This window comes from Cellulomonas sp. NEAU-ZC6 (genome assembly GCF_056844425.1).
On the sequence record NZ_JBXFYH010000004.1, the window covers coordinates 57,672 to 171,833 of the forward strand.

The 114,162-nt window shown below is 74.9% G+C and carries 105 protein-coding genes, 2 tRNA genes and 1 riboswitch (2 of these 108 running past the window's edge); of the genes, 34 read left to right on the forward strand and 73 right to left on the reverse strand.

What is annotated here, in order from left to right; translation table 11 throughout:
* Both AC1050_RS16300 and AC1050_RS16305 read right to left on the reverse strand, forming a co-directional pair.
* On the reverse strand, window positions 1-343 hold the 5' end (the start) of the coding sequence (locus AC1050_RS16300; RefSeq protein WP_482388463.1) for a class E sortase. 479 nt of this gene lie to the left of the window's left edge; only the first 343 of its 822 coding nucleotides appear in the window; its start codon is at window positions 341-343; its stop codon lies beyond the left edge, outside the window.
* 7 nt (window positions 344-350) lie between these two features.
* A complete protein-coding gene (locus tag AC1050_RS16305) occupies window positions 351-1,292 on the reverse strand; it encodes a DUF881 domain-containing protein (protein ID WP_482388464.1) in 942 nt (313 codons plus the stop codon).
* Window positions 1,293-1,408: 116 nt separating this feature from the next.
* On the opposite strand from AC1050_RS16305, the gene AC1050_RS16310 reads away from it, so the two are divergent.
* Window positions 1,409-1,657, forward strand: coding sequence for a cell division protein CrgA (locus tag AC1050_RS16310; protein ID WP_482388465.1), 249 nt, complete (start codon window positions 1,409-1,411; stop codon window positions 1,655-1,657).
* Window positions 1,658-1,858: 201 nt separating this feature from the next.
* Here the strand turns inward: AC1050_RS16310 and AC1050_RS16315 are convergent, their stop codons facing one another.
* Together AC1050_RS16315 and AC1050_RS16320 are read right to left on the reverse strand one after the other, a co-directional pair.
* Window positions 1,859-2,554: a rhomboid family intramembrane serine protease gene (locus tag AC1050_RS16315; protein ID WP_482388466.1), complete on the reverse strand. Its 696-nt coding sequence runs from the start codon at window positions 2,552-2,554 to the stop codon at window positions 1,859-1,861.
* Between the two features lie 163 nt (window positions 2,555-2,717).
* On the reverse strand, window positions 2,718-3,257 hold the full coding sequence (locus AC1050_RS16320) for a peptidylprolyl isomerase (RefSeq protein ID WP_482388467.1): 540 nt from the start codon (window positions 3,255-3,257) through the stop codon (window positions 2,718-2,720).
* Between the two features lie 159 nt (window positions 3,258-3,416).
* On the opposite strand from AC1050_RS16320, the gene AC1050_RS16325 reads away from it, so the two are divergent.
* Complete coding sequence (locus AC1050_RS16325) at window positions 3,417-4,334, forward strand: hypothetical protein (protein WP_482388468.1); 918 nt, start codon at window positions 3,417-3,419, stop codon at window positions 4,332-4,334.
* A gap of 83 nt (window positions 4,335-4,417) precedes the next feature.
* On the opposite strand, the gene AC1050_RS16330 is transcribed toward AC1050_RS16325, so the two are convergent.
* The 11 genes from AC1050_RS16330 to dnaA all read right to left on the reverse strand — a co-directional run bounded on the left by AC1050_RS16330 (window position 4,418) and on the right by dnaA (window position 16,875).
* Window positions 4,418-4,490: transfer RNA gene (locus tag AC1050_RS16330), tRNA-Ala, on the reverse strand.
* An 85-nt stretch (window positions 4,491-4,575) separates the two neighbouring features.
* Complete coding sequence (locus AC1050_RS16335) at window positions 4,576-4,695, reverse strand: DLW-39 family protein (RefSeq protein ID WP_454050513.1); 120 nt, start codon at window positions 4,693-4,695, stop codon at window positions 4,576-4,578.
* Between the two features lie 21 nt (window positions 4,696-4,716).
* Window positions 4,717-4,790, reverse strand: a tRNA-Ile gene (locus AC1050_RS16340).
* A 64-nt stretch (window positions 4,791-4,854) separates the two neighbouring features.
* Window positions 4,855-5,679 (reverse strand): DUF3566 domain-containing protein, encoded by an 825-nt coding sequence (locus AC1050_RS16345; RefSeq protein WP_482388469.1) that lies wholly within the window; start codon window positions 5,677-5,679, stop codon window positions 4,855-4,857.
* Window positions 5,676-8,291, reverse strand: coding sequence for a DNA gyrase subunit A (gene gyrA / locus AC1050_RS16350; protein ID WP_482388470.1), 2,616 nt, complete (start codon window positions 8,289-8,291; stop codon window positions 5,676-5,678). Before gyrA ends, AC1050_RS16345 begins: the two co-directional genes overlap by 4 nt.
* A 69-nt stretch (window positions 8,292-8,360) precedes the next feature.
* Complete coding sequence (gyrB, locus tag AC1050_RS16355; RefSeq protein ID WP_482388471.1) at window positions 8,361-10,376, reverse strand: DNA topoisomerase (ATP-hydrolyzing) subunit B; 2,016 nt, start codon at window positions 10,374-10,376, stop codon at window positions 8,361-8,363.
* A 270-nt stretch (window positions 10,377-10,646) separates the two neighbouring features.
* Window positions 10,647-11,237, reverse strand: a complete 591-nt coding sequence (locus AC1050_RS16360; RefSeq protein ID WP_482388472.1) for a DciA family protein — start codon at window positions 11,235-11,237, stop codon at window positions 10,647-10,649.
* Window positions 11,227-12,459, reverse strand: coding sequence for a DNA replication/repair protein RecF (recF, locus tag AC1050_RS16365; protein WP_482388473.1), 1,233 nt, complete (start codon window positions 12,457-12,459; stop codon window positions 11,227-11,229). Before recF ends, AC1050_RS16360 begins: the two co-directional genes overlap by 11 nt.
* Window positions 12,460-12,468: 9 nt before the next feature.
* The gene (gene gnd / locus AC1050_RS16370) at window positions 12,469-13,473 is read right to left on the reverse strand and encodes a phosphogluconate dehydrogenase (NAD(+)-dependent, decarboxylating) (RefSeq protein WP_482388474.1); all 1,005 of its coding nucleotides are present in this window, start codon (window positions 13,471-13,473) and stop codon (window positions 12,469-12,471) included.
* Between the two features lie 79 nt (window positions 13,474-13,552).
* On the reverse strand, window positions 13,553-14,683 hold the full coding sequence (gene dnaN, locus AC1050_RS16375; protein WP_482388475.1) for a DNA polymerase III subunit beta: 1,131 nt from the start codon (window positions 14,681-14,683) through the stop codon (window positions 13,553-13,555).
* A gap of 758 nt (window positions 14,684-15,441) precedes the next feature.
* Complete coding sequence (dnaA, locus tag AC1050_RS16380) at window positions 15,442-16,875, reverse strand: chromosomal replication initiator protein DnaA (protein ID WP_482388702.1); 1,434 nt, start codon at window positions 16,873-16,875, stop codon at window positions 15,442-15,444.
* A 502-nt stretch (window positions 16,876-17,377) separates the two neighbouring features.
* Here dnaA and rpmH point away from each other — a divergent pair.
* The 8 genes from rpmH to AC1050_RS16420 all read left to right on the forward strand — a co-directional run bounded on the left by rpmH (window position 17,378) and on the right by AC1050_RS16420 (window position 25,338).
* Window positions 17,378-17,515: a 50S ribosomal protein L34 gene (gene rpmH, locus AC1050_RS16385; RefSeq protein ID WP_013885212.1), complete on the forward strand. Its 138-nt coding sequence runs from the start codon at window positions 17,378-17,380 to the stop codon at window positions 17,513-17,515.
* A 14-nt stretch (window positions 17,516-17,529) separates the two neighbouring features.
* A complete protein-coding gene (gene rnpA / locus AC1050_RS16390; RefSeq protein WP_482388476.1) occupies window positions 17,530-17,922 on the forward strand; it encodes a ribonuclease P protein component in 393 nt (130 codons plus the stop codon).
* Window positions 17,919-18,248, forward strand: coding sequence for a membrane protein insertion efficiency factor YidD (gene yidD / locus AC1050_RS16395; RefSeq protein WP_482388477.1), 330 nt, complete (start codon window positions 17,919-17,921; stop codon window positions 18,246-18,248). The genes rnpA and yidD overlap by 4 nt, the downstream gene beginning before the upstream one ends.
* Before the next feature lie 19 nt (window positions 18,249-18,267).
* Window positions 18,268-19,509 (forward strand): membrane protein insertase YidC, encoded by a 1,242-nt coding sequence (yidC, locus tag AC1050_RS16400; RefSeq protein WP_482388478.1) that lies wholly within the window; start codon window positions 18,268-18,270, stop codon window positions 19,507-19,509.
* Window positions 19,510-19,558: 49 nt separating this feature from the next.
* Window positions 19,559-20,071 (forward strand): Jag family protein, encoded by a 513-nt coding sequence (locus AC1050_RS16405; protein ID WP_482388479.1) that lies wholly within the window; start codon window positions 19,559-19,561, stop codon window positions 20,069-20,071.
* Window positions 20,072-22,649: 2,578 nt separating this feature from the next.
* On the forward strand, window positions 22,650-23,258 hold the full coding sequence (gene rsmG, locus AC1050_RS16410; RefSeq protein ID WP_482388703.1) for a 16S rRNA (guanine(527)-N(7))-methyltransferase RsmG: 609 nt from the start codon (window positions 22,650-22,652) through the stop codon (window positions 23,256-23,258).
* A complete protein-coding gene (locus AC1050_RS16415) occupies window positions 23,255-24,244 on the forward strand; it encodes a ParA family protein (protein ID WP_482388480.1) in 990 nt (329 codons plus the stop codon). The genes rsmG and AC1050_RS16415 overlap by 4 nt, the downstream gene beginning before the upstream one ends.
* Window positions 24,241-25,338, forward strand: coding sequence for a ParB/RepB/Spo0J family partition protein (locus tag AC1050_RS16420; RefSeq protein WP_482388481.1), 1,098 nt, complete (start codon window positions 24,241-24,243; stop codon window positions 25,336-25,338). Before AC1050_RS16415 ends, AC1050_RS16420 begins: the two co-directional genes overlap by 4 nt.
* A gap of 57 nt (window positions 25,339-25,395) precedes the next feature.
* Here AC1050_RS16420 and AC1050_RS16425 read toward each other — a convergent pair whose 3' ends face one another.
* The 8 genes from AC1050_RS16425 to AC1050_RS16460 all read right to left on the reverse strand — a co-directional run bounded on the left by AC1050_RS16425 (window position 25,396) and on the right by AC1050_RS16460 (window position 36,669).
* Complete coding sequence (locus AC1050_RS16425; RefSeq protein ID WP_482388482.1) at window positions 25,396-26,358, reverse strand: D-alanine--D-alanine ligase family protein; 963 nt, start codon at window positions 26,356-26,358, stop codon at window positions 25,396-25,398.
* Between the two features lie 57 nt (window positions 26,359-26,415).
* Window positions 26,416-27,753, reverse strand: a complete 1,338-nt coding sequence (locus tag AC1050_RS16430; RefSeq protein ID WP_482388483.1) for an aminotransferase-like domain-containing protein — start codon at window positions 27,751-27,753, stop codon at window positions 26,416-26,418.
* An 83-nt stretch (window positions 27,754-27,836) separates the two neighbouring features.
* Entirely contained in the window at window positions 27,837-28,160 is a 324-nt protein-coding gene (gene trxA, locus AC1050_RS16435; protein ID WP_482388484.1) for a thioredoxin, read from the reverse strand.
* 35 nt (window positions 28,161-28,195) lie between these two features.
* Window positions 28,196-29,257 carry a thioredoxin-disulfide reductase gene (gene trxB, locus AC1050_RS16440; protein ID WP_482388485.1) on the reverse strand — a complete coding sequence of 354 codons (1,062 nt, stop codon included), beginning with the start codon at window positions 29,255-29,257 and terminating at the stop codon, window positions 28,196-28,198.
* Window positions 29,258-29,344: 87 nt separating this feature from the next.
* Window positions 29,345-31,921: a protein kinase family protein gene (locus AC1050_RS16445; protein ID WP_482388486.1), complete on the reverse strand. Its 2,577-nt coding sequence runs from the start codon at window positions 31,919-31,921 to the stop codon at window positions 29,345-29,347.
* Between the two features lie 124 nt (window positions 31,922-32,045).
* Window positions 32,046-33,764, reverse strand: coding sequence for a murein biosynthesis integral membrane protein MurJ (gene murJ / locus AC1050_RS16450; RefSeq protein ID WP_482388487.1), 1,719 nt, complete (start codon window positions 33,762-33,764; stop codon window positions 32,046-32,048).
* Window positions 33,761-36,088 (reverse strand): DUF6049 family protein, encoded by a 2,328-nt coding sequence (locus AC1050_RS16455; RefSeq protein WP_482388488.1) that lies wholly within the window; start codon window positions 36,086-36,088, stop codon window positions 33,761-33,763. Before AC1050_RS16455 ends, murJ begins: the two co-directional genes overlap by 4 nt.
* Window positions 36,089-36,123: 35 nt before the next feature.
* Complete coding sequence (locus tag AC1050_RS16460; protein ID WP_482388489.1) at window positions 36,124-36,669, reverse strand: NUDIX hydrolase; 546 nt, start codon at window positions 36,667-36,669, stop codon at window positions 36,124-36,126.
* A 156-nt stretch (window positions 36,670-36,825) separates the two neighbouring features.
* Between AC1050_RS16460 and AC1050_RS16465 the strand changes: the two genes are divergently transcribed.
* Window positions 36,826-38,313, forward strand: a complete 1,488-nt coding sequence (locus AC1050_RS16465) for a CCA tRNA nucleotidyltransferase (protein WP_482388704.1) — start codon at window positions 36,826-36,828, stop codon at window positions 38,311-38,313.
* 16 nt (window positions 38,314-38,329) lie between these two features.
* On the opposite strand, the gene AC1050_RS16470 is transcribed toward AC1050_RS16465, so the two are convergent.
* Window positions 38,330-39,631, reverse strand: a complete 1,302-nt coding sequence (locus AC1050_RS16470) for an MFS transporter (RefSeq protein ID WP_482388490.1) — start codon at window positions 39,629-39,631, stop codon at window positions 38,330-38,332.
* A 65-nt stretch (window positions 39,632-39,696) separates the two neighbouring features.
* Between AC1050_RS16470 and AC1050_RS16475 the strand changes: the two genes are divergently transcribed.
* Window positions 39,697-40,176, forward strand: a complete 480-nt coding sequence (locus tag AC1050_RS16475) for a hypothetical protein (RefSeq protein ID WP_482388491.1) — start codon at window positions 39,697-39,699, stop codon at window positions 40,174-40,176.
* Window positions 40,177-40,340: 164 nt separating this feature from the next.
* On the opposite strand, the gene AC1050_RS16480 is transcribed toward AC1050_RS16475, so the two are convergent.
* Both AC1050_RS16480 and AC1050_RS16485 read right to left on the reverse strand, forming a co-directional pair.
* A complete protein-coding gene (locus AC1050_RS16480) occupies window positions 40,341-41,435 on the reverse strand; it encodes an inositol-3-phosphate synthase (RefSeq protein WP_482388492.1) in 1,095 nt (364 codons plus the stop codon).
* Complete coding sequence (locus AC1050_RS16485; protein WP_482388493.1) at window positions 41,432-42,088, reverse strand: PadR family transcriptional regulator; 657 nt, start codon at window positions 42,086-42,088, stop codon at window positions 41,432-41,434. Before AC1050_RS16485 ends, AC1050_RS16480 begins: the two co-directional genes overlap by 4 nt.
* Before the next feature lie 273 nt (window positions 42,089-42,361).
* On the opposite strand from AC1050_RS16485, the gene AC1050_RS16490 reads away from it, so the two are divergent.
* The 5 genes from AC1050_RS16490 (at window position 42,362) to rplI (ending at window position 46,629) form a co-directional block, all read left to right on the forward strand.
* Window positions 42,362-44,689: a transglycosylase domain-containing protein gene (locus AC1050_RS16490; RefSeq protein WP_482388494.1), complete on the forward strand. Its 2,328-nt coding sequence runs from the start codon at window positions 42,362-42,364 to the stop codon at window positions 44,687-44,689.
* A 209-nt stretch (window positions 44,690-44,898) separates the two neighbouring features.
* Window positions 44,899-45,192 carry a 30S ribosomal protein S6 gene (rpsF, locus tag AC1050_RS16495; RefSeq protein WP_454050541.1) on the forward strand — a complete coding sequence of 98 codons (294 nt, stop codon included), beginning with the start codon at window positions 44,899-44,901 and terminating at the stop codon, window positions 45,190-45,192.
* A gap of 61 nt (window positions 45,193-45,253) precedes the next feature.
* Complete coding sequence (locus AC1050_RS16500) at window positions 45,254-45,796, forward strand: single-stranded DNA-binding protein (protein WP_482388495.1); 543 nt, start codon at window positions 45,254-45,256, stop codon at window positions 45,794-45,796.
* A 132-nt stretch (window positions 45,797-45,928) separates the two neighbouring features.
* Complete coding sequence (rpsR, locus tag AC1050_RS16505; protein WP_013772910.1) at window positions 45,929-46,165, forward strand: 30S ribosomal protein S18; 237 nt, start codon at window positions 45,929-45,931, stop codon at window positions 46,163-46,165.
* Between the two features lie 14 nt (window positions 46,166-46,179).
* Window positions 46,180-46,629 carry a 50S ribosomal protein L9 gene (rplI, locus tag AC1050_RS16510; protein ID WP_482388496.1) on the forward strand — a complete coding sequence of 150 codons (450 nt, stop codon included), beginning with the start codon at window positions 46,180-46,182 and terminating at the stop codon, window positions 46,627-46,629.
* A 185-nt stretch (window positions 46,630-46,814) separates the two neighbouring features.
* Here the strand turns inward: rplI and AC1050_RS16515 are convergent, their stop codons facing one another.
* Window positions 46,815-48,173, reverse strand: coding sequence for an MATE family efflux transporter (locus tag AC1050_RS16515; RefSeq protein ID WP_482388497.1), 1,359 nt, complete (start codon window positions 48,171-48,173; stop codon window positions 46,815-46,817).
* A gap of 303 nt (window positions 48,174-48,476) precedes the next feature.
* On the opposite strand from AC1050_RS16515, the gene dnaB reads away from it, so the two are divergent.
* Window positions 48,477-49,847, forward strand: a complete 1,371-nt coding sequence (dnaB, locus tag AC1050_RS16520) for a replicative DNA helicase (protein ID WP_482388498.1) — start codon at window positions 48,477-48,479, stop codon at window positions 49,845-49,847.
* 253 nt (window positions 49,848-50,100) lie between these two features.
* Here the strand turns inward: dnaB and AC1050_RS16525 are convergent, their stop codons facing one another.
* From AC1050_RS16525 to AC1050_RS16535, 3 genes are all read right to left on the reverse strand, one after another.
* Window positions 50,101-51,099 carry an LLM class flavin-dependent oxidoreductase gene (locus tag AC1050_RS16525; protein ID WP_482388499.1) on the reverse strand — a complete coding sequence of 333 codons (999 nt, stop codon included), beginning with the start codon at window positions 51,097-51,099 and terminating at the stop codon, window positions 50,101-50,103.
* 141 nt (window positions 51,100-51,240) lie between these two features.
* Window positions 51,241-51,903: a Type 1 glutamine amidotransferase-like domain-containing protein gene (locus AC1050_RS16530; RefSeq protein ID WP_482388500.1), complete on the reverse strand. Its 663-nt coding sequence runs from the start codon at window positions 51,901-51,903 to the stop codon at window positions 51,241-51,243.
* 76 nt (window positions 51,904-51,979) lie between these two features.
* Window positions 51,980-53,080: a DNA glycosylase AlkZ-like family protein gene (locus AC1050_RS16535; RefSeq protein WP_482388501.1), complete on the reverse strand. Its 1,101-nt coding sequence runs from the start codon at window positions 53,078-53,080 to the stop codon at window positions 51,980-51,982.
* A 161-nt stretch (window positions 53,081-53,241) separates the two neighbouring features.
* On the opposite strand from AC1050_RS16535, the gene AC1050_RS16540 reads away from it, so the two are divergent.
* Window positions 53,242-53,502, forward strand: coding sequence for a DUF1272 domain-containing protein (locus AC1050_RS16540; RefSeq protein ID WP_482388502.1), 261 nt, complete (start codon window positions 53,242-53,244; stop codon window positions 53,500-53,502).
* A 22-nt stretch (window positions 53,503-53,524) separates the two neighbouring features.
* On the opposite strand, the gene AC1050_RS16545 is transcribed toward AC1050_RS16540, so the two are convergent.
* Window positions 53,525-54,301, reverse strand: a complete 777-nt coding sequence (locus AC1050_RS16545) for an ABC transporter permease (RefSeq protein ID WP_482388503.1) — start codon at window positions 54,299-54,301, stop codon at window positions 53,525-53,527.
* Window positions 54,298-55,236, reverse strand: coding sequence for an ATP-binding cassette domain-containing protein (locus AC1050_RS16550; RefSeq protein WP_482388504.1), 939 nt, complete (start codon window positions 55,234-55,236; stop codon window positions 54,298-54,300). Before AC1050_RS16550 ends, AC1050_RS16545 begins: the two co-directional genes overlap by 4 nt.
* 86 nt (window positions 55,237-55,322) lie before the next feature.
* Here AC1050_RS16550 and AC1050_RS16555 point away from each other — a divergent pair, with 86 nt between their 5' ends.
* On the forward strand, window positions 55,323-56,126 hold the full coding sequence (locus AC1050_RS16555) for a TetR/AcrR family transcriptional regulator (protein WP_482388505.1): 804 nt from the start codon (window positions 55,323-55,325) through the stop codon (window positions 56,124-56,126).
* Window positions 56,127-56,139: 13 nt separating this feature from the next.
* On the opposite strand, the gene AC1050_RS16560 is transcribed toward AC1050_RS16555, so the two are convergent.
* Window positions 56,140-56,577, reverse strand: coding sequence for a hypothetical protein (locus tag AC1050_RS16560; RefSeq protein WP_482388506.1), 438 nt, complete (start codon window positions 56,575-56,577; stop codon window positions 56,140-56,142).
* 37 nt (window positions 56,578-56,614) lie between these two features.
* Window positions 56,615-57,979, reverse strand: coding sequence for a glycoside hydrolase family 30 protein (locus AC1050_RS16565; protein WP_482388507.1), 1,365 nt, complete (start codon window positions 57,977-57,979; stop codon window positions 56,615-56,617).
* 150 nt (window positions 57,980-58,129) lie between these two features.
* On the opposite strand from AC1050_RS16565, the gene AC1050_RS16570 reads away from it, so the two are divergent.
* A complete protein-coding gene (locus tag AC1050_RS16570; RefSeq protein WP_482388508.1) occupies window positions 58,130-58,480 on the forward strand; it encodes a UBP-type zinc finger domain-containing protein in 351 nt (116 codons plus the stop codon).
* Window positions 58,481-58,519: 39 nt separating this feature from the next.
* On the opposite strand, the gene AC1050_RS16575 is transcribed toward AC1050_RS16570, so the two are convergent.
* Window positions 58,520-59,440, reverse strand: a complete 921-nt coding sequence (locus AC1050_RS16575) for a DMT family transporter (protein ID WP_482388509.1) — start codon at window positions 59,438-59,440, stop codon at window positions 58,520-58,522.
* A 39-nt stretch (window positions 59,441-59,479) separates the two neighbouring features.
* Here AC1050_RS16575 and AC1050_RS16580 point away from each other — a divergent pair, with 39 nt between their 5' ends.
* On the forward strand, window positions 59,480-59,986 hold the full coding sequence (locus AC1050_RS16580) for a MarR family winged helix-turn-helix transcriptional regulator (RefSeq protein WP_482388510.1): 507 nt from the start codon (window positions 59,480-59,482) through the stop codon (window positions 59,984-59,986).
* A gap of 4 nt (window positions 59,987-59,990) precedes the next feature.
* Here AC1050_RS16580 and AC1050_RS16585 read toward each other — a convergent pair whose 3' ends face one another.
* From AC1050_RS16585 to AC1050_RS16595, 3 genes are read right to left on the reverse strand one after another with little or no spacing between them, the layout of a single operon-like run.
* Window positions 59,991-60,680 carry a glycosyltransferase gene (locus AC1050_RS16585; RefSeq protein WP_482388511.1) on the reverse strand — a complete coding sequence of 230 codons (690 nt, stop codon included), beginning with the start codon at window positions 60,678-60,680 and terminating at the stop codon, window positions 59,991-59,993.
* Entirely contained in the window at window positions 60,677-62,035 is a 1,359-nt protein-coding gene (locus AC1050_RS16590) for a bifunctional PIG-L family deacetylase/class I SAM-dependent methyltransferase (protein WP_482388512.1), read from the reverse strand. Before AC1050_RS16590 ends, AC1050_RS16585 begins: the two co-directional genes overlap by 4 nt.
* Window positions 62,029-63,102, reverse strand: coding sequence for an acyl-CoA dehydrogenase (locus tag AC1050_RS16595; protein WP_482388513.1), 1,074 nt, complete (start codon window positions 63,100-63,102; stop codon window positions 62,029-62,031). Before AC1050_RS16595 ends, AC1050_RS16590 begins: the two co-directional genes overlap by 7 nt.
* Window positions 63,103-63,292: 190 nt before the next feature.
* Between AC1050_RS16595 and AC1050_RS16600 the strand changes: the two genes are divergently transcribed.
* A complete protein-coding gene (locus AC1050_RS16600; protein WP_482388514.1) occupies window positions 63,293-64,777 on the forward strand; it encodes an amidase in 1,485 nt (494 codons plus the stop codon).
* 10 nt (window positions 64,778-64,787) lie between these two features.
* On the opposite strand, the gene AC1050_RS16605 is transcribed toward AC1050_RS16600, so the two are convergent.
* The 6 genes from AC1050_RS16605 to AC1050_RS16630 all read right to left on the reverse strand — a co-directional run bounded on the left by AC1050_RS16605 (window position 64,788) and on the right by AC1050_RS16630 (window position 68,283).
* Entirely contained in the window at window positions 64,788-64,985 is a 198-nt protein-coding gene (locus AC1050_RS16605) for a hypothetical protein (protein WP_482388515.1), read from the reverse strand.
* A gap of 37 nt (window positions 64,986-65,022) precedes the next feature.
* Window positions 65,023-65,517, reverse strand: coding sequence for an NUDIX hydrolase (locus AC1050_RS16610; protein ID WP_482388516.1), 495 nt, complete (start codon window positions 65,515-65,517; stop codon window positions 65,023-65,025).
* On the reverse strand, window positions 65,511-66,227 hold the full coding sequence (locus AC1050_RS16615; RefSeq protein WP_482388517.1) for a hypothetical protein: 717 nt from the start codon (window positions 66,225-66,227) through the stop codon (window positions 65,511-65,513). Before AC1050_RS16615 ends, AC1050_RS16610 begins: the two co-directional genes overlap by 7 nt.
* Window positions 66,228-66,270: 43 nt before the next feature.
* The gene (locus AC1050_RS16620) at window positions 66,271-67,113 is read right to left on the reverse strand and encodes a PhzF family phenazine biosynthesis protein (protein ID WP_482388518.1); all 843 of its coding nucleotides are present in this window, start codon (window positions 67,111-67,113) and stop codon (window positions 66,271-66,273) included.
* A 15-nt stretch (window positions 67,114-67,128) separates the two neighbouring features.
* Entirely contained in the window at window positions 67,129-67,389 is a 261-nt protein-coding gene (locus AC1050_RS16625) for a hypothetical protein (protein ID WP_482388519.1), read from the reverse strand.
* A 72-nt stretch (window positions 67,390-67,461) separates the two neighbouring features.
* Window positions 67,462-68,283: an alpha/beta fold hydrolase gene (locus AC1050_RS16630; RefSeq protein WP_482388520.1), complete on the reverse strand. Its 822-nt coding sequence runs from the start codon at window positions 68,281-68,283 to the stop codon at window positions 67,462-67,464.
* Window positions 68,284-68,445: 162 nt separating this feature from the next.
* Between AC1050_RS16630 and AC1050_RS16635 the strand changes: the two genes are divergently transcribed.
* Window positions 68,446-70,716: an ATP-binding protein gene (locus AC1050_RS16635; protein WP_482388521.1), complete on the forward strand. Its 2,271-nt coding sequence runs from the start codon at window positions 68,446-68,448 to the stop codon at window positions 70,714-70,716.
* Window positions 70,717-70,726: 10 nt separating this feature from the next.
* Window positions 70,727-71,716 carry a Gfo/Idh/MocA family protein gene (locus AC1050_RS16640; RefSeq protein WP_482388522.1) on the forward strand — a complete coding sequence of 330 codons (990 nt, stop codon included), beginning with the start codon at window positions 70,727-70,729 and terminating at the stop codon, window positions 71,714-71,716.
* Window positions 71,717-71,748: 32 nt separating this feature from the next.
* Here the strand turns inward: AC1050_RS16640 and AC1050_RS16645 are convergent, their stop codons facing one another.
* The 8 genes from AC1050_RS16645 to AC1050_RS16680 form a co-directional block, all read right to left on the reverse strand.
* Complete coding sequence (locus tag AC1050_RS16645) at window positions 71,749-72,357, reverse strand: mycothiol transferase (RefSeq protein WP_482388523.1); 609 nt, start codon at window positions 72,355-72,357, stop codon at window positions 71,749-71,751.
* Window positions 72,358-72,404: 47 nt separating this feature from the next.
* Window positions 72,405-73,658, reverse strand: coding sequence for an APC family permease (locus tag AC1050_RS16650; RefSeq protein WP_482388524.1), 1,254 nt, complete (start codon window positions 73,656-73,658; stop codon window positions 72,405-72,407).
* A gap of 76 nt (window positions 73,659-73,734) precedes the next feature.
* Window positions 73,735-74,016, reverse strand: coding sequence for a ribbon-helix-helix domain-containing protein (locus AC1050_RS16655; RefSeq protein ID WP_482388525.1), 282 nt, complete (start codon window positions 74,014-74,016; stop codon window positions 73,735-73,737).
* Window positions 74,013-74,255: a toxin gene (locus tag AC1050_RS16660; RefSeq protein ID WP_482388526.1), complete on the reverse strand. Its 243-nt coding sequence runs from the start codon at window positions 74,253-74,255 to the stop codon at window positions 74,013-74,015. The genes AC1050_RS16655 and AC1050_RS16660 overlap by 4 nt, the downstream gene beginning before the upstream one ends.
* A gap of 281 nt (window positions 74,256-74,536) precedes the next feature.
* Window positions 74,537-75,832: an MFS transporter gene (locus AC1050_RS16665; RefSeq protein WP_482388527.1), complete on the reverse strand. Its 1,296-nt coding sequence runs from the start codon at window positions 75,830-75,832 to the stop codon at window positions 74,537-74,539.
* Between the two features lie 194 nt (window positions 75,833-76,026).
* Window positions 76,027-77,061, reverse strand: coding sequence for a phage tail protein (locus AC1050_RS16670; protein WP_482388528.1), 1,035 nt, complete (start codon window positions 77,059-77,061; stop codon window positions 76,027-76,029).
* 10 nt (window positions 77,062-77,071) lie between these two features.
* Window positions 77,072-77,584 (reverse strand): phage tail protein, encoded by a 513-nt coding sequence (locus tag AC1050_RS16675; protein WP_482388529.1) that lies wholly within the window; start codon window positions 77,582-77,584, stop codon window positions 77,072-77,074.
* Window positions 77,585-77,638: 54 nt separating this feature from the next.
* The gene (locus tag AC1050_RS16680) at window positions 77,639-78,001 is read right to left on the reverse strand and encodes a DUF6916 family protein (protein WP_482388530.1); all 363 of its coding nucleotides are present in this window, start codon (window positions 77,999-78,001) and stop codon (window positions 77,639-77,641) included.
* Between the two features lie 104 nt (window positions 78,002-78,105).
* On the opposite strand from AC1050_RS16680, the gene AC1050_RS16685 reads away from it, so the two are divergent.
* Window positions 78,106-81,786 carry a hypothetical protein gene (locus AC1050_RS16685; protein ID WP_482388531.1) on the forward strand — a complete coding sequence of 1,227 codons (3,681 nt, stop codon included), beginning with the start codon at window positions 78,106-78,108 and terminating at the stop codon, window positions 81,784-81,786.
* Between the two features lie 84 nt (window positions 81,787-81,870).
* On the opposite strand, the gene AC1050_RS16690 is transcribed toward AC1050_RS16685, so the two are convergent.
* A complete protein-coding gene (locus AC1050_RS16690) occupies window positions 81,871-83,253 on the reverse strand; it encodes a UTP--glucose-1-phosphate uridylyltransferase (RefSeq protein WP_482388532.1) in 1,383 nt (460 codons plus the stop codon).
* A gap of 135 nt (window positions 83,254-83,388) precedes the next feature.
* A complete protein-coding gene (locus tag AC1050_RS16695) occupies window positions 83,389-84,000 on the reverse strand; it encodes a TetR family transcriptional regulator (protein ID WP_482388533.1) in 612 nt (203 codons plus the stop codon).
* A 183-nt stretch (window positions 84,001-84,183) separates the two neighbouring features.
* Between AC1050_RS16695 and AC1050_RS16700 the strand changes: the two genes are divergently transcribed.
* Genes AC1050_RS16700 through AC1050_RS16715 form a run of 4 tightly spaced genes read left to right on the forward strand, consistent with a single transcriptional unit; the run spans window position 84,184 to window position 89,256 of the window.
* Window positions 84,184-85,773: an ABC transporter substrate-binding protein gene (locus tag AC1050_RS16700; protein ID WP_482388705.1), complete on the forward strand. Its 1,590-nt coding sequence runs from the start codon at window positions 84,184-84,186 to the stop codon at window positions 85,771-85,773.
* Window positions 85,773-86,801 carry an ABC transporter permease gene (locus AC1050_RS16705; protein WP_482388534.1) on the forward strand — a complete coding sequence of 343 codons (1,029 nt, stop codon included), beginning with the start codon at window positions 85,773-85,775 and terminating at the stop codon, window positions 86,799-86,801. The genes AC1050_RS16700 and AC1050_RS16705 overlap by 1 nt, the downstream gene beginning before the upstream one ends.
* The gene (locus tag AC1050_RS16710) at window positions 86,798-87,649 is read left to right on the forward strand and encodes an ABC transporter permease (RefSeq protein WP_482388535.1); all 852 of its coding nucleotides are present in this window, start codon (window positions 86,798-86,800) and stop codon (window positions 87,647-87,649) included. The genes AC1050_RS16705 and AC1050_RS16710 overlap by 4 nt, the downstream gene beginning before the upstream one ends.
* On the forward strand, window positions 87,646-89,256 hold the full coding sequence (locus AC1050_RS16715) for an ATP-binding cassette domain-containing protein (RefSeq protein WP_482388536.1): 1,611 nt from the start codon (window positions 87,646-87,648) through the stop codon (window positions 89,254-89,256). Before AC1050_RS16710 ends, AC1050_RS16715 begins: the two co-directional genes overlap by 4 nt.
* 17 nt (window positions 89,257-89,273) lie before the next feature.
* Here AC1050_RS16715 and AC1050_RS16720 read toward each other — a convergent pair whose 3' ends face one another.
* The gene (locus AC1050_RS16720; protein ID WP_482388537.1) at window positions 89,274-90,197 is read right to left on the reverse strand and encodes an NADP-dependent oxidoreductase; all 924 of its coding nucleotides are present in this window, start codon (window positions 90,195-90,197) and stop codon (window positions 89,274-89,276) included.
* A gap of 190 nt (window positions 90,198-90,387) precedes the next feature.
* On the opposite strand from AC1050_RS16720, the gene AC1050_RS16725 reads away from it, so the two are divergent.
* Complete coding sequence (locus tag AC1050_RS16725) at window positions 90,388-90,840, forward strand: SHOCT domain-containing protein (RefSeq protein ID WP_482388538.1); 453 nt, start codon at window positions 90,388-90,390, stop codon at window positions 90,838-90,840.
* A gap of 7 nt (window positions 90,841-90,847) precedes the next feature.
* Here the strand turns inward: AC1050_RS16725 and AC1050_RS16730 are convergent, their stop codons facing one another.
* The 3 genes from AC1050_RS16730 to AC1050_RS16740 form a co-directional block, all read right to left on the reverse strand.
* Window positions 90,848-91,447, reverse strand: a complete 600-nt coding sequence (locus tag AC1050_RS16730; RefSeq protein ID WP_482388539.1) for a potassium channel family protein — start codon at window positions 91,445-91,447, stop codon at window positions 90,848-90,850.
* Between the two features lie 62 nt (window positions 91,448-91,509).
* On the reverse strand, window positions 91,510-91,923 hold the full coding sequence (locus tag AC1050_RS16735) for an ATP-binding protein (protein WP_482388540.1): 414 nt from the start codon (window positions 91,921-91,923) through the stop codon (window positions 91,510-91,512).
* 88 nt (window positions 91,924-92,011) lie between these two features.
* On the reverse strand, window positions 92,012-93,316 hold the full coding sequence (locus AC1050_RS16740; protein WP_482388541.1) for a hemolysin family protein: 1,305 nt from the start codon (window positions 93,314-93,316) through the stop codon (window positions 92,012-92,014).
* Window positions 93,317-93,669: 353 nt separating this feature from the next.
* Between AC1050_RS16740 and AC1050_RS16745 the strand changes: the two genes are divergently transcribed.
* Window positions 93,670-95,544, forward strand: a complete 1,875-nt coding sequence (locus AC1050_RS16745) for a penicillin-binding transpeptidase domain-containing protein (RefSeq protein WP_482388542.1) — start codon at window positions 93,670-93,672, stop codon at window positions 95,542-95,544.
* A 140-nt stretch (window positions 95,545-95,684) separates the two neighbouring features.
* Window positions 95,685-95,760: riboswitch (cyclic di-GMP riboswitch) on the forward strand.
* Window positions 95,761-95,773: 13 nt separating this feature from the next.
* Window positions 95,774-95,944 (forward strand): hypothetical protein, encoded by a 171-nt coding sequence (locus tag AC1050_RS16750; RefSeq protein ID WP_482388543.1) that lies wholly within the window; start codon window positions 95,774-95,776, stop codon window positions 95,942-95,944.
* 50 nt (window positions 95,945-95,994) lie between these two features.
* Here the strand turns inward: AC1050_RS16750 and AC1050_RS16755 are convergent, their stop codons facing one another.
* A complete protein-coding gene (locus AC1050_RS16755; RefSeq protein ID WP_482388544.1) occupies window positions 95,995-98,520 on the reverse strand; it encodes a flippase-like domain-containing protein in 2,526 nt (841 codons plus the stop codon).
* 190 nt (window positions 98,521-98,710) lie between these two features.
* Between AC1050_RS16755 and AC1050_RS16760 the strand changes: the two genes are divergently transcribed.
* Entirely contained in the window at window positions 98,711-99,316 is a 606-nt protein-coding gene (locus AC1050_RS16760) for an HdeD family acid-resistance protein (protein ID WP_482388545.1), read from the forward strand.
* A gap of 4 nt (window positions 99,317-99,320) precedes the next feature.
* Here AC1050_RS16760 and AC1050_RS16765 read toward each other — a convergent pair whose 3' ends face one another.
* The 14 genes from AC1050_RS16765 to AC1050_RS16830 all read right to left on the reverse strand — a co-directional run.
* Window positions 99,321-100,190 (reverse strand): CPBP family intramembrane glutamic endopeptidase, encoded by an 870-nt coding sequence (locus AC1050_RS16765; RefSeq protein ID WP_482388546.1) that lies wholly within the window; start codon window positions 100,188-100,190, stop codon window positions 99,321-99,323.
* An 85-nt stretch (window positions 100,191-100,275) separates the two neighbouring features.
* Complete coding sequence (locus tag AC1050_RS16770; protein ID WP_482388547.1) at window positions 100,276-101,028, reverse strand: copper homeostasis protein CutC; 753 nt, start codon at window positions 101,026-101,028, stop codon at window positions 100,276-100,278.
* A gap of 42 nt (window positions 101,029-101,070) precedes the next feature.
* Window positions 101,071-103,551 carry a heavy metal translocating P-type ATPase gene (locus AC1050_RS16775; protein ID WP_482388548.1) on the reverse strand — a complete coding sequence of 827 codons (2,481 nt, stop codon included), beginning with the start codon at window positions 103,549-103,551 and terminating at the stop codon, window positions 101,071-101,073.
* Entirely contained in the window at window positions 103,548-103,781 is a 234-nt protein-coding gene (locus AC1050_RS16780; protein ID WP_482388549.1) for a heavy-metal-associated domain-containing protein, read from the reverse strand. The genes AC1050_RS16775 and AC1050_RS16780 overlap by 4 nt, the downstream gene beginning before the upstream one ends.
* 22 nt (window positions 103,782-103,803) lie before the next feature.
* Window positions 103,804-104,085, reverse strand: a complete 282-nt coding sequence (locus tag AC1050_RS16785) for a metal-sensitive transcriptional regulator (RefSeq protein WP_482388706.1) — start codon at window positions 104,083-104,085, stop codon at window positions 103,804-103,806.
* A gap of 134 nt (window positions 104,086-104,219) precedes the next feature.
* Window positions 104,220-104,390: a hypothetical protein gene (locus tag AC1050_RS16790; RefSeq protein WP_482388550.1), complete on the reverse strand. Its 171-nt coding sequence runs from the start codon at window positions 104,388-104,390 to the stop codon at window positions 104,220-104,222.
* The gene (locus AC1050_RS16795; RefSeq protein WP_482388551.1) at window positions 104,362-104,772 is read right to left on the reverse strand and encodes a hypothetical protein; all 411 of its coding nucleotides are present in this window, start codon (window positions 104,770-104,772) and stop codon (window positions 104,362-104,364) included. Before AC1050_RS16795 ends, AC1050_RS16790 begins: the two co-directional genes overlap by 29 nt.
* A gap of 187 nt (window positions 104,773-104,959) precedes the next feature.
* Window positions 104,960-106,675: a dipeptide ABC transporter ATP-binding protein gene (locus tag AC1050_RS16800; protein WP_482388552.1), complete on the reverse strand. Its 1,716-nt coding sequence runs from the start codon at window positions 106,673-106,675 to the stop codon at window positions 104,960-104,962.
* Window positions 106,672-107,736 (reverse strand): ABC transporter permease, encoded by a 1,065-nt coding sequence (locus tag AC1050_RS16805; protein WP_482388553.1) that lies wholly within the window; start codon window positions 107,734-107,736, stop codon window positions 106,672-106,674. The genes AC1050_RS16800 and AC1050_RS16805 overlap by 4 nt, the downstream gene beginning before the upstream one ends.
* A gap of 1 nt (window position 107,737) precedes the next feature.
* Window positions 107,738-108,862, reverse strand: a complete 1,125-nt coding sequence (locus AC1050_RS16810) for an ABC transporter permease (protein WP_482388554.1) — start codon at window positions 108,860-108,862, stop codon at window positions 107,738-107,740.
* A gap of 96 nt (window positions 108,863-108,958) precedes the next feature.
* Window positions 108,959-110,626 carry an ABC transporter substrate-binding protein gene (locus tag AC1050_RS16815; protein ID WP_482388555.1) on the reverse strand — a complete coding sequence of 556 codons (1,668 nt, stop codon included), beginning with the start codon at window positions 110,624-110,626 and terminating at the stop codon, window positions 108,959-108,961.
* 376 nt (window positions 110,627-111,002) lie between these two features.
* Window positions 111,003-112,316 (reverse strand): glutamate-1-semialdehyde 2,1-aminomutase, encoded by a 1,314-nt coding sequence (gene hemL, locus AC1050_RS16820; protein ID WP_482388556.1) that lies wholly within the window; start codon window positions 112,314-112,316, stop codon window positions 111,003-111,005.
* On the reverse strand, window positions 112,313-113,398 hold the full coding sequence (hemB, locus tag AC1050_RS16825) for a porphobilinogen synthase (protein WP_482388557.1): 1,086 nt from the start codon (window positions 113,396-113,398) through the stop codon (window positions 112,313-112,315). Before hemB ends, hemL begins: the two co-directional genes overlap by 4 nt.
* Window positions 113,395-114,162 carry the 3' portion of a uroporphyrinogen-III synthase gene (locus AC1050_RS16830; protein WP_482388558.1) on the reverse strand. The gene runs 171 nt beyond the window's last position, so only the last 768 of its 939 coding nucleotides appear in the window; the start codon falls outside the window, past its right edge — the gene reads right to left on this strand; the stop codon is at window positions 113,395-113,397. The genes hemB and AC1050_RS16830 overlap by 4 nt, the downstream gene beginning before the upstream one ends.

A 114,162-nucleotide genomic window follows, 5' to 3' on the forward strand; every position in this document is an offset into this window, starting at 1 on the left:
GCGGCTCCTCCACCACGGGCGGCTCGTCGTAGCGCGGGGTCACGATGGTCGGCCCGTCGTCGAGCGCGGCGAGCGGCTCGTCCCAGCCCTGCTCCTCCACGATGGCGGCCTGCGCGGTGTTGGCCTCGACGTCGGTCCACCACAGCTGCCACGCCAGGAACGCGAGCAGCAGCACGCCGGCGGTGATCAGCAGCTCGCCGACGACGCCGACGAACCCGAGCACGACGCCGCCGCCGCGGGACGGGCGCCGGTCGCGGTCCCGGGCACCACGCCGGGTCGCCGGTGCGGCCGACCGGTCGTCCGGCCCGTCCACGGCGGGCCAGGAGACCTCCGTGCCGCTCACAGGCCGCTCATCCCTCGGTGTCCTCCCGGCGCGTCAGGCCGCTCGTCGCGGTGCTCTCGTCGGCGACGAGACCCGGCAGCACCTCGGTGCCGGTCGGCACGCTGGCGTACCGCATGTCGACGGACCCATCGTAGGCGGGCACCTGCACCCCCTGGTCCGGCCGGGTGACCGACCAGCCGAGGCCGACGGCGTCCACCCAGGAGCGGTACGCGCGCACGGCGGGGTCGGCGGTGAGCGCGGCGAGCAGCTCGTCGGGGTCGCCGACGGCGGTGACGACGTACGGCGGGGAGTAGCGGCGGCCCTGGAGCGACAGCACGTTGCCGATGCACTGGAACGCGCTGGTGGAGATCACCCGCTGGTCCATCAGCGCCATGGCCTCCGCTCCCCCGGTCCACAGCGCGTTGATCACCGCCTGCAGGTCCTGCTGGTGCACGACGAGGTCGTCCGGGCCCGTGCCGGCGGGCCGCGGGCCGTCGGCGGGCGCGTCGTCCAGGCTGACGGTGATCCCGGTCCCGCTGACGGCGATCTTCCCGGACGCGACGTCGAACGCCTCCCCCGCGGACTGCCACTCCAGCCCGACGGTGTCCGTCTGCTCCTGGGTCAGGTCGTCGACGCGGGACCGCAGGTCGGCCACCTGGTCCGCGAGCCGCTCCCGGCGGGCGTCCTCGTTGGCCTGCAGGCCGGCCAGGTCCTGCGGCTGCCGCGCGTCCGACCCGTTGGCGAGCCGCGCGTTGGCGGTGAACAGCGCCCCGGAGAGCGCCATGACCAGCGCGACGGACAGGGTCCCGCGCAGGGCGCGGCCGCGGCGGTGCCGGATGAGGCGGTGCTGCGCGTGCTGCCGGGCGGCGTGCAGGCGCGCGGACGGCTCGTCCGCACCTCGCGCGGCGTCCGGTGCCGGGTCTCCCGCGGCGTGCGCGCCGTGGGCGCGCCGGGTCTGCTCGTCGGGCACGCTCACCCCCTCGTCTCGCCACTACGCTAGGCCACGTCACGCGGAATCGTGCGCGCGTCCACACCCGGGCGCCGCCCGGACGCAACGTCGCCACGCATCGAGGTCAGGAGCATCCCGTGCCCAAGTCGAGGACGCGGCAGAAGTCGCACTACACCGCGCCCCAGGAGCGCTCCAGCGGACCGACGGTGAACCCGCCGTGGTTCCTGCCGGTCATGATCGGCCTGCTCGTCGCCGGCCTGCTGTGGATCGTCGTGACCTACCTGACGAACTTCGACCTGCCGATCCCCGGCATCGGGTCGTGGAACCTCGCCGTCGGCTTCGCGTTCGCCCTGGTCGGGCTCGGGATGGCCACGCGCTGGCGCTGACCACGCTGTCGTGCGGTCGGGGCCCGGCGTCGAGGACGACGAGCGGGCCCCGGCCCGCACGAGGCCCGGCATCACCAGCGTCATCCCCAGGCCCGACACGGTTGTCCCCAGGCCGCGACGGCTGTTTCCCCAGCGGTGCACAACCCTGTGGATAACTACACCGGTGTAATTCCACAGCTGTGAGCACGCTGGGGACGGGCCTCACACCCCTGCGTAGGCCACCAGGACGGCACCGACGAGCACCGCACCGGTCGCGACGCAGGCGCCGACGGCCACGGGCAGCCGGCGCTCCCGCGGCGCGTACGCGAAGGCGGCGCCGAGCGCGGCACCGACCAGGAGGCCGCCGAGGTGCGCCTGCCAGGCGACACCGGGCAGCACGAAGCCCAGCACCGCGTTGATCGCGAGGACGGCGACGATCCCCCGCGCACTGCTCCCGACCCGGCGCAGCACCACGAGCACGGCACCGAACAGACCGAACACCGCGCCGGACGCGCCCACCAGGCCCGTCAACCACGACACGGTGTACGGCTCGGCCAGCAGCAGGAACATCACGGACCCGCCGACGGCGCTGAGCAGGTACAGCGCGAGGTAGCGCCACCGCCCCAGCGAGGTCTCGAGGAACGGGCCGACCGACCACAGCGCGATCATGTTGAACGCAATGTGCAGCAGGCTGCCCGTGGAGTGCAGGAAGGCCGAGGTGAGGAACCGCCACGGCTCGGACTCACCGAGGTAGGGCGCGAACGCCAGGGCCTGCGTCCACCCCGGGCTGACCATCTGCAGCACGTAGCTGATCGCGCACAGGGCGATCAGCGTCAGCGTGACGACGGGGCGGCCGCCGGTGACCCGGCCACCGAACGCGGTCCGCGCCACGGGCTGCTGCGCGGCGGCGTCCCGCACGCAGTCGACGCACTGGATGCCGACCGCAGCCGGGCGCTGGCACTCCGGGCACGTGGGCCTGCCGCACCGCTGGCACCGCACGTAGGCGATGCGGTCGGGGTGCCGCGGGCAGACGGGAGGCGGAGTCGGGGCAGGGCCCGGCTGCGGTTGGGTCATCGAGGCGTCAGGACTCGAACGACACCGACTCGATGACGACGTCGTCGACGGGACGGTCGCCCGCGCGGGTCGGCGTCGTGGCGATCGCGTCGACGACGCCGCGGCTCTCGTCGTCGGCCACCTTGCCGAAGATCGTGTGCTTGCCGTTGAGGTGCGGCGTCTCGGTCACCGTGATGAAGAACTGCGAGCCGTTCGTGCCGCCCACCTGGCCGGTGATCGGGTCGCGCCGCAGGCCGGCGTTCGCCATCGCGAGCAGGTACGGCTCGGAGAACCGCAGCTCGGGGTGGATCTCGTCGTCGAACGTGTAGCCGGGGCCACCCGTGCCGCGGCCCAGCGGGTCGCCGCCCTGGATCATGAAGCCGTCGATGACGCGGTGGAACACGACGCCGTCGTACAGCGGCGTGCTGCGCTTCTCGCCCGTGGCCGGGTCGGTCCACTCCTTCTCGCCGGTCGCGAGGCCGCGGAAGTTCTCGACGGTCGCCGGGGCGTGGTTCGGGTAGAGCTCCAGGCGGATGTCGCCTCGGTTCGTGTGCAGGGTCGCCTTCATGCGGCCATCCTGTCACGGACGTCCGACGGTCACCCGGCCGTGCGAGCCGTGTTCACGCGGGACGAACACACGGTTCTCACCTGGCGCCACCTGCGCAGAAGGCCCGACGGTGGCAGAGTGGGTGGTCAAACGGACCAGCCTGAGCGGGAGAGTGTGGACATGGCCTTCCTGACCCGACGGAGCAAGATCGAGACCGTCTCCGACCACCTGACGTCCGAGCGCCTCAAGGCGCAGGCCGCCGAGGCGGGTGCCGTGCTGGCAGTCGCCGGCTCCAAGGCGGCCACGACCGCCAAGCTGCAGGCGGCCGAGGCGGCGCTGGCGGCCAAGATCGCCGCCGAGCACGCCAAGGACTGGGGCCAGCCGCGCGTCGAGGCGGCCGTGGAGTGGCTCGTCCCGCGGATCGACCACGCGTACAAGGAGGGCGTCAAGGCCGCGGCCCCCCGCGTCGAGCGGGCGGCCGGCGCGGCCGGCCCCGTCATCGACACGGCGCACGACAAGCTGGTCGACGACCTGCTGCCCAAGCTGGTGCAGGCCGTGAACGACGCGGCCGAGCGCGCGGGCGCCGTGGTCGAGAAGGCCGCCGACGTCGAGGCCGGCAAGAAGAAGGGCAAGGCCGCCGCCGTCGCCGCGGCCGCCGCGGCCGCGGCCGGCAAGGCCGAGAAGAAGAAGCACAAGGGCGCCAAGCGGTTCTTCCTGGTCGCGACGCTGCTCGGCGCGGGCGCCGCGGTGTTCGCCTGGAGCCGCTCGCGCACGACGACGGACCCGTGGGCCGAGCCGTGGGAGCCCGAGGCGCCCACCTCCGACCAGCTGCGCTCCCGTGCCGGTGACGCCGCCGAGGCCGTGGGTCAGGCGGCCGGCGAGGCCGTCGCGCGCAGCCGGGAGGCTACGCAGAAGGCCGCGGAGCGGGTCGCCGAGGTCCGCGAGGACGTCGAGGAGCGCGTCGCCGACGCGACCGAGAAGGTCACCGAGGCCACCAAGAAGGCGACCCAGCGCCGCTCGGCCCCGAAGAAGCCCGACACCGAGGGCACCACGCCCACGACGCCCGAGACGGGCGAGGGCACGACCCCGACGGTCTGACCGCCGCCGTACGACGAGAGCCCGGCACCGTGAGGTGCCGGGCTCTCGTGCGTCCGGGCGAGGACGCGTCGTCGCGTCGTCCGTGGAGCCAAGGGGACTCGAACCCCTAACCCCCTGCTTGCAAAGCAGGTGCGCTACCAATTGCGCCATGGCCCCGTCGCGTCCCGCCCGTGGGCCGGTCGCGGCGCCGCTGCTGCGGCGACAGGAGGTGTGCTGCGTGGATCCGCAGCGGGGGAGCGACCTACTCGACGGAGTCCGTGACCTCGGCCCACAGGTCGCGGTCGTCACGCTCGGCGGCGTACCGCGTCCAGAGGACGTAGCCGGCGGCGGCTGCCGCCACGAGGAGCAGGAGCTTCTTCATGGATCCCCCAGGTCTCGGGAGTGGGCCTAAGAGGACTTGAACCTCTGACCTCTTCCTTATCAGGGAAGCGCTCTAACCGTCTGAGCTATAGGCCCGTTCGCACGCGCTGGCGTGCCGGACGAGACTACCCCAGCAGGGGCCGCCCGCCCAAACCGAGGGTCACTCGTCCGTCATCGTCACGTGCACGCCGCCCACCAGGGCGGCCGTGATGTTGTACAGGAACGCGCCGATGGTGGCGAGCGCCGTGATGAGGAAGATGTCCACGACACCCACGAGCGTGGCGACGGACAGCACCCGGTCGAACTCGACGTACTGCATCAGGTCGATGGTCGAGTCGGCCAGGACCTCGGTCACGAGGTCGTTGATCGTCGCGAACACCTGCAGGGAGTCGAGCGTCAGCCAGACCACCGCGGTGGCGACGACGATCATGATGCCGATCGCGACCGACATGAGGAACGACAGCTTCATGACCGACCACGGGTCGACCCGCGACACGGCCAGGCGCACCCGGCGCGGCCCGGTGCCGGACGTCAGCGAGGACGCCGCCGGACGCGGCGACGTGGTGCTCGACGCCCCGGCCGTGCTCGTGGAGCTCGTGCCGCCCGCCTTGCCCGCGGCGGTCGAGGTGCCCGAGGAGGCGGGCGCGCCGGCGCGCGGCGTGCTCGCCGGCGCCGGGCGGGTCGCCTCCTGCGTGGCGGTGGCCGTGCCGGACCCGGCGGTGGCCGCCGCGGCCGACGACGCGGCGCCCGACGCCGGGCTCCCCGAGCCGGTGCCGGACCCGCCGCGCGCGGGCGTCCTGCCCTTGCCGGAGGTGCCCTTGGCCGCCGGGGCGGCCGGGGTGGCCTTGGTCGCGGGGGAGCCGGGGCTCTTCGCGGGGGTGCCGCGGCCCGCGGTGTCGGTGGCGGTGCGGCCGCCGGCGGGCTTGTCGGAGTCGCCGCCCGTGGGCTTGCGGGGCGGGATCGACGGAGGCGTGTCGCTGCTCACGCGTCCTCCTCGGAGGTCTCGTCAGCCACCGGGACGTCCGGGGCCGTGGTGACGCTGGTGTCCTCGAGAACCGCGGACGTCACGTCCTCAGCCTCGGCCGAATCACCCACGGTACCTGCCTCGTCGCCGAGGTGGCGCTCGATGTTGCGCGCGACCGCGATGATCCGGTCACCGTTGTCGGGCTTGGCGAAGATCACGCCCTGCGTGGTGCGGCCGGTGGCGTTCACCTCGGCCGTGGCGGAGCGCACGATCTTGCCGCGCTCCATGATGACCAGGACCTCGTCCTCCGGGTCCGTGACCAGGGCGCCGACCAGGTCGCCGTTCGCCTCCGGCAGGTTGGCCACCTTGATGCCGAGGCCGCCGCGGCCCTGCACGCGGTAGTTCTCGACCGTGAGCGCGGTGCGCTTGGCGATGCCGCCCTGCGTGACCGTGAACAGGAACGCCTCCTCGCGGACGACGTCCATGGCGAGCAGCTCGTCGTCGGCGCGGAACTTCATGCCGGTCACGCCCGAGGTGGCGCGCCCCATGGGCCGCAGCGCCTCGTCCGTCGCGGTGAACCGCAGCGACTGGCCCTTGCGGGACACGAGGATCAGGTCGTTGACCGAGTCCACGATCCGCGCGGAGACCAGCTCGTCCGGGAGGCCGTTCTCGTCCTCGCGCAGGTTGATCGCGATGACGCCGCCGGACCGGTTGGAGTCGTACTCGGTGAGCCGGGTCTTCTTGACCAGGCCGCGGGCGGTCGCCAGCACCAGGTACTCGGCCTGCTCGTAGTCGCGCAGGTCCAGCACCTGGGCGATCTTCTCGCCGGGCTGGAACGCCAGGAGGTTCGCGACGTGCTGGCCCTTGGCGTCCCGGCCGCCCTCGGGCAGCTCGTACGCCTTCGCGCGGTACACGCGGCCGAGGTTCGTGAAGAACAGCAGCCAGTGGTGCGTCGTGGTGACGAAGAAGTGGTCGACGATGTCGTCCTCGCGCAGCTGGGCGCCGCGCACGCCCTTGCCGCCGCGGCGCTGGGCCCGGTAGTTGTCCGACCGGGTGCGCTTGGCGTAGCCGCCGCGGGTGATGGTCACGACCATCTCCTCCTCGGCGATGAGGTCCTCGACGGAGACCTCGCCGTCGAAGGGCAGGATCGTCGTGCGGCGCTCGTCGCCGTACTTGTCGACGATCTCGTCCATCTCCTCGCGGACGATGCCGCGCTGGCGCTCCGGGGACTCGAGGATCGCCCGGTAGCCCTGGATCTCCTGCTCGAGGCGCGCGTAGTCGTCGAGGATCTTCTGCCGCTCGAGGGCGGCCAGCCGGCGCAGCTGCAGCGTCAGGATCGCGTTGGCCTGGATCTCGTCGATGTCGAGCATCGCCATCAGGCCGGTGCGCGCCTCGTCGGCGTCGGGCGAGCGGCGGATCAGCGCGATGACCTCGTCCAGCGCGTCGAGCGCCTTGAGGTAGCCGCGGTAGATGTGGATCTGCTCCTCGGCCTTGCGCAGCCGGAAGCCGGTGCGCCGGACGATGACCTCGAGCTGGTGGGTCGTCCAGTGCCGGATGAACGCGTCCAGGCTGAGCGTGCGCGGCACGCCGTCGACCAGGGCGAGCATGTTGGCGCCGAACGTGTCCTGCAGCTGGGTGTGCTTGTACAGGTTGTTCAGCACGACCTTCGCGACGGCGTCGCGCTTGAGCACGATCACCAGGCGCTGGCCGGTGCGCCCCGAGGTCTCGTCCCGGATGTCCGCGATGCCCTGCACCCGGTTCTCGCGGACCAGGTCCGCGATCTTCTTGGCGAGGGTGTCGGGGTTGACCTGGTACGGCAGCTCGGTGACGACCAGGCAGATCCGGCCCTGGATCTCCTCGACCTCGACGACCGCGCGCATCGTGATGGAGCCGCGGCCGGTGCGGTAGGCGTCCTCGATGCCCCGGTGGCCGAGGATCGTCGCGCCGGTCGGGAAGTCCGGGCCCTTGACGCGGGTCAGCAGGGCCGCGAGGAGCTCCTCCTTGGAGGCCTCCGGGTTGTCCAGGTGCCAGCGGACGCCCTCGGCGACCTCGCGCAGGTTGTGCGGCGGGATGTTGGTCGCCATGCCGACGGCGATGCCGGCGGAGCCGTTGACCAGCAGGTTCGGGAACCGGGACGGCAGGATCGACGGCTCCTGGGTGCGGCCGTCGTAGTTGTCCTGGAAGTCGACGGTGTCCTCGTCGATGTCGCGGACCATCTCCATGGCCAGGGGCGCCATCTTGCACTCGGTGTACCGCGGGGCGGCGGCCGGGTCGTCGCCGGGGGAGCCGAAGTTCCCCTGGCCGGCGACCAGCGGGTACCGCAGCGACCAGTCCTGCACCAGACGGACCAGGGCGTCGTAGATCGCCGTGTCGCCGTGCGGGTGGTACTTGCCCATGACGTCGCCGACGACGCGGCTGCACTTGGAGAACTGCCGGTCGGGCCGGTAGCCGCCGTCGTACATCGCGTACAGGACCCGGCGGTGCACCGGCTTGAGGCCGTCGCGGACGTCCGGGAGCGCACGGCCCACGATGACGGCCATCGCGTAGTCCAGGTAGGACCGCTGCATCTCGAGCTGCAGGTCCACCTGGTCGATGCGGCCGTGCTCGATGTTGTCGCCGGTCAGCTCTGTCACAGGTCAGGTCCTTCGGTGGGTCGGCGCGAGCAGCGCGCCTGGGTCATGAGGGAGCGGGGCACGCCGCGGTCAGATGTCCAGGAAGCGCACGTCGCGCGCGTTCCGCTGGATGAACGAGCGCCGGGACTCGACGTCCTCGCCCATCAGCACGGAGAAGATCTCGTCCGCCGCGGCTGCCTCGTCGAGCGTGACCTGCAGCAGCGTGCGGTGCTCCGGGGACATGGTCGTCTCCCACAGCTCCGAGTAGTCCATCTCGCCCAGACCCTTGTAGCGCTGGATCGCGTTGTCCTTGGGGATCCGCTTGCCCTTGGCCTGGCCGTCGGCCAGCACGGCGTCCCGCTCGCGGTCGGAGTACACGTAGTCGTGCGGGGAGTTGGACCACTTGATCCGGAACAGCGGCGGCTGCGCCATGTAGACGTGGCCCCGGAGGATCAGCTCCGGCATGTACCGGTAGAGCAGCGTCAGCAGCAGCGTCCGGATGTGCTGGCCGTCGACGTCGGCGTCGGCCATGAGCACGATCTTGTGGTAGCGCAGCTTGGAGACGTCGAAGTCCTCGCCGATGCCCGTGCCGAACGCCGTGATGAGCGCCTGCACCTCGGCGTTGCCCAGCGCGCGGTCGAGGCGGGCGCGCTCGACGTTGAGGATCTTCCCGCGCAGCGGGAGGATCGCCTGGGTCTGCGGGTTGCGGCCGCGGACGGCGGAGCCGCCGGCCGAGTCGCCCTCGACGATGAAGATCTCGCACTCGGCGGGGTTGTTGGACTGGCAGTCCTTGAGCTTGCCGGGCATCGAGTTGGACTCGAGCAGCCCCTTGCGCCGGGTCGCCTCGCGCGCCTTGCGGGCGGCCAGCCGCGCCTGCGACGCCTGGATCGCCTTGCGGATGACGTCGCGGGCCTCGTTCGGGTGCGAGTCCAGCCAGTCGGCGAGCTGCTCGTTGACCACGCGCTGCACGAAGGTCTTGGCCTCGGTGTTGCCCAGCTTGGTCTTGGTCTGGCCCTCGAACTGCGGCTCGCCGAGCTTGATCGACACGACGGCGGTCAGGCCCTCGCGGATGTCGTCGCCCGTGAGGTTGTCGTCCTTCTCCTTGAGGATGCCCTTGTCCCGGGCGTAGCGGTTGACCAGGGAGGTCATCGCCGCGCGGAAGCCCTCCTCGTGGGTGCCGCCCTCGGTGGTGGAGATGGTGTTGGCGTACGTGTGCACCGACTCCGAGTAGGCGCTGGTCCACTGCATCGCGACCTCGAGGGAGAGCCGGCGCTCGGTGTCCTCGGCCTCGAAGTCGATGACGTCGGGGTGCACGAGCTCGACCTTCTTGGCCGAGTTCAGGTGCTTGACGTAGTCGACGAGCCCGCCGTCGTACCGGTAGGTCACGGAGCGGAACGCCGCCGCCGCGCCCGGGGCCGCGTCGGGGGCGTCGGCGCCCTCGCCGGCCACCTCGTCGTCGGTGTCCGCGTGCGCCGGGCGCTCGTCGGTCAGCGAGATCTGCAGGCCCTTGTTGAGGAACGCCATCTGCTGGAACCGCGACCGCAGGGTCTCGAAGTCGAACTCGACCGTCTCGAAGATGCTGGGGTCGGCCCAGAACGTCTGCGAGGTGCCCGTCTCCTCGGTCGGCTCCAGGCGGCGCAGCTCGCCGTCCGGCTTGCCGCCGTCCGCGAAGTCCTGCTCCCAGGTGTGGCCGTCGCGCTTGACCACGGTCTGCACCTTGGTCGACAGCGCGTTCACCACGGAGATGCCGACGCCGTGCAGACCGCCGGAGACGGCGTAGCCGCCGCCGCCGAACTTGCCGCCCGCGTGCAGGATCGTCATGACGACCTCGACCGTGGGCCGGCCCTCGGTCGGGTGGATCGCGACCGGGATGCCGCGGCCGTTGTCGACCACCCGGACGCCGCCGTCGGCGAGCAGGGTGACCTCGATGTGGTCGCAGTAGCCGGCGAGGGCCTCGTCGACGGAGTTGTCGACCACCTCGTAGACGAGGTGGTGCAGGCCGCGCTCGCCGGTGGAGCCGATGTACATGCCCGGACGCTTGCGGACCGCCTCGAGCCCCTCGAGGACCGTGATCTGGGAGGCGTCGTAGGCGGGAGTCCCGTTCACCGTCCCCCCGGGTGCGTCGGTGGAGGGAGTCGGTCCGGTGGAGGGGCTCTGGTCAGCCACGGGCGGGAGTGCTCCTCAGTTCTCACACGCGGCGGAGGCGCCCGTCCTCCCGTCGGGAGGGCGGATCACTCCACGACGACGGAGATCGTGCGTCCTGGACCGGCGCAGACGCGCCAGAGATGTCGATTCCCAGTGTACCCGTACCCGCTCCGGAAACCCCGCGAACCGCCCCACCTGTGGACGCCCGTCCGCCGCGTGATGACGCGGTCCTCAGCCCCAGGTGTCCCGCGCGCCGCGCCCGCGGACCGAGCGCTTCCCGCGGCCGAAGCCGGGGCCGGCCGGACCGAGCACCCGGACGTCGGTCACCACGCCCTCGCCGACGTCCTCGCTCATCCGGCGCACCAGCTGCGGCGCGAGCATCTTGAGCTGCTGCGCCCACGCCGAGGAGTCGGTCCGGACGACCAGCACCCCGTCCGCGAACGTCTCGGGCGTGCAGTGGTCGGCGATCTGGTCCCCCACCACGTCCCGCCAGCGCCCGACCACCCCGCCGACCGACACCTCCTGCACCCAGCCCCGGTCCCGGAACAGCGACGCCATGGTCGAGGAGACCGTCAGCGGGTCCCGCGGGTGCACGCCGGGGCCGCCGCGCTCGGCGGGGGACAGCGGCGAGCGGCCGCGCGCCTCCTGGCCGGGCCGGTACCCCCTGGACCGGGCCACCGACCGGAACCGGGCCAGCGACAGCCGCGCCATCTGGGCGGCCGGGGTGATCTCGAGCTGCTCGCAGACGGGGACGCCGGGGTCGACGGCCGGCCGGTCGTCGGGGTCGTGCGCGTCGGTCGTGACACGGTCGTCAGGCGACACGGGCGACCTCCGACGCCAGCACGTCGTAGCGCGCGCCCGCGAGCCGCTCGGGGACGTCGCCCGGCACCGCGGCGGTGACGAACACCTGCCGCGCGCCGGCGACCATCTCGGCCAGGCGCGCGCGGCGCCGGAAGTCCAGCTCCGCGAACACGTCGTCGAGCATCAGCACCGGCTCCCCGTCGGGGCCAGGGTCCGCGATCCACAGCTGCGCGACGTCCTCCCCGGCCCCCGGGCGCGGGCCCTGCGTGAGCAGGTCGTAGGACGCCAGGCGCAGGGCCAGGGCGAACGACCAGGACTCGCCGTGGCTGGCGTAGCCCTTGGCCGGCAGGTCGCCGAGGGTGAGGACCAGGTCGTCGCGGTGCGGGCCCACCAGGCACACGCCGCGCTCCAGCTCCTTCGGGCGCAGCCGGGTCAGCGCCTCGAGCATCTGCACCTCGACCAGCCGCACGCCCTCCGGGACGGGCTCGGCGGCCGGGGCGGCGTCGACGCCGTCCAGCGCGGCCGCGAGCGAGGACCGGTACCCGACCGAGGCGACGCCCTGCCCCTCGCTGACCCGCTCGTACGCCTCGCCCACGTACGGGCCGAGCGCCTGCACGACCGCCTGCCGGGCGACGATCACCTGCGCGCCCAGCTCGGCGAGCTTGGCGTCCCAGACGTCGAGCGTGCGGACGTCGAGGTTCGCCGCCCGCGAGCCGCGGAACCCGGCGGCGGACTTCAGCAGGGCGGTCCGCTGCCGGACCACCCGGTCGTACTCGGCGAACACCCCGGCGAGCCGCGGGGTGACCTGGACGGCGAGCTCGTCGACGAACCGGCGCCGGCCGTCGGGGTCGCCCTTGACCAGGGACAGGTCCTCGGGCGCGAACAGCACCGACCGCAGCGCGCCGACCACGTCCCGGGCCCGAGCGGGCGAGCCGTTCAGCTTGACCCGGTTCGCCTTGCCGGACCCGAGCTGCACGTCGATGACCAGCGCCCGCTCGGAGCCGTCGTCCTGCGCCCGCACCACGCGGGAGCGCACCACGGCCGCCGACGCACCCGCCCGCACGAGCGGGGCGTCGGTCGGCACGCGGTGGCTGGAGAACGTCGAGACGTAGCCGACCGCCTCGACGAGGTTGGTCTTCCCCTGCCCGTTCGGCCCCACGAGCGCGGTGATCCCGGGCTCGAAGGTCAGGTCGACCTGGTGGTACGACCGGAAGTCCGTCAGGGACAGGTGGGAGACGTACATCGAGCGGCGTCAGCCCTCCGAGCGCACGCCCGACGGGGCGTCGCCGGAGATCGGCGCACCGGCGGCACGGACGGCGTGGCCGCCGAACTGCTGGCGGAGCGCGGCGACGGCCTTCATCGCGGGCGACTGCTCCTGGCGCGACTGGAACCGGGCGAACAGCGCGGCGGTGATCACGGGGAGCGGCACGGCGGCGTCGATCGCCTCGTCCACGGTCCACCGGCCCTCGCCGGAGTCCGCGACCCAGTCGTCGATCTGCTCGAACGCCTGGTCCTCCTCGAGCGCCTTGACCAGCAGCTCCAGCAGCCAGGACCGCACGACGGTGCCGCGCTGCCAGGCCTTCATGGTGCCGGCGACGTCGGTGACGATGTCCTTGGCGGCGAGCAGCTCGTAGCCCTCGGCGTACGCCTGCATCAGGCCGTACTCGATGCCGTTGTGCACCATCTTGGCGTAGTGGCCCGCGCCGACGGCGCCCGCGTGCACGAAGCCCTCCTCGCGGGGGCCCTCCGGCCGCAGCGCGTCGAACACGGGGAGCACGCGCTCGACCTGCGCGGCGTCGCCGCCGACCATCAGGCCGTAGCCGTTCGCCAGGCCCCACACGCCGCCGGAGACGCCGACGTCCAGGAAGTGCACGCCCTTCGCGCCGAGGTGCTCGGCGTGCTTCGCGTCGTCGCCGAAGTACGAGTTTCCGCCGTCGATGACCAGGTCGCCCTCGGTCAGCAGACCGCCGAGCTCCTCGATCACCGCGTGCGTCACCGCACCGGCGGGCACCATGACCCACACGACGCGCTCGCCGGCGGGGAGGGCCGCGACCAGGTCGGCCAGCGACGCGACGTCGGTGACCTCCGGGTTCTGGTCGTACCCCGTGACCTCGACACCCGCGTTCCGCATCCGGTCGCGCATGTTCGCGCCCATCCTGCCGAGACCCACCAGGCCGATGTGCATCGCTCTACCTCTCCTCGCCCGACCGTCCCCGGTGGCCGTGCGGCCCCGGGGACGTGTTCTGTCGCCCGCCATTGTCCAGCGACGGGCCGGTGCTGACGAACGAAGCGCGCGTCTCGCCGGTCACACCCGCCGGCGCGACCGGCGGCACGGGTCAGGAGGCGAAGCGGATCGGGACCAGGAGGTAGCGGTACTCCTTCAGGTCCTCGCCCTCGAGCGACTCCTGGCCGGTGAACTCCACCGGCTTGTTCGGGTGCGTGAACGACAGCCGCACGAACGAGGTGGTGAGCGCCCCCAGCCCGTCCAGCAGGAACTGCGGGTTGAACGCGACGGCGATGTCGTCGCCGACGAGCGTCGCCTCCAGCGCCTCGGACGCCTGGGCGTCGTCGCCCTGGCCGGCGTCGAGGACGACCTGGCCCTCGCTGAACGTGAGGCGGATCGGGGTGTTGCGCTCCGCGACCAGCGCGACGCGCTTCGCGGCGTCCGCCAGCAGCTGCGTGTTCACCACGGCGTGGATGGGGGACTCGTCCGGGAACAGCCGGCGCACGGCCGGGTAGTCGCCGTCGACCAGCAGCGACGTCGTGTGCCGGCCGCCGGCCTCGAAGCCGATCAGGTCGACGCCCTGGCCGGTGGCCAGCGCGACGTTCACGGACCCGGAGGCACCCAGGGACTTGGCGGCGTCGGACAGCGTGCGCGCGCGGACGAGCGCCACCTCGGACGCGTCCGGGCTGGCGGGCTTCCAGGTGAGCTCGCGCAGCGCGAGGCGGTACCGGTCGGTCGCGAGCAGGGTGACCTTCTCGCCCTCGATCTCGACCCGGACGCCCGTGAGCAGCGGCAGGGTGTCGTCGCGGCTCGCGGCGACCGTCACCTGGGTGACGGCCTTGGTCAGCTCGTCGCCGTCCACCGTGCCGGCGAGCGCGGGCATGGACGGGAGCTGCGGGTAGTCCTCGACGGGCATCGTCAGCAGCGTGAACCGGCTCGCCCCGCAGGTGACGGTGACCTTGGTGCCGTCGAGCTGGACGTCGACCGGCTTGCCGGGCAGGGCACGGGAGATCTCGGCGAGCAGCCGGCCGGAGACGAGCACCGTCCCGGGCTCGCTCACGTCGGCCGGGACCTCCGAGCGGGCCGAGACCTCGTAGTCGAAGCTCGCGAGCCGCAGCACGCCCTCGGTGTCCGCCTCGATGCGCACGCCGGCCAGGACCGGGACCGGGGGACGGGTGGGCAGGCTGCGAGCGATCCACGTGACGGCTTCAGCGAGGACGTCACGTTCGACGCGGAACTTCATGCCCCACCCTCTCGGTCGGGGGGATCGCGGTCGATCCCGTGCGCGGTGCTGGACGACCCCGGCCGGTGCACGGCAGGGGTCGTCCCGAAGACTACGCGAGTGACCTGGACCGGTGGTACCGAACCGCGGGCCTGTGGACGACGTCGTCGGGGCTCCAGCGTTCGCCAGGACGCGTCGAGCCGGGACGCCGGGGGAGCGCCGGCCTGGGACGCGAGGGACGCGTCGGCGCACGACGGCGCTCCGCGAAGGATCCGGGGCCGTCGAGGTCGTCCACAACGCGTCCCGTCCTCGGCCCCGTCGTCCGGTCGTGGTGCCCGGTCGTGCCGGTCGGCTCGGAACCGGCCCGCAGGGCATTGACGGGCTGTGGATCTTCTTCCTAGGGATCAGTCGTCGTCATCATCGCTTCTGTGGAACCTGGGGACGACCACCGTCCGCGCTGGTCAGCGCATTCAGCGCGCTGTGCACGGTGGGTGTGGACCCGTTGGGGACAACGCGGACGAACGTGGACGGCGCGCTGTGCGTCCTTCTGCGTCCACCGTCGGCGCAGGATCCGTCCACACGAACCAGGGGGGTCGTCCACCGGTTTCCACAGATCCATCCACAGGTGTGCACATTCGTCCTACCGCTGATTCCTGCGCCCTGCGGCGTCGTGCGCACGCGTGCCTTCCGCTGCGTTCCCTCGCGTTCCGCCCGCCGGACGACGAGACCCGCCACCGGGCGGGTGCCGGGGCGGGTCTCGGGGCTCGTGCGGTGGTGGGTCAGCCGCGGCTCTCCTGCTTGATGCGGTTGGTCAGCTCCGTCACCTGGTTGAAGATCGAGCGGCGCTCGGCCATCAGCTCGCGGATCTTCCGGTTCGCGTGCATCACGGTCGTGTGGTCCCGGCCGCCGAACGCCTGGCCGATCTTCGGCAGCGACAGGTCGGTGAGCTCGCGGCACAGGTACATGGCGATCTGCCGAGCCGTCACCAGCACCCGGGAGCGGGACGACCCGCACAGGTCCTCGATCGACAGCCCGAAGTACGCCGCCGTCTGGCCGATGACCGCGGTCGCGGTGATGTCCGCCTGGTTGTCGTCGGTGATCAGGTCCTTGAGGACGATCTCGGCGAGCGACAGGTCCACCTGCTGCCGGTTGAGGTTCGCGAACGCGGTGACCCGGATGAGCGCGCCCTCGAGCTCGCGGATGTTCGTGGAGATCTTCGACGCGATGTACTCCAGCACGTCGTCCGGGGCCTGCAGCTTGTCGTTCGCCGACTTCTTGCGCAGGATCGCGATGCGCGTCTCGAGGTCCGGCGGCTGCACGTCGGTGATCAGGCCCCACTCGAAGCGGGAACGCATCCGGTCCTCGAACCCGTTCAGCTGCTTGGGCGGCAGGTCGGACGTGAGGACGATCTGCTTGTTGGCGTTGTGCAGGGTGTTGAAGGTGTGGAAGAACTCCTCCATCGTCTGCTCTTTGCCCTGCAGGAACTGGATGTCGTCGATCAGCAGGACGTCGACCTCGCGGTAGCGGCGCTGGAACGCGCCGGCCTTGCCCTCGCCGATGGAGTTGATGAAGTCGTTGGTGAACTCCTCGGAGTTCACGTAGCGCACGCGCACCGACGGGTAGAGGTTCCGGGCGTAGTGCCCGATCGCGTGCAGCAGGTGCGTCTTGCCCAGCCCCGAGTCGCCGTAGATGAACAGCGGGTTGTAGGCCTTCGCCGGCGCCTCCGCGACCGCCACGGCCGCGGCGTGCGCGAACCGGTTGGACGAGCCGATGACGAACGTCTCGAACAGGTACTTGGGGTTCAGCCGCGCGGGCTCGACGCTCGGCGTGGGGCCGGCCGGCTCGCGGCGGAACGGCTCCGCGGCGCGGACCGGCTCGACCCGTGCGCTCTCGCCGGTGCTCGGGTGGCCGGTCCCGGCGTGCGCCACGACCACCTCCTGCTCGCCCGACCGCGGCGGCGGTGCGGTCGCGAGGCCGGCGTCGGCCGTCTCCAGCGACGGGTCCACCGTGATCGCGAACCGCGCCTCCCGGCCGAGGGCCGCGGCGAGCGCGTCCGAGACCTCCTGCCGCACGCGGGTCTCGAGGTAGTCCTTGGTCAGGTCGTTGCCGACCGCCAGGAGCATCGTCCCGTCGAGCAGACCGAGCGGCTTCGCGAGGCGCACGAACGCGAGCTGGCGCGGCGTGATGTCCGGGCTCACCTCGAGCTGCGCCATCGCGGCCGACCAGACCTGGCTCAGCTGATCGTCCTGTCCTGACACCTGTACCTCGCTGCCGTCGTGGGTCGCGTGGTCGAGTGTCGCACGCGACGGTCCTGCATCCACAGAGTTGTCCACACCTGTGCGTGACGTGGGATCACGCGGGATCGCGGGTCCGCCGGGGCGGCTCCGGGGGTCCGGGCACGGACTTGTCCACAGGCCCCGACGGCTCTGTCCACGGGGTGGGGAGAGCCGGCGCTGCAAGACGCATCAGCGGACGATGCTAACGGCCGACCGCACCGTCGCGGGAGGGGCGGGCGAGGCCGGTTCTGCCGCGTGGTCACGCGGTTTGACCCCAGGCGCCCGCCGACGTAACGTTGACCAGCCTTCCTGATGGCTCCTGCTGGCGTGCCCCGACGTCGGCCGCGTCGACGACGTGGGTACACGGAGCAGTCGAGCACAGGCGACCACCGACCTGGCCGGATCCTCGGCCGTTGCACCGAAGTACTTGGAGAGCATCGTGAGCAAGCGGACGTTCCAGCCGAACAACCGGCGCCGGGCCAAGACCCACGGCTTCCGTCTGCGTATGCGGACGCGTGCCGGCCGTGCGATCCTCGCCGCCCGCCGGCGCAAGGGTCGCTCCGAGCTGTCGGCCTGACACCACCTGACGCGGTGCTGCCCGCCGCGCACCGGATGCGCCGGTCCGCCGACTTCGAGCGGGCCGTGCGCGGCGGCGTGCGCGCCGGACGGAGCACGGTCGTGGTGCACCTGGTGACGCGAACCGACCCCGGACCTGGTCCGGCGGTCGGTTTCGTCGTGTCCAAGGGCGTCGGGAACGCGGTGGTGCGGAACCGGGTCAAGCGTCGTCTGCGGGCGCTGGCCACGGAGCGCCTCGGCACGCTGCCGGACGGCGCGGACCTCGTGGTGCGGGCCCTCGGGCCGGCCGCCGAGGCGGACTACGCCGGGCTCGGCCGCGACCTGGACGGCGCGCTCCGGACCGCCGGACGCCGGCTCGCCGAGCGGTCGGGTGCCGCGACGGCACCCCGGCCGGACGGCGCCCGGTGACCGGGCCCGCCGCGGACGCTCCGCGGTCGGCGCCGGGCCGGGTGCTGCGGTCGGTGCTCCGGCTGCCGCGGCGGCTGCTCGTCCTGATGATCCGCGGGTACCAGCGTTTCCTGTCCCCGCTCACCCCGCCGACCTGCCGGTTCTACCCGTCCTGCTCCGCGTACGCCGTGATCGCCCTCGAGCGGCACGGCGTCCTGCGCGGGACGAGGCTGGCCGTGTGGCGGATCCTGCGCTGCAACCCGTGGAACCCGGGCGGCGTCGACGACGTTCCACCAGCGGGGTCGCACGGTCGACACCCGCACGACGCGGTCGCCTCCGCGCACTGACCCCCTGGAGAGTTCCCCGATGAGCTGGTTCGACGGCCTGCTGTATCCGATCATGGTCGCTGTCGCGTGGATCATGGTCCAGTTCCACTCGCTGTTCGACTGGCTGGGTCTCGACCCGGCCGGCGGCGCCGCGTGGGGCTTCTCGATCGTCGGCCTCGTGGTCGTGATGCGGATCATCCTGATCCCGCTGTTCTTCAAGCAGATCAAGGCGTCGCGCGGCATGCAGCTGCTCGCGCCGGACATGAAGAAGATCCAGGCGAAGTACAAGGGCAAGACCGATCCCGCGTCCCGCGAGGCCATGAGCCGCGAGACGATGGAGCTCTACCGCAAGCACGGGACCAACCCGTTCTCGTCCTGCCTGCCGATCCTGGCCCAGTCGCCGATCTTCTTCGCGCTGTTCCGGGTGCTGAACTCGCTGCCGCAGCTGGCGGACGGCACCTACGGCCGGCCGAACCTCGGCCCCCTGACGCAGGACCTGGCCGCGCAGGCGGAGCAGGCGACCATCTTCGGCGCGCCGCTGTCGGCGACGTTCATGAACGCCGGCGAGTTCGGCGACCAGGCCGTGCACATCCGGATCGTCACGATCGTGCTCGTGATCGCGATGTCGGCGACGACCTTCCTGACCCAGCGCCAGCTGACCATGAAGAACATGCCGCCGGCCGCCCTCGAGGGCCCGATGGCGCAGCAGCAGAAGATGCTGATGTACGTCTTCCCGCTGATCTTCGCCTTCTCGGGCGTCAACTTCCCGATCGGTGTCCTCATCTACTGGACCACCACCAACCTGTGGTCGATGGGTCAGCAGTTCTACACGATCCGCAAGATGCCGGCCCCGGGGTCGCAGGCCGAGAAGGCGCTCAAGGCACGGCAGGCGCGCAAGGCCGCGCACAAGGGCCTGACGATCGAGGAGTCGGAGGCGCTCACCATCGAGGAGCAGCGCCCGGCCGGCCAGCGCCAGCAGCCCGTCGGCAAGGCGCGGGCCAAGAAGCGCCCGGCCGCCTCCGCCCCGGCCGCGACGGCTCCCAAGGACACGACGCCCGCCCCGGTCGACGACGCTCCGGCGGCCCCGGCCGTGAAGCCCGCCGCGGGCACCCCCGCCGGCGGCAAGAAGAAGCGCAGCGGCTCCGGCGGCGGCGCGGGTGCGGGCGGTGCCGCGAACGGAGCTGCCGGCACGAAGCCGTCCGGCGCCAAGCCCGCCGGTGGTGCCACGTCGTCCGGCTCGAAGCCGTCGGGCGCCAAGCCGTCCCGTCCGACCGACGACTGAGACCTACGCGCCCCGGCGCGGTTCCGTCCCTCCCAGCAAGGAGCACGAGATGACCACCCCGACTGACGCCACCGGTGAGGCCGGCGCCGCCACCCGCCTCGAGGAAGAGGGCGAGATCGCGGCCGACTACCTGGAGGAGCTCCTCGACATCGCCGACCTGGACGGTGACATCGACATCGACGTCGACCACGGTCGCGCGGCCGTCGAGATCGTCGCGGAGGCGGGCGCCGAGCGCGCGCTCCGTCGTCTGGTCGGGACCGACGGGGAGGTGCTGGACGCGCTGCAGGAGCTGACGCGGCTCGCCGTCCAGGCGAAGACGGGCGACCGGAGCCGGCTCATGCTCGACGTGGCGGGCTACCGGGCCGGCCGCAAGACGGAGCTCGTCGCGGTGGCGGAGGAGGCGATCGCCGAGGTGCGTGCCTCCGGTGCCGAGAAGTCGCTCGAGCCGATGAACCCCTTCGAGCGGAAGGTCGTGCACGACGCCGTCGCCGCCGCGGGCCTCACCTCGGACTCGGAGGGCGTCGAGCCGGCGCGGTACGTGGTGATCAAGCCCGCGAGCTGACCGCGCGGCGGTTCGCCTGGACGTGACGAGAGGCCGGTCCCCTGGGGGACCGGCCTCTCGTGCTTCTCGGCCTCGTTCTCTCGGCGGCCTGAAGCGAAGTCGTTCGCGTGTGAAGTGGTGGCGGAAAGTTCGCACGAGTACGAATGCTGCCGCATCGTTGAGGTCAGCGCTTCAGGCACTCCGTGTCCGGAGCTCAGGGGCGGGTGCCCCTGGGGTCGGCGCCGGACTCGTCGCCGCCCGGCGTGAGGTTGCTGCGGCGGGCGCACCGGCCGTGCATCTCGGTCGGCGGGGACGCGGGGCGGCCACGGCGCACGGGTTCACTTCAGCGTGGCGGGCTCCCGCGCGCAGTGCTCACGTGGGAGCACGACGACCGCGCAGCCGCTCGGCCGGATCGACGCGCTGCTGCCACGGTGTAGGCCCGGGCCGGCGTCGCCACCCGGGTGCGGGCAAGCAGGTGTGGACCTCGCGGCCGAGGGCGATAGTCGGGCGGTGAGGGGCCGACCGCATGCGGTCGGCGCCGGATGTCCGTGGAGCCGACCCGGCCCTGGGCTACCGGTGGGCGGTCGTGTGCGGGGGGGCGCGACCTCGCGTCCGGAGCGGTCCTCCGGCTCGGAGGTGGCTGACGGTGAGGTGGTGCGCCCCGGGGAGCTGGTTCTGGACGCCGCCACGTGGGCGTGGTCCTGCGCGGCGGGCGCACATGGACGAGGCGGTCTCGCTCGGGCCGGGCTGACGCGGACCGTGTGGCCGTCTTTCGCAGGGATGGTCGCGAAAAGACAGCGAAGGTCGCAGCGAGGCGTCGGCCGTCGTTCTCGGTGGCGCCATCGGAGCACCGCTTGAAGGGAACGCGCGGCAGCGTGTACGGGGGTCGGTGGAGACAGGGGGCGCGCGATCCCTGGTACGGGCCGGTCCGGCACGGGCGGAGGCAGGCGTCCGCGGAGGTCGCGCCGTGCCGCGCGTAGCCGGGGGCTCACCCTGTGCGCTGCGGGGTGGCCGCGCCCGGCATGGCGGCAGAGGCCGTTCTGAGCCCGTTCCACGTGAAACGCGGCCTGGCCAACGCCGCGCAGGCTCGCGACCGGCGCAGGCTGCGAGAGGGTGCCCGGTCAGCGGTACGTCTGCTTGAGCCCGTGCGGTCCGTGGCCCACGAGGAGCCCCCCGACGCCACCGCGAGGGATGGTTCCTTGTCGCGCCCGTGCTGCGTCGCATGCGTACTCGGGCCGGCGGTGTGCTGTTCCACGTGAAACCCGTGGCGGGGAGCGGGTGCGCGTCCCTGCGGTGACGGTGCAGCTGAGGACTGCGGCGAGCGGCGCGGTCGGGGGCTGGGCCATGGACCCTGTTCTGGCATGCCTGCACCGTGCCGGCGGTCTGGCCTCGCGCCAGACGCGCGCCTCGGGTCCGATGCCTGCTCGCAAGCCGGTGCGCTCGATGGTCTCGACGGCGCTGCAGCAAGCGGGCCACGGGCCGTGCGGCTGGCCGAGGTCGCACGGGGACCGAGGACTGCCGCGGGATCGGGCACCGAGCGGTGCCGCGGGATCGGGCACGAAGGGTGCCGCGTGAGCGAAGGAGGAGGCGAGCCGGGGGCCTCATTCAGCGGGATCGCCGGGCTATCCGGGCGGTGGGGTGGCGTCGTCGTCGAGCGAGCCCGTCTGCCTGACCGAACCGGGTGCGCCGCGCGCCGCGACGGTGGCCCCTGGCTAGACGCATGACTCCTCCACACCCTGAGGGGAGCGGCGAGTACACGGCGCCGTGGGCTTGCCGGGACACCGGTCACTCGTGGAACGGGCTGGACGAGCCTGGAATCGAGCGGCCCCCGGACACGTGTTCCACGTGAAACGCCGCCGCGGACGCCGACAGCGGGTTGTGGCCCGAGCGCCGGGCAGGGGCGATGCCATGAGCGCGCCTGAACCGTCCTGGCGATGCCGAACGCCGCCTGAACTGGGCCGCAGGCTGTGCGATCTGCGGTCCGGCGGCGCCGTGCCGGACGGCGTTCCACGTGAAACACGACCCCAGGAGGAGCGTGTGCAGCGCATCGACAAACCAGCCGCCGATCCAGGTATGCCCGCAGCCCAGATCACGCGTACGAACGGTTCCGCGGTGGCGGTGAGCGCCACACCGCGTATGCCGCTCGGTGGCGGACGTCGCCGGCCGGAGCCGCGGCGCCAGCGCGCCGTGCTGCCTGGTCTGCGGGAGCACGGCACAGCGCCTCGGCGTCGCTCCCGGCCCCCGCGGGAGACGTACCCGGCTTCCCGGTCGAGGAGGGAGAGCGGGACATCGAGCGCCTGTTCCACGTGAAACACCGAGATCCGTGAGGCGTGCGCATCCGTGGGGCGTGAGCGCGGCGCGGTACCGTAGACCATCACGTGCGCACGGCGGCCGAACGGCCTCGCGCACCACCCGAACCCGAGACCAGGGGAGTGCTGTGCGGCCGGAGTCGGTACCTGCGCGCGATCACGAGGCGCCCGACGTCGCACCCGACCCGTTGGAGGGCGACCAGCGCCTGCCGGAGCACTTCGGTGCCGCCTGGCCGGCGGTCCGGCAGTTCCACGCACTGCTGCGTGACCAGGGCGTTCTCCGCGGCCTCGTGGGTCCCCGTGAGGTGTCACGGCTGTGGGAGCGCCACCTGGTCAACTCGGCGGCCGTGGTCCCGTTCCTGCCCGAGAGCGGCACGATCGTCGACGTAGGCAGCGGAGCCGGTCTGCCGGGTGTCGTCGTCGCGGCGATGCGGCCCGACGCTGAAGTGGTGCTGCTCGAGCCCATGGAGCGGCGGACGGACTGGCTCACGGAGGTCGTCAGCACGCTCGGCCTGACCAACGTGCGAGTGCTCCGGGGCCGTGCCGAGGACCAGATCGGGGAGCTGGTCGCGGACGCCGTCACGGCGCGGGCGGTGGCCGCGCTCGACAAGCTCTACGGCTGGACGCTTCCGCTGCTCCGGGTCGGTGGCCGGCTCGTCGCACTGAAGGGCGGACGCGCGCAGGACGAGGCCGACGCGGCCGTGGGTGCAGGTCAGCGGCTCGGCGGGGGAGCGGCGGAGATCGTGGTGGCCCCCACGATGGCCGAGATGGACCCGACCAGCGTGGTCATCGTGGAGAAGACGCACGCCGGGTCGGCGCCCAAGCCGGCGGCCGTTTCACGTGGAACAGCGAGCCGGCCGCGCCGCTCGCGCACGTCGACGAAGGGACATCGCCCGTGACCACGGAACCCGCGCGCTGGGCGCCGGACGAGACCGACGAGCGCCGGCGGGCGGCCCTCGTGGAGAGCCTGCCGTCGGCGGACGAGGACACGCCGTTGATGGCCGAGCTCCGCCAGGACGCGCGGCGCCGCATCGAGCTCCGTGGCCGGCGCTTCCCCAAGCCCGACCACACGCGCGTCATCACCGTCGCCAACCAGAAGGGCGGCGTCGGCAAGACCACGACCACGGTCAACCTCGCCGCGGCGCTCGCGCAGTCCGGGCTGCACGTGCTGGTCATCGACAACGACCCGCAGGGCAACGCGTCGACCGCGCTCGGCGTGGATCACCGGGCTGGGGTCACCTCCGTCTACGACGTGCTGGTCGACGGCGCCCCGCTGGCCACGGCGGTGCACGCCAGCCCCGACGTGCCCAACCTGTGGTGCGTGCCCGCCACCATCGACCTCTCCGGCGCGGAGATCGAGCTGGTGTCGATGGTCGCGCGCGAGACCCGGCTCCGCCGCGCCCTCACCACCTACCTGGAGGAGCGGGTCGCGAACGGCGAGCCGCGGATCGACTACGTGCTGGTCGACTGCCCGCCGAGCCTGGGCCTGCTCACGGTGAACGCGTTCGTGGTCGCCGACGAGGTGCTGATCCCCATCCAGTGCGAGTACTACGCGCTGGAGGGCCTCAGCCAGCTGCTGAAGTCGATCGAGCTGATCCAGGCGCACCTGAACCGCGGTCTGCACGTGTCGACCATCCTGCTGACCATGTACGACGGCCGGACCAACCTGGCGCAGCAGGTCGCGCAGGAGGTCCGCGAGCACTTCCCCGAGAAGACGCTGCGCACCACGGTGCCGCGGTCGGTGCGGGTGTCCGAGGCGCCGTCGTACGGCCAGACGGTCCTGACGTACGATCCGGGCTCGAGCGGTGCGCTCGCCTACCTGGAGGCGGCGCGAGAGCTCGCCGAGCGCGGAAGCACCGCGACCCGGCAGAAGGAGGACGCGTGAGCGAGAAGCGGCGTGGGCTCGGGCGTGGCCTGGGCGCACTCATCCCGACGGGCCTGGAGACCCAGCCCCGCAGCGGCGACCGCCCCGTCGACGTCTTCTTCCCCGACCGCAGCGCCGAGCTGGCCGAGAACGGTCACCTGGACGGCCCTACGGTGGCCGACAACGCGCTGACCAGCGGAAACGCCGAGCGAGCCGCAGCGCAGCCGACGCCCGACGGTGCCCCGACGCCCGTGCCGGCCCCGGCCGTGGCCACCGACGACGGCGGGCTGCTGCCCGTGCCGGGCGCGACGTTCGCCGAGCTGCCCGTCGACTCGATCCGACCCAACCCGAAGCAGCCCCGCACGGTGTTCGACGAGGACGCCCTGGACGAGCTGGTCGGTTCCATCCGGGAGATCGGCGTGCTGCAGCCGATCGTCGTCCGGCCGGTCGACGACGGGTACGAGCTGATCATGGGGGAGCGGCGGTGGCGCGCCACCCAGGCCGCCGGCCTCGCGACGGTCCCGGCGATCGTGCGGCAGACCGAGGACGGGGACCTGCTGCGGGACGCCCTGCTCGAGAACCTGCACCGCTCGCAGCTGAACCCGCTGGAGGAGGCGGCCGCGTACCAGCAGCTGCTGGACGACTTCGGCTGCACCCACGACGAGCTGGCGCAGCGGATCCACCGCTCCCGCCCGCAGATCTCGAACACGCTCCGGCTGCTGCGTCTGCCGCCGCTCGTGCAGCGCCGGGTCGCGGCCGGGGTGCTGTCGGCGGGGCACGCGCGTGCCCTGCTCGGGCTCAGCGACGCCGCGGCGATCGAGCGGCTCGCGCAGCGGATCGTCGCCGAGGGCCTCTCGGTGCGCGCCGTCGAGGAGATCGTCGCCCTGGGCGTGCAGGAGGACGGCCGCCGTCAGCCGCGACGCACGCGCGCCGGCGTGCGGAACGAGGCGCTGGACGACCTCGCGAGCCGCCTGTCGGACCGCTTCGAGACCCGCGTGAAGGTGGACCTGGGCAAGCAGCGGGGCAAGCTGACGGTCGAGTTCGCCTCGGTGCAGGACCTCAACCGGATCCTGGCGAGCCTGGCCCCGGAGGACCCGGGCGTGCTGCGCCCCTGAGGCGCCCGGAGGCGCTCTGAGGCGCGCCGTAGACGTCCCAGAGGCGTCCCTGAGGCGTCAGGCGTCCCGCAGGCCGGTCTCCACCAGCTGCCGGTACAGGGTCGGCAGGTGGTGGAGACCGGCCTCCGCGGCCTGGGGGAACAGCGAGGTCTCGGTCATCCCGGGGGCCACGTTGACCTCGAGGAACCAGGGCTGCCCGTCGGCGTCGATGATCAGGTCGGTGCGCGACAGGTGCCGCAGCCCGAGGGCCTGGTGCGCGGCCACGGCGACCTCCGCGGCCCGGCGCGCGAGGTCGTCCGACAGCCGCGCGGGGGCGAAGTACTCGGTGCGCCCCGGGTTGTACCGGGCGTCGTAGTCGTAGGGCCCGTCCGTGACGACCTCGACGGCCGGGAGCGCGACGGGCTCGCCGTCGAGCTCCACGACGCCCACGGCGACCTCCACGCCCTCCACGGCGCGCTCGATGAGCGCGGTGTCGCCGTAGGCGAAGCACGCCACCATCGCCCGGGGCAGCTGGTCCGCGCTGCGGACCAGGGTGACGCCGAGCGCGGAGCCGCCGCGGGACGGCTTCACCACCAGGGGCAGGCCCAGCTTGGCGACGACGGCGTCCAGCACCCGGGTCGCACCGAGCTCGCGGAACAGGCTCTGCGGCAGGGTGACGAACTCCGGCGTGGCGATCCCGGCCCGGGTCACCGAGGTCTTGGCGATCGGCTTGCTCCACGCCACCCGGCTGGCCCGCGGGCCGGTGCCCAGGGCGGGGACGCCGAGCAGCTCCAGGACGTCGCGCACGGAGCCGTCCTCGCCGCCGGCGCCGTGCAGCAGCGGCCAGACCAGGTCCGGCCGCGTCTCGGTGAGCGCCGGCACCAGGTCGGCGTCGACGTCGTGCACGGCGACCTCCAGACCGGCGGACCGCAGGGCCTCGGCGACGCGCCGCCCGGACCGCAGCGAGACGTCCCGCTCGTGGGACAGCCCGCCGGCGAGGACGACGACGCGCGGGCTGGTGGGGGCGGGGTCGTGCGGCACGCAGGTCCTCCTGGGCGGGTGGCCGCGGCGGGCGGCCCGTCGGTCGGGGTGGGTCGGTCAGGCGAGGTCGGGACCGGGGGACTGCACGTCGTCGCCGGCCCGGGCGCCGCCGGTGCCGAACAGCGACACCAGCTCGCTCTCGCCCGCGACCACGCCGGCGAGCCGGCGCACGCCCTCGCGGATCCGCTCGGGCGTCGGGAAGCAGAACGACAGCCGCATGTGGTCGGCGCCCTGCCCGTCGGCGTAGAACGCGGTCCCGGGCACGTAGGCGACCCGGGCGGTGACCGCCCGCGGCAGCATCGCCTTGGCGTCGAGGCCCTCGGGCAGCCGGACCCAGGTGTAGAAGCCGCCGTCCGGGACCGTCCAGGACGCGTCGGGCAGGTGCTCGGCGAGCGCGCCGACCATGGCGTCGCGCCGCTCGCGGTAGAGCTCGCGGAAGGCCTTGACCTGGCCCTTCCAGTCGCAGGTCGCCAGGTAGCCGCTGATCGCCAGCTGCGAGGCGTTGGACGGGCACAGGATGGCCGACTCGGAGGCCAGCACCAGCTTCTCGCGCACCGCGTGCGGGGCGACGGCCCAGCCGACCCGGTAGCCCGGCGCGAAGGTCTTGGAGAACGACCCGAGGTAGATGACGCCCTCGTCGTCGGTGGACCGCATCGCGGGGATCGGGTCGCCGTCGAAGCCCAGCAGGCCGTACGGGTTGTCCTCGATGACCAGCACGTCGTAGCGGGCGGCGATCTCGAGGATCCGCGGCCGGCGCTCGGCGGACAGCGTGACACCGGCGGGGTTGTGGAAGTTCGGGATCGTGTAGAGGAACTTCACGCGCCGGCCCTGCCGCGCGAGCTCGGCCAGCGTGGACTCCAGGGCCTCGGGGATGAGTCCGTCGGCGTCGAGCGGGACGTGCACGACGTCGGCCTCGTACGCGCGGAAGACGCCCAGCGCGCCGACGTAGGACGGCGCCTCCGCCACGACGACGTCGCCCGGGTCGATGAACAGGCGCGTCACCAGGTCGAGGGCCTGCTGGGAGCCGGTGGTGACGACGACGTCGTCCGGGTGCGCGTCGATGCCCTCGAGCTTCATGACCTCGAGGATCTGCTCGCGCAGCGTCTCGTCGCCCTGCCCGGAGCCGTACTGCAGCGCCGTGGTGCCGCGCGTCGCGACCACGCGCTGGGCCAGCTCGCCGATCACGTCGAGGGGGAGGCCCTCGAGGTACGGCATGCCGCCGGCGAGCGAGACGACCTCGGGCCGGTTCGCGACGGCGAACAGGGCGCGGATCTCGGAGGCGCGCATGCCGTGCGTGCGCTCGGCGTAGGCGCCGATCCAGCGGTCGAGACGGGTGCCGGCAGCCGGCGTCGGGAGGGGGCCCGACGACTCGCCGGGCCGCGGAGTCGCGGTCATCTCCCGAGTGTGCCACGCGACCCGGGGCCGACCCGGGTGCGTCCACGGCGGGCGCGCCGCACCTTCACGGCGTCTCCCCGGGGTCAGGACGCCGCGATCTCCGCCAGGGCGGCGTCGAGTTCGGCCCGGTAGGCCGCCTTCTCCCGCGCCCCGGTGAGCGCGCGGACCAGCTCGCCGTCGTGGAAGACGTACAGCGTCGGGATCGACACGATGCCGTACCGCGCGGTCAGCTCCTGCTCCGCCTCGGTGTCCACGGCGACGACCCGCAGCCGTCCCGCGTACGCGTCGGCGAGCTCCGCGAGCACCGGCGTGACCATCCGGCAGGGCACGCACCAGTCCGCCCAGAAGTCGACGGCGACGGGGAGCGGCGACCGGAGGACCTCCTGCTCGAAGGTCCTCCCGGTCACCGCGGGAAGGGCTCCCACGTGCGTGTCGGCGCTCGTCAGTGGCCCGCGGCCGCCGCTGCGGCCGCGGTGTCGGCGCCCTGGGCGCTCAGCGCGTCGGCGGCGTCGACCGTGGCGGCCTCGACGGCCGGCGGGATCTCGGCGGGGGAGGCGGGGTCGACGTCGGCCAGCGCGGCGAGGTAGTGCTGGGCGTCGAGCGCGGCGGCGCAGCCGGAGCCGGCCGCCGTGATCGCCTGGCGGTAGGTGTGGTCGACGGCGTCGCCGGCCGCGAACACGCCCGGCAGGTTGGTCCGGGTGGACCGGCCCTCGACGACGATGTAGCCGTTCTCGTCCAGGTCGACCTGCCCGACCAGCAGCTCCGTGCGCGGGACGTGGCCGATCGCGACGAAGATGCCGGTCGCGTCGTGCTCGCGGGTCTCGCCGGTGATCGTGTCGCGCAGCGTCACGCCCGTGACCTTGTCCTGGCCGTGGATGCCGACGACCTCGGAGTTCCAGGCGAACCGGATCTTCGGGTCGTTCTTGGCGCGGTCGGCCATGATCTTGGACGCCCGCAGCTCGTCGCGGCGGTGCACCATCGTCACGGACTTGCCGAACCGGGTCAGGAACGTGGCCTCCTCGACGGCGGAGTCGCCGCCGCCGACCACGATGATGTCCTGGTCCTTGAAGAAGAACCCGTCGCAGGTCGCGCACCAGGACACGCCACGGCCCGAGAGCCGCTTCTCGTCCTCGAGGCCGAGTTCGCGGTACGCGGAGCCGGTGGACAGGATCACCGCGCGGGCGCGGATGGTCTCGCCGCCGCCGGTCACGACGGTCTTGACCGGGCCGGCCAGGTCGAGGGAGACGGCGTCGTCCCACAGCACCTCGGCGCCGAACCGCTCGGCCTGCTTCTGCAGGTTGTCCATGAGGTCCGGGCCCAGGATCCCGTCGGGGAAGCCGGGGAAGTTCTCGACGTCGGTGGTGTTCATCAGCGCACCGCCCGCGGTGACGGAGCCGGCCACCACGTAGGGGGACAGGCCCGCGCGCGCCGCGTAGATCGCGGCGGTGTACCCGGCGGGTCCGGAGCCGACGATGACGATGTCGCGGACGGGGGTCTCGGTCACGGTGCTTCCTCGAGGTCGGTGGCAGTGCTCTCGGTGCGGAGAACAGATCCCGGCCGCGGTCTGTTCCGCGGCCCGGGGCGGGTGCGGTCAGGACACCGCGATGGTGGACAGCTCGATCTTGTTGGCGCCGTCCGGGGTCTGGGACAGCGACGTGAACCACAGGACGATGCTCTGCGTCTCGGTCGGCTGGGCGAGCGTGAGGACGGTCTGCGGGGTGGCCAGCGCCCCGCCGGCGAGCACGTCCCCGGCAGTCGGGTTCGCCGCGTCGGTGGACCGGACCTCGACGTTCCCGCCGGTGCCCAGGCCGTCGATGGTGATCGTCGAGACGGTCGCCGGCGCCTGCAGGGTGATCGCGAGGCCGACGGCATCCTTGAAGCCCGCGAAGTCGGGGCGGTTGTAGGTGTGCGTGTACCAGGTGGTGGCCGGGTCCCCGTCGTTGAGCCTGCCGACGAGCTCCTCGTGCTCGCCGTCGCCGTCCGACGGGTCGATGCTGGTGATGCCGGCGATGACGGGCGGTGCCGTCGCGGGCGCCTCGCCCTCGCCGTCGGCCGGCTGCTCCTCCTCCGCGGGCGCCTCCGCCGCCGGGGCGGACGCCGTGGGGGCCGGGGCCGACTGCGCGTCGTCGTCCGAGCGGAACGGCGACAGCACGTTGCCGATGGCGATGACCACGCCGACGACCACGGCGACCGCCACGGCGCCCAGCACCCAGCGGGTCGGGTCGAAGCGACGCTGCGACAGCGACTCGGCCGGCTGCTCGGCGGGGAACGGGAGGTCCCAGGCGGGGTGGCCTGGGCCGTCGTCGCCGACACCCGCGGCGACGGGCTCAGCAGGCTCGGGCTCGATCACGTCCGGGCCGGCGTCGGCCGGCGGGTCGGTCCGCGGTCCGGGACCGGCCGCCGGTGCCGCGGCAGCCGCTGCGGTGGTGCCGCGTGCGGCGAACACGGAGGTGCGGCGCGCCGGCGTGGCCGCGGGGGCGGCCGCCTCGTCGACGGGTCCTTCGACGGGCTCCTGCTCGCGGTCGTCGTCGCCGACGGCGGTGATGCCCGCGACCGCGAGGTGCGCCGCGTCGTCCGGACCGGTCGGCGGCGTCGTGCCGGCCGAGGGCGTGGGCTCGGGGGCGTCGCCGGTCGCGGCTGCGGACCCGGTGTCCGCGGTGCTCTCGGTGCTCTCGGTGCTCCCGGCGTGCTCGCTGCTCCGCGCGGACGCGGGCGGGATGGCGGGCGGGGCGGGCTCGGACCGCGGCGGGATGGCGGGCGGCAGGGCCGCCTCGGCCTCGGGCGCCGCGGGTGCCACCGGCTCGGCCGGCGACCCCGACCGCGCGGGCGGCACGGCGGCGGCCGCGGTCGCCGAGGTGGCGGCACCGGTCGGCACGGCCTCGGCCCCGGTGGGCGGCGTGACGGCCCCCGGGTCGGTGGCCGGGGTCGACCGGGCCGACTGCCGCGCCGGGGCCTGGCCCGGCTGCAGGGACGTGGGTGCGGACCCGGACGGCGTGGCGGGCGGCGGGGTCCCGGGGCGGCGGGTGCCCGGCCCCTGCGGACCGCTGAACGCGGAGCGGACCGACTGCCGCGCGACGGGCGTGGCGGCAGCGGCACCCGCGGCAGCGGCGGCGGCAGCACCGGCGACACCCGCGCCGGCGACCCCCGCCCCCCGCGCCCCGGCCGTCCCGCCGGCCGGGGTCGGCGCGGCTCCGTCCGGGGTCGGCGTGCCGTGCTGGTCGTCGCTCATCGTGCTGCTTCCCGTCGGTGGTGCGGAGGAGGTGGCGCCGTCGGCGTCCTGGCCCGGCAGGGCGGGCCAGCGGCCGGCGTCGGCGGCACGGAAGATCTCGTCGGCGCGGACCGCGTGCCAGGGCTCGAGCTCCCGGACGAGCTCGCCCGGGCTGTGCGGGCCGTCGTCGTGCGGGCCGAGAGTCACGGCGCACAGCGTGTCGAGGTCGGCCGGCACGGTGGCGACCAGGTCGACGGGCGGCAGCGGCGCGCCGTCGTGCTCCGGCGCCGCGGTCAGCCCGCTGACGACCGCGGCGGCGCCGTCGGAGGCACCCCCGTCGCGCGCGGACCAGTCGGCGAAGCTCGGCACGGCGGGAGCGGCGGCGGTCCCCGCAGCGGGCCAGCGACCGGTCAGCGCCGCGTACAGCACGCGGACCAGGCCGACGGTGTCCGCCCGGCTCATCGCGTGCGCGCTGCCGCCGGCGGCGCCGAGCAGCTCGCCGTCCACGGCGAGCCCCTCCAGCACGACCCGCCCGGCGCCGGTGAGCAGGACGACCTCGGGACGCAGCGCCAGGTGGTGCACGCCGCGGCGGCGCGCGGCCTCGAGGGCGGCCGCGGCCTCGCCCACGACGGCGCGCGCCTGGTCGGCGGCCAGGGGGGCGCGGGCAGCCAGCGAGGCGAGGCTGCGGCCCTCGACGGCGGCCGTGACCACGTAGCCGTCGTCGTCCGCGGTGCCGACGTCGAGGATGCGCGTCAGCCGCGGGTCGACGACGAGGGCGGCGCGCCGGGCGGCGTCCAGGACCGCGCCGGAGCGGGGGCCGGACACCAGCGTGACGGTGACCGGGCGGGCCAGGATCGTGTCGGTGGCCGACCAGCGCTCGGCACCCGGGAGGTCGCCGGGGCGCGGGGCGTCCAGCCGGTAGCGTCCGGCGACGGTGCTGCCGGGGCGGGCCTGCGCCACGTGGTCTCCGTCCGGTGGTCGGTGGACGCGGACGGCTGGTCCGCGCGTCGAGCCGGGCCCGCTGCGGGCCGAGGGCTCCCCGACATGCTAGACGCCGAGGGGCAGCCGGGTGCTGCGGCTCGGGTCAGCGTCGCCCGACGCGCCGCAGCAACGGTGCCGCGAGTGTGCGGAGCTCCCGGACCCGCAGCAGCAGCAGCACGCCCCCGTACACCGCGGACATCAGCACGCCGCCGAGCACGCAGGCGAGCACCGCCTGGCCCCAGGTCTGCACCGGGCCGAGCAAAGCGAGCAGGCCCAGCCCGGCACCCGCGGCGACGACGGCACCGAGCAGGGCCTTGGCGTGCAGCGCGAGCACGCGCGGCCCGTCGACGCCGCCGAGCCGACGGCGCACCGCGACCAGCGCCACCAGGGCGCCGATGCCGTACGACACCGCCATCGACGCGCACGCCGCGGCCACCCAGGACGTGTCGGGGAGCAGCGCGTGGCCCAGCTCGGTGCCGATCACGACGACGGCGGCCATCAGCACCTGGATCGGCACCATGCCCCGGGCGTCCTCGTACGCGTAGTAGACCCGCTGGCAGAGCGACCAGACGCCGAACGCCACCAGGCCGAGCACCAGCGCGACGACGGACTCCGCCAGGGCGTGCACCTCGCCGTCGGTCGAGTCGGGGAACAGGACCCGGCCGAGCGGGAACGCGAGGACGGCGATCCCCGTGGTCGCGAGCACCGTGAACACCCCGACGGTGCGCAGCCCGAGCGACAGGTCGGCGCGGACCCCGGCCGTGTCGCCGGTGGCGGCGCGTCCCGACAGCCGGGTGAACAGCGCCGTCGCCAGGGACACGGTCACCAGCGAGTGCGGCAGCATGAAGATGAGGAACGCGCGGTCGTAGACGCCGTTGCCCGCCGCGCCCACGCTGTCCACCGAGCTCGCGACGACGCTGATCCGCCACACGCCGACCTGCCCGATCAGCAGCCCGAGGAACGTCCAGGTCGCGACGCGCCCGGCGCTGCCCAGTCCGGAGCCGCGCAGCCCCCAGCGCGGGCGGTACCGGAAGCCGCTGCGGTACAGCGGCACCAGCAGCACGAGCGCCTGCACCACGATGCCCAGCGTCGCGGCCCCGCCCAGCATCACGGTCTGACCGGTGGTCCACTCGGTGATGCTCGTGTCCTCGTCGACCTTGCCGAAGACCTGGACCAGGACGAGCAGGCCCGCGACGAACACGACGTTGTTGACGACCGGCGCCCACATGTAGGGCCCGAACGACCCGCGCGCGTTGAGCACCTGGCCGAGCAGCGAGTACAGGCCGTAGAAGAACACCTGCGGGATGCACCAGTACGCCAGCGCGGTCGCGACCGCCGTGACCTCGGGGTCGGCGAAGTTCGAGTAGAACCGGACGAACAGCGGTGCGGCGGCCGTGAGCACCAGCGTGAGCCCCGCCAGCAGCACCATGCCGACCGTCAGCAGGCGGTCGACGAAGTGCTGCCCGTCCGGGCGCCGGTAGGCCCGCACCACCTGGGGGACCAGCACGGCGTTGAGCACGCCGCCGATCACCAGCAGGTAGAGGGTGTTCGGCAGCTTGTTCGCGACCGAGAACGAGTTGGCCAGGCTGCCGGTCAGGCCGATCGCCCAGCCCAGCAGCGAGGTGTTGACCACGCCGAGGACGCGGGAGGCCGCGGTGCCCGACGCCATGATCAGCGACGAGCGGCCCAGGCCGGAGCCGCCGACCACCGCGGTCGCGGGTGCGGTCGACGCCGCCTGCGGGTCGGTGCCGGCGCCGGCCGTGCTGCCCGCGGCGGTGCCGTCGGGGTCGGCGGCGGCCGCGCCGTCGGCGGGGACGGTCATGACGGGTCCTGTCGTCCGGGCGCCTCGGACGGGCCGTCGGCGGAGGTCGGGGCAGAGGTGGGGGCGGGTGCCGGGGCGACGACGGCCGCCGGCGCGTCCGGGGCGACGCGGGCGCCGCGCTTGGCCGTCTGGCCGCGCCGCACCGTGCGCCAGATGCCGAAGCCGAGCGCGAGCGCGAGCAGGGCGCCGACCACGACGGCACCGACGCTCTCGATGGTCGGGGCGACGCGCGCGGGGAAGGTCACGGGCGTGGCCAGCTCGCGCCCGGTGGCGGACACCAGGCTCACGTCGATGGTGACGTCGCAGTTCGCGGTGGCCCGCAGCGTCAGCTCCACCGTCGTGGCGGTGTTCGGCGCGACCTGGGTGATCTCGGACCGGGTGGTGTCCAGGCAGCCCTTCTGCGGCCGCAGCTCGACCCGTACGCGCGCGGCCTGGTCCAGGTCGTTGCGCACCGCGACGCTGATCTTGGCGGAGCTCGAGATCACCGTGAGCTGGTCGTTGACCAGCACCGACAGGCCGGACTGCCGTGCTCGAGCCTCGGCGATCGCGTCGTTGACGGCGGCGCCCCGGCCGTCGGGGTCGTCCCGCCAGGCGACCGCGAGTGGGGCCACGAGGTCGCCGGGCAGCCCCGCGAGGAGCGCGCCGGGGTCGTCCACCACGGCGGCGAACTCGCCGGCGGAGCGCCACTCGGCCGCCAGCGCGTTGACCCACGCCGGGGTCAGCTCCGCGCCGGACCGCTCCGACTCCGGCAGGTCCGCGCGGGCGGCGCCGTCCCCGTCCGCCTCGCCCTCGGCGTGCGCCGCGAGCACGTCCGCGACCGTGGCGGTGTCCACCCAGGGCGCGTCGCGCAGCGCCTTCAGCTGGGCCTGCGCGACGGCGGCGGTGGGCACCCAGTCCCGGGGTGTGGTGGCCAGCACGTACGTGGACGCGGCGTCCTCGGCCCGCGCGAGCACGGCCGTCTCGGCCAGCACCCGCTGCGCCGCCGTGGCCGCGGTGACGCCGGGCTGGCTCGCGGCGGGGTCGGCGAGCAGGCTGGTCAGCGTGGGGTCCGGGACCAGGGCGGTGACGGCGCCCGCGGGCGTGGGCACGGTGGTCGGGGCGCTGGCGGTCCGGCCGTCCTCGGCCGGCATCGCGTCCGGTCCCGTGACCAGCGGGGCGCCGGGGGCGGACGCAGCGGCGCGGCCCGCGGTGACCAGGTCCGGCACGTCGTCGGCGGACCACAGCACCGGCTGCGCGTCCTGCCAGAGCGCCTCGCCGGCGGCGGACGGGACGTCCCGCGCCAGCGCCAGCAGGTCGGCGGCGCTGCCGCTCGCGTGCGCGATCGCGCCGAGGTCGGGGTCCGCCCACGGCAGGCGCAGCACCTCGCGGTCCTGCGCCGCGTCGGTCAGCCCGGACAGCCAGGTCTGGGCGGCGCGGGAGCCGGTCGCCGCGTCGTCGACCAGCGCGGGGTCCACGGCCCAGGACACGAAGGGGAGGTCGCCCGTGGCCTGCAGCACCCGGGACAGCCGTCCGCCCGACGCGGTGAGCGTCGTCAGGGGGTCGTCGGCCTCGTCGGCATCCGTGCCGGCGGTGGCTCCGGGGTCCCGGGACGGCGCGGCCGCCGACGGGGCCGGGCTCGCCGTGGCCTCCGCACCGGCGCCCTCGGTGGCGCCGGCCGTCGGGGTCGGCGTCGGGGCGGGCTCGTCGCCGTCCGCCTCCTCGGCCGCCGCGGCGAGGGCCTCCGCCGCGGGGTTCGTCGCGGGCCCGACCAGCGACGCCAGCACGCCGACCCGGGCCGTGGGCACCTCGTCCGCGGTGTCCCAGAGCAGGAAGGTCCGGTCGATCCCGACCCGGCCCGCGGACGACCCGACGTCGAACGAGAGCCCGCGCGGTCCCCAGGCGTCCTCGGTGCGCAGCAGGCCGATGCTGTCCGCGGGCACGGTCACCTGGACGCTGGTGGTGGCGCCGGGCGCCAGGTCGCCCTCGAGCGTGGTGGTCGCGGCGACGTCGCCCACCGGGCTGGACGCCCCGGAGTCCGCCCAGCGGTCCAGCTCGTCGCGCTCGGACATCCGGTACCGGTAGATGCGGACGGACGCGCGCGGCTGCTCGACGACCTCGTCGCCGTCGTTGCGCAGCGTCGCGGTCACCGTCAGGTCCTCGCCCGGCGCCAGCACCTGGGGCGCGACCGACGTGACCGCGACGGAGACGGGCAGGTCCTCGGTGGCGGGTGCGGCGGGTGCGGCGCGTGCGGCGAGCGCCGCGGGGCTCCCGCCGGTAGCCGCGGGGGAGGCCAGCGCGGGCACGCCCGTGAGCGCGAGCAGGCCGGCGGACAGCACCGCCGCCACGACCGCCCGCCCGTGCCTCGCCCTGCGGCCCGGCCTCATGCCTCGCCGACGAGGACCACGTGGGCGGCCTCGGCCAGTCGTCGCTCGTTCGGGTACGCGAGCCGCGCGGGCAGGTCCAGCACCGGTACCCACGCCACGTCCTCCGCCTCCCCGTCCGGGTCGTCCTCCACGGTCAGCTCGCCGCCGACCGCCCCGAGCAGATAGTGGTGCACCATCTTGTGCACGCGCCGGTCGTCGCCGGTGAACCAGTAGTCGATGACGCCGAGCTGCCGCACGATCCGGCCGCGGATGCCCGTCTCCTCCGCGATCTCCCGGACCGCCGCCTGCTCCGGGGTCTCGTCGCCCTCCAGGTGCCCCTTGGGCAGGCACCACTCGAGCCGGCCCGCGCGGTTGCGCCGGGCGATGACCGCCGCGACGTGCACACCGCCGTCGACGCGCACCACCAGACCACCCGCGGAGGTCTCCTCCACGACGGGCAGGTGCGGGTGCCGGGTCCGCGTCGACCGCGGGTCGATCCGCAGCGCGTGGCCGCCTGGCGGCGCGGGGACGCCCGGTGGCAGGGCGCGCGCGGGCTCAGGCATGCAGGCCACTGTAACGACTCCGGCCTGCGCACCGACCGAACTCGGGCGTGCAGGACCTGTGCACGCATGCGGGACCACCGCGCGGATCTGGCAGGCTTGGTCGTCGTGCCGTCCGACGACCTGACCTCCAGCCCCGCCCCCGCCGATCCCGGCGCCGTGGTGGACGCCGGCGCGCTCGTCGCGCTGCAGAAGCGCGCGCTCGGCGTGATCGCGGGCCTCGCCCCGGCGGCGCTGGAGCTCGGCGCGCTGTTCCAGCAGGCGGGGCACGAGCTCGCGCTGGTGGGCGGCCCGGTGCGGGACGCGTTCCTCGGCCGGCCCAGCGTCGACCTCGACTTCACCACCTCCGCGGACCCCGACGAGACCGAGCGGATCCTCGCCGCCTGGGGCGACGCGCACTGGGACATCGGCCGGGCGTTCGGCACCATCGGCGCGCGCCGGCACGCCCGCCGGGGACGGAACGGCGCCGAGGCCACCGACGACGTCGTCGTCGAGGTGACCACCTACCGGTCCGACGTGTACGACCCGACCTCCCGCAAGCCCGAGGTGGCGTTCGGCGACTCGCTCGAGGGCGACCTGTCCCGCCGCGACTTCACGGTGAACTCCATGGCCATCCGGCTGCCGGACCTCACGTTCGTCGACCCCTTCGACGGCCTGCAGGACCTGGCGCGCGGCCTGCTGCGCACCCCGGTCGACCCGCGGCAGTCCTTCGACGACGACCCGCTGCGCATGCTGCGGGCCGCGCGGTTCGCGGCGCAGCTCGGGTTCGCGGTGGAGCCGTCGGCGCGCGCCGCGGCGACCGACATGGCCGACCGTCTGGCCATCGTGTCGCCCGAGCGGGTGCGGGACGAGCTGGTCAAGCTGCTGCTGTCGCCGCAGCCGCGCGCCGGGCTGCGCGTCCTCGTCGACACCGGGCTGGCGGAGCACGTCCTGCCCGAGCTGCCCGCGCTGCGGCTGGAGATCGACGAGCACCACCGGCACAAGGACGTGTACGAGCACTCGCTGACGGTCCTGGACCAGGCGATCGCGCTGGAGACCGGTCCCGACGGGGCCGTGCCCGGGCCGGACCTGGTGCTGCGGCTCGCGGCGCTGCTGCACGACATCGGCAAGCCGGCGACGCGCCGGTTCGAGTCCGGCGGCGGCGTCAGCTTCCACCACCACGAGATGGTCGGCGCGAAGCTGGTCGGCAAGCGGCTGCGGGCCCTGCACTTCGACAAGGCGACCGTGCAGGCTGTCGCGCGGCTCACCGAGCTGCACCTGCGGTTCCACGGCTACGGCGAGGGCGCGTGGACCGACTCGGCCGTCCGCCGGTACGTCACCGACGCCGGGCCGCTGCTCGAGCGGCTGCACCGCCTGACCCGGTCCGACTGCACCACGCGCAACCAGCGCAAGGCGCGCCGGCTGTCCGAGGCGTACGACGACCTGGAGGCGCGCATCGCCCAGCTGCAGGAGCAGGAGGAGCTGGACGCGATCCGGCCCGACCTGGACGGCACGCAGATCATGGCGATCCTCGGCATCGCGCCCGGGCGCCAGGTCGGCGCGGCGTACAAGCACCTGCTGGAGCTGCGCATGGAGCACGGCCCGATGAGCGAGGACGAGGCGCGCGCGGCCCTGCTGGCGTGGTGGGCGGAGCAGCCGCAGGGCTGAGTCCGCGCGGCGTGGTTCAGCGCGCGGCGGGCAGCGGGACCTCGGCCGGTTCCGTGGCGCGGGTCCGGTAGACCAGCGCCGTCCCGAGGTACGCCGCTGCCAGCAGCGCGAACACCCCGCGGGACCAGCCCGTGTCCGGCAGCGCGACCGCCGCCAGGGCCGCGGCCCCGACGAACGCCGCGTTGTAGAGGACGTCGTACAGCGCGAACGCGCGGCCGCGGAACTCGTCGGCGGTGTCCCGCTGGACGATCGTGTCGACCGCGATCTTCGCCCCCTGCGCGGCCAGTCCGAGCACCAGGGAGCCCGCCAGCACCGCCGGGTACGCGACGGTCACCGCGAGCAGGGCCTGGGTCGCCGCGGCGAGCAGCAGGCAGGCGGTGATCCAGCCGTGCGGCCCCAGCACCGGCGACACGAGCGGCGTGACGACGATCGCGAGCCCGAACCCGATGCCGGTCACCGCCGCGACGGTGCTGAACGTGACCAGGCCGGCGCGGGGGTCGCCGGGGTCCGACAGCAGGTTGCGGGAGATCAGCAGGCTCGCGATGAACACCGCGCCGTAGAGGAACCGGTGCACCGCCATGACGCCCAGCGCCCGGGCGGGCGTGCCGCGGCGCACCAGGTAGCGCGCGCCGCCGACCAGCCCGTGCGCCAGCGAGGACAGCGCCTGCCGGACCTCTCCGGCGTCCGCGCGCGCGTCGGGACCGAGCCGGTCGCGGCCCAGCCGGGTGGCGAGCAGGGCGGCGGTCGTCATCAGCGCCGCGGCGACGAGCAGGGCCGTGACGTCCTTGCCGCGCCCGTCCGGGAGCACCAGACCCAGCCCGATCCCGATCCCGGCGCCGATCCCGGCGGACACGGTGCCGAGGGTCGGGGTGATCGAGTTGGCGGTCAGCAGCAGCGGCCCGGCCACGACCCGGGGCTGCGACGCCGACAGCGCCGACAGCAGGAACCGGTTGACCGACAGCGTGACCAGCGCCAGCACGTAGACCGCGGGTCCCACGCCGGCCGTCGCCATCACCAGCGCGACGAGCAGGGTCAGACCTGTCCGGACCAGGTTGCCGACGAGCAGCACCTGCCGCCGCCGCCAGCGGTCGAGCAGCACGCCCGCCCACGGACCCACCACGGTGAACGGCAGCAGGAGCACCGCGAACGCCGCCGCGACGCCGGTGGCCGTCGTGGCGTTCTCCGGGGAGAAGAAGAACAGGGTGGCCAGGCCCGCCTGGAACAGGCCGTCGGAGCACTGGCTCACCAGGCGCACCGTCAGCAGCCGCCGGAAGTCGACCAGGGGCCACAGCTGCTTCAGATCCGAGACCACCTGCACCCGGCCAGGCTATCGCCGGCGACGGCCGCCTAGACTTGCTGCGCCCCGCGAGACCGAGGAGACCCATGAGCACCGACCCGCAGGACGCCGCGACCACGCTGCCCGAGGGCTGGTACCTGATCCCGCCGGAGACGCTCGGCACGCCGGGCATCGCGTTCGCGGCGGCGCACGGGACGCCGGACGCGGGCTTCACCGCCAACGTGACCGTCGGCGTCCAGCGGTCGGACGACCCCGGGCTGGTGCTCGCGCTCGGTGCGGAGGCGGTCCGCGCCGTCGAGGCCACCGAGCGGGAGGTCACCGTGCACCACCGCGAGCAGCGCGGCGACACCGCCGTGACGCAGGAGGTGCGCTTCACCACCACGATCGACGAGGCCGCGGTGCCGATGACGCAGCTGCAGGAGTTCGTCGCGGTGCCCGGAGCCGACGGCGGCCCGTCGACGGTGTGGACGCTGTCGGCGACGACCACCCGCGCCCAGGCCGAGGCGCTCGCCGACGGGCTCGCCGAGCTGCTGGGCTCGCTGCGCGCGGAGATCGCCGCCGGCTGAGGCGCCGGCCCCCACGACCGACGAGGCCCCGGCGACAGGACGTCGCCGGGGCCTCGGGTCGTGCAGGGGAGATCAGCGCTCGATCTTGCGGTCGCGCTGATCCTGCGCTCCGCACAGGGCGGGACGCTCGCTGCGCTCCCGCCCACCCTGTGCTGCGCTCCGGATCAGCGCTCGATCTCGCCGCGGATGAACTTCTCCACGAGCTCCCGGCCGTGCTGGTCCTCGTGCTGGACCGGCGGGGACTTCATGAAGTAGGTCGACGCCGACAGGATCGGGCCACCGGTGCCCCGGTCGAGCGCGATCTTCGCGGCGCGGACGGCGTCGATGATGATGCCGGCCGAGTTGGGGGAGTCCCAGACCTCGAGCTTGTACTCCAGGTTCAGGGGCACCTCGCCGAACGCGCGACCCTCGAGACGGACGTACGCCCACTTGCGGTCGTCGAGCCAGGCGACGTAGTCCGACGGGCCGATGTGCACGTTGCGGTCGGCCTTCTTGCCGGCCAGCGGGCCGTCCTGGATGTTCGAGGTGACGGCCTGCGTCTTCGACACCTTCTTGGACTCCAGGCGCTCGCGCTCGAGCATGTTCTTGAAGTCCATGTTGCCGCCGACGTTCAGCTGGTACGTGCGGTCCAGCACGACGCCGCGGTCCTCGAACAGGCGGGCGAGCACGCGGTGCGTGATCGTGGCGCCGACCTGCGACTTGATGTCGTCGCCGACGATCGGGACGCCGGCGGCCTCGAACTTCGCGGCCCACTCCGGGTCGGACGCGATGAAGACGGGCAGGGCGTTGACGAACGCGACGCCCGCGTCGATGGCGGCCTGCGCGTAGAACTTGTCGGCCGCCTCGGAGCCCACCGGCAGGTAGGACACCAGGACGTCGACCTTGGCGTCCTTGAGCACCTGGACGACGTCCACGGGCTCCGCGTCGGACTCCTCGATGGTCTCGGCGTAGTACTTGCCCACGCCGTCGAGGGTCGGGCCACGCTGCACGGTCACGCCGAGCGGCGGGACGTCGGCGATCTTGATCGTGTTGTTCTCCGACGCCACGATCGCCTCGGACAGGTCGAAGCCGACCTTCTTCGCGTCGACGTCGAACGCCGCCACGAACTCGAGGTCGCGGACGTGGTAGTCCCCGAACTGGACGTGCATCAGACCCGGCACCTTGGTGCTGGGGTCGGCGTCGGCGTAGAACTGCACGCCCTGGACCAGCGACGAGGCGCAGTTGCCCACACCGGCGATCGCAACGCGGATGGAGGTCATCCTCGCTCCTTCTCAGAGGGTTGTGCCGCGACGATGGGGTCATCCTCGACAGCGTTCGTGCGGGCGTCGGTCGGCTGACCGGCGCCCCGGGGACGGGCGCTGCGATCGCTGCGCTCGTGGTCGATGAGGTCGTCGAGCCAGCGGACCTCGCGCTCGACCTGCTCGAGGCCGTGCCGCTGGAGCTCGAGCGTGTACTCGTCCATGCGGACGCGGGTCCGGGCCACCGACTCGGTGATCTGCTCGAGGCGCTCGGCCATGCGGGTGCGCCGGCCCTCGAGGATCCGCAGCCGGGTCTCGCGGTCGGTCTGGCCGAAGAACGCGAACCGGAAGCCGAAGGTCTCGTCCTCCCAGGCCGCGGGGCCGGAGGAGGCCAGCACGTGCTGGAACTGCTCCTTGCCCTCGGCGGTCAGCTGGTAGACGATCCGGGCGCGCTTGCCGGCCAGGCCGTGCGCCGGCGCCTCCTGCGGGTCGGACCCGACGATCCAGCCGCGGGAGACCAGGGCCTTGAGGCACGGGTACAGCGAGCCGTAGGACAGCGCGCGGAACGAGCCGAGCAGGACGTTGAGCCGCTTGCGGAGCTCGTACCCGTGCATCGGGGAGTCGTGCAGCAGGCCGAGGATGGCCGACTCGAGCACGTCGGAACGTCCGCGCACGGCAGGCCTCCTCTCGGCGTTCGCGCCACGATGTATCGAACTGATACATCGTGGAGAGTAGGGCGAAGGGCGCGTTCCGGGCAACACCTCGCGTTCACCCGGCGTGCCGGGGAGGGGGGCCCGGGGCGTGGGCGGCGTGGCGATCGCGTGAAAGTCCGCGGCCGATGTCGCCGGAGACCGGGACCGGTGGGGGCCGCTCTTGCATACTGATCCGGGCCCGGACGGCTGCTGCCGCTCGTCGCCCCCCTCACCCGTTAACAGGAAGGCAGTGCGTTGGCAGGCTCGAACCGACGGTCGGCACCGGCCGGTGCCGCCACGTCCGGCGGCCGCCGGCGCCTCGTCGACTACCCCCGGCGCGGCTACCGCGGCCTGCACCGCTGGCTGCCGTCCTGGCGGTTCGTGGTCGGCACGGTCACCGTCGGGATCTTCCTGGTGCTGGGGCTGGTCGTGGCCGCCTACGCGCTGACCGACGTGCCGGACCCGGACGAGTTCGCGCAGGAGCAGGCGTCGACCGTCTACTTCGCGAACGGTGCCGAGATCGGCAGCTTCCAGGGCCCCAACCGGAACCTGGTGGACTACGAGTCCCTGCCGGCGCACGTCGGGCAGGCCGTCGTCTCGGCCGAGGACCGGACGTTCTTCGAGAACCAGGGCATCTCGATCACCGGCATGGCTCGCGCCTTCCTCAACAACATCCAGGGCGGCGCGACCCAGGGCGCCTCGACCCTGACCCAGCAGTACGTCGAGCGCTACTACGTCGGCGAGACGACCACCAGCTACGTGGGGAAGGCCAAGGAGGCCCTGCTGGCGATCAAGATCGCGCAGTCCGAGACCAAGGAGCAGATCCTCGGCCGGTACCTCAACACGATCTACTTCGGCCGCAACGCGTACGGCATCGACGCCGCCGCGCAGGCCTACTTCGGCAGGCCCGCCGCCGAGCTGGACGTCTCGCAGGCCGCGTTGCTCGCCGGCCTGATCCCGTCGCCGAACAACTGGGACCCCGCGGCGAGCCCGGAGAAGTCCGAGCAGCGCTGGAACTACGTGCTCGACGGCATGGTCCGCGACGGCTACCTCACGGAGGCCGACCGGTCGGCGCTGGTCTTCCCCGAGACGATCCCGTACACGCGCAGCGACCGGTTCGGCGGCACCGTCGGGTACCTCATGGAGTACGTCGCGACCGAGCTCACCGCCACCGGCTCGATCACCCAGGAGACGCTCGAGACGGGCGGGCTGAAGATCACCACGACCATCGAGCCCGACGTCCAGCAGGACGCGCTCGACGCGATCGGCAAGCTGCGCAGCGGCGAGATGTCCGACGGAGAGCTCCCCGCCGACGCGATGAAGATCGGCGTCGTGTCGGTCGACCCCGCGAACGGTGCCATCGTGTCGATGTACGGCGGACCGGACTTCCTCGCCGACCAGATCAACCGGGCCACGCGCGGCAAGGTCCAGGGCGGCTCGACGTTCAAGCCGTTCACGCTGATCGCGGCGCTCGAGAACGGCATCCCGCTCTCCGAGCGGTACCCCGGCTACTCGCCGCAGGACTTCGACGGCTGGGAGGTGAACAACTTCGGCGGTACGGACTTCGGCACGATCGACCTGGTCAAGGCCACGGAGCAGTCCGTCAACACGGTGTACGCCCAGCTCAACCTCGCGGTCGGTCCCGAGAAGACCGCCGAGGTCGCCCAGCGGGCCGGTGTCACCTCGCCCGTGAACAGCACCCCGTCCAACGTGCTCGGCACCGACGACGTGAGCCCGCTCGACATGGCGTCGGCGTACGCGACGATCGCCGCCCAGGGCGTCTACCACAAGCCGTTCATGGTGGCCGAGGCCGCCTACCCCGACGGCGACCTGGCCTACTCCGGCGAGACGCAGCCCGTGCAGCAGTTCGACGCCGGCGTCATGGCCGACACCACGTACGCGATGACGCAGGTCGTCGAGAACGGGTCGGGAGAGAACTACATCGGCCCGATCGACCGCGACATCGCAGGCAAGACCGGCACCTCGAACGAGAACAAGTCGGCCTGGTTCGTCGGCTTCACCCCGCAGATCGTGACCGCCGTGGCGCTGAGCCAGGTCGGCGAGAACGGCAGCGACCCCGTCACGATCACCCCGTGGGGCGGGGTCCGGGAGGTCACGGGCGGCACCTGGCCGTCGGCGCTGTGGGCCGAGTACATGACCCCGGTGCTGCAGCTCCCGAAGTACGCCACGCCGACGCCGTTCCCGGAGCGCGCGAACGTCAACGCGGCTGCCGTGCCGACGCAGGAGCCCACCACGCAGGCGCCGGTGGAGACCCAGGCCCCCGAGCCCGAGCAGCCGACCGCCGTGGCGGTGCCGTCGGGCCTGACCGGGACGCTGTCCGGTGACGCGCAGGCGGCCGTCAGCAACGCCGGGCTGGTACCTGCGGTGACCGAGGTGGACTCCGACCAGCCGGTGGGGACCGTCGTCGGGATCAGCCCGGGCGAGGGCTCGCAGGTGGCACCCGGTTCCACCGTGACGATCCAGGTCTCGCGGGGCCCGCAGCAGCCCCAGCCCGGGCCGACGCCGACCGGCGGACCCGCCGGCGGCCAGAACCAGGGCCAGGACCCCGGCACCGCTCCCTGACTCCGGGCCGGTCCCACCGACAGCCCCCCGACCGCCGTGGCCCGCGCCACCCGGCCGGGGGGCTGTCGGCGTCCGTGGGACCAGGTAGACTGACGAGCTGCTGTGCCCGTCCGGCCGTCGCAGATCGACACCTCGGGTCCGGGCACCGCGACGCACAACACCCTCCTGCTACGGAACGACCGTGGCCGCCGAGACCAGAGGAGGTGGGTATGAGCCTGCGTCAGTACGAGATCATGATCATCCTCGATCCCGACATCGAGGAGCGCACCGTCGCTCCGTCCCTCGACAAGTACCTGTCGGTCGTCAAGACCGACGGTGGCTCCGTCGACAAGGTGGACATCTGGGGCCGTCGCCGCCTGGCCTACGACATCAAGAAGAAGTCCGAGGGCATCTACGCCGTCGTCGACTTCTCCTCGACGTCGGACACCGCCAAGGAGCTCGACCGTCAGCTGGGCCTGAACGAGGCCGTCCTCCGCACGAAGGTCCTCCGCCAGGACGCCTGAGTGTCGGACCGCGCGCGTACCGTGCGGACCCACCCCCTTCCGACGAGAACGAGGAGCTGGCATGGCTGGTGACACCACCATCACGGTGATCGGGAACCTGACCGCCGACCCGGAGCTGCGGTTCACGCCGTCCGGCGCCGCGGTCGCGAACTTCACCGTGGCGTCCACGCCGCGCACGTTCGACCGCCAGAGCAACGAGTGGAAGGACGGCGACACGCTGTTCCTCCGCTGCTCGATCTGGCGGGAGGCGGCGGAGAACGTCGCCGAGACGCTCACGAAGGGCACCCGGGTCATCGTCTCCGGTCGGCTCGTCCAGCGGTCCTACGAGACCCGCGAGGGCGAGAAGCGGACCGTGTACGAGCTGCAGGTCGACGAGGTCGGCCCGTCGCTCCGCTACGCCTCCGCCAAGGTCACCCGCACCCAGCGCTCCGGCGGTGGCGGCGGTGGCTTCAACGGCGGTGGCGGCGGCGGTGGCGGCTTCAACCAGGGCGGCGGCGGTGGCGGCGGCTTCAACGGTGGCGGCAGCCAGGCGCAGGACGACCCGTGGGCCACGCCCGCGGGTGGTGGCGGCGCCGGCGGCTACTCCGACGAGCCCCCGTTCTGATCGACCGGTCCTGACCGGCTGATCCCCCCCGCCGACCCAGGTCGGCACCCCACGGGCGCGCGCCCGCACAAGCACACCCCATCCCGGGGCACGGCAACGCCCCGGGCTCCACACAGAACAAGGAGCACCACGATGGCCAAGGCCGTTGTCCGGAAGCCCAAGAAGAAGCAGAACCCGCTCAAGGCGGCGAAGATCGAGTCGGTCGACTACAAGGACACCGCTCTGCTGCGGAAGTTCATCTCCGACCGCGGGAAGATCCGCGCCCGTCGCGTGACCGGCGTGTCCGTCCAGGAGCAGCGCGCGATCGCGCGTGCCGTCAAGAACGCCCGCGAGATGGCCCTGCTGCCGTACTCGTCGTCGGCGCGCTGAGAAGGAGCAGACAGATGTCCAAGCTGATCCTGACCCATGAGGTCACGGGCCTCGGCGCTCCCGGCGACGTCGTCGACGTCAAGGACGGGTACGCCCGCAACTACCTCGTCCCGCGTGGTCTCGCGACCCCGTGGAGCAAGGGAGCCGAGAAGGAGGTCACGGCGATCCGCCGTGCCCGCAAGGTCCGCGAGATCGAGACCCTCGAGGAGGCGCGCGCCGTGCGTGACTCCCTCCAGGGCAACCCGGTCACCGTGTCGGCCAAGGCCGGCGAGGCCGGTCGCCTGTTCGGCGCCATCACGACCGCCGAGATCGCCGACGCCGTCAAGGCGGCCGGCGGCCCGTCGATCGACCGCCGCAAGGTCGAGGTCGCGCAGCCGATCAAGGCCACCGGTGAGTACGAGGTGCAGGTCCGCCTGCACGCCGAGGTCTCCGCGAAGCTGACCGTCAAGGTCGTCGCGGCCTGATCTGAGCAGCACCGACGAACGCCCCGCCTCCGGTTCACGCCGGGCGCGGGGCGTTCGTGCGTCTACGGGCGCGTCCGAGGTCGTCACATCGCGGCGAGGTCGTCCCGCACGAGTGACGACCTCGCCCGGACATGACGACCTCACCGTCCGCACCCGTGGGCGGGTGCGCGTCGAGCCGCCGGACGTCACACCCCGGTGACCATCCAGCGGTCGCCGCGCGCCCGCAGGCCGGTGGTCACGGCGCGGGCGAGCATGAACACGCCCGCGAACGCCGCCCACAGCCATGCCAGCCCCGCCCAGCCCTCCGGGGCCCACGCGCGCACCGCGAGTGCCACGGGGACGTAGGCCACCAGCGTCACCAGCCCGGCGGCCGCCAGGAACCGCCCGTCGCCGGCTCCGATCAGCACGCCGTCCAGCACGAACACCCAGCCGGCCATCGGCATCAGGACCGCTGCCACGACCAGGCTCACGGTGACGGCGTGCCGGACCTCCGGGTCGGTGGTGAAGAGGGCGGACAGCCACCAGCCCCCGAGCCCGGTCAGGACGCCGAGCACCGCGCCCGCGCCGACGCCCCACGCGAGCATCCGGCGCAGCAGCGCCCGCGCCTGCGGGACGTCGCTCGCCCCCAGCGCGTGTCCGACGAGGGCCTGCGCCGCGATGGCGAGCGCGTCCAGCGCGAACGCGACGAAGCCCCAGACGGCGTTCACCACCTGGTGCCCCGCCAGGGCGACGGGACCGAGGCTGGTCGCCACCCACACCGTCAGCAGGATCGCGGCTCGCAGCGACGCGGTGCGCAGCAGGAGGGGGGTGCCGGCGCGCACGCCCGCCAGGATGCCGCCGGGCGCGGGCGCCAGCGACGCCCCGGCAACCCGGGCTCCGCGGACGACCACCGCGACCAGAGCGGCACCCATCCCCAGCTGCGTCAGCGCCGTCCCCAGCCCCGAGCCGGTGATGCCGAGGCCCGCCCCGTAGACCAGCACGACGTTCAGCACGGCGTTGACGAGCGCCCCGACCCCGGCGACCACGAGCGGCGTCCGGGTGTCCTGCAGGCCGCGCAGCGCGCCGGTGGCGGCCAGCACCAGCAGCATGCCGGGCAGTCCCGGTGCCGAGGCCCGCAGGTAGAGCACGGCCTGGTGCGCCACGTCGCCGGTGGCGCCGAGCGCACCGACGGCCCACGGGGCCGCGACGACGGCGACGACCGCCAGGACCACGCCGAGCCCGGCGGCGAGCCAGAGCCCGTCCACGCCCATCTGCAGCGCTCCGGCGCGGTCACCGGCGCCCGACCGCCGGGCGACGGCCGCCGTGGTGGCGTACGCGAGGAACACGCACAGGCCGACGACGGTCACCAGCAGGGTCGAGGCCAGCGAGAGCCCGGCGAGCTCGGTCGTCCCGAGCCGGCCGACGATGGCCGAGTCGACCAGCACGAACAGCGGCTCCGCGACCAGCGCCCCGAGCGCAGGCACGGCCAGACCCAAGATTTGTCGGTCGACGGTGGACGCCGGGTGTCCGAGGCGTGAAATGAGGCCCAACTTCTTCCTGTCCACACCGGTGAACGGCGTTTGCGCGGGTGAGAAGCCCTGTCTGGGGACGGATTCGGACTTTGTCCACACCTGTGTCCACGGACTGTGGACAACGCAGGGCTGCGGTCCACAGCCTTCCACAACCTCGTCCCCAGGCCCTGTGCGCGACTCGCTTGATCGCACCCGGTACGACGCCTACTGTCGCGACGCGCGCGGGTCCGACATCGACCCCACCGACGTCACCGGGCCCAGGTCCAGCGGCCGCGGGCGTGTCGGAGGCCGGTGCTAGAACGGTCGCGACGGACCAGGACGACGAGGGGCTGCACGGTGACGATCGAGGATCTCGACTACGGGGCACCGGCGGGTCAGAGCCGGGCCGGGTACGACCGGATGCCCCCGCAGGACCTCGACGCGGAGCAGAGCGTGCTCGGCGGCATGATGATCTCGAAGGACGCCATCGCGGACGTCGTCGAGGAGATCCGCGGCACCGACTTCTACCGGCCCGCGCACGAGGCCGTGTACGACGCGATCCTCGACCTGTACGGCCGCGGCGAGCCCGCCGACGCCGTCACCGTCGCCGACGAGCTGACCAAGCGCGGAGAGATCGGCCGCGTCGGCGGCGTGCCCTACCTGCACACGCTCATCGCGATGGTGCCGACCGCCGCCAACGCCGGCTACTACGCCCGCATCGTCAAGGAGCGCGCCGTCCTGCGCCGCCTGGTCGAGGCCGGCACCCGGATCGTCCAGCTCGGCTACGCCACCGACGGCGGTGACGTCGACGAGATCGTCAACAACGCCCAGGCCGAGGTCTACGCGGTCAGCGAGCGGCGCACGACCGAGGACTACCACCGCCTCGGCGAGGTGATGGGCAGCACCCTCGACGAGATCGAGTCCGCCGGGCACCGCGGCGAGGGCATGACCGGGGTCCCCACCGGGTTCGCCGACCTGGACCGGCTGACCAACGGCCTGCACGCCGGCCAGATGATCGTCATCGCCGCCCGCCCCGCCATCGGCAAGTCGACGCTCGCGCTGGACTTCGCCCGCGCCGCGTCCATCAAGCACGGCCAGGCGTCCGTCGTGTTCTCGCTCGAGATGAGCCGCTCCGAGATCACGATGCGTCTGCTGTCCGCCGAGGCGCGCGTGCCGCTGCAGAAGCTCCGCACCGGCGCCATGGGCGACGACGACTGGCAGAAGCTCGCCCAGATCCAGGGCAAGCTCACCGAGGCGCCGCTGTTCATCGACGACTCGCCCAACATGTCGCTGACCGAGATCCGCGCCAAGTGCCGCCGGCTCAAGCAGAAGCACGACCTCAAGCTCGTCATCATCGACTACCTGCAGCTGATGTCGTCCGGCAAGCGCGTCGAGTCCCGTCAGCAGGAGGTCTCCGAGTTCTCGCGTGCGCTCAAGCTGCTCGCCAAGGAGCTCGAGGTCCCGGTCATCGCGCTGTCGCAGCTGAACCGTGGTCCCGAGCAGCGCACCGACAAGAAGCCGGCGATGAGCGACCTGCGTGAGTCGGGCTCCATCGAGCAGGACGCCGACATGGTCGTGCTGCTGCACCGTGAGGACGCGTACGAGCGCGAGTCGCCGCGTGCGGGCGAGGCCGACCTGATCGTGGCCAAGCACCGTAACGGCCCGACCGACGTCATCACCGTGGCGTTCCAGGGGCACTACTCGCGGTTCGTGGACATGCAGGCCTGACGCGGTCGGGTACCGGGGTTCACCGAGTTCGGGAATCGGCCGGCGTCGTGGGAAAGGCTGGGAAGGATCGGGCTTCGAGTTGGAATCTGAGGAATCCGCGGGGCCTCGGGGCCGACGGGGCCCGTTCGAGGTCGCGCTGCGGCGGATCGCCTACGGTGCGGAGCACGACCACCGGTGACGACCGCCGGCCGTGGCGGCGTACCAGGGCTGCGCACCCCGGCGTGGACCTGGGGACCCCGGCCCACGAGCGGGACTACAGGACGACGTGGGACGCGAGCAGCTCGACGGACCGGATGCGCGCGGACGTCGTCAGCGAGGAGTGCGCGACGATGACCTCGTCGGCGTCCGCCGTGCGCGCGAAGTCGGTGACGTACTCGGCGACATCGGCGCCGGTGCCGACGCCGGTGTAGGTCGTCATGCTCGCCACCTGCGCGCCCACGGGAGCCGCGAGCAGGAGGTCCAGCTCGTCGTCGTCGAAGGTGTGGCCGACCGGGATCTGGCCGCTCTGGCGCAGCATCATCAGGAGGCGCGCGCGCTTGACCTGCTGGTGCTGCTCGTGGGCGTCGTCGCGGTCGTCCGCCGCGATGGCGTTGACCCCGGCGATCACGTACGGCCGCTCGAGCTGCTGCGACGGCTGGAACTCGCGTCGGTAGGCGGCGACCGCGTCGTGCAGCGCGGCCGGTGCGAAGTGCGAGGCGAAGGCGTACGGCAGGCCCAGGGCGGCGGCGAGGTGGGCGCCGAACAGCGACGAACCCAGGATGTACAGGGGCACGTGGGACCCGGCCCCCGGGGTGGCGGTGACGCCAGGGACGCGCGACTCGCCGGCGAGGAAACCCTGGAGCTCCACGACGTCCTGCGGGAACTGGTTCGACGCGGCGGGGTCACGCCGCAGCGCCCGGAAGGTGGCCTGGTCGCCGCCGGGTGCACGTCCGAGGCCCAGGTCGATCCGCCCGGGGTGCAGGGCCTCGAGGGTGCCGAACTGCTCCGCGATGGTCAGCGGCGAGTGGTTCGGCAGCATGACCCCGCCGGCACCGAGACGGATCGTCGACGTCTGGCTCGCGACGTGGGCGATGAGCACCGAGGTGGCGCTGGACGCGATGGAGCTCATGTTGTGGTGCTCGGCGTACCAGACGCGCCGGTAGCCGCTCTTCTCCGCCTGCTGCGCCAGCGCGACGGATGCCGCGAAGCTCTCTGCCGCCGTCTCGCCGGGGGCGATGGGGGCCAGGTCGAGGACAGAGAGAGCGAGCGTCATGGTCGAGGTAACCGCGGGCCCGCCGGTCGTGTTCCTGTGCGCCGCGAGACGGAGGTCACGCGACACGACCACCGTTCGCACCGAGCGGGAGTCGGCTCGAGCCGCGGTGGGGCGCCGGGACGCCGGGACCCACCGAGGGGGCTATCCGCCGAACCGCGTCCACTCGCCCTCGGACACCACCTCGACCGCCCCGTCGACGACCGCGATCGCCGTCTGCTCGTCGATCGCGTAGGCCGGCCCGTCGATGCCGGCGGCCCACTGCTCGGCCACGGCCGGGGTGTTGGTCGGGAACGCGTTGAGGTGCGGGAAGATCGAGAACGGGACCAGCCCGAGGGTGCGGTCGTCGGGCGCGCCCGCCCACTCGACGAACAGCTCCCCGATCCGCGGGGTCATCACCATGCTCCCGGCGCTCACCCCGACCCAGACCAGGTCGGGCAGCGTCGGCAGCAGGTCGGCCAGGCCGGATGCCCGCACCCAGTGCGCGAGGTAGGTGGCGTCGCCGCCGTCGACCAGGAGGACGTCGGCCTCCCGGACCCACGGGACCCACCGGTCCGGGCCGACGGTCGGCAGCGCGGTCAGCTCCAGGACGCCGAGCGACCCCCAGCCGAGGCCGTTCAGGTGCTCGGTGCCCGGGTCGGCGGCGACCAGACGGCGCACCGAGTCCGGGCCGCACATCGGGTGCCCCCACTGGGCGGTGGGGACGCACAGCGCGCGGGACTCGGCGACGGGCCGGGCGAGCATGCGGTCCAGCGCCGCGCGGATGCTGGGGTTGGTCACCCCGCCCGAGGTCAGCAGGAGCTTCACGGTCGCCCTCCCCGTCCGCGCCGCCGGTCGCCCGCCGTCGGTCGCGTCCCCATCCTGGCGGAACCCCGGCTCCCCGTCACCCCGTGCTCGCCCGCACGTCGAGCGCGCGGCCGAGCAGCGCGCCGAGCCGCCCGGCCTCGGACCGGAGCGCCGCCTGCGGCACCGGATCCGACTCGCGGAACCACGTCACGTCGAGCGTGCCGGCCCCCGCGCTCCAGGTCCCGGCGACCACGCCGCCGTGCAGGACCAGCGCGGCGCCCCGGGTGACCGCGCCGCGCCGCTGCGCCGGCACCACCCGGGTGTCGGCGGTGCCCGGTCCGAGCACCCACTGGTCGTGCCCCGCCAGCAGGGTCACGGCGTCGGACGGCTCGGTCGCCTCGACCTCGGGGACGTGCTCGCGGAGCAGCAGCGCCGGGTCCCCGTCGAGGTCGACCTCGACGGCGGCGTCGGCCAGCACCTGGTCCGTCCAGCCCTCGACCCGCCGCCGGCCGGCGCTGAGCCCCTCGGCCAGCCAGTAGTGCAGGTTCGCGCGGGTCGCCGGGCCGTAGGCGGCGAGGTACGTGGCGACGGCCCGGGGACCGGCGTCGTCGAGGTGGGGCAGCCCGCCCCAGCGCGGGCTCGCCGACGGGGAGGCCAGCGTCGGCTGCCCGTCGACGACCGGCCCGAAGCAGAGCTCGCCCTGCCAGGCCATCGGCTTCAGCAGCGTCATGCTCGGGTGCAGGAGCGCGGGGCCGAGGTGCGCGAACCGGGGGACCGCGGTGACGGCCGCGGCGAACGCCTCCCGGGTCAGCGGCCCGTCGGCGAGCGCCGACCGCACGGCGTCGAGCAGCGGGGGCCAGTCCTCCGGGCGCAGGTCGTAGTGCTCCTGCCAGCTGCGCAGCGCCCACTGCCGGCCGGCGGCGCGCAGGGCCAGGTGGACGCCGGCGTCCTCGGCCGCCATGAGGTGCGAGGAGCCGCGGAACGCGAACGTCCGCAGCAGGGCGCCGGACCGCACGGCTGCCGCGACGGCACCGGGGACGGGGTCGGCGAGCCGTCGCCGCACCGCCAGCTCGGCGTCGCCCGACCAGGCGGGCACCGCGCCGAGGCGCCGCACCACGTCGACCGCGGTCGCCGCACCGGTCAGCAGGTGCTGCCGGCCGAGCCGCCACGCCAGCGCCTGCGCGGACGAGATCGTCATGCCCCGGAGCGTAGGAGCCGGCACCGACACCGACCGACATGCCGCCGTCGTGCGTCGACTTCCCGCCACCTCCGCGCGCCGGCGTTCCGTACCCGGCGCGCGGCCGGGCATCGTGCCGCGCAGAGCCGGTGCCGGCTCACCCCGAGACCGGAGGACGCGCCGTGCTGGAGATCCGCCCCACCTGCGAGTGCTGCGACCGTCCGTTGCCGCCGGATTCCGCCGAGGCCCTGATCTGCACGTTCGAGTGCACCTGGTGCGTCGGCTGCGCCGCGACGTTCCCGGACGGGGCGTGCCCGAACTGCGGCGGCAACCTGGAGCGCCGCCCGGTCCGGCCGGCGCACCTGCTGGCCGCGAACCCGGCCGGCACCCGCCGCGTGGTCGCGGACGGGTGCCGGGACGCGCTCGCCGCCGCGCGGGCCTGACGGCAGGCGGCGAGCGCGTCCGTCAGCGGCCCAGGTGCGCCCAGCGCCGCACCGCGAGCACGGCGAAGACGGCGGACAGGACGACGGGCCAGACGACCGCGAGCAGGACCACGTTGTCCGAGGCCCACCCGCTCGCCGCCACCGTGGGGTTCCCGAACAGGTCGCGCGTCGCGGCGACGGTGGCCGTCACCGGGTTCCACGCCGAGAGCGCCTGCAGCCAGCCCGGCATGGTCGTGATCGGCACGAACGCGTTCGACAGGAACACGAAGGGCCACACGAGGATCTGCACCGCCACCACGCCGCCCTGGCCGCGGAACGCCAGCCCCAGGTAGATCCCGACCCACAGGAACGCGAACCGCAGGAGCAGCAGCAGGCCGACGGCGGCGAGCGCCGGACCGGCCCCGTCGTGGACGCGCCACCCGACCGCCAGCCCGGCGAGCAGCAGCACCGCGAGGCCGACGACGCTGGCGAGCATGTCGGCGGTGACCCGCCCGAGCAGCACCGCCGCGCGGGACATCGGCAGCGAGCGGAACCGGTCCGTCACCCCGCGCTGCACGTCCTGGGTGACGGCGGTCATGGTGCTCTCCAGCCCGAACGCCATCGTGACGGCGAGCATGCCGGGGAACAGGAACTCGACGTAGCCGCCGGGCACGTCGATCGCGCCGCCGAGCAGGAACCCGAACATCAGCAGCAGCAGGATCGGGAACGCCAGCCCGATGACCAGGCCCCACGGCTGCCGCCGCCAGTGCCCGAGGTCGCGCAGGGTGATGGTCCAGGAGTCGCGCAGGGCCCAGGTCACGAGGCCTCCTTCGTCGAGCCGGTCAGGTGCAGGAAGGCCTCGTCGAGGGTCGGGCGGCGCAGCGCGACGTCGTCGACGACGACCCCCGCGTCGTCGAGCGTCCGGACGACGTGGGTGAGCGCCCCGACGCGGTCGAGGACGGTGGCGGTGGCCCGGCGTCCGTCGAGGTCGACCTCGGCGGTCTCCGCGACGGTCCGCAGCGCGGCCTGGGCGGCGGGCAGGTCCGCCTCGTCGCGGACGACGACGTCGAGCCGGTCCTGGCCGATCGAGGCCTTGAGGGCGTCGGGCGTGCCCTCGGCGGCGACCCGGCCCTGGTCGAGCACGGTCACCTGGGAGGCGAGCTGGTCCACCTCCTCCAGGTACTGCGTGGTCAGCAGCACGGTGGTCCCGCCCGCGACGAGCGCGCGGACGGACTGCCAGACCTCGCGCCGGCCGGCCGGGTCCAGGCCCGTGGTCGGCTCGTCCAGCAGCAGGACGGCCGGGTCCAGCACCAGGCCGGCGGCGAGGTCGAGCCGGCGGCGCATCCCGCCCGAGTAGGTGGCGACCGGACGGTCGGCCGCGTCGAGCAGGCCGAACTGCTCCAGCAGCTCGTCGGCCCGGTGCCGGGCGCGGCGGGTGCCCAGGTGGGAGAGCCGGCCGAACATCACCAGGTTGTCCCGCCCGCCCAGGATCTCGTCGACCGCGGCGTGCTGCCCGACCAGGCCGAGGTGCCGCCGGACCTGCGCGGGCTCGCGGACCACGTCGAACCCGGCCACCTCGGCCGTCCCGCCGTGCGGGTCGAGCAGCGTCGACAGGATCCGGACCGCCGTGGTCTTGCCGGCGCCGTTGGGCCCGAGCAGCCCGTGCACCGTGCCGGGTCCGACCGCCAGGTCGAAGCCGTCGAGCACCGTCGCCTCCCCGTACCTGCGGGTGAGGCCTCGTGCGTGGATGGTCATGTGTCCTCCCGCGCGCTAGTCGTACAGCGTACGACAAGGAACGCGCGAGGCCGACGGGTTGTTCCCGGCGAGGCAGGATGGATGTCATGACCGAGATCACCGGTGCCGGCGACCCGGCCCGCAGCCTGTCCCTGCTGTGGCGGCTGGTGGAGCCCGCCCCGCGCGGGCGCGGCGCCGAGGCGGGGCTCTCGGTCGACCGCGTCGTGGACGCGGCCGTCGCCGTCGCGGACGCCGAGGGCCTCGGCGTGCTCTCGATGCGCCGCCTCGCCGCCGACCTCGGTGTCGGGGCCATGACCCTGTACACGTACGTCCCCGCCAAGGCCGAGCTGCTGGACCTGATGGTCGACCGCGCCCTGGGGGAGTTCCCGTCGCTGTACGCCCCGGCCGCCGAGGACTGGCGCGCGCGCCTGGAGGCCGTCGCACGCGCGGGCTGGGCCCTGTACGAGCGGCACCCCTGGCTGTTGCAGGTGGCGGCGTCGGGACGCCCGCCCCTGGGTCCGGGCGTGCTCACCAAGTACGAGCTCAGCCTGCAGGCCGTCGACGGCGCCGGCCTGGACGAGGTCGCGATGGACGCGGTGGTGACGCTCGTCGACGGGTTCACCGCCGGGGTCGCGCGCGGGGTCGTCGAGCAGGCGGCGGCCCAGCAGACGACCGGCATCAGCGAAGCGGAGTGGTGGGAGGCGACGGCCCCGGTGCTCGACCGGGTCTACGACCCGGAGCGGTTCCCCGTCACGACGCGCGTGGGGCCCGTCGCCGGCGAGGCGCTGCAGGCGGCGTACGACCCGCGCCGGGCGTTCGAGTTCGGCCTGGCGCGGCTGCTGGACGGCGTCGCGGTGCTGGTCGACGGCGCGAGCCCGCCGTCCTCGGAACCGCGCGGGACCGGCTCCTAGGCCGACGCCGAGGTCAGACGCACACCCAGCAGTACAGCGCCTCGCCGCGCCCGCGCGCGTCCCGCACGAGCGCGGCCAGCTCCCGCAGGAAGCCCGCCAGCTGCTCCGGGTCCGACGCCCCGGCGAGCTCCTCGGTCTGCGACCAGGGCACGGCCACCGCGGTCAGCGCGGCGTCGTCGGCGCCGGTGAGCGCGTCCGCGACGACGTCGTCGACCCGCAGCACCAGCTCCGTCCCGTCGTCCTGCATCGCCACCGGGTCGCGCCGGTCGCCCGCGGCGAGCACCTCGCCGAACGTCCGGCCGGTCAGCAGGGCGGTGACCGTGCCGAGCACGACGATCGGGTCGATGCGGCCGCCGGGCACCACCGGGGACGCCGGGCCCCCGTCGTGGTCGACGACCTCGGCGGCGGACTCGTCGGACGGCGCGGCGAAGTAGTCGTTGATCAGGCCCATGCCGCTCATCATGCGCGATCGGCGGGGACCGGCGTGCTCAGACCTCCACCACGAACGTGCTGAGCGAGTCCGCCGGCAGCACGGGGGTGACGACCTGGTCGCCCACGAGGATCGAGACCGGCATCTCCGTCGAGGTGTCGTTCTGCATCACGACGACCAGCGACCCGTCGGGGTTGCGGAAGGCGAGCTGGTTCTCGTAGCCCGCGTAGCTGAGCGTCGGCACCAGGCGCGCGCCCGGCCGCACGAAGTGGCTGACGTGCTTGAGCACGTCGTACTCGTGCGTGTACTCGAACGTCGCGGTCTGCGGGTCGACCACGACGAGCGAGTTCTGCGACCAGCCCCAGCGGCTGACGCCCCCGCGCTCGAGCGACAGGTTCCAGTACTGGTAGGCGTTGGCCCCGTCGTTGAGGAAGTCGCGCATCAGGCGCCACGCGTAGCGGGCGTACCGCCAGTCGTTCTTGCCATCGCCGCACTCCTGCTCCGTCTGGTAGAGCCGCAGCTCCGGGAAGTCCCGCCGGAGGAACGGCACGATCGACTTCCCGTGCCACTGCACGCCGATGCCGGAGACGGCCTCGGCGGCGACCGGGTCGGCCAGCACGTCCGACACCAGCGCCGGGTCCGGGCGCTCGACGGTGCCGAGGAAGACCTCGACCCCGCGCTCGCGCATCCGCGGGCCGAGGTGCCGGAGGAAGGCGGCCAGGCCGGCCGGGGTCCAGGTGCAGCTCGGGTACGGCTGGGCGGAGTTGAACTCGTTCTGCGGCATGACCATGCGGATGTCGATGCCGAGCTCGCGGTACGCGTCGACGAACCGGCCGAAGTACTCGGCGTACGTGGCGAGGTGCCGCTCGTCCTGGATGAACGAGTCGGTGCCCTCGGCCTGGACCTGGTCCGCGCGCAGGCCGTTCTCGACGCCGTTCACCCACGGCTGCGCGGAGGCGTAGTGCCCGTTCGTCTTCATCCACTGCGGCGGCACCCACGGCGACGCCCACAGCCTCAGGTCGCCCTGGTGCTGCTGCGCCGCGCGGATGTACGGGACGAGGGTCTCGTGGTCGCGGGCGATGCTGAAGTGCTCCAGGTCGAAGTCGCCCGGCACCTCGGCGTACGAGTAGTAGTCCCGGGCGAAGTCGTTCGCGGCGATCGGCATCCGGCCGATCGTGAAGCCGGCGCCCACCCCGGGTGCGTAGAGCTCGCGGAAGATCTCCGTGCGCTGCTCGTCGGTCAGGTGCGCCAGCGAGGTCCAGCCGAGCTCGTTGAACGTCGCGCCGAAGCCCTCGATCTGCTGGCGCTCGTCCTCGAGCTGGACGAGCACGTCGGGGATCCGCTCGACCGGCGCGGGGTCGACCGCGCCGAGGTCGCGCCAGCGCTCGTGCTCGGTGGTGCAGGTCCAGCTGGTGATCTTCATCGGTCACTCCCACGTCGTCGTCGCACTACCGACCGACCAGTAGGTAGCGCTCTGCTCGCAGGCTAGCCCAATCCCGACCGACCGGAAACCACCGCCGGACCGGGTGCGGCAGACTCGGCCGGACGACGACCGACGTGAGGAGCACGCACCATGCCCGACCTCATCGAGCCGGCCGCGACCCCGAGCGGCCCGGGGTGCGCCGACTGCGAGACGTCCACGCCGCAGGGCTGGTGGTTCCACCTGCGCCGGTGCGCGGCCTGCGGGCACGTCGGGTGCTGCGACAGCTCCCCGCACCAGCACGCGCGCGGGCACGCCGCGGCGACCGGTCACACCGTGATGCGCAGCTACGAGCCGGGCGAGGAGTGGTTCTACGACTTCGCGTCGGACGAGACCTACGCCTCGGGGCCGGGGCTGGCGCCGCCGCTGCACCACCCGGAGGACCAGCCCGCCCCGGGTCCGCGCGGGCGCGTGCCGGCGGACTGGCAGTCGCTCCTGCACTGAGCCGGACCGACCCCCGCGGACCCGCGCCCCGACCGGCGCTCAGGCCGCCCGGCCGGACAACGTGACCGGTGGCTCGGGGACGGGTGCTGCCGCGTCGGCGACCGGCCGGCGGCGGACCCACGCCCCCAGGACCATCGCGCCCAGCACCACGGTGATGCCGGCCACCTGGCGGCCGGACAGCGTCTCGGCGGCCACGACGGTGCCCAGCAGCACCCCGGTGACCGGGTTGAGCAGCCCCACCAGGCCGGTGGTCGCCGGCCCGAGGTGCCGCAGCGCGGCGAACCACGCGACGTTGGCCAGCGCCGTCGCGACCAGGGAGACGTAGGCGAACCCGAGCAGCGCGCTGCGGTCCAGCGCGGGCGGCGCGCCCTCCACGACGGCTGCCACCGGCAGCAGCACCAGCGCGCCCGCGACGAGCTGCCACGCGGTGAGGGGCAGCACGTCGACCTCGCCCTGCCACCGGCTCGCCAGCACGTAGCCGACGGAGGACAGCAGCATGGCCGCGACCGAGGCGAGCACGCCACGGCCGTCGAGGCCGGCCCCGGCGCCGCCGCCCAGCAGCATCACCGCGACGCCGACCACGCCGAGCACACCGCCGACGACGGCTCGGGCCCGGGGCCGCCGGCCCAGCAGCACCCACGCCGCCAGCATCATGGCGACCGGCCCGACCGCCATGACGGTGGACGCGATGCTGGTCGGCAGCAGCTGCGCAGCCAGGTACACCAGCGCGAAGAAGGCGCCGGTCGTCAGCGTGCCGAGCACCGCCGACCGCCACCACCACGACCCGCTCGGCAGCCGCCGGGCGAGCACGAGCAGCAGCAGGCCCGCGGGGAGCGCCCGCAGCACCCCGCCCCAGAGCGGGCTGTCCGCCGGCAGCGCGTGCCGGGTGACGTAGTAGGTCGTGCCCCACAGGACCGGCGCGAGCGCGGCGACCGGCAGCCACCGGCGGTTGTCTTCCACGGAAGCGACCATACCTTCCGTGGAAGGTATGGTCGAGGCATGACGCAGGCGCCCGACCACGTGGACCGGATCCAGCAGGAGTGGGCCCGCGAGCGGCCCGACGTCGACGTGCGCCCGCAGGGCGTGATCGGCCGGCTGCACCGGCTCGCCCTCGCGCTGACGGCGGAGATCACGGCGGTGTACCGCGAGCACGGGCTCGGCGAGGGGGAGTTCGACGTGCTGGCCACCCTGCGCCGGGCCGGCGCGCCGTACGAGCGGGCGCCCGGCGACCTCGCCGCGCACACCATGGTGACGACGGGCGCGATGACCAAGCGGGTCGACCGGCTCGTCGCCGCCGGCCTGGTCACCCGGCGGCCGAGCGCGGACGACGGGCGCGGCCGCGTCGTCGCGCTCACGCCCCGCGGCGTGCAGGTGGTCGACGCGGCGTTCACCGCGCACATGGCCAACGAGCGGCGGCTGCTCGACCTGCTCGGGTCCGAGGCCGACGCGGCGGCTCTGGAAGCGCTGCTGAAGGGCTGGCTCGCGGCGGTCGAGGATCGGGCGTAGCGGCTCAGGCCGGGAGCGCCTCGCGCAGGTAGCGCGCGTACCCGCCGGGGGTGCGGCCGACGAACCGCCCGGAGGTCACCACGTCGGTGGCGTCCGAGGCGACCACGCGGACGCCGGGGTCCGACCGGAGCCGCGCGACCAGGTCCACGTCCTCGTGCTCGGCCAGCGCGGCGAACCCGCCCGCGCGCAGGTACGCGTCCGCGCGCACGCCCAGGTTCGCGCCGTGCACGTGGCCGTTGGGGCGACCCGGTACGCGCGTGGCACGCCAGGCCGTCAGCTGCCGCTCCGTCAGGTCGCGGGGGTCGGGCCGGACCGTGCCGACGACGACGTCCGCACCCGCGTCGGCGAGCGCGCGCTGCGCCCGGAGCCAGTGGAACGGGACGACCGTGTCGGCGTCGGTGCAGGCGATCCACACCGTCGCCGGGTCGTCGTCCCGCAGCCCGAGCCCCGCGCGGACGCCCGCGGCCCGCGCGGCGCCGACCGCGCCGTGCGCGACGGTCACCACGTGCACGTCCGCCGCCCGTGCCACCGCCGCGGACCCGTCGGTGCAGTCGTCCAGCACGACCACCACGTCGACGGGCACGCGCGCGTCCGCGGCGGCGATCTGGACCGCGGCCAGGCACTCGGGCAGCAGCAGCTCCTCGTCGTGCACCGGCACGACCACCACGACGCGGCCGACCGGCGGCCGGCTCACGGCGCCAGCCCCTCGCGCTGGGCGACGGAGCCCGGGTCGAGGCTCCAGACGTCGAGGGCGACGTCGGCGTCGCGGTACGTCGACACGCGGGCGAGCCCGAGCGACCGGTCCAGCGTGCGGTGCACCTCGTCGCCGGTCTGGGTGTACTCCGCGACCGGGTGCCGCCAGTGGCAGGCGACCACGGTGCCACCCGGGGCGAGCGACTGCTCGACCCGGTCCACGAGCGCCAGCAGCTCGGGGCGGGTCAGGTAGTACGCGACCTCGGACAGCACGACCAGGTCGTACGGTCCGCCCGGCACCTCGGTGCGGATGTCGTGCTGCCGCACGGTGACCTGCGGCTGGTCCGCCACCCGCTCGCGGGCCGACGCGACGGCGGACGCCACCAGGTCGGTGGCGAGCAGCCGGTCGGCGCGCGGCGCCAGACCGGCGGTCAGCATCCCGATCGAGCACCCGACCTCCAGCACCGAGCCGAACCGGGCCCTCGGCAGGGCGGCCAGGGTGAGCGCGCGCTTGCGCTCCTCGTACCAGCGGGCGGCGAGCCGCCACGGGTCGTCGCGCCGGGCGTACGCGGCCTCGAAGTGCGCGGCGCCGACGCCCGCGGGGGCGTCCTCGTCGACGACGAACAGCTCCAGGTCCCGGTCGAAGTGCCGCAGGAACTCCGGGTGCAGCGGTGCGGCGTCCTCGGGGGCCGCCGACCACGGCTGCGTCTGCGTGACGTGCTGGGCCACGGCCCGGCGCTTGCCGGTGAGGTCCCGCTCGTCCAGGGGCAGAGCGCGGAACCGGTCCCACGGCACGTCGGGGTGGTCGGGCGTGGCCCAGTGCCACAGCCACACCGGGTACTCCAGCAGCCGGGCGCCGTGCTCCGCCGCGAGCTCGGCGCAGAGCTCGCCGACCACGCGGTGGTCCCGGTGCCCGTCCCCGCGCCAGGGCGCCACGACGGCGGCGAGCGGCTCGTCGCCCACCACCGCTCGCAGGGCGGCGGCGACGTCCGTCCGGTGCTCGCGGACCCCGCCGTCGGGGAACCCGAGCGTCGTGACCGCGGACCGCGGTGACAGCAGCGCGACGGCGGCCGCTACCTCGCGCGCACGGAGCTGCGCCAGGTCGGCGGGCGGCAGGGTCGCCGAGCCCGCGTGCGAGCCGGCCCCGTCCGTGACCACGACGACGTCCGCGGGCCGCCCCGCCGCCGCGAGCCGCTGCAGCAGCCCGCCGGCGCCCAGCGTCTCGTCGTCGGCGTGCGCGGCGACCACCACGGTGCGGCCCGCGGGTAGCGCCAGGCCGGGCAGCGCGTCGAACCGGTGGGTCGCCTGCCAGATCCCGGCCGGGGTCCCGGCAGCCCGGCCGTCGAAGATCACCACGGGGCGGGCCCGCCCGCGAGCAGCGCGCCCAGCGAGGCGTCGTCGCGCTCGGCGTGCTGCTGCCGGACGTACACCTCCAGGTCCGCGACGCGCTTGGCGTGCGCGGGCTCCTGGGTCAGCGGCCCCGGGCCGAGGGAGTGCGCGGCCAGCCGCAGGACGTCCTCGCAGGTGCGGGCCACCGTCGCGCGGACCCGCTTGGCGAGCACCCGTCCGGCGGCGCGGGCGTCCGCGTCCTCGGCCTCGGTCCCGCCGTGCGTGGCCGCTCCGGACGCGTCCACCCGGGCCGCGGCCTCCGCCAGCGACAGGCGCGCCGCCTCCAGCCGCTCGTCGAGCGCGCCGAGGTGCATCGCGAGCAGCCGGTCGTCCGGCCGCGCTGCCGCCTGCGCGTGCACGCGGCGGGCCACGGCGACCGCGCCGCCGAACCAGCAGGCCGCGACGCCGGTGCCGCCCCACCAGAAGCCCGGGCGCTCGAGGTACCAGTCCCCGACGGCGACCGGCGTGGCCGCAGCGCCGGCGAACCGCACCGGCGTGCTGGGGATCTCGGCCAGCCCGCGGGCCGGCCACGGCGCGTCGACCGGCGCCACCTCGGGCGCGCGCAGGTCGACCGCGAACAGACCCCGCCGCCCGTCCGTGCGCGCGGTGACCAGCGCGGCGTCGAGCCGGCCGGCCAGCGAGCACCACGGCTTCTCGCCGTCCAGCACCCAGGCGCCGCCCTGCTCCGTGGCTGTGAGCGGCTGCCCCGGACCCTCCGCGGCGTACACGCCCCACGTGGTGGTCCGGGCGGCCAGCGCCGGGGGCAACGTCGTACCCGCCTGGTCCAGGACCGCCCGCGCGTCCAGGTGCGGCTCGACCGCCCGCGCCACGGCCAGGTCGTGGGCGGCGAGCGTGGCCAGGTGCTCCCACAGGGCGACGGTCGCGCCGGTGCCGGGCCGCAGGTCGTCCGGCCAGCCGGTCGCGGCGCGCAGCGCCTCGTCCACGGTCTGCGGCAGGGCGTCGCGCGCGACGGGTGCTGCGGGCGCCGCGGGCGTGGTGGCGCCGATGCGGACCGGACGGGGACCGTCGGGCATGCGTGACCTCGGTTCTCGGGTCGGGGGTCGCCCCGGTCGGGGCGTCGGCGCATCCTCACCCGCCGACGCCGGGCCTGCCATTCGAGACGGGGTGAACGCGCTGGTCACGCCGACGCCCTCCGGTGCTGACGACGGACCTGCCCCGGCGGCACGCGCACGGCGCGGGCTCGGACGTGCCTACGCTGGCGTGGTGACCGCACTGCACGACCGCACCGCCGTCGACCTGCGTGACCTGCTGCGATCCGGCGGCCTGGAGCCCGCCGACCTCGCCGAGCACTACCTGCGCCGGATCGCGGACCGCGACGGCGCGCTCGGCGCGTTCGCGACCGTCACCCCGACGGAGGCGCGCGAGCGCGCGGCGGGGCTGCGCCGGGACAGCCGCCCCGGGCCGGACACCCCGCTGTGGGGCCTGCCGTCCGCGGACAAGGACCTCACCGACCGGGCGGGCGTGCCCACCGGGTTCGGCTCCCGCGCGTTCGCCGGCCCCTACCGGTACGTGCCGGAGGTCAGCAGCGACGTCGTCCAGGTGCTCGACGCGGCCGGCGTCGTGTCGCTCGGCAAGACCGCCGCCCCCGAGCTCGGCTTCCCCTCGTACACCGAGACGCTGGTGGGGCCGCCCGCGCGCAACCCGTGGGACCGGACCCGCGGCGCGGGCGGGTCGAGCGGCGGTGCGGCGGTCGCGGTCGCGGCCGGGCTGCTGCCGGTGGCCCCGGGGTCCGACGGCGGCGGGTCGGTCCGGATCCCGGCGGCGGCGTGCGGGCTGGTCGGCCTCAAGACCACGCGCGGGCTGCTGCCGGCGGGCGGGGGAGTGGAGTCGCTCGGCGGGCTGGTCACGCACGGGCCGATCGCCCGGACCGCGGCGGACGCGGCGCTGCTGCTGGAGGGGATGCTGCCGCGGCGGGCGGACGGGTCCGCCGACCACCCGCGGACCCTGCGCACGGCGGCGGGACCCCGCGGGTCGTACCTGGCGGTGGCGCAGCAGGGCGCGACGCCCGACGGGCGCCGGGCGTTCCGGGTCGGGGTGAGCACGTTCAGCGCCTGGGAGGGCGCCTACGACATCGCGCTCGGACCGGAGGCGCGGGTCGCCCTCGACGCCGGGTCGGCGGCGCTCGACGCGCTCGGGCACGCGGTGGTCGACGCCGGGCGGTGGCAGCCGGACCCCGCGTACGCGCCGGCGTTCCGCACGCTGTGGATGGCGGGGGCCGCGGCCGTGCCGGTCGACGACCCGGAGCGCCTCGCGTTGCTCGAGCCCCTGACGCAGTGGCTGGTCGAGCGGGGCCGTGCGGTGCCGGCGCGGCAGCTCGTCGAGGCCGTCGGGGCGCTCGCGGCCTTCGAGCGGACGATGGTGGCGCGGGTCGAGCAGTACGACGCGGTGCTGCTGCCGGCGCTCGCGATGACGCCGCGGCCGCTCGGCTGGTACGACGCGGCGGACCCGGAGCGGAACTTCGCCCAGCAGTGCCAGTACACGCCGTACACGTCGATGATCAACGTCTGCGGGCTGCCGGCGATCACCGTGCCGACGTCGTGGACGGACCCGGACGACGCCGCGCCCGCCGGGCTGCCGATGGGGGTGCAGCTAGTCGGCCGCCCCGGCGGCGAGCACGTGCTGCTCGCGCTGGCCGCGCAGCTGGAGGAGCGGCTGCGCTGGCCGGACCGGCGGCCCCCGGTCTGGTGACCCCGGGGGGTCAGCTCGCGCGGCGCAGCTGCGCGTACGTCGCGGACATCCGCTCGAACTCGGCCCGGGTCAGGCCCATCGCCTCGATGACCTCGGCCTCGAGCCGGTCGTACGCGTCCTGCTCGGCCAGGGTGCGGGGCGGCGGCGTCGCCGAGAACCGCGCGCTGATCTCCCGGAGTCGCTCGTGGTCGATGGCCCGCCTGCTCATGACCCGAACCGTACGACCGACCACCGACACGGCCGGGTCAGCCGCCGGCGAGGTGCTCGACCAGGCGGTCCAGGAACGTCCCCTGGGCGGCGACGACCAGCCCGCGCGCCTCGGCGACCGGCAGCCAGCGCAGCTCGTCGAGCTCGGGGAACGTGACGCTCCGGTCGCTGCGCGGCGGCCAGGTCACGGTCACCTCGCTGACCGGCCCGCGCGGCGCGGTCAGGTCGAGGTCCGCGGCGCGCGCCCACACCCGGACGACCTTGCCGGCACGCTGCCGGACCTCCCCGAGGTCCAGCTCGTCGCCGTCGGGTGCGGGGAGCCCGACCTCCTCGGCGAACTCCCGCAGCGCGGTCGCGTGCGGGTCCTCCCCGTCCAGCGGCTCGCCCTTGGGCACGGTCCAGGCACCGGCCTGCTTGCGCGCCCAGAACGGTCCGCCCATGTGCCCGACCAGCACCTCCGGTCCCGCGGGGCCGGGGCGGTGCAGCAGGAGGCCGGCGCTGGTCCGGGCGGGGCCGGGCACGGCGCTCAGCACCCCGCCGAGTCGTACGCGCAGAGCAGCTCCCAGGCCGCCCGCGTGGCCCCGGTGACGGTCTCGCGCGCGGCGGCGACGGTGCTCTCGCCGCCCTCCTGCACCACGACGGTCACGGCGGTGCCGCGCCGGGTCGCTCCCAGGTAGCTGCCGACGGCGCCGTCCAGGTCGCCGTCGGCGGAGGTGCCGTAGTAGTCCGTGGCGAGGCCGAGCCCCTGGGCCCCGACGTCGAGCGGCTCGACGACGTAGGTGGTGGCGGTGTCCGAGGCGTACCCGGTGCAGGCGGTCAGCGCGGCCGCGAGCCGGTCCGCCTCCGCGACGGCGGCGTCGGCGTCCGCGAACACGGCGACCTGCTGCACGCCGACCGCGGCCTCCTCCGCACCGGTGCCCTGCGCGACGGTCCGCATCGCGACCGCGTCCGACGGGGTTCCCGCCGCGCAGGCCTGCGGCAGCCGCCAGTCGACGACGCCGTCGCTCTCCTCGCGCGCACCCGGGGACCCCGGCCACGCGGTCGCCGGCAGCAGCGCCTCGGCGGGCAGGTCGGCCGGGACCTCGGGCGCGGGGGCCGGGCCGGACGGCGGCGCGGAGGACGCGGGCGGGGCGCTGGTCGCCGGTGGGCTGGTGGCGTCGGAAGCCGCGGGTCCGGCCGACGCGCAGCCCGTCAGGGCGAGCGCGCACGCGGTGACGATCAGGGTCTGCTTCGGCGTCCGCATGCGGTTCACCCTGGCAAACCGGCCGCGGGTCCGCAGCGCGGGGTCAGATCTGCACCGTGCCCGCGATGCAGGTGACGGTGGCGCCGCCGACCCACACCTGCCCGGCCGCGTCCTGCTCGACCCGGATCCGGCCGGCGCGGCCCAGCGCCGAGCCCTGCGCCGCCAGGTACCGCCGCGGGGCGCGCCCGGAGCCGATCAGCCACTGCCCGACGACGGCGTTCAGGCTGCCGGTGACCGGGTCCTCCGGCACGCCGATCGCGGGCGCGAACCCGCGGAGCTCGAACGCGACCGGGCTGCCGTCCGGGTAGGGGCCGACCACGCCCAGGTGCACGTCGCCGAGCGCCGCGACGTCGGGTCGCAGGTCGAGGACGCGGGCGGCGGTGTCGAGCAGCAGCACGTTCCAGCGCGGCCCGTTGTCCAGGAACCGGTGGTCCACGACCGCCTCCGGGGGCAGGCCGAGCGCGGCGACCGCGCGGTCCAGGAGCGCGGGGTCGACCGGGGTGTCGACCAGGGGCGGCGGCGCGGAGAACTGCAGGCCGTCCGCGCCCTGCCGCAGCGGGACCAGCCCGACCGCGCACTCCTGGACGACGTCCGGTCCGCCGGCCGCGCCGCCGCCCGCGGACAGCCACGCGTGGCACGAGCCGAGCGTGGGGTGCCCGGCGAACGGCAGCTCGCCCCCGGGCGTGAAGATCCGCAGCCGGTAGTCGGCGCCGGCGACGGTCGGCCGCAGCAGGAACGTCGTCTCCGACAGGTTGGTCCACCGGGCGAACGCGGCCATCTGCGCGTCGCTGAGGTCGTCGGCGTCGTGCACGACGGCCACCGGGTTGCCGAGGTACGGCTCGGCGGTGAACACGTCGACCTGGGAGAACCGGTGCGGGGAGGTCATGCGCGTCACGGTAGATCAGGGACGCGGTCCGGTCCGCGGCTGCTGCGGGACCGTGCCCGGCGGCATGCCCGCCGGCGGGTCCGGCTGCCAGGCGACGACTGTGCGCGGCGGCGGGTCGCCGGCGGCCGTGCCGCGGTAGCCGGGGTGCGGGCGGCGGCGGGCCCGCGACCGCCGCCGGGCCAGCAGCACGAGGACCGTCACGAGCGCCGCGACGAGGACCCCGGTGAGGACCACGATCCCCACACCGACGGCGCCGGCCGGCCACGCGCTGCTCATGAGCAGGGCATCGACCGGCCGGGACCGCGGCTTGACCGGCGTCGCCCGATCAGGCGACGCCGGTCGGGCGGGTCAGTCGGCGATGAACGCCAGGACGTCCTGGATCAGGGCCTCCTGGTAGGAGCCGGAGATGCCGTGCGGGGCGCCCGGGTAGACCTTGAGGGTGCCGAGCTTGACCAGGGAGATCGCCTTCTCGGCCGCGGCCGCGATCGGCACGATCTGGTCGTCGTCGCCGTGCGCGATCAGGATCGGCACGTCCAGGGCCTTGAGGTCCTCGGTGAAGTCGGTCTCCGAGAACTGCTTGACGCAGTCGTAGGCGGCCTGGAGCTCGGCCTGCATGCCGAGCCGCCAGAAGTCGTCGCGCAGCCCCTGGCTGATCGTCGAGCCCGGGCGGTTGGCGCCGTAGAACGACTCCGAGAGGTCCTGGTAGAACTGCGAGCGGTCCTTCAGGACGCCCTCGCGGATGCCGTCGAACACCTCGATCGGCGTGCCCTCCGGGTTGGTCTCGGACTGGACCATCACCGGCGGCACGGCGCCGGCCGTGACGACCTTGGACACGCGGCCCTTGCCGTGCTGCGCGGCGTAGCGGACGACCTCGCCACCACCCGTCGAGTGACCCATCACGGTGAGGTCGGTCAGGTCGAGCTGCTCGACCAGGGCGGCCAGGTCCCGGGCGTAGGTGTCCATGTCGTTCCCGCCGTTGGTGCGGGACGAGCGGCCGTGGCCGCGGCGGTCGTGCGCGATGGCGCGGTAGCCGTTGTCCGCCAGGACCTTGAGCTCGTACGCCCAGCCCTCGGAGCTCAGCGGCCAGCCGTGGCTGAGCACGACGGGACGGCCCTGGCCGTAGTCCTGGTAGAAGATCTCCGCGCCGTCGGGCGTGGTGATGTAAGGCATGGTTCCTCCTCGCGACGGGGATCCGGCCCGACCTGACCCGGGACGCTTGCCCGGGACGACCGTCCCCGGTGACCATGGGACCGCGCAGCGCCGCGCGAGGACCAGGAAGAAGTCCGGCAGAACTCGCAGGGGGACGGCCGGCGGGGCGAGAGCGGGCAGCGGATGGACGAGCAGGACCTGGGAGCGCTCCTGCGTCGGCACCGGCAGGACGCCGACCTGACCATCGAGGACCTGGCTGCCGCGTCGGGCGTGAGCGACCGCGGCATCGGCGACATCGAGCGGGGCGTCAGCCGCGGCCCGCAGCACCGGACGGTGCAGGCGCTCGCGGACGCCCTGGGCCTCGACCCGGACGACCGCGCGCTGCTGCTCCGGGTCGCGCGGGCCGGCCGGCGCCGACCGGGCCCGACGGGCGCGCACGCGCTGCCGCTGCCGCGCCGGGTCGACGACTTCACCGGGCGCGAGGTCGAGCGCGCCGCCCTGGCCGGGGTGCTGACGGGCGCCACCGCCGCGGCCCCCGTGGCGCTGGTCACCGGGCCGCCGGGGTTCGGCAAGACGACGCTCGCCGCGCAGGTCGCCCGGGAGGTGCGCGGCCGGTTCGACGACGAGGTCTTCCTGGACCTGCGCGGCGTGGACGCGGCGCCGGTCACGCCGGACACTGCGGTCCGGCGGGTCGCCGAGGCGCTCGCGGCCGGCACGGTGCCGCCGGACCCGGACGACGCGGTGGACCACGTCCGCCGGCTGCTGGCCGGCCGCCGGGTGCTGCTCGTGCTGGACAACGCGGCGTCGGAGGAGCAGGTCCGCCCGCTGCTGCCCGCCGAGGGGCCCGCTGCCGTCCTCGTGACCAGCCGCCGGACGCTGGCGGGACTCAGCGGGGTGCACCGGGTGGCGCTCGGCCGGCTCGACCCCGCCGACTCGGTGGCGCTCCTGACCCGGATGGTCCCGGAGCGCGACGCGGCGGCCGAGCAGCTGGCCCGGCTCGCCGCGCTGTGCGACGACGTGCCCCTGGCGCTGCGGATCGCCGGCAACCGGCTCGCCGCCGACGCCGGCCGGTCGATCGCCGGCCTGGTCCGGCGGCTGTCCGCGGAGGAGCGCCGGCTGGACTCGCTGACCGCGGGCGACCTGCAGGTGCGGGCGGCGTTCGCCTCCTCCTACGAGCAGCTCGGGCCCGGGGCGCAGCGGCTGTTCCGCCGGCTGGCGCTCGTCGACGCGCCCGACGCGGGCACCGCGCTCGCGGCCGCGCTGGTCGGGGAGACGGTGTGGCGGACCGAGGACCTGCTGGACGAGCTGACCGACCTGAGCCTGGTGCAGCACCTGCCCGGGGAGCGGTACCAGCTGCACGACCTGCTGCGGCTGTTCGCCCGGTGGGAGCTGGACCACCAGGAGGACCCGGCGGCGCACGCGGCCGTCCGGGCCGCGGCCGACGACTGGCTGCTGGCCACCACGGTCCGCGCGGGCCGGCGGTTCGAGCCCGACCACGCCGACCACCCCGACGCCGGGCACGCCGAGCGCCCGAGCGGCGACGTCGAGCTGCCGGACGCCGCGGCCGCCGACGCCTGGTTGCGGGCGGAGTCCGGCAGCTGGCTGGCGGCGTTCCGCCGGGCCTCGGACGCCGGGGCGCACGGCCGGGTCGTCGAGGTGGCGGACGCGCTGCACTGGTACTCCGACCTGTGGTCGACGTGGGACCGCTGGCCGGAGGTCTTCGACCGGTCGGCCGACGCCGCGACCGCGCTGGGCGACGACCGGCTCGTGGCCGTGCACGAGGGCTACCGGGCCTGGGCCCAGGCGGTGTGCCGCGGGGACGAGCGGGCGGGGATCGCCGCCGCGACGCGGGCGCTCGCGGCCGCCCGGCGCGCCGGAGACGCCGGGCAGACCGGCTGGGCGCTGAGCTACCGCTCCTCCATGCTGGCCCACCTCGGCGACCTGGAGACCGCGGAGGACGACGCACGCGAGGCCGTCGCCTGCATGATCGCCGTCGGGGACCTCGAGGGCGTGCCGCAGGCGAAGCTCGCCCTCGGCCGCGTGCAGCTCCGGCTCGGGCGGCTGGACGACGCGATCGCCCTCGTCCGGGAGACGGTGGCCGGGCTCGCGGACCCGGCGACGCGGCCCCGCGCCCAGGTCGCGGTGTTCACCGAGGCGAACGCGCACGCGCAGCTCGCACGCACGCTCGTCGCGGCCGGGCGGTGGGCCGAGGCGCTCGACTCCGCCGACCGGGCGCTCGTCATGGCGGAGGAGCTGCGCCTCCCGCGGATCGTCGCCGCCGCGTACCAGCACCGGGGGCTGGCCCGCGCCGGGCTCGGCGCGCACGAGGGCGCGCTCGCGGACCTGGAGGTGGCGGTCGCGATCCGGCGCGAGAACCGCGACCCGGACATGATCGCCGACGCGGAGGCGGCGCTCGCCCACGTCAGGGCGGCGGCGGGGGTGCCGACCGGCTAGCGTGCTGCCCATGTCGACGGTGCGTCTCGGAGTCCTGGGTGCTGCCCGCATCCTCAAGAACGCGGTGGTCGATCCCGCCGCCTCCGTCCCGGAGGTCGAGGTGACGGCCATCGCCGCCCGTGACCGGACCCGGGCCGAGCAGATGGCCGGGCGCGACGGCATCCCGCGGGTGCTCGACGACTACGACGCCCTGCTGGCGGACCCGGACGTCGACGCGGTGTACGTCCCGACGCCCGCCGCGCTGCACGGCGCCTGGATGCTGCGCGCGATCGCCGCGGGCAAGCACGTGCTGTGCGAGAAGCCGTTCACCGCGAACGCGGAGGAGGCCGAGGAGGTCGCCGCGGCGGCCGCCGGCACCGGCTTGGTCGTGATGGAGGCGTTCCACTCGCAGCACCACCCGTCGTGGGCCCGGCTGCGCGAGCTGCTCGCCGAGGGCGCGATCGGCGAGGTGACCTCCGCGGAGGCGGACTTCTGCGTCGAGATCGCCGACCGCGGGGACATCCGGTGGCAGGAGTCGATGGGCGGTGGCGCGCTGATGGACCTCGGGGTCTACCCGCTGCGCTTCCTCACGGCCGTGCTCGGCGCTCCGGTCGTGCGCGCGGCGGAGGCGGTCGAGGTCGACGGGGTCGACGCCTCGATCGTGGTGCACCTGGAGCTGCCGGGCGGCGTGCCCGCCGTCGTGCGCGCGAGCATGGTCGAGACCGAGGACCAGCGGGTGTCCGCGCGGATCGTCGGCACCCGCGGGACCATCACCGTGCACGCGCCGTACGCGCCGCAGAACGGCGGCCGCATCGTGGTCGAGCGGGACGGCGAGACGGTCGAGGAGCCCGTCGACCCGACGGGGTCCTACGTGTGGATGCTGCGGTCGTTCGCCGACGCCGTGCTGCGCGGTGGCGACCCCGTGTCCGGCACGACGCAGGCGGTCGCCGCGATGCGCCTGGTCGACGACGCCTACCGGGCCGCGGGCATGGCCCCCCGGCAGCCGGCGCCGCTGGGCTGAGGCGGGCTGACGCGGGCGGGCGCCGGTGCCCGTCAGCGCCGGCGCTCGGGCAGCGGGTAGAGCTCCGGTGCGGCGGGCGGGTCCTCGCCCACGACGCCGTCGACCGCCTCCCGGATCAGGTCGGCGTGCCCGGTGTGCCGGGCGTACTCCTCGACCATGTCCGCCAGCACCCGGCGCAGGTTCGGCCGGACCTGGACGTCCTCGGGCGCCCAGACCGTGCGGCGGTCGAGGCCGCCGTCCGCGAGCGCCTCGTCGAGGCTCGCCCGCGCCCGCACGACGGACTCCCGCCACAGCGCGTACAGGGTCGCCGGGTCGTCCTGCGCGGCGGACGTCCACGGCCACTCCGGCTCGGCGTCCCAGTCGACGTCCTCCCACGGGTCACCGGGACGCTGCCCCGAGACGCGGGTGCAGAAGTGGAAGACCTCGGTGAACGCGAGGTGCTTGACCAGCCCGCCCAGCGTGATCGCCGACGCGCCGAAGGTCACCGACAGCGCCTCCCGGTCGAGGCCGCCGACCTTCCAGGCGAAGGTGGCGCGCTGCCGCTCCAGCGACCCGAGCAGCGTCGCGACCTCGTCACCGGCGACGGGCGGGCCCCACCAGCCGCGCGCGTCCGCCCCGGGGTCCTGCGCGTCGTCGGACATGGTGCCTCCCTCGTCGGAGCCTGCCGGGTCGTCCCGGTGCGGGCACGCTACGCCCGGCCACCCACTCGGCGGGCGGCGAGCCGGGCCAGGACCCCGGCGGCCAGCACGGCCAGCCCGCCGAGCACCGCGCCCACCGGCAGCGTCGCCGCCAGCAGCACGCACCCCGCCGCACCGAGCACCTGCAGCGCGCGCGGGTACCGCCGGTGCGCCCGGTCCTGCGTCAGGGCGGAGAGGTTCGCGACCAGGTAGTAGAGCAGCACCCCGAACGACGAGAACCCGATCGCCCCCCGCAGGTCGACCGTCAGCACCAGCACCACGACGACCACGCCCAGCACGGCCTCCGCGCGGTGCGGCACCCGGGACCGCGGGTGCACGGCGGCGAGCACCCGCGGCAGGTCGCCCTCCCGCGCCATGGCCAGCGTCGTCCGGCCGACCCCCGCCACCAGCGCGAGCAGCGCGCCGAGCGACGCGGCGGCGGCCGCCACCCGCACCACCGGCGAGGTCCACGCCCAGCCACCGGCCTCGGCCAGCGCGGCGACCGGGGCCGCGGACCGCGCGACGGCGTCCGGCCCGAGCACCGTCAGCAGCGTGACGCCGACCACCGCGTACACGACCACCGCCAGCCCGAGCGCCAGCGGGATCGCGCGGGGGATGGTGCGGGCCGGGTCCCGGACCTCCTCGCCCATGGTCGCGATCCGGGCGTAGCCGGCGAACGCGAAGAACAGCAGCCCCGCCGACCCCAGCACGCCCGACCAGGTGGCGTCGGACCCGGTCGTCACCCGGGCCCACGACGGGTCCCCGCCGGCCAGGCCGGAGATGACGACGGCGGCGAGCCCGGCGAGCGCCACGGCGACCACCACCCGCGTCAGCCGGGCGGTGCGCGTCACCCCGCGGAGGTTCACGGCGGTGAGGGCCAGCACCGCGCCGGCGGCGACGGGCCGCTGCCACGCCGCGGGCACGGTGTACGCGGCGAAGGTCAGCGCCATCGCGGCGCAGCTGGCCGTCTTGCCGATCACGAAGGAGCAGCCGGCGAGGAACCCCCACCACGGCCCGAGCCGCTCGCGGCCGTACACGTACGTGCCGCCGGCGACCGGGTACTGGGCGGCCAGCTGCGCCGACGCCGTGGCGTTCGCGTAGGCGACGACCGCCGCGAGCGCGAGCCCGACCAGCAGCGCGGAGCCCGCCTCCCGGGCGGCTGGGCCGAACGCCGCGAACACCCCGGCGCCGACCATCGAGCCGAGCCCGATGACGACCGCGTCCCCGGTGCCGAGGCGGCGGGCCAGACCCGTCGTGCCGCTCATCCTGCCGCCCTCCTCGCGTCACCGGCCGGTCGGCCGGAGCCAGTGTGCGGCACCGAGGTGACGGGAAGGTGTCCGGTCAGGCCGTCGCGAGCTCGTGGTCGATGGCGTCGCGGATCACCTGGCTGCGGGTGCGGTGCCCCCGCGCGGCGAGGGCGTCGAGCGCGCGGAGGCGGTCGGGGTCCAGCCGCACCGGCACGACCACCCCGGCGCCTCGTCCGATGCTCGGTGCGCGCCCCGGACGGCGGCGCGCGGCCAGGTACTCGGGGTCGTAGCCCACCTCGGCCTCGGCCGCGTCCGCCCGGAGGAGAGCGACCTGGTCAGGAGACAGACCCGCGGTGTCGTCGGTCCCGTCGATCATCGTGGTTCCTCCAGAAGGTGGTGGTAGGTCCGGCGAAGTCGCATCGCGTGGATGAGGAACTGCTGGCCCTCGATGTCGACGACCACGACCTCCAAGGCACGGGTGAGCCGGTCGAACCCGATCCGCATCTCCTTCAGGGGTTCCTCGCGGAGGAGCACCACGGTGTGCGGGTGCCGGGCGACGTGCGCGGCCTCCTCTCGGTCGATCCCGTGGCGGTCGGCCGAGGCGAGGAACCTCAACGGCCATACCGTAATACGAAAACTGGGACGGTGGTAGATCGGGATCGGTCGCTGTTCTGGTCGAGCGTGCGGAGCAAGGTGCCTCCCGGTTCGGTGCCCCCCGGGTCCGGTGACCGTAACCCGCCACGCTCTCACCTGCGCAAGCCCCACTTCCGCCGGGTCGAGCCGCGCGTCGCGCGGACCGCCGCGCCGCCGCCGGGTCGCCAGCCGGTTCTCGCCCCGCCCACCGGGACGTCGGTGGGCGAGGCGGGGATGCGGAGGTGGTGCGGCGCCGCACCGCGTCAGCGGACCGACTTGATCCGCGTGATGAAGAAGGCGCCGAGCAGCGCGGCGGCGATCGACACCGGGAAGACGAAGCCGTAGCCGCCCGTGGCCACGACGATCGCCGAGGTGATCAGCGGGCCGACGGTCTGGCCGGCGGTGGTCGACAGGTTGAGGATGCCGAGGTCCTTGCCGGCCTCCTCCTGGTTCGGCAGCACGTCGACGTTCAGCGCCTGGTCGACGGAGGTGTAGACGCCGTAGCCGAGGCCCGCGATGCCGGCGAACAGGAACATGCCGGCGGGGGTCGGCCAGATCCACGGCATCGCGATGCCGACGGCGAACAGCACGCTGGACAGCACGACGGGGAGCTTGCGGCGGCCGATCAGGTCGGACACGGGGCCGGCGCCGATCGACCCGATCAGGGAGACGACCAGCGTGATGACGGCCATCGTCGCGATGGTGGCCGCGGACTCCGCGGTGGTCTGCCCGACGTGGTCCTGCACGATGTACAGCTGGTACGCCATGATCATCTGGTACGAGACCAGCATGAACAGGCGGCCGGCGAACGCCCGGTAGAAGTCGGGCGCCTGGCGCGGCGGGCGGAACGACTTGAGCAGCTCGCCGAGGCCGGCGGCGGCCGGCGCCAGGGCGGCGGACGACCTCTCGCGCGGCCAGACCACCAGTGCGATCACGGCCGACGCGGCCATCAGCGCACCGCCGAGGACGAAGCCCGGCAGCGAGTGGGTGATGAACGCGGCGCCGACCAGCGAGCCGATCGGGGCGCCGCCGGCCAGGCCGCCGCCGTAGAGAGCGGACATCGTGCCGCGGACCTTGCCGGGGACGCGGTCCGCCAGCACGGCGACCGCCGGGGCCAGCATCATGTTCAGGCCGACCATGCTGAGGCAGTACGACAGCGTGATCAGGCCGGGGCTGGTGAGGACACCGATGGCGAACAGCGAGACGCCGCCCAGCACGCCGCCCGCGAGGATCCACGGGGTGCGGCGGCCGAACCGGCCGCGCGTGCGGTCGGACAGGTTGCCGAACACCAGGTTCGACACCAGGGAGACGATCGCGGTGATCGCGCTGATGGAGCCGAGCAGGGTCTCCGGCGACTCGACGCCGATGTCGCGCAGGCGCTGGGGGAGCAGGACCGCTGCGACGATCTGCAGGCCGACGACCCACAGCAGGCCGTACGCGAAGAACCCGGCGCCGAAGCGCAGGGTGCGGGCCCGGGTGAACGGGGCACCGGTGTCGGGGGCGATGTCGTCGCGCGTCGGGGTCGTGCTGTCGGCGGCGACGGTGGCCTGCGCGTCCATGCGTACCTTCTTCGGCGTCATGGGAGTCGGACGGCTCCACGTTGAGACGTCGTGGAGCCGGCATCGGCGCCACCACTACCTACCGCTTGGTAGGTAGTGGTGAAATTACGACCGCCTGGTCGGCATGTCAACCTCGCCGGTCACGGCGCCCCACCGGGCGGTGCGGGCGCGTGCCCGCCGGGCCCCGGGGCGCGTCACGGCCGGGTGGGGTAGACGCCCTCCAGCGCGATGATCATGGTGATCGCCAGGTACGGCGAGCGGTTCGGGTGCGGCTGGCCGCCGCCCACCGGGGAGACGGCGGCGCCCATCGTCACGTCCGTGGTGCCGTCGGAGCGGTAGAGGAGCTCGCGGGCCCGACCCTGCTGCGCGACCGCGAAGCCCGCACCCGAGGGGTTCCCGGTCGTCCCGCGGGTCCCGGCTGCGGCCGCGCGGAGGGTGTGGCCGTGCTGGGGGAGCTGCTCCTGGGTCAGCGTCACCGTCGCGGCGCCGCCGCGCTGGCCCAGTGCGTAGCCCTGGCCTCCGGGGCGCTGGCCCGTGTGCACGGGCGAGGCGCCGCGCAGGTCCGGCAGCGCGAACACGCTGGTCCCGTCACCGCCGTACGTGTTCCCGAGCAGCGAGAACAGGGCCTGGTTCTGCATGATCGGCAGCGTCTGCCCGTCGCAGACGGCCCAGCCCTCCGGGGCGAAACCGCCGGCGAACATCCGCACCTCGCCGACGAACGGGAGGTGCTCGCGGGTGCCCGAGGGCAGCATCCCGTCCACGCTGATCGCGTGCACGAGCACGAGGTGCGGCGGCATGTTGTCGTGCGGCTGACCGCCTCCGGACGACGGGGCGAGCACGCCCTCGGCCAGCACCACCTGGTTGGCCGGGCCGTAGTGCGGCCGGTCGGTGGCGGCGAACGACGCGCCGCCCGGCTCCGCGTCGTCGGCGGCCGCGCTCGACGCCCGGATCTCGTGCGTGTGCGCCGGCAGCTCGGCGGTCGTGAGCGTGTGCGTCGCCGACCCGCCGCTCGACGCCTGCGGGATCCCGGCGCCGGGGTGCACCGCGGAGCGGCCCCGCAGATCGGGCAGGGCGAAGGTCGTGACCCCGTCGCCGCCGTACGTGCTGCCGATGACCTGGTGCAGCGCCTCGTGCTGGCTGATCGCGAGCAGCTGGCCGTCGCAGGCCAGCCAGCCCTCAGGCACGAACTGGTAGGGGAACAGGCGGATCTCGGCGAGGTAGGCGTCCACGGCAGTCCTGTCAGGAGCGGGGCGGGAAGGTGCCGGCGGTGCAGATGGCGAACCGCAGCACGGTGAACGGCGGCCGGTTCTCGTGCGCCCGGGAGCCGCCGGCCGTGGTCACGGCCGTCGGGGACATGGGCTGCGACGGCGGTGCGGTGGTCGCCGGCACGTAGGCGGGGCCGGCCGAGGCGGCCCAGGTGCCGCCCCCCGGAGAGGTGGCCGTCGCCGCCGCGGCCGACGCCGACACGCCGTGCTGGTGCGCCGGGAGCTCGGACGGCAGCAGCGTCACCGTCTCGCTCCCGCCGACCTGACCGGGCAGGCGCCCGGTCGCCGGATCCCGGTGCACCGCGAACCGGCCGCGCAGGTCGGGCAGCGCGAAGGTCGACACCCCGTCGCCGCCGTACAGGACCCCGATCAGCGAGAACAGCGCCGGGTACTGGTTGATCGGCAGCAGCGAGCCGTCGCAGGGCAGCCAGCTCTGCGGGGTGAACCCGATGGCGAGCATCCGGATCTCGCCGAGGTACGGCTCCATGCAGGTCTCCAGTCGGGCGGCGTGTCGGGCGGGCGGGGCGGTCAGGCCGGGGGGTCAGGCCGAGGGGAGCACGACGGCCTCGACGGTGCTGCCCGCCGCACCGACGGGCTCCGTGTGCAGCAGCAGGTCACCGGTGTCGTGCACGAAGGTGCGGGTGCCACCCGGCAGGTCGAGCGGGCCGGCCGCGGTGAACGTCAGGCGGAACCCGTCGGCCTCGCGGGAGGCACCGGCCGCGGCACCGACCGCGGCGAGCGTCACGGTGCGGCCCTCGACCTCGAACCGGCTGCCGACCAGGGGCCGCAGCGCGGCGGCCGTCAGCGGGAGCGCGGGGCGGCGCAGCGCGACCGGGACGCCGCCGGCCACGGCGACGCCCAGGGCGGCGGTGCCGGCGACCAGCACGGTGCGACGCGTGGGCACACGGGACTCCAGGACCTTGCGGGGATGGTGAGCGGGCGTGAGCCTACGAGGATTCACCCGGATGACGGGCCCGCCAGCCGGGTGAAACACCTAGTCTTCGGCGCGTGCTCCCCCCTCGACCCGCGCTGCGGCGCGCCCTCGCGACCCTGGCGCTGGTCGCCGTCGTGGCGTCCGCCGGCACCGTCGCGGCGGCCGGGTCGCCCCTCGCCGTGCCGGCTGCGCTCGCGGCCGACCCGGTGCCGTTCGCGGTCACGTCCGCGGCCGACGCCGCCCTGACCGGCGCGTGCACCGACGAGGTCACGGGGACCACGCTGCGCGAGGCGCTGTGCCTCGCGGCGGGGGAGACCAGCGCGGTCGTCACCGTGCCCGACGGCACCGCGGTGACGCTGACCGCGGGTCCGCTCAGCTACGCACCCGCGGCCGCCGCCACGCTCCTGGTCACCTCCGGCGGGACGTGGACCGTCGACGGCGGGCACCGGCGGATCCTCGACCTCGACACCGGGCTGGTCGGCGGGGTCGCCGTCACGCTCGAGGGCGTCGAGCTGCGGGACGGCGTGCCGAGCGCGGCCGACGCGGCCGTGGTCGGCGGGGGCGGTGCCGTGCTGGCGGGGTCCGGCGACCCTGCCCGCCCGGACGCCCTGACGCTGCGTCGCTGCGTCGTGTCCGGCAGCGCGAACGCCGCGGGCGCCGGCGACGCGACCGCACCCGGCGGCGCCGTGCAGATGTCCGGCGGCACCCTGACCGTCGACGGCTGCACCTTCCGCGACAACACCGCCGACGGGGCCCCGGGCGGGGCCGTCGCGATGATCGGCCTCCACGAGGCGGACGCGGTGCTGGTCACCGGGTCGACGTTCGAGCGCAACACCGTCACCGGCGGCGCCGGGTCCGGCGTGCTCGGCGGCGGTGCCCTGTACGTCGAGGGCGCCTCGCTGACGCTGCGGGGCTCGGTGCTGACCGACAACGCCGTCAGCTCGGGCTCGCCCGCGGCCGCGCGCGGGGGCGCGGTGCTCGCCACCGGCCCGACCGCCGTCTCCGGGACCCGGGTCGAGCGGAGCACCGTCACCGGCCGGGGCGGTGCGGGCGACGGCGGCGCGCTGTGGCTGACCGAGGGCACCGTGACGGGGTCCGTCCTGGTCGGGAGCACGGACACCGTCACCGGGCCGTCCCGTGCCGCGTCGGTGGTCGGACCGGTGCTGGCCACGGAGAACTGGTGGGGCTGCGCCGACGGCGCGTGCGGCGCGGTCGGCGTCACCGCGACCGAGCCGCGTGCCGTCCTGGCGGTGACGGCCGACCCGGCGCAGGCGGTGGTGGGCGCTGCGGTGACGGCCACGGCGCGCGTCGCGCTGGCCGACGGCGGCGCGGTCCCCGAGGCGCTCCTGCCCGTGCTGGCGGGGCGCCCCGTCGCGTGGACGTTCGACCCCGCGTCGGGTGCCGGTGCGGCGGACGCGGACGGCGTGCTCGCCGCCGACGGCACCGCGTCGGCCCGGTTCACCCGCGGCGCCGGGGCGACCCTGGCCGTCGGCGCCCGGGTCGACCAGGTGGCCGGGAGCGCGACCCTCACGCAGCCGGTCGCCCCCGCCGTCACCGACCCGGCCGACGCCACCGTGCTCGAGGGCGCGGACGCGACGTTCGGGTCGACGGTCACCGGGCCGCCGACGCCGGCGCTGCAGTGGGAGCGCTCGGCCCCCGGCGCCTCGACGTGGTCCGCCGTGGACGGTGCGACGGGTCCGACGCTGACCGTCACCGTCACGCGGGCGGCCGACGGCGCGCGCTACCGGCTGGTCGCCACCAGCTCCGCGGGCACCGCGCGCAGCGCTCCCGCCACCCTGTCCGTCACCTGGGGCCCGGAGATCACCGCGCAGCCCGTGGACGTCGCGGCGCTCGCGGGGACGACGGCCCGGTTCGAGGTCGGGGTGGCGGGCGTCCCGACGCCGTCGGTCCGCTGGCAGGCCGGCCGCGACGGCACCTGGACCGACGTCGCGGGCGCGACCGGGACGACCTACGAGCGCGTGCTCGCCGCCGGTGACGACGGCCTCCAGGTGCGCGCCGTGCTGACCGGGGCCGCAGGCACCGTGTCGAGCGACCCGGCCACCGTGACGATCCGCACGGTCCCGTCCTGGACGACGCAGCCGGGCGACGCCACCGCGGCGGAGGGGGCGACCGCCACCTTCACCGCGACCGCCACCGGCCTGCCTGCCCCGGCGCTGCAGTGGCAGCGTGCGGAGGCGGGGACCACCGGGTGGACGGACCTGCCCGGGGAGACCGGGGACCAGCTGGTCGTGACCGCCGACCGCGCCGACCAGGGCGCGACCTTCCGCGCGGTGGCGACCAGCGCCGCCGGCACGGCCACGTCGGTGGCCGCCGTGCTGACGGTGGAGTGGGGCCCCGAGGTGACCGACCCGGCGGACGTCGTCGTCGTCGCGGGCGGCACCGCGCGGTTCGACGTCACGGCCACGGGCTTCCCGGTGCCGTCCGTGCAGTGGCAGACCAGCACGGACGGCGGCACGTGGACGGACGTCCCCGGCGCGACCGGGTCCCGCTACGACCACGTGGCGGGCGCTGCGGACGACGGCCTCCGGGTGCGCGCGGTCGCCACCGGCGCGGGCGGTGCCGGACCGAGCGCCGCGGCGACCCTGACCGTCCGGACCGCCCCGCTGTTCACCGTCCAGCCGGTCGACGTCGCCGCCGACGCCGGCAGCACGGCGACCTTCACCGCGGCGGCCGGCGGTGCCCCCGTCCCGACGCTGCGGTGGCAGGTGCGCGAGCCGGGCGGTGCCTGGACCGACGTCCCCGGGGCCACCGGCGGGACGCTCGCGGTCGACGCGGACGCCGGTGCCCACGGGTCGCAGTACCGCGCCCTGGCGTCGAGCACCGTCGCCGCCGACGTGCCCAGCGAGGTCGCCACGCTCACCGTCCTGCGCGCGCCGACGGTGACCGACCCGGTCGACGCCGTGGTGGCCGCGGGCGGCGTCGCGCGGTTCGAGGTCACCGCCAGCGGCCGGCCCGCCCCGGCAGTCACCTGGGAGGTCTCGGCTGACGGCGTGCGGTGGACCGCGGTCCCCGGTGCCGCCGGCGCCGTCCTGGAGCTGACCGCGACCGCCGCCGACGACGGGCTCCAGGTGCGCGCCGTCGCGTCGGCGGCGCTCGTCTCGGGCCCGGTGGTCGTCACCAGCGAGGCGGCCACGTTGAGGGTCGTCGCCCCGCCGGTGGTCGTCGACGAACCCGACGACGTCGCGGCCGACGGCACCCTCGCGGTCGTGGCCGGGCAGCCGGCGCGGATCGCGTGGGTGGTCGATGCCGACGCCGGCACCGCCGAGTGGCAGGCCTCCCGCGACGGGGGTGGCACCTGGGGTCCCGTGCCGGGCGGCGCCGGCACCACCCAGGAGCCCGAGCCGCGCCGCACGCCGCAGGTCGGCGTGCCGCTGAGGGCGCTGGCGGCCGTGCCGACCACGGGAACGGTGCGGCACACGCTGGTCTACACGCCGACGATCGTCGACGACGGGCTGATGGTCCGGCTCGCCGTCTCCAACCTGGCAGGCACGGTCACGACGGACCCGGTGACGTTCCGCGTCACCGCGGCACCGGCCGAGCCCACGGTGCCCACGGAGCCCACGGGGCCGGGCGTCCCCGGCGCCGGGACCCCCGCAGCACCGGCTGGACCGGGCACCGCGGCACCGGCCCTCGGCGCCACCGGCTCCGACGCCGTGGCCCTCGGCTCCGTCGCCGCGGTGCTGCTGCTGAGCGGCGTCGTCGCCCTCCGGCTGGTCCGTCGCCGCCGGACCTGAGAGACGCGACAGGGTGGGAGGTCCGGACCCGCACGCCGACGGCGTGCAGCCCCGGACCTCCCACCCCGGTGTCCTGCGCGGGGCTCAGCCCGCGATCGTCGTGCCCGCGGGGACCTCGCCCGGCGCGCCGTCGGCCGGGACCACGGCCGCACCGGTCGCGACGACCCCGGCGCCGAAAGTCCAGTCGCCCTGGACGGTGAACGAGGTGGCGCCGCGCAGCGACGGGGCACCCGCCGCGAACCGGTCCTCGAACTTCCCGACCGTCTTGTAGACCTTCGTGTCGAGGTCCACCAGCGGCGCGCTGCCGACGGCCAGCCGGAGCGTGGCGTCCTCGGCCAGGTCGTAGGCGTCCGACCGGATCAGCAGCAGGTCGTTGGTCGTCTTGACCGGCAGGAACCGCTCGCGACCCACGGCGATGGCGGTCGCGCCCTCGAACACCTCGATGGCGGCGCCCATGGCGGTCTCGATCTGGAACACCTCGGGGGACGAGGAGTCCGTCGGGTCCACCGTCTTGACGTTGCGGATCAGCGGCAGGCCGAGCACCGCGCCCCGGGCCTCGAGCGCCGCGGCGATCTGCTCCAGGTCGAACCACAGGTTGTTCGTGTGGAAGTACGGGTGGCGGTGCTCGTCCGTGAAGTAGTCCATCTCGTCCGCCGGGGTCTGCGCGGTGTCGCGCAGGATCAGGCGGCCGTCGGACTTCCGCACGGCCAGGTGCCCGCCCTTGCGGTCGGCCGCGGTGCGGCGGCACAGCTCGGCGGCGTAGGGCGCGCCCGACGCGGCGAACCAGCCGGCGATCGTCGCGTCCGGCGCGGCACCGAGGTTGTCCGAGTTCGACACCGACGCGTACCGGAAGCCCGCGTCGAGCAGCTGCTGCAGCACGCCGGAGGCGAGCAGCGCCGTGTAGAGGTCGCCGTGGCCCGGGGGGCACCACTCGAGGGTCGGGTCCGCCGGCCAGGAGACCGGGGTCAGGTCGTCCGTGCGGAGCTTCGGCTCCTGGTTTTGCAGGAAGTCCAGCGGCAGGCCGTCCACCGCGAGCCCCTCGTGCTTCGCGAGCGCGGCGAGCGAGTCCGCCTGCGTGCGGAACGAGTTCATCAGGATGAGCGGGAGCCGGGCGCCGGTCTCCGCGCGGGCGTGCTGCACCTGCTCGACGATCAGGTCCAGGAACGACTTGCCGTCGCGCACCTGGAGCAGGGACTTCGCCTTGTCCATGCCCATCGAGGTGCCGAGGCCGCCGTTGAGCTTGATGACCGCGGTCTTCGCGAACGCCGCGCGCGCCGCCTCGGGGTCGATGTCCAGGTCGGCCAGCTTCGGCGGGTCGAGCAGCGGGTCGATGGTCTCCTCGGGGATGAGGCCGGTCGCCCCCGCCTCGAGCTCGCGGTAGTAGTGGGTGAACACGTCGATGGCGGTCGGGGCCACCCCGGCCGCCGTCATCTTGTCCTGGGCCTGCCGCAGTCCGGTGTCGCTCATGGCCCTGATCCTAGGAACACCGGGTGAGCCGGTGCGACCGGTTCGCGCTGCCGCGCACCGCGAGTGTCCAGCAACTCGGTCGGAATGTCCGGAATGCCCGGGAGTTTCTGGACACTCGACGTCATCGGCGCGGGCTCAGGGCAGCGCGGACCGCACCGGGGTCAACGCGCGGTCCAGGAGGTCCGGCAGCCGCGTCCGGCTCGCACCCGCGTGCGCCCAGGCCTCCACCGCGGCGACCAGCGCCCCCGCCCAGGCCGCCCCCGCCACCCGGGCGTGCAGCGGCTCGACGCCGCGGCCCGCGGCGTACGAGGCGAGCGCGGTCCCGAGGTCGGCGGTCCGGCGCGCGGCAGCCAGGCGCAGGTCGTCCCCGAGGCCCATCGTGTCCGCCTGGGTGAAGGCGAGGGCCACGTGCTCGGCCGGCAGGTCGGCGGCCAGCGCGGCGAGGGCGCCGGCGACGACGGACCCGGCCGTGGGTGCCTCGTGCGCGGGCCGGCGGGTCGCCGCGTCACCGGTGAGCCCGGAGCGGAGCGCCGCGACCCGCTCGTCGAACGCCGCCCAGAGCAGGTCGGACTTCGCGGGGAAGTAGTTGAAGAACGTGCTCCGCGAGACGCCGGCGCGCTGGGTGATGTCGGCGACGGAGGTGGCGGCGTACCCGCGCTCCAGGAACAGCTCGCCCGCGGCCTCCTCGAGCATCGACCGGGAGGAGGCGTGCGGGCGCCCGGACCGGCGGGGCGACGGAGCGGGCACGCGCACATGCTAGGGCGCGGCTGGGACCGGGATCACACCGCGGCCGACCCCCGGACGGTGCGGCCGCGCCTATTGTTGGACGCAGTGCAACAACCGCTGACCCCTGTCGAAGGTGGACCCGTGCCCCACGCCCCCCGTCCTGCTCGCGCGCGAGCCGCAGCCGCCCTCGCGGCCGGCGTCGCGATGACCCTGGCCGCCTGCACCGCCGGTGGCGGGTCCGACGACGCCGCGACGCCCTCCGACGGCGGCACCCTCGTGTACGCGACGGGCGACGCCGAGCCCACCTGCCTGGACCCGCACGTCGGCGGCAACTACCCGCAGGCGCTGATCAGCACGCAGTACCTGGAGCCGCTGGTCGGCCGGGACGCGGACGGCACGATCCTGCCCTGGCTCGCGACCGAGTGGACCGTCAGCGACGACGGCCTGACGTGGGACTTCACGCTCGCGGACGACGTCACGTTCACCGACGGCACGCCGTTCGACGCCGCGGCGGTCGCGGCGAACGTCGCGCACCTGCAGGACCCGGACACGGGGTCGTCGACCGGGTACCTGGCGGTGCAGAAGGTCGAGCAGGTCGAGGCCGTCGACGCCACGCACGCGCGGTTCCACCTGTCGGAGCCCGACTCGGCCCTGCTCGAGTCGCTCAGCATGCAGTGGACCGCGATGCAGTCCCCGGCCGGCATCGAGCGCGGGACGGACGAGAACTGCGCGGCGCCGATCGGCACCGGCCCGTTCGTCGTCGACGAGTGGACCCCGCAGCAGCAGGTGGTCCTGACGGCGAACCCCGACTACGTGGCCCGCGACCCGCAGGCCGAGCACGACGGGCCGGCGTACCTGGACGAGATCGTCTGGCGGTTCATCCCCGACGCGGCGACGCGGTACGCCGCGCTGCGCTCCGGCGAGGTGCAGGTGGTCGACAACCCGCAGCCCGACGCCATCGCGGCCGCCGACGCCGCGCAGGACGGTGCGATCGCCCACGTCGACGCGCCGCGGCCCGGCTCGTCCAACCGCATCGAGCTGAACAGCGCGCAGCCGCCGTTCGACGACGTGCGGGTGCGCGAGGCGTTCGTCCGCGCCGCCGACCCCGACCCGGGCATCGAGACCCTGTTCGCCGGCACCGCGACCCGCTCGACGTCGCCGCTGTCCAGCGCGGAGCCGCTCGCGTACGCGGACCCCGACCTGTTCACGACCGACGTCGACGCGGCGGAGGCGCTGCTGGACGCGGCGGGCTGGACCGAGCGCGACGACGAGGGCTACCGGACGAAGGACGGCCGGCGGCTCACCGTCCGGTTCCCCGTGAGCACCAACCAGTCGGTCGCGGCCGAGCAGTCGCTGTTCGAGCAGATCCAGGCCAACGCCAAGGCCGTCGGGTTCGAGGTCGTGCTGACCCCGCTCGACCTGTCCGCCTGGTACGGGGCCCTGGGTGCGCACGAGTACGAGGCCGTCTCCGCGCCGTACACGAAGGTCGGTCCGGACGTGCTGCGGATCCTCTACCACTCCGACGGCACGGTGCCCGCGCCGAGCGGCTACTTCGCGAACCACGCCGGCGTCACCGACCCCGAGCTCGACGCGCTGCTGGACTCCGCGTCCGCCACGGCCGACGCGGACGAGCGCGCCGACCTGTACCGGCAGGCGCAGCAGATCGTGCTCGAGGGGTTCTACATCCTCCCGCTGTACGACCAGCAGAACCACTTCCTGACCAGCGGCGTGACCGGCATGCGCACCCTCGGCACGGTCGCCACGCCGACGTTCCTCGACGCGCGGCTGGGGTGATGCTCCGCCGCGGGCCCGGGTGGCTGCGCTGGCTGCTGGCCCGGGTCGGCTCGGCGGTGCTGGTCGCGTGGGTGGTGGCGACGGTCGTGTTCTTCGCGCTGCGCGCGGCGGGCGGCGACCCGACCGAGGCGATCCTCGGCGGGCCGGGCTCGCAGGCCGGGCCGGAGGCGGTCGCCGCGGCCCGGGCGCAGTACGGGCTGGACCAGCCGCTGGTGGTGCAGTACCTGGTGCAGCTCTGGCGGGTGGCCACGTTCGACCTGGGCGACTCCTACGCGCGCCGGGTGCCGGTCGCGGAGCTGCTCGCCGAGCAGCTGCCGGGCACCATGCTCCTCGCGGTGCTGTCCCTCGCGCTCGCGTGGGTGCTGGCGCTCGCGGTCGCGACGGCCGCCGTCCGGGCGTCCGGTCCCGTCGGCCGGGCCTGCGCGGCGGCCCTGCGCGGCGCCGAGGTCGTCGCCGCCGTGCTGCCGCACTTCTGGCTGGGCGCCGTGCTGATCGTGGTGTTCTCCTCGACGCTCGGCTGGTTCCCCGCGACCAGCAGCGGGACCGACCCGGTGGGCCTGGTGCTGCCGACCGTCACGCTGGCCGTGCCCGTCGCCGGGTTCCTGGGCCAGGTGATGCGCGACTCGCTCGAGGAGGCCGCCGCGGCACCGTTCGCGACCAGCGCCCGGGCCCGCGGCGCCGCACCCGTCCGCGTGCTGTGGCGGCACACGCTGCGGCACGGCGTGCTGCCCGCGGTGTCGCTGTCCGGCTGGGCGTTCGGCTCGCTGCTGAGCGGCGCCGTGGTCGTCGAGACGCTGTTCGGCCGGCCCGGCCTCGGGCGGCTGCTGCTGGACGCGACGATGCAGCGCGACGTCCCCGTGGTGGTCGGCGCGGTCGTCGTCGTGGCGCTCGCGTACGTGGTGGTGATGGTGCTGGTCGACGTGGTCGAGCGGCTGCTCGACCCGCGACTGCGGTCGGGTGCCCGGGCCGCGGGCACGGCCGTCGCGGCGCCGGTCCCGCGGGCGGGAGAGCCGGCGGTGCTCGGGTGACCGCGCCGGCAGCCGTCACGAGCCGTGCCGCCGGCCGGGCGGCCCGCGGGCTCCGCGGTCTCGGCGTGCCCGGCGTCCTCGCGGCGCTCGCGGTCGTGTGGATGGCCGTCGCCGTCCTGCGGCCCGACCTCCTGGCGCCGGGCGACCCGAACGCGATCGACGCCCGCGCGGCCTTCACCGCCCCGGACGCCGCGCACTGGTTCGGCACCGACGAGTCCGGGCGCGACGTCTACACCCGGGTGGTGCACGGGGCGGCGGCCTCGCTGGGCATCGGCGCCGCCGCCACGGCGATCGGGGTCGGGGCCGGCCTGGTGCTCGGCTTCGCCGCCGGCCTGGGCCCGCGCTGGCTCGACGCCGGCATCGGCCGCGTGCTGGAGGTGCTGTTCGCCCTGCCGACCCTGGTGCTGGCCCTGCTGCTGGTCGCGGTGCTCGGGGCCGGCACGGAGGCGTCCGTGCTCGCGGTCGGGGCGGCGACCGCGCCGGGCTACGCGCGGATGCTCCGGGCGCGGGTGCGCTCCGTGGCGACCAGCGGGTACGTCGAGGCGGCGCGGCTCGAGGGGCACGCGCCCGGCACCGTGCTGGTGCGGCACGTCGTGCCCAACACGCTGTGGCCGCTGGTGTCGGTCGCGACGCTCGGCATCGGGCAGGCGGTCGTCTGGGTGTGCGCGCTGAGCTTCCTGGGCCTGGGCACGCTGCCGCCGTCGCCGGAGTGGGGCGCGATGCTCAACGCCGGCCGCGTCTACATCGACACGGCCTGGTGGCTGACGGTGTTCCCCGGCCTGGCGATCACGGTGACCGCGGCCTCGCTGACCGTGCTGGGCCGGCGCGTCGGGGCGGTGGCCGCGTGACCGGGGTCGACGGCGTGCGGCCGGGGCCGCCCGTGCTCGACGTGGCCGGGCTGCGCGTGACGTTCCCCGGCGGCGCGGAGGTGCTGCACGGCGTGGACCTGCGGGTCGCGGCGGGGGAGTGCGTCGCCGTGGTGGGCGGGTCGGGCGCCGGCAAGTCGGTGCTGGCGCGCACGCTGGTCGGTCTGGCCGGGGAGGGCGCCCGTGCCGACGTGCGCGCGGACCGGCTGCAGCTGCTCGGCCGGGACGCCCGTGCCTTCTCGGCGCGGGACTGGCGTGCGGCGCGCGGCCGCGACGTCGGTCTGGTGCTGCAGGACGCGCTCGGGTCGCTCGACCCGCTGCGGACCGTCGGTGCCGAGGTGGGCGAGGCGCTCGCGGTGCGCCGTCCGGGCACGGCCCGGGTCTCCCGGGTGGACCGGGCCGAGCGGGTGCTCGCCGCCCTGGCCGACGCCGGGCTCCCGGACCCGCAGGTCCGCTCCCGGCAGCGGCCCGGCGAGCTGTCCGGCGGCATGCGGCAGCGCGCGCTGATCGCCTCGGCCGTGGTCGGACGGCCGCCGCTCCTGGTCGCCGACGAGCCGACGACCGCGCTGGACGCGACGGTCGCGGCCCGGGTGCTCGACCTGCTGGCCGGGCTGCGGGACGCCGGGACCGCCGTGGTCCTCGTGACGCACGACCTCGGCGCCGTCGCGCGGGTGGCGGACCGGGTCGTGGTGCTCCGCGACGGCCTGGTGGTCGAGGAGGGGCCGACCGCGGCCGTGCTCGACGCCCCGCGCGCGGCGTACACGCGGTCGCTGGTGGCGGCGGCCCGGCTCGGCGCGGGCCCGGGCGACGTGCCGCCGCCGGGTGCGCCGGTGCTCGAGGGCCGGGACCTGCGCCGGGCCTTCCCGCTGCCGGGCGGCGGCCGGGTCGAGGCCGTCGCCGGGGTGGACCTCCAGGTGCGCGCCGGTGAGGCGGTGGGGCTGGTCGGCGAGTCCGGGTCGGGCAAGACGACGCTGGCGCGGCTGCTGCTGGCGGCCGACGTGCCGGACGCCGGCGAGGTGCTGCTGGACGGCGGGCCGTGGTCGGCGCTCGCGGAGCGGGACCGGCGCGCGCGCCGGGGCGGGATCCGGCTGGTGCCGCAGGACCCGCTGGGGTCGGTCGACCCGCGGCTGACGGTGCGGGCCGTGCTGCGGGCCGCGCTGGCCACGGCGCCGCGGCCGCCGGCCCGGGCGGACCTCGAGGCCGCGTGCGCGGGGCTGCTGGCCCGGGTCCACCTGCCGGCCGCGGTGCTGGACCGGCGGCCGCGCACGCTGTCGGGCGGTCAGCGGCAGCGGGTGTCGATCGCCCGGGCGCTCGCGTCCGAGCCGCGGGTGCTGCTCCTGGACGAGCCGGTGTCGGCCCTCGACGTGCAGGTGCAGGCCGCGATCCTCGACCTGCTGGTCGAGCTGCGCCGGACCAGCGGGGTGGCGATGGTGCTGGTGTCGCACGACCTCGGCGTCGTGCGACGGGTGTGCGACCGGGTGCTCGTCATGAGCGCGGGCCACGTGGTGGAGCAGGGCACGGTCCCGGAGGTGTTCGGCGCGCCGCGGCACGCCGTGACGCGGGACCTGCTGGCCGCGCGCGCCGTCTGACGCGCGCGGCCGGCGGGTCAGACGCGGACGACGATCTTGCCGCGGGTGTGCCCGGTCTCCAGGGCGCGGTACGCGTCGGCCGCGTGGTCCAGGTCGAACGTCTCGGCGATCTCGACCTGGACCACCCCGCGCGCGGCGAGGTCCGCGAGCTCGGCCAGGCCGGCGGGGTCGGGGCGGACCCACACGTACTGGCCGCCGAACTCGTCGCGGGCGCGCGCGTCGGTGATCGACACGACGGTGCCGCCGGGTCGCAGCAGGTCGGCGACGGTGTCCATCGCCTGGCCGCCCACGTAGTCCAGGACCACGTCGAACCCGTCGGGCGCCGCGGCGCGGGCGGCCGCGACCAGCCCGTCGCCGTAGGCGACCGGCTCGGCACCGAGCGAGCGCAGGTAGTCGTGGTTGCCCGGCGACGCCGTGCCCACCACGCGCGCACCGGCGTGGACCGCGAGCTGGACGGCGATCGAGCCGACACCACCCGCCGCGGCGTGCACCAGCACGGTGGAGCCCGCGCCGAGGCCCGAGCGACGCACCGTCTGCAGCGCCGTGAGGCCGGCGAGCGGCAGGGCCGCCGCCTGCTCGAACGACAGGTCCGCCGGCTTCCTGGCCGCCGTGCGCACCGGGACGGCGACGTACTCGGCGAGCGTCCCGCCGGATACGACGTCCTTGCGCGCGTACGCGAGCACCTCGTCGCCGGCGACCAGCTCGGGGGTGTCCAGGCCGGGCTCGACCACGACGCCCGCGACGTCCCACCCGGGCACCGCCGGGAGGTGGGTGTCGATCAGGCCCTGCAGGTAGCCCTCGCGGATCTTGTAGTCCACCGGGTTGAGAGAGGCCGCGACGACCTTCACCAGGACCGTGTCCGGGCCGACGTGCGGCTCCGGCCGGTCGACGACGCGGAGCACGTCGGCCCCGCCGAACTTCTCGTACTCGACTGCCTTCATACCGGTGCGAACCGGTGCCCGACCCGCGGCATTCCGGCCCGTCGCGCACGTCTCCGGCTCATCCACGACGGGTGGTCCCGGCCGCGAGGCGGCGGCCTAGCGTGGTGACCGGCACGAGGGCACGCGGGTGCCGGGCAGGACCGGCCCGGCGGGAGCGCCTCGGCGGGATCCGGGGAGGGGGGGTCGGGCGATGGACTTCTGGACCGACTTCTGGGACATCATCTGGTGGTTCGTGTGGGCGTTCGTCTTCGTCGCCTACCTGTTCGCGCTGTTCTCGATCATCACCGACCTGTTCCGCGACCGGGACCTCAGCGGGTGGTGGAAGGCCGTGTGGCTGGTGGCGCTGCTGTTCCTGCCGTTCCTCACCGCGCTGGTCTACCTGATCGCCCGCGGCCGGGGGATGGCCGAGCGCAACGTCCGCGCCGTCGTCACGGCCCGCGACGCGAGCGACGCCTACATCCGGGACGTGGCCGGGTCGTCGCCGGGGCAGGAGATCGCGCAGGCCAAGACCCTGCTCGACTCCGGCGCGATCACGCAGGAGGAGTTCGCCACGCTCAAGGCGCACGCGCTCGGCCAGACCCGGTCGGACGGCGCCAGGGCCGACGGCAACGGGACCGGCGTGCACCGGGCGACCACGGCCTGACGCGGTCTCAGGCCGGCGGAGCGGGCGGGGCGGCGTCCGGGGGGTCGCCGTCCCGCCCCCCGTCGCGGCCGGACGCGACCGGCGGAGCGTCCGGCGGCTCCTCCTGGGCCCGGCGCACGGCCGCGAGGAACTCGCGCCCCACGAGCGCCGCGAACGCGAACCCGCAGACCATCTGCACGGTGACGACGACCCGGGCGGCGCCCGTCACCGGCGCGATGTCCCCGAAGCCCACCGTGGCCAGCACGGTCATCGTGAAGTACAGCGCCCCCACGCGGTCCAGCGGCTCGGTGAACGCACCCGGGCCGGACGCCGACAGGGCGGCGTACCCGCTCGCGAACAGCACCACGAACAGCACCGTGGCGGTCACGAACGCCTCCACCGCGCGCAGCACCGGGTACGGCGACCGCACGACCGACCGCACCTGCCAGCCCAGCACCAGCACCAGCGCCACCAGGCCCACGACCAGCAGGACCAGCGTCGCGGCCGTGGGGCGGTCGGACGGCCGGCCCAGGTAGAGGGCGAGCAGCAGCGCCACCGTGCCGAGCACGCGCACCAGGGCCCGTAGCCGCGCGCGGCGGCTCGGGAGGGGCCGGGAGGGGGCCGTCATGCTTCGTCATCCTGGCCCGGCGGCGGCCCGCGCGGGAGCCCCGCGGCGGATGAGCGACGGACTCAGGCGGCGAGCAGGCGTCCCAGGGTGCCGACCGGGGTCTCGAACCAGACGGTCTTGCCCGCGCCCGGGTGCAGGTCGATGCCCCACCGGGTGGCGAGGGCGTCGACGATGCGCATCCCGTGCCCGCCCGCCCGGCCCGGGCTGCCGCTCCGGACCACGGGGAGCGTCGGGTCGGGGTCGGTCACGCTGACCCGGACGCAGTCGCCCCGGCACTCGGCCGTGAGGTCGATGTGCCGGTGCGCGCGCGTGTGCACCACGGCGTTGGTCAGCACCTCGCTGGTGAGCAGCTCGACGGTCCGGGTCGCCTCGGGGGTGGCGTGCGCCCGTTCCGCCTGCCGGACGGCCCAGCGCCGGCCGTGCGCGACGGCCCCGGGGTCGGGGTCCAGCACGAGGCGGTCCGGACGACGGCTCATGGTCACGCTCCTGTGGGGTGCTGCACCGGCGGGCAGCTCGTGCCGACCAGGGTGACCCACCGTCCCCCGCCCCGCACCCGGTGGGCGGTCACCCGGCGTCCGGCGCGGGCTCCTCGGGCGGCGGGACGACCCGCACCCGGGCGATCCGGCGCCCGTCCACCGCCGTGACCTCGATCCGGTGCCCGTCCACCTCGACCCCGTCGCCGACCGCCCCGAGGCGGCCGAGGCGGGCGATCACGAAGCCGGCCACCGTCTCGTAGGGGCCGTCGGCCAGCGCGACGCCGGTCAGCTCCGAGAACTCCTCGATGGTGATGCCGGCGTCGTAGGAGCCGGGCGCGCGCTCACGCGCCTCGGCGCCCGAGGAGCCCGGCATGTCGTACTCGTCGCGGATGTCGCCGACCAGCTCCTCCACCAGGTCCTCGAGGGTGACGATGCCGTCGGTGCCGCCGTACTCGTCGACGACGACCGCGATGTGCACGCCCTCCCGGCGCATCCGGGACAGCGACGGCAGCAGCTTGTTGGTGCCGGGCAGCACGACGATCTCCCGCATGGCGTCCCGGACCCGCACGTGCTCGCGGTCGGGCGTCTCGAGCAGGGCGCGGATGTGCAGGAAGCCGAGCACGTCGTCGAAGTCCTCGCCGATGACCGGGTAGCGCGACCACGGCTGCGCACGGACCTGGTCCAGCGCCTCGGCGAGCGTGAGGCGGGCCTCGAGGAAGTGCACCTCGCCGCGCGGCCGCATGACCTCCGCCACGGACCGGTCGGTGGCCTCGAAGACGTCGCCCAGGATGCGCCGCTCGTCCTCGGGCAGGCCCTGGTGCGCGATGACGAGGTCACGCAGCTCGGCCTCCGTCATCTCCTCGCTGGTGGCGTGCGGGTCCCCGCCGAACAGCCGCACCAGCAGGTTGGTCGACCGGGACAGCAGCCAGATGACGGGGCGCATCAGGCTCGCGAACCGGTCGAGCGGGGGCGCGACGGCGAGGGCGACGCGCGCCGACTGCTGCAGGGCGATCCGCTTCGGCACCAGCTCCCCGAGCACCAGGGACAGGTAGGCGATGACCAGCGTGAGCAGCACCAGCGCGAGCGTGCCGGCCAGGCCCTCGGCGACGCCCAGCGACTCGAGCGCGGGGGCGAAGTCCGGGGCGATGGTGGAGGCGCCGTACGCGGCGGAGAAGAACCCGGCGACCGTCACGCCGATCTGGACGGCGGCGAGGAACCGGTTGGGGTCCCGCGCCACGGCGGCCACCCGCGCGCCGCGGGCGCTCTGCCGCTCCAGGCGGTTGATCTGGCTCTCGCGCAGCGACACCAGCGCGATCTCGGTGCCGGCGAACACCCCGCCGACCAGGATGAAGAGCAGGACGAGGGCGATGCTGCCCCAGGTCTCGGAGTCCATCAGCGGCGAGCCCCCGCTCGTGACGCGCGCGGGGTGCGGGCTCGCCGCACGGGACTGCAGGGCCGGTCAGGAGGCGACATGCCGTCCATTCCAGACAGGACCGGGCGGGCCGTCAACCGGTGGCCGCGCACAGGACCGGCACAGGTCCGCTGCGAAGTCGCCGCGCCGTTCCGCCCGTCCGGGCAGGTCGGCCTCCCTAGGCTGACGGTGCCCGCGGCGCGCGCCCGGGCCGAGCGTCGGAGGTGTCGGTGAGGTCCGTGGGGGGCAGAGCAGGTCAGCAGGTCGGTCCGGCGCGGGCCGGGTCGCCGGGGACGCGGGCACGGCGCCTCCGGGGTCCCGTCGCGGGAGGCGTGGTGCTCGCGCTGGTCGGGGTCCTGGGGGCGTGCACCGGCAGCGGTGACGACGGGCAGGCGACGGCCGAGGCGCTCGCGGACGCGCTGGCGTCGGGCGACTTCGCCGACGTGCCGCTCGACGGCGGCACCGCGGCGGAGGCCGCCGACGCGCGGACCGCCGCGTACGAGGGTCTGGACCCGTGGGAGCCGGCCGTCGAGGCCGGCGCGGTCGTCGCCGCCGAGGGCGACGAGGCCGCGGCGTCCGTCGAGCTGACGTACACGTGGGACGTCGACAGCAGCGCGAACGACTGGACGTACACGACGCACGCGAACCTGGTCCGGGTGGAGGACGAGTGGCGGGCCCGCTGGAGCCCGATGCTGCTGGCTCCGGACCTGGCCGCCGGCGAGACCCTGCAGGTGCGGCGCGTCCAGGCCGAGCGGGCGGACGTGCTGGGCGCCGGTGACGCGGTGCTGGTGGAGTCCCGTCCGGTGTTCCGGGTCGGGATCGACAAGACCCGGGTCGCCCCGGAGCAGGCGGACGCCGCCGCGCGCGGCCTGGCCACGGCCGTCGGCCTGGACGTCGAGGCCTACGCCGCGCAGGTCGCGGCCGCGGGGGAGAAGGCGTTCGTCGAGGCGATCGTCGTGCGGGAGGGCGACCCGGCCTACGACGTGCCGGCCCTGTCGACGCTGCCGGGCGTGAACGCGGTGCCGACCACGCTGCCGCTGGCCCCGAACCGCGCGTTCGCGCGCCCGGTGCTCGGCACCGTCGGCCCGGCGACGGCGGAGATCGTCGAGGAGTCCGAGGGTGCGGTCGTCGGCGGCGACCTGACCGGGCTCGGGGGCCTGCAGAAGCAGTTCGACGAGCAGCTGCGCGGCCTGCCCGGCCTGACCGTCGTGGCGACCGCCGGGGACGCGCAGGAGCGCGAGCTGTTCCACGTGGAACCACAGGTCGGAGCGCCGTTGCGCACCACGCTGGACCCGGCCGTGCAGCAGGCGGCGGAGGACGTGGTGGCCGGCGTGACCGGCAGCGCGAGCGCCGTGGTGGCGGTCCGCCCGTCCACCGGCGACGTGCTCGCGGCCGCCAGCGGACCGGGCGGCGGCGGCATGTCGACCGCCACGCTCGGGCTGTACGCACCGGGCTCCACCTTCAAGGTCGCGACCTCGCTCGCGCTGCTGCGCGCCGGGCTCACGCCCGACAGCGTGGTCACCTGCCCGCCGACGGCGACCGTCGACGGGCGGGAGTTCCAGAACTACCCGGGCTACCCGGCGGACGCGCTCGGCGACATCCCGCTGCGCACCGCCGTGGCGGAGTCGTGCAACACGGCGTTCCTCACCGCCGCCGGCACCGCGCCGCAGGAGTCGCTGGCCGCGGCGGCCGAGGCGCTCGGCCTGGTCGAGGACGCCGACCTCGGCTTCGCGGCCGCGCTGGGCTCGGTGCCCGCCGAGGCGACCGGCACCGACCACGCCGCGTCGATGATCGGCCAGGCACGGGTGCAGGCGACGCCGCTCGGCATGGCGACCGTCGCCGCGTCGGTGGCGGCCGGCGCCCGGGTGACGCCGCGGCTCGTGCTCGACGAGGCGGCCGCCACCCCGGCACCGGAGGCCGGGCAGCCGCTCACGCCGGCCGAGGCCGACGCCCTGCGGACGATGATGCGCGCGGTCGTGACCGAGGGCGGCGGCGACTTCCTGCAGGACGTGCCGGGCCCCGAGGTGATCGCCAAGTCGGGCACCGCGCAGTACGGCTCGGGCGCCGAGCTGGCCAACCACGCGTGGATGATCGCGGCGCAGGGCGACCTGGCGGTGGCGGTGTTCGTCGAGACGGGCGACTTCGGGTCCACGACCTCGGGGCCGCTGCTGGAGGCGTTCCTGCGCGCGGTGGCGGTGCCGGCGCCCTGAGCCGCGGCGGGACGGCAGGCTCGCCACGGGCCCGCGCCATATGTCCGTTATGAGCCGAGTGGGTGAAATGGGGGTTCTGTGACACCCAGTCGCGGCACCCCCCTTCCGCCGGGGCGGGCGCGGGCCTACAGTCGGCTCGTCAGCGACAAGAGCAAACTCTCCGCGAGGAGGGGACGCAAAGCCACGGGACCCCCGCAGGTCAGCCGGGCTGCCGAACGAAGGATCCGTCATGGAACAGCGTGGCTTCTACGAGCCTGCCGAGCGGGACCGCACCGGTTCCGACCTCCGCCCCGAGGGCGTCACCGCCCGCCTCACCGCCTGGTCCCGCATCGCGGCGGCACGCGCCGTCGGCCACGGCGACCTGGTGCCGGCCCAGCGCGAGTGCACCTCCGCCTCCTGAGCGCCTGACGCAGCCGGGGTCGCGCCGCGCGACCCCGGCTCCGTCGTGCCCTAGAGCTCGCCGACCCGCTGCAGGTAGCGCATCGACGCCCAGCCGACCGGGATCCGCAGCCAGTACGTGAGCACCCGGAACAGCACGGCCACCGACGTCGCCACACCGGGGTTGACCCCGACCACCGACAGCGCGCCGGCCAGCGCGATCTCCGTCGTGCCGATGCCGCCGGGGGTCGGGGCGATCGAGCCGGCGGTGTTGCCCGCCAGGTAGACGATCGCGACCTGCACCAGCGAGAGCTCCTGGCCGAAGGCCCGCAGGCACACCTCGAACGCGAGGATGTACCCGAACGTGGTCAGCACGTTGCCGGCGATGCCGATCGCCAGGCGGGACGGCTGACCCACCACCTCGATCAGGCGCGGCCAGGTCTGCTGCAGCGTCGGCAGCGTCTTCGCGGCCACCCACTGCCGCACCCGGGGCACCAGCATCGCGCCGGCGACGAGCGCCGCCAGCACGCCCACCACCACGACGACCACCGGCGACACGGTGAACCGCTCCAGCTGGTTGGTGCCGGACGCGACCGACAGCGCCAGCAGCAGCAGCATCGTGACGACGAACTGCGCGACCTGGACCAGGGCGACCGTCGCCGTGGCCAGCGAGGTGGACGTGCCGCGGCGGGTCAGCAGGCGCAGGTTGAGCGCGGCCGGGCCGATGCCGGCGGGGGCGGCCAGCGCGACGAACGTGGCCGCGGACTGCGCGACCGTCGCTCGCCACAGCGGCACCTTGACCGGGGAGAACGCCACCAGCGACAGCGCGGCGCCGAACAGCGTCGCCATCCCGAGCGCGAACGCCAGCAGGCTGAGCCGCCAGTCCGTCGACTGCAGCGCGTCGAGGATGGTCTGCAGGTTGATCGACGTCAGCAGGATGATGACCGCGGCGGTCGTGAGCAGGATGGTCAGCACGGCGCGGGCGCCGAACCGGATCAGCTGCACCGGCTGCACGTCGGCCTCGGGCAGCCGGGCGACCAGCGCCGACCGCAGCTCCGCGAGCACCTCCTTGTGGGCGCGCAGCTCCTCGCGGGTCCGGCGGGGGAGCGTGATGGTCTGCAGCAGGGGGCCGATCGCGGCGATGTCCCCCTCCGGGAGCACGGCCACCGCCGACTCCAGCGCCCGGGCGGGCCCGACCCGCAGGGCGAGCAGCGCGACCATCTGGGTCCGGTCCATCCGGCGGGCCAGGTCGGAGGAGGCGACGTCGCCCTGCTCCCAGCCCACCAGCCACACCGTCGGCCGCTCGGCGTCCCCGGACACCAGGATCGCGTCGCTGGTCAGCGTGCGGTGCGCGAGCCCGGCCTCGTGCGCGGTGCCGAGCTGCGCCCAGATCTCCTGCAGCACGGCGTCCGTGATCTGCTCGGGCTCCAGGTCCGCCAGCGGTGTCGCGTCCGGCACCCGGTCCTGCACCAGCATCATCGACGACTCGGCCTCGCCGATGCCGCGCAGCTGCGGGGTGCGCACGCCGGCCGCGGTCGCGGTGTAGGACAGCAGCGCCGCGCGCTCCGCGGCCTGCCGCAGGGACACCACGGACCGGCCGTCCAGCCCGCGCAGCCGCAGCGACCGCCACAGGCGGCTGAGGACGCCGACCACCTGCCGGTCGCCGTCCAGCACCACGACGTCCAGCATCCGGCCGTCGTCGGTCGTCATCTCGTACACGCGGTGGTCGGTGGACCGGGCCACGGCCCGGGCGGCCGGGGTGCCGGGCAGCGGCTCGGGGTGCTCCGGAGCCCCCTCGCCGGGCACGCGCACCAGCACCAGCGGGTGCCAGCCCGCGCGCCGGACGCCGGCGACCAGGCTGGCGCCGTAGGCGCGCTCGGACCGGACCCCCGACACGTAGCGCACGGCGAGGCCGGTGGCGCGCCCGATCAGCAGGGCGACGGCGACGCCGGGCAGCGAGACGCCCGCGGTGATCACCATGATCCCGACGGCGACCCACACCAGGTTCCAGGACCACGCGACCGTGCGGCGGCGGTTGCGCGGGCCGGTGGCGGTCAGCAGGCCCGCGATCAGCGCGATGTAGCCGGGGATGGTGAGCGTGAGCTCGCCCGCGAGCCGGACGGACAGCCCGGCGACCAGCTGGTCGGAGCCGAGCCGCTCGATCAGCCAGGACACGCTGGACGTGACCAGCACCGCGACGATGGCGGCGACGGACGCCTCGACCATCTGGCGGCCGAGCCGGCGGATCGCGAGCTCCGCGAGCACGGCGATCGGCACGATGAACGTGACGACGCTCTCCAGCAGCGCGACCGGGACGATCAGCAGCTGGCGCAGCAGCGTGGCGAACCCCTGCACGTCCTCCGCGACGCCGGTCGTCGTGTTGTGCGCGTAGGTCGCCAGGACCATGACGGCGACGGCACCGAGCAGGGTGAGCACCACGCCGAGCAGGTCGCTCGGGTGGTGCACCCGGACCTCGGGGGTGTCGACCACCTGGGGCCGTCCCAGGCCGTCCGTCCCCGGGCGTGCGGCACCCGCCCCGGCGGCGGTCCCGCCGGGTCGCCCGGCCGCCGCCGGCGCGCTGGTCGAGGCGTCGGGCATGAGGTGGAGTCTAGGCAGCGCGGACCCCACCCAGGGGGTCCTCCGGGCGGTCCGTGGTCAATTGGGTCCCCGAGGATGAGGCCCGCCGGGTCACGCCTCCGTCGCGGGGATGACCTGGGCGGACTAGCGTGACGGCGAGCAGGCGCCGCGACTCACCCGGTGGCGTCGGGACGACCCTCGGGAGGCGCTCGTGGCACAGGACCTGGACGACCGGATCGCGGCGGTGCTCCGCTCGGTGTGGTGGCTGCCCGTGCTGCGCGGCGTGCTCATGATCGTGCTCGGGCTGCTGCTGCTCGTGGAGCCCCTGGGCACGCTGGTGGCGCTGGTGTGGGTCTTCGGCGTGTTCGCGGTCGTGGACGGCGCCGTCGTGCTGCTGCAGGCGCTGCTGGCCCGGGGCCGGCCGGGGTTCGGCTGGCTGCTCACCGAGGGCCTGGTGAGCATCGCGTTCGGCGCGCTGATCATGCTGTGGCCCGACGTCACGGCGCTGGTGCTGTTCTACCTGCTCGCGCTCTGGGTTCTGGTGCTCGGGGTGACGGCCGTGATCGTCGCCGTGACGCAGTACCGGGCGCGGGACCTGGCGTGGTCGGGGACGCTCGTGTTCGGCCTGGTCGGCTTCCTGTTCGGCCTCCTGCTCGCGATCAAGCCGCAGGGCACGGTCGACGTGATCCTCACCGTGTACGGGCTGTTCGCGTTCGTCGCCGGCGTCGTGATGCTGGTGTCCGGGTTCGCGACGCGGACGCTGGCGCGGCAGCTGCGGGAGGCCCGCGGTCCCGTGGACGGCACGCCCGCCGCCTGACCCCTCACCGGATGCCGAGGGCCTCGCGCCACGCGACCGGCAGCAGCGCGTACCCGACGAACGCCACCACGTCGAGCACCGTGTGCGCGACGACGAGCGGCATCGTGCGCCGCCGGCGCCGGTAGTACTCGGCGAACACGAGACCCATGACGACGTTGCCCACGAACGGCCCGATCCCCTGGTACAGGTGGTACGAGCCGCGGAGCAGCGCGCTGGTGACGAGGATCGCCGGCGTCCGCCAGCGCAGGTCCCGCAGCCGCTCCATCAGGTAGCCGACCACGATCACCTCCTCGAGCAGCGCGTTCTGCAGCGCCGACAGCACCAGCACGGGCACCGTCCACCAGGCGGCTGCCAGCGCCGCCGCCTGCACCTCGACCGTGATGCCCACCGCGCGCCCGGCGGCGTACAGCGCCAGGCCGGGCAGCCCGATCAGCGCGGCGAGCCCGACGCCGACCGCCAGGTCGCGACCGGGCCGGGACCCGTCCAGGCCGATCCGCCGCACGGCGCTGCGGCCCCCCGCGGACAGCAGGTACAGCGCGAGCGCCACGGGCACCAGCGCGAACCCGATCGACAGCAGCTGGTACGTGAGGTCCAGGTAGGGGCGCGGGGACCGGCTGGCGTTCAGCGTCGCGCTCTGCTGCGCGAGCGGGGTGCCCTCGGTCAGCCGCGCCACGATGTTGACCAGCGCGTAGACGCCCGACTTGCCGAGCGACAGGCCGAGCACGATCCACACCTCGGCCGTCAGACGGCGGCGCCAGGCGCGGTCCGACACGGGCGGGGCACCCGGGCCGGCCGGACCGGAGGCGTCCCGGGGCGCCGCGGGCGCGCGTGCCCCGGACGCCGCGGGGGCAGGGGTCGGCGGCTCGGCGGTCACGCACCGCAGCGTAGGCCCGGGGGCTGACCGTCGCCTGGACGCGGGCTGGGTCCGCGCGACGCGCGCCGCAGGTCCTGCAGAGCGGTCAGGCCCGGGCGAGGGCGGCGACGGCCTCGGCGACCAGGTCGGGGTCCGTGACGGTGTAGCCGGACGTCCCGCCGCCGCCCGGCCCGCCGTCGTCCGCCACGGGGCGGCTCGCCGACAGGTGCACGGCGTCGACCCCGGCCGCCACCAGGGCGCCGACGTCGACCGGACGCACGCCGCCGCCGGCCATCACCTGCACGGCCCCGGCGGTGTGCTCCACCATCCCGGCCAGCCGTCGCACCCCGTCGATGCTGCGCGCCGCGCCGCCGGAGGTCAGCACCCGGGTCACGCCGGCCGCGGCGAGCGCGTCGAGCACGGCGAGCGGGTCCGCGACCGCGTCCACGGCCCGGTGGAAGGTCACCTCGCGGCCGTCCGCCGCGGCCACCAGCTCGGCCAGCGCCGCGGCGTCCACCCGGCCGTCGGCGGTGAGCGTGCCGACCACGACGCCGTCCGCGCCGGTCCCGACCGCCGCACGCACGTCGGCCACCTGCACCGCGACCTCGTCGGCGTCGTACACGAACGACCCGGGGCGCGGCCGGACCAGCACGTGGATGCCCGTCCGGCCCGCGCCCCGGGCGGCGCGCTCGTCCCGCTCGGCGACCAGCGCCGCCAGGAGGCCGGCGCTCGGCGTCAGGCCGCCCGTCGCGGCCAGCGCCCCGCAGACCTCGGTCCGCGCCGCACCCGCGTTCGCCGCCACGCGGTAGCCGGCCAGGTCCTGCACGGCGATCTCGAGGACGGGACGGGACGCGGGCACGGTGCCTCCTGGGCTCGGGGTGGGGCTGGGGAGCACGGTAGCTCAGGCGAACCGGCGCAGCCGCAGCGAGTTCACGACCACCAGCACCGAGCTGAACGCCATCGCGGCGCCCGCGATCATCGGGTTCAGCAGCCCCAGCGCGGCGAGCGGGATCGCCGCCACGTTGTAGGCGAACGCCCAGAACAGGTTCTGCTTGATCACCCGCAGCGTGGACCGGGACAGCCGCACCGCCTGCGCGGCCGACCGCAGGTCCCCGCGGACCAGGGTGACGTCGGCGGCCTCGATGGCCACGTCCGTGCCGGTGCCCATCGCCAGGCCGAGGTCGGCCGTGGCGAGCGCGGCGGCGTCGTTCACGCCGTCGCCGACCATCGCGACCCGGTGGCCGGCGGCCTGCAGGCCGCGCACCACGTCGACCTTGTCCGCCGGCAGCACCTCGGCGACCACGTCGTCCGCGGCGATGCCGACCTCGCGCGCCACGGCGTGCGCCGCGCCCGTGTTGTCACCGGTCAGCAGCACCGGACGCAGGCCGACGGCCCGCAGCTCCGCCACGGCCTGCCGGGAGGTGGCCTTGACCGGGTCCCGCAGCACCAGGGCGCCGTGGGCGCGGCCGTCCCACGCCACCAGCACCGCGGTGGCGCCGTCGGCCTCGGCGGCGGCGAACCGCCCGGCGAGGTCGTCGTCGACGCGCACGCCGGCGTCGGCGAGCCACGTCGGCCGGCCGACCAGCACCCGCCGGGACAGGCCGACGCCGGAGTGGGCCGCGCGGACCACGCCGCTCACGCCGCGGCCGGCCTCGGCCCGGAACTCGTGCACCTGGTCGGTGCCGATCCCGACGCCGTCGCCGCCGACCCCGGCGGCGACCGGCGTCAGCCGGTGCGCGGCCTCGGCGACCGCGCGGGCGATCGGGTGCTCGGACAGCTGCTCGACCGCGCCGGCGTACCGGAGCACCTCGTCCGCGGAGCCGCCGTCCGCCCCCGCGGGGACGAGCACGTCGACCAGCGCCATCCGGCCCTCGGTCACCGTGCCGGTCTTGTCCAGCACCACGGTGTCGACGGTGCGGGTCTGCTCGAGGGTCTCCGGGCCCTTGATCAGCACGCCCAGCTGCGCGCCGCGGCCGGTGCCGACCAGGAGCGCCGTCGGGGTGGCCAGGCCGAGCGCGCACGGGCAGGCGATGATCAGCACCGCCACCGCGGCGGTGAAGGCCGTCTGCGCGGAGGCGCCGGACACCAGCCAGACGGCGAGCGTCCCGGCCGCGAGCACCAGCACCACCGGCACGAAGACCGCGGAGATGCGGTCCGCGAGCCGCTGCACCGGCGCCTTGCCGGTCTGCGCCGCGGCGACCAGCCGGCCGATCTGGGCCAGCCGCGTCTCCTCGCCGACCCGGGTCGCGCGGACCACCAGGTGGCCGCCGGCGTTGATCGTGGCACCGGTGACCTCGTCCCCGGGCCCGACGTCGACCGGCACGGGCTCGCCGGTCAGCAGGCTGGTGTCGACCGCGCTGGTGCCGGAGACCACGACGCCGTCGGTCGCGACCTTCTCGCCCGGCCGCACCGCGAACTCGTCGCCCGCCCGCAGCCGGTCGACCGGCACGCGCTGCTCGGTGCGGCGGCCGTCGGCGCCCGTGACCAGCAGCGCGACGTCCTTCGCGCCCAGGTCGAGCAGCGCGCGCAGCGCGTCCCCGGCCCGGCGGCGGGACCGATGCTCGGCGTACCGCCCGGCCAGCAGGAACGTGGTCACGACCGCCGCGACCTCGAAGTACAGCTCGGGCATGTGCGTGGCCATGCCGTCGTCCGCGGCGGGCCACAGCGTCGGCGTCATCGTCATGCCGAGCGCCCCCGCCCCGCCGAGCAGCAGCGCCCACAGCGACCAGCCCGTCGCGGCGACGATCCCGATCGAGACCAGGGTGTCCATCGTCGAGGCGCCGTGCCGGGCCGCGCGCACGGCCGCACGGTGGAACGGCCAGGCGGCCCAGGTCGCGACCGGCAGCGCGAGCGCCGCGACCAGCCACTGCCAGCCGCGGAACTGCGTCGCCGGGACCATGGACAGCACCACGACCGGGACCGTCAGCACCGCCGCCACGCGCAGCCGGCGGCGCAGGTCGGCGCCGCGGCCGTCGACGGGGGCGGACGTGTCCTCGTCCGGGTCCATGTCGTGACCCGGCGCCATGCTGTGGCCGGACAGGGCGTGCTCGCGCCCGTGGTCGGCGTGCGTCCCGTCGTGCGTCCCGTCGTGCTGCGGGGCGGTCGGCGCGCCGAGGTCCCGGCGCCCGGTGACCGTGGCGTCGTACCCGGCCGCGCGCACAGCCTCGACCAGCGCGCCGGTGCTCGGCGTGCTGCCGTCCTCGGCCGGGGCGACCTCGACGTGCGCGCTCTCCAGCGCGAGGTTCACCGTCGCCCGCGCGCCCGGCACCCGGTTGAGCCGCTTCTCCACCCGCGCGACGCAGGAGGCGCAGGTCATGCCCTCGACCGCGAGGTCGACGGTCACGACCGGCGCCGGGAGCGCCGCCTGCTGCTCGGTGGTCACAGCAGCGACTTCCGCGGCGTGACCGCGTAGCCCGCCTCGTCCACGGCGGCGGCGACGGCCTCGTCGGTCAGGGGGGCGTCGGACGTGACGACGACGGGGGAGGACCCGCCGGCGACCAGGTCGACGCGGACGTCGGTCACGCCGGGCAGCGCGGTGAGCTCCTCGGTGACGTGGCGGACGCAGTTGCCGCAGGTCATGCCGTCGACGGCGAAGGTGGTGGTCTGGCTCATGGTGGTGGTTCCTCTCAGGGGATCAGGAGCGGACGAGGCGGGCGATGGCCTCGGAGGCCTCGCGGACCTTCTCGGCGCCGGCCTCGGGCGACTGGCGGGCGGCGTCCACCACGCAGTGGCCCAGGTGGTCCTCGACCAGCCCGATGCTCACCGCCTGCAGCGCCTTGGTCACGGCGGACACCTGGGTGAGCACGTCGATGCAGTAGACGTCCTCGTCGACCATGCGGGCGATCCCGCGGACCTGGCCCTCGATGCGCTTGAGGCGCTTGAGGTAGTCGTCCTTGTCGCTGCTGTAGCCGTGCACGTCGTGCCCCTCTCGCCCGGGCACCGGCGTGCCCGTCCTGGAGCAGAACGCTATACCCCCTGGGGGTATTCCTCGCGGCGCCGCCGCCCGGTGCTCGCGATCCCGGTCGCGCCTTCCGCCGAGCAGTGGCGCGGCTAGATGCGGTGCATCGGCTCACCGGTGGCGAGCCACTCGGCGTACAGGCGCTCGGCCTTCGCCTGCGCCTGCGCGCGCAGCTCCTCGAAGTCGATCTCGGTGCCCTGCGTCGGGCGTGAGGCGCCGGAAGCACCCGCGCCGTCACGATCGTCCTGAGCGTTCGTCGCCATCAGGGGTGCCCTCCTCGTCGTCGGTCGTGGCCGGCGCGTACGCCTCGAGCAGCGCGGAGGCCGCAGCGCTCTGCATCCCAGTCTCCGCGCCCGTCAGAAGCGCCCGCAACAGCACTTTCTCGCGCTGTGTGGCCCTGCGGGGGCGGGGAGGACGGTCGGCGTGCGCGAGCCGGTACACCCGCCACCACTGCTCGTCCCGCCGCGTCCGGCGGTCGGCCGTCTCCCGCTCCCGGCGCGCGTCGAGCTCGGCCCGTCCTTGCCGGCGCCACTGCCGGAACCCGACCCACGCCGCGCCGACCGCGGCGAGCCCGCCCAGGCCGGGGCTGCGGACGAACGTGTCCCACCAGCGCAGCACGTCCAGCAGCACCTCGCGCGGCTCCACCCGGCCACCTCCCTCGTCGGCGTGCCGCCCACCGTCGCACGCGACACGCCGTACCCGGCCGCGGTCCCCAGGCCGGATCCGGCCTCGTCGCGTCTGCGGCCGGCAGCAGCCGCAGACGCGACGAGGGCGCACCCACCCGGGTACGCCCTCGCCGTTCCTCGTGCACCCTCGCGGATGCGGCCTCGCGTCAGACCAGCGCGCGCCACGCCTCGCGCCGCTCGGCCTGCTCGACCGGGTCCGGCACCGGCAGGCTGGCCAGCAGCCGCCGGGTGTACTCCTCGCGGGGAGCGCCCAGCACCTCCTCGCCGGTGCCCTCCTCGACCAGCGAGCCGCGGTGCAGCACCGCGATCCGGTCGGCGAGCAGGTCCACGACAGCCAGGTCGTGGCTGATGAACAGGCACGCGAACCCGAGCTGCTCCTGCAGCTCCGCGAACAGCTCCAGCACCCGGGCCTGCACCGACACGTCGAGCGCCGAGGTCGGCTCGTCGGCGATCAGCAGCTCGGGGTCCAGCGCGATGGCCCGGGCGAGCGACGCGCGCTGGCGCTGCCCGCCCGACAGCTCGTGCGGGTACCGGTCGCCGTAGGCGCGCGGCAGCTGCACCGACTCCAGCAGCTCGTCCACCTTGGCCCGCGCGGCGCGGGCGTCGCGCGCCCGGCCGTGCACCACCAGCGGCTCGGCCACGCACTCGGCGATGGTGAGCAGCGGGTTGAACGAGGTCGCCGGGTCCTGGAACACGAACCCGACGCGGCTGCGGATCGGCCGGATCTGCCGCTCCTTGACGCCGTTCATCTCGACGCCGAGCACCTGCAGCGACCCGCCGGTCACCTGGGTGAGCCCGGCGATGGCGCGGCCGATGGTGGTCTTGCCGGAGCCGGACTCGCCGACCAGGCCGACGACCTCGCCCGGGCGGATGGCCAGCGAGACCCTGTCGACCGCCCGGAACCCGGGCTGCCGGAGCCGCCCCGGGTAGGTGATCTCGAGGTCGCGGGCCTGCACGACGGGCTGCTGCTCGGCCCAGCCGGCCGGGCGGGCGGCGGCGCGGGCCCGGGCGTGCGCCCCGCCCCCGCCGATGCGCGGCACGGCCTCCAGCAGCGAGCGCGTGTAGGCGTGCGCCGGGGCGGCGAACAGCTGCCGCACCGGGGCCTCCTCGACGATCTCGCCCTGGTACATCACGGCGACCCGGTCGGCCAGGTCCGCCACCACGCCCATGTTGTGCGTGATGAGGACGATCGCGGCACCGAACTCGTCGCGGCAGCGCCGCAGCAGGTCGAGGATCTCGGCCTGCACGGTGACGTCGAGGGCCGTGGTGGGCTCGTCGGCGATGATGACGCCCGGGTCCAGCACCAGGGCCTGCGCGATGACGATGCGCTGCTTCTGCCCGCCGGAGAACTGGTGCGGGTAGTGGTCGATCCGGTGCTCCGGGTCGGGGATGCCGACGCGGCGCAGGATGTCGATCGCCTGCGTCCGGGCCTCGGCCTTGCTGAGCTTCCCGTGGGCGCGCAGGCCCTCGATGATCTGCCAGCCGACCGTGTAGACCGGGTTGAGCGCCGTGGACGGCTCCTGGAACACCATGGCGGCGTCCCGGCCGCGCACCCGGCGCAGCCCGGTCTTGTCCAGGTCCAGCACGTCGTCCCGGGTGCTGCCGTCCTTGGACGACAGCACCACGGTGCCGCGCGTGGTGGCGGTGGACGGCAGCAGGCCGAGGATGGTCTTGGCGGTGACCGACTTGCCGCTGCCGGACTCGCCGACCACGGCCAGCACCTCGCCGGCGCGCACGCTCAGCGAGACGCCGTCGACGGCCCGGACGTTGCCGGCGTCGGTCGCGAACGACACGGACAGCCCGCTGATCTCCACGACCGGCGCCGTGGCGGCCTGCTGGGGTGCGTCGGGGACGGTGCTCATCGGGGACCCTCCGTCCCGGGCTCGAGGCCCTCCACCCCGCCGGGCGCGGTGAGCGCACCGCCGGGCACGACGGACGTCGCGGCGACGTCCCCGGTCACGTCGGCCGACGCGCGGCGCGTGCGCAGCCGCGGGTCCGCCAGGTCGTTGAGCGACTCGCCGACCAGGGTGATGCCCAGCACGGTGAGCACGATGGCGACGCCCGGGAACACCGAGGTCCACCAGATGCCGCTGGTGACGTCGGCGATCGCGCGGTTGAGGTCGTAGCCCCACTCCGCGGCCTGGCTCGGCTCGATGCCGAAGCCCAGGAACCCGAGCCCGGCCAGCGTGAGCACGGCCTCGGACGCGTTGAGCGTGATGATCAGCGGCAGCGTGCGGGTGGCGTTGCGCAGCACGTGCTTGAACATGATGCGGCTGTTGCTCGCGCCGATCACGCGGGCCGACTCGACGAACGCCTCGGACTTGATCCGGATCGTCTCGGCGCGCACGACCCGCAGGTACTGCGGCGTGAACACCACCGTGATCGACAGCGCCGCGGCCAGCACCCCGCCCATCATCGACGACTGCCCGCCGCTGATGACGATGGCCAGCACGATGGCGAGCAGCAGGGACGGGAACGCGTACACGGCGTCCGCGACGACGACCAGCACCCGGTCCAGCCAGCCGCCGAAGTAGCCGGAGAGGAGGCCGAGCAGCACGCCGATGAACAGCGACGCGGCGATGGCGATGACGATCACGAGCAGCGCGGTGCGCGAGCCCCAGATGACCCGCGACAGCACGTCGTAGCCGCCGACGGTGGTGCCGAACCAGTGCTCGGCGGACGGTGCCTGCTGGGCGCCGAACGCCCCGTCGGCGTCGCGCAGCTGGCCGTAGCCGTACGGCGCGAGCAGCGGCGCGAGGAGGGCGCCGAGGATCAGCAGGGCGGTGAGCACCAGGCCGATGACGAGCATCGCGCGCTGCAGGCCCACGCTCTGCCGGAGCTGGTGCACCACGGGCAGCGTGCGCCAGCCGCGGCGGGCGCGGCCGGACTCGGTCGGGGTCGTGGCGGTGGTGGCGGTCGCCATGTCAGAACCTCACCCTCGGGTCGATCAGGGCGGCGATGACGTCCACCAGGAAGTTGGTCACCGCGACGATCACCGCGAGCATCACGACGATGCCCTGCACGGCGACGAAGTCGCGGGCCTGCAGGTACTCGGACAGCTGGAAGCCGAGCCCGCGCCACTCGAAGGTGGTCTCGGTCAGCACGGCGCCGACCAGGAGCATCGCGACCTGCATGCCGATGACGGTGACGATCGGGATCAGCGCGGGCCGGTAGGCGTGCTTGCGCAGCAGGCGGGTCTCGCGCACACCGCGCGAGCGCGCCGCGTCCACGTAGCCCGAGCCGAGCGTGCCGATGACGTTGGTGCGGACCAGGCGCAGAAACACGCCCGCCGTGAGCAGGCCGAGCGTGAGCGCCGGCAGCACCGCGTGCGTGAGCACGTCGCCGATCACCTCGCCGTTGCCGGTGCGCAGGGCGTCCAGCAGGTAGATGCCCGTCGTGCTGTCGAGCTGGCGCATCTCGATCTCGGAGCGCGTCGACGCGCGCCCGGCGACCGGCAGCCAGTCCAGCTGCACCGCGAACACGAGCTTGAGCAGCAGGCCGGCGAAGAACACGGGCGTGGCGTAGCAGAAGATCGCGAAGACGCGCAGCAGCGCGTCCGGCGCCTTGTCGCGGAAGTACGCGGCGGCCAGGCCGAAGGGGATGCCCACCAGGAACGCGACCACGAGGGCGTACAGCGCGAGCTCGAGGGTCGCGGCACCGAAGGTGGTGAGCACCTCGGTGACGGGCCGGCTGTCGCTGAGGGTGGTGCCGAAGTCCCCGCGGAGCAGGTTCATCAGGTACTCGCCGTACTGCACGAGGATCGGCCGGTCGTAGCCGGCCTGGTGGATCCGCTCGGCGAGCTGGTCGGCGGGGAGCCGGCCGCCCTGCGCGGCGGTGATCGGGTCGCCGGTGGCGCGCATCAGCACGAACACGACCGTGACCAGGATGAAGATGGTCGGGATGATCAGCAGGAACCGGACCAGCAGGTAGCGGCCCAGCCCGCCGCGCGAGCGGCGCCTGGCCCCGGGGGACGGCGTGTCGCCGTCGGGTGCGGGGCCGTCCGCTGCGCCGGTGGGCTGCAGCGGACCGGTGATGGAGGTGGAAGTCATGTCTCTCGTCCGTCGTTGCCCGGTGACGCCCCGACGCGGGCCGCTCGTGCTGAGCGACCCGCGTCGAGGCGTCGGGAGGGGTGCGTCAGGGCCGGATCAGCCCTTGGCGAGTGCGCCGTAGCGGAACTTGAACGAGGCGTCGAGGGTGTCCTCGGTGCCGGTCACGTCCGTGCCCACGACGGCCACCTGGGCGCCCTGGAGGTACGGCACCGTGGACAGGTCCTCGGCGACGGTGTCCTGGATCTGCTCGATGAGCGCGGTCCGGGCGTCGGCGTCCGCGGTGACCGCCTGCTCGAGGATCAGGTCGTTCACCTCGGTGTTGTCGTAGTGGTTCCCGAGGAAGTTCTCCGTGAGGAAGAACGGGGTCAGGTAGTTGTCCGCGTCCGAGTAGTCCGGGAACCAGCCGAGCTGGTAGGCCGGGTACACGTCGGCGGTGCGGTCCTTGGCGTACTGCACCCACTCGGTGGTCTGCAGGTCGACCGTGAACAGCCCGGTGGACTCGAGCTGGTCCTTGATCAGCGCGTACTCCTCGCCGGAGGACGGGCCGTAGTGGTCGTTGCTGTACTGCAGCGACAGCTGGACCGGCGTCTCGACGCCCGCGGCCTCGAGGCGCTCGGCAGCGGCGTCGGCGTCCGCGCCGCCCTCGCCGTCGCCGTACAGGCCCTTGAGCGGCTCGGTGGCGCCGGTCAGGCCCTCGGGGACGAAGGAGTACAGCGGCGTGTAGGTGCCCTTGTAGACCTGCTCCGCGATCTCCTCGCGGTCGATCAGGTCGGCCACCGCCTGGCGGACGGCGAGCGCCTTGGTCTCGTCGGCCTCCGGCGTGGTCGCGCCGTACGGCTGGGTGTTGAAGTTGAACGTGATGTAGCGGATCTCGCCGCCGGGGCCGTCGACGACCTGGACGTTGTCGTCGCCGCGCAGGTCCTCGATGTCGGTCGCGGTCAGGCTGCGGAACGCGACGTCGACGTTGCCCTGCTGGACGTCGAGCTTGAGGTTCGACGCCTCGGCGTAGTACGAGACCGAGATCTCCTCGGTCGCCGGCGCACCGAGCAGGCCCTGGTAGTCCGGGTTCGCCTGGTAGGTGAGCAGGTCGTTCTGGGCGTAGTCCGTCAGCACGTACGGGCCGGCGAAGGCCTGGCCCTCGACGATCTCGTCGTCCGGGGTCAGCGCGTCGGCGGCGAACACGTCCTCGTCCACGATCGGGCCCGCGGGGCTCGACAGGATCTGCGGGAAGACCTGGTCGTTCTCGGACTTCAGCGTGAAGACGACGGTGGTGTCGTCCGGCGCCGCGACGCTGGCGAGGTTGTAGAGCAGCGAGCCGGGGCCGTTGCCGTCGTCCGCACCGGACTCGAAGATCGCGAGCTGGCGGTCGAACGTGAACTTGACGTCCGAGGAGGTGAGCTCGTTGCCGTTGGCGAACGTCAGACCCGGCTTCAGGGTGACCGTGTACTCGGTCGGCGAGGTGAACTCGGCCGACTCGGCGATGTCGGGCTTGACCTCGGGGCTGCCGTACGGCGTGTTCATGAGGAACGGGTAGACCTGGTTCATGACGGCGAACGAGCCGTTGTCGTACGAGCCGGCCGGGTCGATCGTCGTGATCTTGTCGGTGGTGCCGATCAGCAGCGAGCCGCCGCCTCCGCCGTCACCGCCGTCCGCGTCGTCGTCGCCGCCGGAGCCGCCGCCGCAGGCGGCGAGCACCAGCGCGGTGGCGACCAGGCCGGCGCCGGCCGCGAAGCCGCGTCGGCGGCCGTGGGGAACCGCAGTCATGCGTGTACCTCTTCCTGAGTGAGAGCCCTTCGGCGTCCCGGACGGTGCGGCCGGCGGGCGCGGAGCCCGGCGGCGCGGTCCCGACGGCGGGGGTCGCGCGCTCACGGGCGCGGGGGCGCTCGTGACGTGGGTCATAGGAGTAGCACAGTGTAAGGAGATTCCGAACCGTCGGATGTTTCCGCCGTGTTTCCTCCGTGGAAACCCGCAGGTCAGAGGGCTGAGCCGACCAGTCGGTAGATATTCGGCGCTCCAGGCGCACCTGCCGGGAGGGCCGTGCCGCGGGCAGGCCGCGGCTCGCTCGGCGCGCTCCGTGCCGAGCGGCAGGGGCCGGCGCGCACCCCCGCGGGTGGTGGCGCCGGCCGTACCGGCCCGGCCGTCAGGCGGTCGGCGGGACCGCGGCGGCCGCGGCGCGCGCCGCCGCGGGCAGCGCCTCGAGCACCCGGCCCAGCGCCGCGTCGTCGTGCGCGGCGGACAGGAACCACGCCTCGAACGCCGACGGCGGCGCGTACACGCCGTCGCGGAGCAGGCTGTGGAAGAACGCCGGGTACCGCCAGGACTCCGACGCGAGCATCTGGGCGTAGTCCCGCGCGCCGGCGTCGGTGCCGAGCACGGTGCTGAACAGGTTGCTCGCGTTCTGCACGGCGTGCGGCAGCCCGGCGGCGGTCAGGGCCTCGTCCACCGCCGCCCGCACCGTCGCCGACGCGGCGTCGACGTGGGCGTACACGGCGTCGTCCGCGAGGCGCAGCGTGGCCAGGCCCGCGGCGGTGGCCACCGGGTTCCCGGACAGCGTGCCGGCCTGGTAGACCGGCCCGACCGGCGCCAGCGCGTCCATCACGTCCGCACGGCCGCCGAGCGCGGCGACGGGCAGCCCGCCGCCGACGACCTTGCCATAGGTCAGCAGGTCCGGGGACCAGCCCTCGCGCTGCGCCTCGAGCCCCCACCAGCCGGCGGGGCCGACCCGGAAGCCGGTGAGCACCTCGTCCTGGATCAGCAGGGCGCCGTGCGCGTGCGCGATCCGCGCCAGCGCGGCGTTGTAGCCCGGCCCCGGCGGGACGACGCCCATGTTGGCGGGCGCGGCCTCCGTGATGATCGCGGCGATGTCCGGGCCGTGCGCGGCGAACGCGGCCTCGACGGCGGCGACGTCGTTGTACGGCAGCACGATGGTCTCGGCGGCGATCGACGCGGGCACGCCCGCGGAGCCCGGCAGGGCCAGCGTCGCGACGCCGGATCCCGCCGAGGCCAGGAGTCCGTCGGAGTGCCCGTGGTAGAGCCCCGCGAACTTCACGACCTTGTCCCGGCCGGTGACGCCGCGCGCCAGCCGGATGGCCGTCATCGTCGCCTCGGTGCCGGTCGACACCAGCCGCAGGCGCTCGACGGCCGGGACGCGCTCGCGGACGGCCTCGGCGAGCTCGACCTCGGCGAGGGTCGGGGCGCCGAAGCTCAGACCCCGTCCCGCCGCCTCGCGCACGGCCTCGACGACCTCGGGGTGCGTGTGGCCGAGGATCGCCGGCCCCCACGAGCCCACCAGGTCGACGTACTCGCGGCCGTCGACGTCGGTCACGTACGCGCCGCGCGCGGAGGCGAGGAACCGCGGGGCGCCGCCCACGGACCCGAACGCCCGCACCGGCGAGTTCACCCCGCCCGGCACGACGCCCAGCGCCCGCTCGAACAGCTCCTCCGAGGTGGTCATCGCCACTCCTCCCGCAGCCAGTGGGCCAGCTCGACGGCCCAGTACGTCAGCACCTGGTCGGCGCCCGCCCGGCGGATGCCGAGCACGGACTCCGTGATGGCGCGCCGGCGGTCCAGCCAGCCCTGCGCCGCCGCGGCCTCGACCATCGCGTACTCGCCGGACACCTGGTAGGCGGCGACGGGGACGGTGCTGGTCGCGGCGACGTCGGCCAGCACGTCCAGGAAGGCACCCGCGGGCTTCACCATCACCAGGTCCGCGCCCTCCGCGATGTCGAGCTCAACCTCGCGCAGCGCCTCCCGGCGGTTGGCCGGGTCCATCTGGTAGGTCCGCCGGTCGCCCTCCAGCGTCGACTCCACGGCGTCGCGGAACGGGCCGTAGAGCACGCTGGCGAACTTGGCGGCGTAGGCGAGCACCGCGACGTCGTCGCGGCCGGCGGCGTCCAGCACGTCGCGGACCACGCCGACCTGGCCGTCCATCATGCCGCTGGGCGCCACCATGTGGGCGCCCGCCTCGGCCTGCACCAGCGCCATCTCGGCGTAGCGCACCAGCGTCGCGTCGTTGTCGACGACCCCGTCGGCGGTGAGCACGCCGCAGTGGCCGTGGTCGGTGAACTCGTCGAGGCAGAGGTCGGCCTGGACGACCAGCGCGTCGCCGACCTCGGCCCGCACGTCGGCGATGGCCCGGTTGAGCACGCCGTCGGGGTCGGTCGCGCCCGAGCCGACCGCGTCGCGCACCAGCGGGACGCCGAACAGGTTCACGCCGGAGACGCCGGCCGCGGCGGCCTCGACGACCGCGCGGCGCAGCGAGTCCCGGCTGTGCTGCACGACGCCGGGCATGGACGCGATGGCCTGCGGCTCGGTCAGGCCCTCCTTGACGAACAGCGGCAGGATCAGGTCCGCCGGGTGCAGGCGGACCTCGCTGACGGTGCGGCGCAGCGCGGCGGTCCCGCGCAGCCGGCGCGGGCGGACCCGGCCGGGCCGGGCGGCGGCGACGGCCTCGGCCACCGCCCGGGACGTCGCGGGTGCCGGGTGCGCGGGGGTGTGTGCTGCGGGGGCCGGGGTGCCGGCCGGCTGCGTGGTCATGCGTGCCCTCCGTCGGGGTCGGTGCCCGGCGCGACGGGATGGGTCGCGTCCGGCGGGGTCGGGGGTGCGCCGTGGGCGCTGTCGACGTCGGTGCCTGCGGCGTCCGCTGCGTTCGTCAGGGCGGCGGCCAGAGCGGCGACCAGGCCGCCCGGCGTCTGGTCGTGCGCGACGGCGGCCACGGGGAGCCCGGCGCGGCGCGCCTCGGCCGCCGTCGAGTCGCCGATGCAGCACAGCAGGGTCCCGCTGGGCGGGGCGCCGAGCATCGACAGCATGTTCCGCGCGGTGCTCCCGGACGTCAGCAGGGCCGCACGCACCCGGCCCTCCGCCCACGCCGCGCGGGTCTCCGGCTCCGGTGCGGGGCCGGGCACGGTGCGGTAGGTGACCACCACGTCGACGGGCCAGCCGTGGGCCTCCAGCCCCTCGGCCAGCGTCGGCGCCGCGAGGTCGCCCAGGGGCAGCAGCACCCGGACCGGCTCGTCACCGGCCGGGGGCCAGGCGGCCAGCAGCGTGGCGGCGGACGAGCGGCCGCGCGGCACCAGGTCGACGTGGACGCCGGCCTCGCGCAGCGCCCGCGCCGTGGTGCCGCCGACGGCGGCCACCCGGACCCCGTCGAGCAGCTCGGGCAGCGTGTGCCCGGTCTCCTCGGCGCGGTCGACCAGGACGGGCACCGCGGCGGCGCTCGTCACGGCGACCCAGCCGTAGTAGCCCACCTCGAGCGCCAGCAGGGCGTCGTCGAGCTCGGTCGGGTCCGGCGGCGGGACCGT

Bases quoted from the DNA above. Each gene is read 5' to 3' on its own strand.
- AC1050_RS16320 (WP_482388467.1), bottom strand. From the start codon at position 3,257: ATGAAGGCGACCCTGCACACGAACCGAGGCGACATCCGCCTGGAGCTC.
- AC1050_RS16325 (WP_482388468.1), top strand. From the start codon at position 3,417: ATGGCCTTCCTGACCCGACGGAGCAAGATCGAGACCGTCTCCGACCAC.
- AC1050_RS16335 (WP_454050513.1), bottom strand. From the start codon at position 4,695: ATGAAGAAGCTCCTGCTCCTCGTGGCGGCAGCCGCCGCCGGCTACGTC.
- recF (WP_482388473.1), bottom strand. From the start codon at position 12,459: ATGTACGTCTCCCACCTGTCCCTGACGGACTTCCGGTCGTACCACCAG.
- gnd (WP_482388474.1), bottom strand. From the start codon at position 13,473: ATGGCGGGCGACAGAACACGTCCCCGGGGCCGCACGGCCACCGGGGAC.
- dnaN (WP_482388475.1), bottom strand. From the start codon at position 14,683: ATGAAGTTCCGCGTCGAACGTGACGTCCTCGCTGAAGCCGTCACGTGG.
- dnaA (WP_482388702.1), bottom strand. From the start codon at position 16,875: ATGGCGCAGCTCGAGGTGAGCCCGGACATCACGCCGCGCCAGCTCGCG.
- yidC (WP_482388478.1), top strand. From the start codon at position 18,268: ATGAGCTGGTTCGACGGCCTGCTGTATCCGATCATGGTCGCTGTCGCG.
- AC1050_RS16405 (WP_482388479.1), top strand. From the start codon at position 19,559: ATGACCACCCCGACTGACGCCACCGGTGAGGCCGGCGCCGCCACCCGC.
- AC1050_RS16430 (WP_482388483.1), bottom strand. From the start codon at position 27,753: ATGACCGCGACTCCGCGGCCCGGCGAGTCGTCGGGCCCCCTCCCGACG.
- murJ (WP_482388487.1), bottom strand. From the start codon at position 33,764: ATGACCGTCCCCGCCGACGGCGCGGCCGCCGCCGACCCCGACGGCACC.
- AC1050_RS16460 (WP_482388489.1), bottom strand. From the start codon at position 36,669: ATGCCTGAGCCCGCGCGCGCCCTGCCACCGGGCGTCCCCGCGCCGCCA.
- AC1050_RS16475 (WP_482388491.1), top strand. From the start codon at position 39,697: ATGAGCACCGACCCGCAGGACGCCGCGACCACGCTGCCCGAGGGCTGG.
- AC1050_RS16480 (WP_482388492.1), bottom strand. From the start codon at position 41,435: ATGACCTCCATCCGCGTTGCGATCGCCGGTGTGGGCAACTGCGCCTCG.
- rpsF (WP_454050541.1), top strand. From the start codon at position 44,899: ATGAGCCTGCGTCAGTACGAGATCATGATCATCCTCGATCCCGACATC.
- AC1050_RS16500 (WP_482388495.1), top strand. From the start codon at position 45,254: ATGGCTGGTGACACCACCATCACGGTGATCGGGAACCTGACCGCCGAC.
- rpsR (WP_013772910.1), top strand. From the start codon at position 45,929: ATGGCCAAGGCCGTTGTCCGGAAGCCCAAGAAGAAGCAGAACCCGCTC.
- rplI (WP_482388496.1), top strand. From the start codon at position 46,180: ATGTCCAAGCTGATCCTGACCCATGAGGTCACGGGCCTCGGCGCTCCC.
- AC1050_RS16525 (WP_482388499.1), bottom strand. From the start codon at position 51,099: ATGACGCTCGCTCTCTCTGTCCTCGACCTGGCCCCCATCGCCCCCGGC.
- AC1050_RS16535 (WP_482388501.1), bottom strand. From the start codon at position 53,080: ATGACGATCTCGTCCGCGCAGGCGCTGGCGTGGCGGCTCGGCCGGCAG.
- AC1050_RS16550 (WP_482388504.1), bottom strand. From the start codon at position 55,236: ATGACCATCCACGCACGAGGCCTCACCCGCAGGTACGGGGAGGCGACG.
- AC1050_RS16555 (WP_482388505.1), top strand. From the start codon at position 55,323: ATGACCGAGATCACCGGTGCCGGCGACCCGGCCCGCAGCCTGTCCCTG.
- AC1050_RS16560 (WP_482388506.1), bottom strand. From the start codon at position 56,577: ATGGGCCTGATCAACGACTACTTCGCCGCGCCGTCCGACGAGTCCGCC.
- AC1050_RS16565 (WP_482388507.1), bottom strand. From the start codon at position 57,979: ATGAAGATCACCAGCTGGACCTGCACCACCGAGCACGAGCGCTGGCGC.
- AC1050_RS16570 (WP_482388508.1), top strand. From the start codon at position 58,130: ATGCCCGACCTCATCGAGCCGGCCGCGACCCCGAGCGGCCCGGGGTGC.
- AC1050_RS16580 (WP_482388510.1), top strand. From the start codon at position 59,480: ATGACGCAGGCGCCCGACCACGTGGACCGGATCCAGCAGGAGTGGGCC.
- AC1050_RS16595 (WP_482388513.1), bottom strand. From the start codon at position 63,102: ATGCCCGACGGTCCCCGTCCGGTCCGCATCGGCGCCACCACGCCCGCG.
- AC1050_RS16605 (WP_482388515.1), bottom strand. From the start codon at position 64,985: ATGAGCAGGCGGGCCATCGACCACGAGCGACTCCGGGAGATCAGCGCG.
- AC1050_RS16615 (WP_482388517.1), bottom strand. From the start codon at position 66,227: ATGCGGACGCCGAAGCAGACCCTGATCGTCACCGCGTGCGCGCTCGCC.
- AC1050_RS16620 (WP_482388518.1), bottom strand. From the start codon at position 67,113: ATGACCTCCCCGCACCGGTTCTCCCAGGTCGACGTGTTCACCGCCGAG.
- AC1050_RS16625 (WP_482388519.1), bottom strand. From the start codon at position 67,389: ATGAGCAGCGCGTGGCCGGCCGGCGCCGTCGGTGTGGGGATCGTGGTC.
- AC1050_RS16630 (WP_482388520.1), bottom strand. From the start codon at position 68,283: ATGCCTTACATCACCACGCCCGACGGCGCGGAGATCTTCTACCAGGAC.
- AC1050_RS16635 (WP_482388521.1), top strand. From the start codon at position 68,446: ATGGACGAGCAGGACCTGGGAGCGCTCCTGCGTCGGCACCGGCAGGAC.
- AC1050_RS16640 (WP_482388522.1), top strand. From the start codon at position 70,727: ATGTCGACGGTGCGTCTCGGAGTCCTGGGTGCTGCCCGCATCCTCAAG.
- AC1050_RS16645 (WP_482388523.1), bottom strand. From the start codon at position 72,357: ATGTCCGACGACGCGCAGGACCCCGGGGCGGACGCGCGCGGCTGGTGG.
- AC1050_RS16650 (WP_482388524.1), bottom strand. From the start codon at position 73,658: ATGAGCGGCACGACGGGTCTGGCCCGCCGCCTCGGCACCGGGGACGCG.
- AC1050_RS16655 (WP_482388525.1), bottom strand. From the start codon at position 74,016: ATGATCGACGGGACCGACGACACCGCGGGTCTGTCTCCTGACCAGGTC.
- AC1050_RS16665 (WP_482388527.1), bottom strand. From the start codon at position 75,832: ATGGACGCGCAGGCCACCGTCGCCGCCGACAGCACGACCCCGACGCGC.
- AC1050_RS16675 (WP_482388529.1), bottom strand. From the start codon at position 77,584: ATGGAGCCGTACCTCGGCGAGATCCGGATGCTCGCCATCGGGTTCACC.
- AC1050_RS16690 (WP_482388532.1), bottom strand. From the start codon at position 83,253: ATGAGCGACACCGGACTGCGGCAGGCCCAGGACAAGATGACGGCGGCC.
- AC1050_RS16700 (WP_482388705.1), top strand. From the start codon at position 84,184: ATGACCCTGGCCGCCTGCACCGCCGGTGGCGGGTCCGACGACGCCGCG.
- AC1050_RS16705 (WP_482388534.1), top strand. From the start codon at position 85,773: ATGCTCCGCCGCGGGCCCGGGTGGCTGCGCTGGCTGCTGGCCCGGGTC.
- AC1050_RS16720 (WP_482388537.1), bottom strand. From the start codon at position 90,197: ATGAAGGCAGTCGAGTACGAGAAGTTCGGCGGGGCCGACGTGCTCCGC.
- AC1050_RS16725 (WP_482388538.1), top strand. From the start codon at position 90,388: ATGGACTTCTGGACCGACTTCTGGGACATCATCTGGTGGTTCGTGTGG.
- AC1050_RS16730 (WP_482388539.1), bottom strand. From the start codon at position 91,447: ATGACGGCCCCCTCCCGGCCCCTCCCGAGCCGCCGCGCGCGGCTACGG.
- AC1050_RS16735 (WP_482388540.1), bottom strand. From the start codon at position 91,923: ATGAGCCGTCGTCCGGACCGCCTCGTGCTGGACCCCGACCCCGGGGCC.
- AC1050_RS16740 (WP_482388541.1), bottom strand. From the start codon at position 93,316: ATGGACTCCGAGACCTGGGGCAGCATCGCCCTCGTCCTGCTCTTCATC.
- AC1050_RS16750 (WP_482388543.1), top strand. From the start codon at position 95,774: ATGGAACAGCGTGGCTTCTACGAGCCTGCCGAGCGGGACCGCACCGGT.
- AC1050_RS16755 (WP_482388544.1), bottom strand. From the start codon at position 98,520: ATGCCCGACGCCTCGACCAGCGCGCCGGCGGCGGCCGGGCGACCCGGC.
- AC1050_RS16780 (WP_482388549.1), bottom strand. From the start codon at position 103,781: ATGAGCCAGACCACCACCTTCGCCGTCGACGGCATGACCTGCGGCAAC.
- AC1050_RS16790 (WP_482388550.1), bottom strand. From the start codon at position 104,390: ATGGCGACGAACGCTCAGGACGATCGTGACGGCGCGGGTGCTTCCGGC.
- AC1050_RS16800 (WP_482388552.1), bottom strand. From the start codon at position 106,675: ATGAGCACCGTCCCCGACGCACCCCAGCAGGCCGCCACGGCGCCGGTC.
- AC1050_RS16805 (WP_482388553.1), bottom strand. From the start codon at position 107,736: ATGGCGACCGCCACCACCGCCACGACCCCGACCGAGTCCGGCCGCGCC.
- AC1050_RS16810 (WP_482388554.1), bottom strand. From the start codon at position 108,862: ATGACTTCCACCTCCATCACCGGTCCGCTGCAGCCCACCGGCGCAGCG.
- AC1050_RS16815 (WP_482388555.1), bottom strand. From the start codon at position 110,626: ATGACTGCGGTTCCCCACGGCCGCCGACGCGGCTTCGCGGCCGGCGCC.
- hemL (WP_482388556.1), bottom strand. From the start codon at position 112,316: ATGACCACCTCGGAGGAGCTGTTCGAGCGGGCGCTGGGCGTCGTGCCG.
- hemB (WP_482388557.1), bottom strand. From the start codon at position 113,398: ATGACCACGCAGCCGGCCGGCACCCCGGCCCCCGCAGCACACACCCCC.